Source organism: Streptomyces sp. NPDC058371, assembly GCF_042723265.1.
Taxonomy (GTDB): domain Bacteria; phylum Actinomycetota; class Actinomycetes; order Streptomycetales; family Streptomycetaceae; genus Streptomyces.
The window spans coordinates 1-110,724 of sequence record NZ_JBHXJC010000009.1 but is presented as its reverse complement, the minus strand read 5'-3'; the positions used below and the strand labels follow the sequence as shown (position 1 = coordinate 110,724).

Here is a 110,724-nt window from a genome sequence, read left to right as displayed (position 1 = left end):
GCGCAGTTGGTTGCCGCAGGTGCTGCGGAACCTGCGCGAGTGCGCCATCGTCCGGGTGGAGGAAGGGCGGTACTGGCCCACCTGAACTGGCGGCCTGCTTGCCGGCTGAACACGAAGGAGCCCCGCCGGGGCGTACCCGGGCGGGGCTCCTTGTGCGTGGGGCTCTACTTGTGGCTGTCGTCCGTCAGCCGCTTCCCTTCTCGCTGCTGGAGGCAGCGGGAGTACGCGCTGTTCTGGTGGAAGTCGGTGGCCGCCGTGCGCACGGCTTCGGCCTGGCTGATGCCGACCTGCTTGCGGCACACCTCGGTGTCCGCCACCTGCGGGTCGCTCTGTGCGTTGAAGTACAGGAAGCCGACGAAGCCGCAGACGATCATGGCCATGCCCATCTTGTCTCGTCCGTTACTGGCCATGGCGGTTGCTCCTTCGGGTGGTGGTGCGCCGGTAGCCGAGCGGGCCCGGCAGGTCGGCAGACGTGGTGGTCCGGCCGGTGGTGGACCAGGTGCGGCTCAGCGGGCCGACCTTGACCGTGACGCTGACCGACTTCCGGCCCAGGTTCAGCCGGACGCCGGGGAGGATCTTGATGCTTTTGCGGAACGTGACCGTCATGCTCAGACTCCCGGGATAGCGGCGATGGCTGCCTGGACGAATTCCTGCGGGCCGCCCATCAGCAGCACGACCGCAGCCGCCGCAACCACGGCGGGGAGCCGGTGTTGCTTGCCGACGGCGAGGACCACCACGAGGGCGACGAGTGCGGCGAGGCCGATCATGCGTAGCCCCCTTCCAGCCGGACCGTGCGGACGTGACGCCGGACGGTCTCGGGGTTGGCGTCCGGCAGCGCCCGGACGACGTCGCCCGGTTCGGTGGTGCCGGACTCGTACAGGGTGCGGACCCGGTCCTTGACGGATCCGGAATCCGGATCGGTCCGGACGGATCCGGATCCGGCGGACTGGGCAGTCCGGATCCGCTCCGCCGCGTCCTCCACCTCGGCCTGCAACCGGTCTGCCGTCAGGCCACCCGTGGCCGGAGTGCGCCACTCGATCTCAGTGACGGATCCGCCGGAGGACAGTGCCTCCGCCTCCTCACGGGCCTTGGCCTTCGAGCGCTCAAGCTGACGGCGTACGGCGACGAGTGCGCGCTCACCGTCGGTCTCCGAGCGCTCAGCCGCGACCCACTGAGCGGTAGCGGTGTCGAGCCGGGCCTCGGTCGTCCTCATGACCACGGCCCAGAAGGACTTGGCGACGAGGCTGACGGCGGCACCCGCGATGCCGATCCACAGGAAGCCGCCCACGGCCCCGTGAGCCGCGATAAGGGCCATGGACAGAGCCAGGGCCGCCCAGCCCATACGGCGCGGCAGAGAGGCTCGCTGGGAGTCGTACCGGGCGATCCACTCCAGGGTCATCAGGCCTATCCACGTCGCATCGAAGACGCACGCGATGCCGTAGCTGATAGCCGGGTTGAACGCGGCCGAGAGGAGCCCACCGATGGCCACGGTCGACCACACGATGGCCCCGGTGACGATGAGCACCGCGAGGCCGGTAACAGCCGCGAGAGCCTGGGCGTCGCGGTCCGGCGGAGCAACGGGGACCCGGACGGTGTACTGCTCGTCCACCTGGTGCGTGGTCCCGTCGATGGTCTTCGGCCGGGTCCGTGTCCGGCGCTCGGTGGTGTACTTCATGAGTAGTCCTCTTCCTGTGCGTTCACGTGGGGGAGGGTGAAGCCGCCCGGGGTCTCTTCGACCAGCCCCCGGGCGGCGAGTCGGGTGAGCTTGCGGTGCACGGAGCCGGGGTTGCGGCCGGTGGCACGGGCGATCTCCCGCACGCCTGCCGAGCCCCCGAGCAGCGCCCGTTCGATCTCCTCGGCGAAGGCGTCCGTACGCGTTGCGTTGCGTGTTGCGTGTTGCGGACGTCCGCCCAGGTCAGAGGCGTGGGCAACGGGTGCAACGGCAACGCGCTTGCGCAGGTCCACCGGCATCGCGAACTCGGGTGCCGCGTACGGCCCCTGACGGGTGAGGGCGGCCAGCCGACCCGCCGACAGCCAGAGCCCGTACACGACCCGGGGCGCAGTCATGGCGCGGACCGGCGTCCAGATGAGCATCTGGCCCGAGCGCATCAGCCGGTGCGGCGCCCACCCGGCGGCCACGAGTTCCTTGAGCGCGACAGTCGCGGCCTCGCGGGTCTGGAGCTGGTGGACGAGCTTGCAGGTGAACTGGTCGCGGATCTCGGAGGGGACGCTGTCCGTCTTTGGGTCCTGGAGCCCGAACCACAGGTGCACGCCGAGTTCCCGGCCGGTCTGGATGACCGTGATCAGGTCGCGTAGCCCGGACGCGGACAGCATGTTGAGCAGCCGGGACTCGTCCATGATGATCGCCAGGTGCGGCGGCTCGGCCATGAGTGCGCGGGCAGGCAACTCCCGGCCGACGAGGTCCCGCAGCCGGGCCTCGATCGCGTCCATCGTGTCCAGGACGGGGCACTTGCCCCGGTAGGCGCGGACCGAGGCCCCCCATTTTCCGTCCCATGCCTCCAGCGACCAGCGGGGGTTGCCCAGGGCCCAGGCAGCGAGGACGCGGAGAGCGGACGACTTCCCGGATCCGGTCAGACCGACGACCAGGATGTGCTGCGCCGGATCGATCCGCTCGAACCGGCCCCAGGGCCCCCGGCGGGCGACGCGGACGTAGGGGCGGATCCGGGAATCCGGACGCCAGGCGAACAGGCGGATCCGGACCGGATCCGGGGTGGCCGTCAGGATCCGCTGCATCAGCGGACGGCGCGCCTCCTCCTGCTGCTTGGCGGCCTTGCCCGCCACGATCGCCCGGCGGGCTTCGCGGACGGCCCGGTACGCCTTGAGCCGGGCCCGGCCGTACAGCCAGGCGACGACGGCGGCACCGATGAGGAGGTACGTCACGACGCGCCCCCGTCCATGGGGCGTGCGGCGCGGCGGACATCACGCGCTGAGACCTTGATCAGGCGGCCTATGCGGTAACCGGGCAGCTCGCCCCGGCCGATCATGGCGCGCACCATCCAGCGCGAGACACCGAGAAGCCGGGCAGCCTCGGCGAGGCCGATCAGGTCGGTGGGTGTGGGTGGGGTCATGTGGGGGCTCCGGTCGGGTCATGACCACAGCCCAGACGCAAAAGAGAGACCACAGCCCTTGCATCTGGGCTGTGGTCTCCTGGTCGTCTGCTGGTCCCAGTAGAGCACAAGTTCGGGTGTTTCGGGGGACCCTGTGGCTCCGGTGCCAACCCCCACTGACCTGGGGTTGTTTAGGTAAATCAGCCGGCAAGCGTCAGCCGGGGTGCTCCGCCAGCACAGCCCGCACCTCGGGCACGTCGTCAAAGGCGGCCAGCCGCCGTAGCACCACCCGCCCTCGCTCGGTGGTGCGTTCGGAGGCCATGTCGGCGGAGAGGTCGAACATGCGCAGGGCTGTGGCGGCGGCCTCTTCAGGTTCGTTGGCGTCGGCGTAGGCGACGGCCAGCCAGGACAGGTACAGGGCCAGCTCCCGGGCGTGCGTGGCGTCGTAGCGGGCGAGCACCGACCGCAGCAGCGGGACGGCTCGCAGCGGGCGCCGCAGCTCCGTGAACACCCGGGCGTCCATAACCTCCAGCTCCTCACGGCTGACCCAGTACGCCCACGCCGGGGCCTCGGGTCCACCGTCCTCTGTCAGTGCCTCGTGCGCCTGGCCGAGAGCACGCATGGCCGGTTGGGGCTGCCCGGCCTGCGCGTGAGCCCAGGCGACGCGATCGAAGAACAGCGCCCGGGTCTGCGCGGGGGCCTCGGGGCCAGCCTCGGCCACGGCGGCGCGGGCCATGTCGAGCCCGTCCAACTCCCTCTCTGTATTCGACAGTTGATAGGCAAGCGACCCAGCAAGGTTGGCCACGAGGGCGCCGTCACCGGCCTGCCGGGCGGCGGAGATACCGAGTCGGTACGCCTGCTCGGCCTGAGCGTGCTGTCCGGCGTCGGAGGCGATCCACCCGGAGATCTGCGCCAGCTCCCCGATCTGCACCAGCAGCGCCCGGCCGGTGGGCTCGGTGTAGGCGGACTCGCGGTGCAGCCGGACGGCGGAGGCGAGTTCACGGAATGCGGGGACGATGAGGTCGCCCCCGGCGAGCACATCGTCCGCCAGTCGCAGACCGTGCACCCGGCCCGCCAGCGCGGCCACAGCGTCGGGCCCGATGCGACGCCCCTGAGCGCCCGTCAGGCGCTCCAGAGGGTCGCCCGGGGGCAACAGCTCGGCCAGCGTGGCGAACGCACCAGGGAGGCGCCACTCAGCCTCTCCCCGGGCATACGCGGCGGCGGCCTCCAGGGTCTCGGGGCGCGCCCCGAGGACGGCGGCCAGCGCGGGCAGCCACGCGTCCGGTACGCGTACGCCCCGCTCCCAGCGGGAGACCTCGTTGCGGGTCAGGGTGGCGACGCCGGACGCCGCACACAGCCGGTCAGCTAGTTGCCTCTGGGACAGGCGGGCGTCCCGGCGCAACCGGCCGAGGTACGCGCCGAACTGCTGCTTGCGCTGCGTGGTGCTCATGCGGGCCCCCTCCTTTAGCTAATTCTGGCCCCTCCCAGGCCCCCTCCGGGGCGCCCCCGGGAGATCCGTAGAAAGACGAAGGTGAGGTGACCTGCGACGGAAGCGAGTGATCATGAGCGAGACGACGATGGCGGGACCGGTGCAGCTCGGCCTGCCACCCCTGGAGCCTGTGCCCGTGGAGGGTTGCGACGTGTGCGGAGCGTTGGCACGGCAGCGCGAGGCGGAGCGCCGGACCGGGAACCTGAGCGAGGTCTCGGACCTGAACGTGGAGATCCGCAGCCACCAGGCGGCGGGACATGGCTGAGTGGCAGTGGAGCGACGGGCGCGGTGGCGGGGGCCACATGCAGGCTGTGGTCAGTAGCAGATACAGCAGGACACAGACCGCGTACCGCGCGTACCTGGATCACTCCATGCTGTGCGACGACTGCGAGTACGGAGAGGAACGGTGCGCCGTGGCCAGGGAGCTGTGGCTCACCTATCGCGAGGCGCGCAACGAGTAGCGACCCCAACAGCACGGAGCCCGGCCGGTGTTGACGCCCGGCCGGGCTCCGTCGCACAAGAGCCCTCAACCGCGTTGTTGGCCCGCAGACTTGCACCCTTCCGTTGTCAGCGGCAACTGCCACAATCCGTGCATGAGTGATGAGCTGGCGTCGCCCGACATGTCCCTGGCCCTCGACGCTCCGAAGAACGCTCCCCTGGTGAGTGAGTGGCTGCTCGGCACGAGCGCTGTGCTCGCGTATCACCTCGGGAAGACCGATACAGCGCGGATGATCGCCGACGTGTCGTCAGTTGAGGTGCGCATCTGGAACACTGAGTACACCCACGAGGGCTACCGGGTCGTGCTAGTGGTGGAGCCGGGCCTGTACACCACGTACAACGAGCGGGAGTTGGAGAGCATCGCTGAAGTGATGCGAGACGTGATGTGGGGGTCGGGCAAGTCCGTCGACGAGCTTGTCGCCCGGCCGTCGATCCCCCGCCTCGGCCCGGACTGGCGCAGTCAGATCAAGACCGCCGACGGCCCCAAGCCGAGCAACCAGGGCCGGAGGCAGCAGCTCGACCCCAGTCATCCGGTGGAGGATCAACTCCGCTTCACCAACGAGTGGGAGTTGGACGTGTACCGGGTACTCAGGGAGCGGCAGGAGTCCCTTCCGGACAACGAGACGATCGGGATCATGCCTCTGGGCGGCATGAGGGTGCGCCGCTGGACGTTCGAACCGGACCTGCTGATCACGTATCGCGGATACGTCGGTGTGATCGAGATCGATGGCCCCCACCACAAAGGCCACGCCGGGCGCGACCACAGCCGCAGCCGTCTATTCCTGCACTCTGGCGTCAAGGTGGTCGACCGGCTGAACGTGGAGGAAGTAAAGAGCCGTGTGGAGGTCGAGAAGTTCGTGGATGACTTCCTGGCTCAGCTCAAGCGTTAGAGCGTATGAAGCCCGCCCCAGTGTTACGTCCCGGGGCGGGCTTCGTCGTATGCGTGGGTCAGGCGGCAGTCTCCCACTTCAGCCGGTCGGTCACCGGATCCCGCCAGCCTTGCGACGGCGTGATCCGTACCTGCCCGAGGAGTACGGGCGACAGCAGCAGCGCCGCAACCGCACGCTGACGGTGCACGTCGGCCGCCATCCACCAGGCGATCAGGTCAGCCCCGGGGTCGGACGGCAGGATGTCCGTGAGCGGGTCGGGGGCGGTGAGCTTGCCGAGCTTCGTCTCCAGGGCGGCGATGTCCGTCTCCAGCTCCTCCATGTCGGCGGTGCGCTGGAGACGAGCGCGGGCCGTCTTGGGCCTGGGTGCGGCCTCCAGCTCCTCCAACTCGCCACGGAGCCCGGCCAGTTCGGTGCGCACGGTGGCCTCTTCTGCGGTGAAGTCGGCGGCCGGGCGGCGCAGACGTGCGTGCCGGTGCGGAGCGGAGAGGTACGCGAGGATGACCCCCAACTGCGGCTCCCCGGCCTCCAGGTCACCGATGACGATCCTGTCGACCTCCGCCTTGTCCACCCGGGCGCAGCCCTTCTTGGCGCACTCGTACCCGGGCGCCCCGTCCTTCCGGCAGCGGACCGTGATCGGGCCGCCGCAGGCGTCGCACCGCAGCGTGGAGGTCAGGACGTGCTGGACGCCGGTGCCGAGGTACGTGCGCCGGGTCGGGTTGGCGAACAGCCTCTGCACCCGGTCGAACAGTTCCCGGGAGACGATCGGCTCGTATCCCTCCCACTGCACCGGCACCCGGGTGCCGTTGTGCTCGCGCAGGCCCGCGTAGACGGCCTTGGTCAGCATCTCCCGGAGGTTGCCGTCGTGGAACGGCTTGCCGGGCACCAGCTTCCCGTCAACCGTGCGGTCAGGGGTACGGATGCCGCGCGTCTTCCAGTCCTGGGCGATGGCGTAGACGGGCTCGGGGAGGTTGTCGTCACTCCCGGCGGCCCGCTCGAACAGCTCGCGGATCAGAGACCCGGTCTCCGGGTCGGGGTACTGGCGGACGCAGCGGGGGCGGCCGTCGATAACCTCGTAGTCCCGGGCGTAGCCGAACGGGATGCGGCCATGCGGGCGGCCCTCCTTGGCGGCGGAGTTCACGCCTCGCAGCGTACGAGCGGAGAGCTTCCGGGCCTCCTTCTCCGCGTCGTTGATGCCCGAGATCAGCTCGGCCCGGTCACTCCAGTTGCGGGGGTCGTAGGTCCGCCCGAGGTCCCCTCCCTGGCTGGTCAGGTGGATCAGATAGCCGCCTGCCTCGCACAGGTCGATGATCGCCACACCCTTGCCCGTCTCGCGGGCGAGGCGGCTGATCTCCCACAGCACCAGTACGTCGCCCGGCTCGCCGAACGCGCCGGAGGTGAGGTCGGCCATCAGCTTGTCGAAGTCGCCTCGGGCCCGGGTGGCGTACTTGGAGGCGGAGCCGGTGTCCTTGTACGGCTCGCCCCAGGTCCACGGGCCGTGCTCGGCTTCGGCTGCGAGGTTCTGGGTGTGCTGGTCGGTGATGCTGCGGGCGGTGCGCCCCCGGCCCTTGCTTACGCGCAGGTACTCCCGCGCGGTCCGGGTTGCCACCTCAGTGGCTATCTGTACGGTTGCGGTCGCCATTGCCCCTCCTCATCACCGTGTGTGCCCTTACACCCCCAATTCTGATACCTACGGTCCGTACTTAACCTCCGCCGCCCGGTCTGCGACCATGGACCACGTGAATGAGATTCGGCGCGGCACGCTTCAGGAGCAGACCTTCTACGAGCAGGTCGGTGGCGAGGAGACCTTCCGCCGCCTGGTGCACCGTTTCTACGAGGGCGTCGCCGAGGACCCGCTGTTGCGGCCCATGTATCCCGAGGCGGATCTGGGGCCCGCCGAGGAGCGCTTCACGCTGTTCCTGATCCAGTACTGGGGCGGCCCGACGACGTACAGCGACAACCGCGGCCACCCCCGGCTGCGGATGCGCCACGCCCCCTTCGCCGTGGACCGGGCCGCGCACGACGCCTGGCTGAAGCACATGCGCGTCGCAGTCGAGGAGCTCGGCCTCTCCGAGGAGCACGAGCACACACTGTGGAACTACCTGACGTACGCCGCGGCTTCGATGGTGAACACGGAGGGCTGACTCCGGCCGGCGCCGGTCTCCGGACGGCCGGCAGCTGTACGTCGCTGCCGGTCGCCGGTCCTCGACCTCTGTCCGTTTACGACACCTGACGCGCGCATTCCGGGCACACTGCGCCGGAATCCGGTCACGATCCAGTCAAGCTCGGTCCACAAGCGCTTACCCCGGGTCCATGGCCTCTGGCAACATCATCCGGACGTCGGGGAGCGCCGGGGGGCCAGGTGACGAGGTTCGTCCTACTGCGGGCGCGAGCACACCGCCTGCTCCTCGCTGCCGCGCTGCTCACCGTCCTGCTGACCACCGCGGTTCTGGCGACCCTCACCGCCTACTCGGGCGCGATCGGCGACGCGGCGCTGCGCCACTCGCTCCGCGGCGGCGAGAACGCCGCCGCGACGACCCTGGTGGTCAAGGCCGACGTACCCCCGGACCAGCGCGCGGCCGCCGACGCCGCCGTACGCGACGGGGCCCGTCAGACCTTCGGCGGGCTGCTGGTGACCCTGCGGACCCTCGTCCGCTCGGGCCCGTACGCGCTCCCCCGCTCCCTCCAGGCGCCCGCCGCACGCTCCGGCGACCCGGATCTGACGCACTTCGCGGCGCTGGAGCCCTCGCAGGTACGGCTCACCGACGGGCGGCTCCCGAGGCGGCCGGCCGGGTCGGTCGTCGAGGTCGCGCTGCCCGAGACGGCCGCGGGGCGGCTGGGTCTGAAGCCCGGCGCCCGTCTCACCCTCGTCGACCGGCTCGGCGGCCCGCAGGTGCGGATCCGCATCACCGGCCTGTACCGGCCCGCTCAAGTCACCGCGCCCTACTGGCAGTTGGACGACCTGCGCGGCCGGGGTATCAGCAAGGTCGACTTCACGACGTACGGGCCGCTGCTCACCGACCCCGCGGTCCTGAGCGGTTCCGACAGCGGGGGCGGCGGCCGGGTCAGCTCGGGCGAGTCCGGCTGGCTGGCGTCCGCCGACTTCTCGACGGTGACGACCGGGCGGATCGGTGCGCTGCGGGACTCGGCGCGCGAGGGCACCGCGGCGCTGCGCAAGGACCCGGCGCTGCGCGGGACCACGGCCGTGACGACATCGCTCCCCGACGTCCTGGACCGCGTCGAGCGCTCCCTCCTGGTCTCCCGTTCGACGCTGCTCATCGTCGCGCTCCAGCTCGCCCTGCTCGCGGGGTACGCGCTGCTGCTCGTCGCGCGACTGCTCAGCGCCGAACGGACCGGCGAGAACCGGCTGTTGCGGGCCCGCGGCGGCTCGCGCCGGCAGGTGGCCGGACTGGCGGCGGTGGAGGCGCTGCTGCTCGCGGTGCCGGCCGCGGTCTGCGCCCCGCTGCTCGCCGGGCCGCTCACCCGGCTGCTGGCCGGGCAGGGCGCGCTGTCGCGGATCGGGCTGCATCCGGACACCTCCGAAGGACGCGCAGGCGTGTGGCTGGTCGCGTCCGCGGTGGCGCTGGGCTGCGCGCTCGCGGTGACGATCCCGGCTCTGACGCCCCCTTCCTTCGAGACGGCCCGGGCCCGTGCCCTGCCCGCTCCCGTGCGCGCGGGCGCCGACGTCGGCCTGCTGGTCGTCGCCGCCGTCGCGTACTGGCAGTTGAACCGGCAGACCTCGGGTGCCGTCAGCGGCGACCGCTCCGGCACACTCGGCATCGATCCGCTGCTCGTCTCGGCTCCGGCACTCGCCCTGCTCGCGGGGACCGTGCTGACGCTGCGGCTCCTGCCGCCGGTGGCACGGCTCGCCGAACGCCGTGCCACGCGCGGCCGTGGCCTGCCCGCCGCCCTCGCGGGCTGGCAGTTCAGCCGCCGCCCGATGCGCGGCGCCGGTCCCGTACTCCTGCTGGTGCTCGCCGTCGCCCTGGGCATGCTGGCGATCGGCCAGGGCGCGTCGTGGGACCGCTCGCAGGACGACCAGGCGGACTTCCAGGCGGGTGCGCCGATCCGGGTCCTCGCGAACGGGGAGGGCGGCCTCGGCCGCTCCGGCGTCTACGCGACGGTCCCGCACGTCCGCGAGGTCGCCCCGGCCGCCCGTACGACCCTGCCGCTGTCCGGGGACAGGACGGCGACGGTGCTCGCCCTGGACACGGCTCAGGCGGCCGACGGGGCGCTGCTGCGGGCCGACTTGGCCGACAGACCGGTCGGGCCGCTGCTCGCGGGGCTGGCGCCGAAGGGCCCGGCCGCGGGCACACCGCTCCCGGAGAACACCGCGCGCCTGCGCCTCACCCTCCGGATCCGCGGCGGCGGGCACGACACCGCGGCGGAGGTGGCGGTCACCCTGCTGGACGGCTACGGCACCCCGTATCAGATCCCCGCCGGCCAACTCCCGGCCGACGGACGCCCGCACGCCCTCACCCTGGACCTCGCCCGGGCCGCCGACGCCCCGACCGGCCGCGCGGCCGAACCGCTGACCTTCGCCGGACTGCAGCTCGACCTGACGCAACCCGCCGACCAAGCCGAGCAACACCGGTTCACGATCGAGGAGTTGACCGCCACCGGCGCCGACGGGACGGACCGCGCGGTCCGTCTGCCCACCTCCTGGAAGGTCCGGTCCACCACCAACAGCACGTCCGCGTCCCCCGGCACCTCGTCACGCCCCGCGCCTCCGCGCGTGACCAAGGCATCCGACAAGTCCCTCACCGTCCGCTACGGCACCGGCTACGTCCCGCACGATCTGACCTGGCTGGCCACTTCGTTGACCGTCCGGCTCCAGGCGGCCCCCGGCGCCTCCGCACCCACGGCGACCGAGGTGACCGGCGTGGCCACCGACCGCTTCCTGAAGTCGGCGGGTGCGCACACCGGGGACCGGGTGGACGTCCCGTTCGGCGGCTCGACCGTGTCCGTGCGGATCGTGGGCAGCGTACGGGCGCTGCCGACCACGGCCCCGCCCGTCGCGGGGAGCGCGTCGGGCGACGGCGGCGCCCTCCTCGTCGATCTGCCCGCCGTGAACCGCGTACTCGAGGCGCGGTACGGCGCGAGTGCCCCGCCCACGGAATGGTGGCTGCGGACCGCGCCGGGCGACACCGCGCGGGTCGCCGCCGCGCTGCGGGAACGCCCCGACATCGAGCCGTCCCAGGTCGTCGTCCGTGACGAGATCGCGAACCGGCTGCGCGACGATCCGTTCGGGGCGGGCCCGCAGGCGGCGTTCGCCGCGGCGGCCGTGGTGGCGGCAGGGCTGGCCGCCGTCGGCTTCGCGGTGAGCACGGCGGGCTCGCTGCGGGAGCGCGGCGACGAGTTCGCGCTGCTGCGCGCGTTGGGCGCGCCGCGCCGCCAGCTGGCCCGGCTGATCGCCGCCGAACAGGGCGTACTGGTGGCCCTGGCTCTGCTCGTGGGCGTCGCCCTGGGAGCGGTCCTCGCGCGCGCCGTGATCCCCCTGATCGTGCTGACCTCGCAGGCCACCCGGCCGGTCCCGGACGTCCTGGTCGAACTCCCCCTCCCGCACATCGCCGTCCTGCTGGCCGCCGTGGCCGTCACCCCGCTGGCCATCACGGCTTTCCTGGCCCTGCACCGCCCGGACCCGGCGACCTCGCTCCGCCGGCAAGGAGGAGACTGACATGGCCGTACGCGTCCGTCCTGTCGCCCCCTGGACCCGCACCCGCCTGCGCGCCGCCCCCGGGGCCGCCTGCGCCCTCGCCCTGCTGGTGGCGCTGACCGCCTGTCTGGCGGCCGCCTTCCCGCGCGCGGTCGACCGCTACGAGGACGCGGGCCTGCGCCGGGCCGTCGACGAGGCCACCGCCCGGCGCACCGCGGTGCAACTCTTCGCACCGCAGCCCGGCATCACCGTCCCTCAGAAGCAGCGGGAGCAGTCCCTGCGCGCGGCCACCCTGCGGGAGCAGTACACCCGGCTGCTGACCACCGTCGAGCGGCCGCTGGTCGCCGACCCCGAGCAGTCCTCGTACGGCGTCCGCACCGGCACCGCACAGCCGGTGCCGGACCGCTGGCTGCCGAGGCCGAGCGGACTGCCCGCCCGTGTCTCGCTCGCCGCGCAGAACGGTCTCGCCGACCATGCCCGCCTCCGCACAGGACGCCTTCCCCGGACCCACGGGACCGTGACCGCGGCCACCTCGTCGGTGGAGGCCGCCGTCACCGCCGAGACGGCCGAACGCCTGCGGATCAAGACGGGTTCGGTGATCCACGTACCGGGTGTGGAGCGCGCTCCCCTGGCCGTACGCATCACCGGCATCGTCACTCCGAAGGACCCCGGGGGCGCGTACTGGTCGGCCCAGCCGCTGCTGCGCGAGCCCTCCCTGATCAGCCTTCCCTCCCAGGGCGGTGACGCGGACAAGTACTGGCTGGGTGCCCTGCTGCTGCCGCCGGACGCGGCTCCGGCCATGCTCGGCACGGCCGGAAACCCCTGGCGCTACTGGCTGCTCGCGCCGGACGCCGACGCCCTCGCCGCACACTCCCTGCCCGCTCTGGAGTCCTCGATCGCCGCGCTGGAGTCCGGCCCGGGCCTGCGCAAGGCACGGCAGCTCACCGACCCGGAGCTGGACGTGAGCACCGACCTCGACGACGTCCTGTCGGCGTACACCCGGCTCCGCGACGGTGTCGGGCCGCTCGTGGCCGTCGCCGCGTTCGGCACGGGCAGCGTCGCCGTCGTCGTCCTGCTGATGGCCGGCGGCCTCGCGGCCGACCGCCGCCGCACCGAACTCGCCCTGCTGCGCGCCCGCGGCGGTTCGCTGCCCGGCGTCGCGGGACGCCTGCTCGCCGAGACGGCGGTCGTCGCGGTCCCCGCCGGCGCGCTGGGCCTCGCGGCCGCGCTGCTGGCCGTCCCGGAGGGCAGACGGTCGTACGCGGTGACGGCCGCCGTCGCGGTCACCCTCCTCGCCTGCGCCGTGCTGCCCCTGCGGGCCGTCGTCGAGCACCGAGCCGTACGTGTCCACACGGCCCGTGCCGACCTGGCCACCGCCCGCCCGTCGCGACGCCGGACGGTGGCCGAACTCACCTTGCTGGTCCTGGCATCGGGCGCCGTGATCGCGCTGCGGCGACGGGGCACGTCGGGAGGCTCGGCCGTGGCGGACGGATCGGGGAACTCCGCGTCCTCCGGCCCGTCGGGCGACCAACTCGTCGCGCTGGCACCGGTGTTGCTGGGTGTCATCGCCGCGCTCGTACTCGTGCGGCTCTACCCGCTGCCGCTGCGCCGGCTGGCACGCCCGGCCGGGCGGCTGCGCGGTGCGGTCGGTCATCTGTCCCTGGCCCGCGCGGGCCGCACCTCCGTCTCCACGGCGCTTCCACTGCTCGCCCTGCTCACCGCCCTGACCACGGCCGCCTTCGGCGGTTCCGTCCTCGCCGGGGTGGGGGCCGCGCGCGACCATGCCGCCGTCCTCGCCACGGGCGCGGACGCCCGCCTCGAAGCGACCCGCCCCCTGCCCGGTGGGCTGACGAAGCAGGTCCGCCGGTCCTCCGGCGTCCGGGAGGTGACGCCGGTGAGCATCGCGTACCTGGCGAAGCCGCAGGACGGCGCGGAGACCGTCCCCGTGGCCGGGGTGAGCCCGCAGGCCTACGCGAGGCTGGCGCAACGGACCGGGCTCGGCGCCTTCCCCGCACGGGAGTTGCTGCGGCCGGACGCGGCACCGGCCACCGGCGACGCCCTTCCCGCCGTCGCCTCCCCCGCCGTCGCCGAGCGCTACGGCACCCGCCCCTTCCCGGTCCTCCTGGAGGACGGCAGTCATGTCACCGTCCGGATCGCCCTGGTCCGGGAACTGACCCCGGCCGTCTCCGGAACCGACTTCCTCGTCGTCGACCGCGCCGGCCTCGGCGCCGCGGCCGGCCGGCCCACCGCGCTGCTGGTGACCGGCGACCACCTGGACGGGCCCGCCCTGCGCAGAGCCGCGGGCGCCACCGTCGACGTACAACTGCGGGCGGAGGCACGGGCGCGGTACGTCGACTCACCGCTCCAGTCCGGTGCCGAACGCATCTATGCGGCGGCGGTGGCGGCCGGCGCCGGATACGCCGTACTCGCCCTGCTGCTGGCCCTCGTCCGCGCCGCTCCCGAACGCACCGCGCTCCTCGCCCGGTTGCGCACCATGGGCCTCACCCGGAGCCAGGGCCGCCGTCTGCTCGTCCTGGAGGCGCTGCCCCAGGCCCTTCTCGCCGCGGCCGGCGGTGTGCTCACGGGCTGGGCCGCGATCCGGCTGCTGTCCCCCGGCATCGACCTGACGACCATCGCGCTCGCCGCATCCGCCGACTCCGTTGGGAACAGCGCCCCCTTGCGCACGGACACCCTCTCCCTGCTGCTTCCCGCGGTGACCGTCCTCGTCCTCGCGACGGGCATCGCGGCGGGGCAGGCATGGTGGTCGGGCAGGCGCGGGTCGATCACCGAACTGAGGGCCGGAGACGCACGATGACCACCATCACAGGCGGCCCCACGACGACCGCAGGAGACAGCCGATGACGACGACCGGCCCCACTTTCGCCGACCTGGCCGACCGCGCCGCCGCCCGCCGGGACCGGCCCGCCTATGGTCACGACGCCCTGATCACCTGCGACCGTCTGGTCCGCATCTTCTCCGCCGACGGGGTGGAGGTACAAGCCCTCCAGGGACTCGATCTCCTGGTGCGCGAGGGCGAGTTGATGGCTCTCGTGGGCGCGTCCGGCAGCGGCAAGTCGACGCTGATGAACATCCTGGCGGGCCTGGACGTCCCCACCGCGGGCGCCGCCCGGGTCGCGGACAACGATCTGCTCGCGATGGGCGCGAAGGACCGCCTCCGCTACCGCCGCGACGTCGTCGGCTTCGTCTGGCAGCAGACCTCCCGCAATCTGCTCCCCTATCTGACGGCCGCCCAGAACGTCGCCGTGCCGATGCAGCTCACCGGCCGCCGCAAACGCCGACTCCAGGCCGAACGAGCCCTGGAACTCCTGACGTTGCTCGACGTCGCCGACTGCCGCGACCGCCGTCCGCACCAGATGTCCGGCGGTCAGCAGCAACGTGTCGCGATCGCCGTGGCCCTCGCCAACGACCCCGCCGTCCTCCTCGCCGACGAGCCCACCGGCGAACTCGACTCCCACACCGCCGAGCAGATCTTCGCCGCCTTCCGCACCGCGAACGAACAGCTCGGCACCACCATCGTCATCGTCACCCACGACCAGGCCGTCGCCGGCGAGGTCCGTCGCACGGTCGCCATCCGCGACGGCCGTACCTCCACGGAGGTCCTGCGCCGCACCGAGATCGACGCGACCACCGGACAGGAAGCGGTGGTCGCCCGCGAGTACGCCATGCTCGACCGGGCCGGCCGCCTCCAGCTCCCCGCCGAGTACACCGACGCCCTGGGCCTGCGCGACCGCGTCGCCCTGGAACTGGAGAGCGACCACATCGGTGTCTGGCCGGACGACAGCGAACGGCCGCAATAGCCCACGCGCGGGGTCACCACACGCGACGGTCCCGCCCGTGGGTTCGGCGCACTGCGATTTCGCAACCGCCCCGCTCGCCGGGGTCAGCACACGCCGACATCACGGAAACCCACCCGCCGGGGGCAGCACACGCTGACGTCGCGACAACCCCAGCCCGCCCGGGGCCAGCACACCCTGACATCGCGGCACCCCCCACCCGCCGGGGGCAGCACGCCCTGACATCGCGACAACCCCAGCCCGCCCGGGGCTAGCACACCCTGACATCGCGGCACCCCCCACCCGCCGGGGGCAGCACGCCCTGACATCGCGACAACCCCAGTCCGCCCGGGTCAGCACACGCTGACATTGCGGAAGCCCCCGCCCGCCGGGGTCAGCGCACGCTGACGTCCAGCGCCCCAAGTCCCGTCCTGCGCACGGCCGTTGACCCGTAGGGCGTCCGCAGCCTGAGCCACGCACCCGACGAGTACAGGCCCAGCGCCTCTTCGTCGGGCGTCGCGACGCGCGCGGGCCGCAGGAAGCCGAGCGCCTGCGCGGCATGCGCGGCCCGCACCGGCAGATCGCTGTCACCGATGGGCCGGGACCAGATCTCCCGCCCGATCCGGTCGAGTTCGGCACGCGTACGCCGCTCCGCCGGCAACTCCTGCGTACGCGACCGGAATTCGGCCACCGCCGTGGCGACCATCGTCCGTACGGCGTCCAGCGGCGGCAGACCCGGCTCGCGCTGCCAGCCACTGCGGGGCGGGAGCAACCCGGCCCACGGCGGCCCGGTGACCGCGGCGGGAACGGTGGCCGTGGCCGCCGCCTCGTCCAGCGACTCCAGGAGCTCACCGGCGGACACGGTCACGTCGAGCGCGGCGTCGAGCCCGTCCTCGTAAGGCTTCACGAGCCGTGCCGTACGGATCGCGAGGACCTCGAACGACGGCGGCCGCCCGAAGACCGCGAGCGTGGTCCCGGACACCTGGAGACGTGTGGCGGCCGCGCGGTCGTAGTGGATCAGCCGGGCGAGAAAGGCGGCGAGGTCTGCCGCCTCCCCCTCGTCGGCGAGGTGCAGGACCGTCATGCGGCGACGGCCCCACCCTTGTCGTCCCGGTACTCCATGAGGAACTCTCGCTCCTCGGCGGTGATACGACGCGGCCGCTGAGCCTCGAAATCGTACGGCACGACCACCGTCGCGGCCCGGACGTAGAGCACGTCCGCGTCCTTGACCTCATAGGTGATCGTGAAGGACGCCGCCTTTATCTCCGTGACCCACAGCTCGATGTCCACCGGCTCGCGCCGGTGGACCAGCTGCTGCTTGTAGTCGATCTCGTGGCGCGCCACCACTGACCCCTGCTTGAAATCCTTGTCCGGGCGGGTCAGGAAGTCGATACGGGCTTCCTCCAGGTAACGGAGAAAGATCGCGTTGTTGACGTGGCCGTACGCGTCCATGTCCGCCCAGCGCAGCGGGCAGCGGTAGATGTGCCGCAAGATCAGCCCCGGGTCAGCTTCTTGTAGGTGGCACGGTGCGGGCGCGCCGCGTCCGCACCGAGCCGCTCGACCTTGTTCTTCTCGTACGAATCGAAGTTGCCCTCGAACCAGAACCACTTGGAGTCGCCCTCGTAGGCGAGGATGTGCGTCGCCACCCGGTCCAGGAACCACCGGTCGTGGGACACGACCACAGCCGCACCGGGGAACTCGAGCAGCGCGTTCTCCAGGGAGGAGAGCGTCTCCACGTCGAGGTCGTTGGTCGGTTCGTCGAGGAGCAGCAGGTTGCCGCCCTGCTTGAGGGTCAGCGCCAGGTTCAGCCGGTTGCGCTCACCGCCGGAGAGCACGCCGGCCGCCTTCTGCTGGTCGGGGCCCTTGAAACCGAAGGCGGAGACATAGGCACGCGACGGCATCTCGACCTGGCCCACATTGATGTAGTCCAGCTCGTCCGACACCACGGCCCACAGCGACTTCTTCGGGTCGATGTTCTCGCGGCTCTGGTCGACGTACGAGATCTTGACCGTCTCGCCGACCTTGATCGTGCCGGAGTCCGGAGTCTCCAGGCCCTGGATCATCTTGAAGAGGGTCGTCTTGCCGGCGCCGTTGGGGCCGATGACTCCGACGATTCCGTTCCGCGGCAGCGTGAACGACAGGTTGTCGATGAGGACCTTGTCACCGAAGGCCTTGGAGAGGTTGTTGATCTCCACCACGATGGAGCCCAGACGCGGGCCCGGCGGGATCTGGATCTCCTCGAAGTCCAGCTTCCGCATCTTGTCGGCCTCGGCGGCCATTTCCTCGTAGCGGGACAGTCGCGCCTTGGACTTGGCCTGCCGGCCCTTGGCGTTGGAGCGGACCCACTCGAGTTCTTCCTTGAGCCGCTTGGCGCGCTTGGCGTCCTTCTGGCCCTCGACCTTGAGGCGGCTCTGCTTGGCCTCCAGGTACGTGGAGTAGTTGCCCTCGTAGCCGATGGCGCGGCCGCGGTCGAGCTCCAGGATCCAGCCGGCGACGTTGTCGAGGAAGTACCGGTCGTGGGTCACGGCGACGACGGTGCCGGGGTACTTCGCGAGGTGCTGCTCCAGCCACTGCACGGACTCGGCGTCCAGGTGGTTGGTGGGCTCGTCGAGCAGCAGCAGGTCGGGCGCCTCGAGGAGCAGCTTGCAGAGCGCGACGCGGCGGCGCTCACCACCGGAGAGGGTGGTGACGGCCCAGTCACCGGGCGGGCAGCCCAGCGCGTCCATGGCCTGCTCCAACTGGGCGTCGAGGTCCCACGCGTTGGCGTGGTCCAGGTCGTCCTGGAGCTTGCCCATCTCCTCCATGAGGGCGTCCGAGTAATCGGTCCCCATCAGCTCGGCGACCTCGTTGAAGCGCTTGAGCTTGCCCATGATCTCGGCGGCGCCGTCCTGCACGTTCTCCAGGACGGTCTTGGACTCGTCCAGCGGGGGCTCCTGGAGGAGCATGCCGACCGAGTAGCCGGGCGAGAGGAACGCGTCACCGTTGGACGGCTGCTCGAGGCCCGCCATGATCTTGAGAACGGTGGACTTACCGGCACCGTTCGGCCCGACCACACCGATCTTCGCTCCGGGCAGGAAGCTCAGGGTGACGTCGTCGAGGATCACCTTGTCGCCGTGCGCCTTGCGCGTCTTGCGCATGGTGTAAATGAACTCAGCCAAGAGAAACCGTCCGGACGCTTGAAATCGGCAGTGGGCAGATACACCCCATCTTGCCTGACGGCCACCCCTCGGGGGAAACCAGTTCGGTCAGGGTCCCGTGACCTGGACGTTCCCTGCCCGGCCTCGTAGTTGATCTGTCACTGATTGTCGCCGTCGACTGCTATCGACCGCCGGTCGCCGTCTCGCATGGCCCAGGGACGGATCGAGAGGCTGAGCCGACGCCCTGAATCCGTCGCCTATTCCACCGGCCTGCGTGTGGCCGACGGGCAGCCTCGGCCGGCCATCGCGGCCATCAGCAGAGGGGCGTCGACGATCCAGAAGGCAAGCAGCCCCATGAAGACGACGCCTGCCGCGGGATCGTCATGGACGGTGTGATCTCCGAGCACGGTGATGTCGAAGATCCAGATGGCCGGGCCCAGCGCCGCGCAGATCCCCAGCGCCCAGCAGAAGCGAGCCCGCCCGAGGACCGCCCCCAGCGCCAGGGAGGGCACGAAGCCGCAGGCCAGCATGCTCAGCATGAGGGCCACGCCGGACAGGTCGGCGACGCCCAGGGCCACGGGAAGCCACGGACTGACGGCAATCACCGTCGCCCACAGCACGGTCGCCCCGATGAGCCCGACCGGGATTCTCCCCCTTGCCGGCACTTCCGGATCCGCTGACTCGCTCCCCATTACCCCTCCCGAAACCGGTTGCCCTCATGCTCCCACTTGTTTTGAACGCGTTCAACTCCTGAGGCCTCACCTCCTACGCCCCCCAACCCGACAGTGCAGTGGAGGCAGTGAGGCGTCCGGGCCAAGGAGGGGGTGCGGAGGAAGCGCGCGACCCCGGTCGCCGTGGGGCGGGCCGGGGTCGCTGCGCTCAGGGAGCCACCTCGCAGTCACTCACTGTTGAGTTGTCAAGGTGCCGTAACGCTCAGTCCTCCGTCGGGGCCTTTCGGCCGAGGAGGGTGATCACCGCGCCGCCGATCAGGACCAGGGCGATGGCCATCCCCGCGATCATGGGCGTGGCGCTGGAACCGCCGGTCTCGGCGAGGTCGGTGCCACCGGTGGACGTACCGCCGGCCGTCGCCGGGCTCGGCTCGCTGAGCGTCTGGGTCGCGTCGCCGCCGGCACTGCCCGCGGTCTCGCAGTCGAGCACTCCCTTGAACCGCTTCTCGAAGCCGTTCGGTCCCTTGATCGTGAAGTCGTACGCCTGGTCCTCCTGGAGAGGGATCGTCACCGTCCGCGAGGTGCCCGCCTCGATGGTGTGCTCGGCCCCCATCAGCTCGAAGGTGAACGCCTCGTCGCCCTGGTTGGCCGCTGTGATGTCCACACCGTTCTTGGCGCAGTTCTTCACCGCGGACAAGGCGGGTATCGCGCCCTGCTTCGCCCAGTTCGCGGTCGCCGAGGCGGAGACCGTGGATTCACTGGAACCGGCGAGGATCTGCGTCTGGCTCCGGGTCTCGGAGGCGAAGGCACGGCCGACCGGGACCGTGGTGGACGCCTGCACCGTCAGCGCGGCCGACCCGTCCTCGGCGCCCTCCGGTACGTCGAAGTACACCCTGCTGCCGTCGGCCGCGGAGATGACCGGCTCGCCGTCCTTGTCGACGACCTTCACCCCGCCCGCGGCGACGTCCGTCGGCGGCGTCACCGTGACGCTGTCCGCGTTCGTGTGCACCGTCACCGGGCCCAGCTTCTCGCCGGCATGACCGGAGACCGCGGGCGGGTCGAGGGTCAGCGAGGCCCGCGGCTCGGACACGTTCCGCGCACTCCTCTGCAGATAGTCAGCGAGCTTCTCCGCCTGCGGATTCACGGCGTCCACGTCGACACCGTCCGAGTAACGCCAGATGGCCACCTGCGTGCCGGCCGCCGCGTCCTGCTCGGTGAGCCCGCTCGCCCCCGCCTTCTGGGCCAGCGCCGCGAGATCGTTCACCTGCGGATACGAGTTCTGCAGGATCCAGCGGATCTTGCCGGCGTCGGCATTGCCGTTCAACGACGTGCCGCTCCAGGGGGTCTCCTGGTACTTGGCGTCCTTCTGCGTCGGGTTGTGGATGTCGATGCAGTAGGTCTGCAGCATGCCGCCGTCGTCGACGGACATCTCGAACAGCCCCGCGGACACCTGCTGGTCGCCGCCGTCGTCGTGTATCACCGCGGCGCCGTACGTTTTCAGGCCGCCTATCGTCGCGGTCGCACCGCCCTGGCTCTGCGGCGTCTCGTCGGCGACGGCCGGGCCCGCGACGGCGAGCGCACCGGCGACGACGAGCCCGGACACCAACGTCGCGGCGGCGAGGCGGGCAGCCCCTCGCGTGCGCGCAGTCGACGCAGAGAACGAAGAAAACACAGAATTCCCCTTCGAGCAGGACCCGTTGACGTGGGGGTACGGTCCCACCAGCAGAATCAGCAGCCCCGTGAGCTATGCCCGGCATCCTAGGGAGACGGCGCACCGCACTCCCCGGTCATGTCATCCGATAACCGATCCGAATCGGAATCGTTATGCCTGAGAACAGCCTGTGAGCTGGGCTTATCGACAAATCCATGGGGACCGTTCGGAACGCATTCGTCGATAAGCCGTACTTCGGTCAGCTCGCCACGGGAGCTGACATCACGTCACCGCGGCGGGCTCCGGATGCTGTGACGCCGCGGCACCGGACCGACTCGGCGGCTCCGTCTCCCAGTTGGGCTCCGGCCGTCCTTCGACGGCCGCCGGCTCCCCCTCCTTGGAAGGGCGCCGGAACGCCGACGTACCCCGCGACAGATCGTGACCGACCGCCACCGCGTCGATGTCCGCCGACGTCCAGCTCTGTCCCTCGCGGATCTCGCTGCGCACCTTCAACCTGCCCTGCACGATGACCGGATCGCCCACCGAAAGGGACGCTCCCACGTTCGTCGCGAGCGACCGGTTCGCCCACACCGTGAAGAAGTTGGTGTGCCCGTCCGTCCACGTGTTCTTCTCGCGGTCCCAGTACCGCGACGTCACCGCGAGCCGGAACCGCGCCGATGGCCCCGCCGCCAACTCCCGGTAGACCGGTTGTGTCGCCACGTTCCCCACCGCGCAGACCATGGTCTCGTTCATCGCCGACCCCTCCCTCACCCCGGCTTCCGCGCCGGGCGGATACGCGCACGGGCCCGTCCCGTACGGCTGCGTCTGCCGCGGCGGTCGCATTCCTGCGATCGCCGCGTGATCAGACTGCCTCCGCCGGGCCGAGCCCGCTGAGCGCTGTGGACCGCCGCCAGGTTGTGGACAACACCGTCACCCGAACGAGGGGCTCCGCGTTTCGGAGGTCTCCCTCACTGTCCCGGTGGCCCCGGCCGGCACCGCCTCCTCCAGCAACCGCCGGCACCATCCTGGCCAGCTGCCCGTCCGCCCGTCTGTCCGCCCGTCCGTCTGTCCGTCCGTCCGTCCGCCCGTCCGCCCGTCTGTCCGTCCGTCCGTCCGCCCGTCCGTCCGTCAGTCCGTCCGTCCGTCCGTCCGTCTGTCCGTCTGTCCGTCCGTCCGTCCGTCCGTCCGCGGACGCCTAGGCCCGAGTCCCCACAACCCTCCCGTACTGCTCCCGCACCTCGCGATACCGCAGCAACTCCGCCGCCACCGGATCGAGTACCCGGGCCCGGCCGCACCCGGCGGCTGCCTCCCGCAGTCGCCGTTCCGCTTCGAGACCGAATCGGCGGGCCGGACCACGGGCCGCCAGTTTGCTGCTCCACTCGACGACCGGGCCGCCCACGATGCCCGCCACCATCAGCAGCACCGGCACCCCCAGGTTCGGCGCCATGAACCCGATGATCTGGGCCAACAGCCACAGTCCGCCGAGTACTTGCAGGATCGTCATGGATGCCTGCGCGAGCACGGCGACCGGCCACCAGCCGGGCCGAGGCGGCCGCCCGGGCGGCCCTCCGGCACGTACGGCCAACTCGTCGAGCGCCTCCGCCAGCCCCTGCGCCCCGCGTGCGGCGGCCTCGCGCACGGCCTGCGCCCAGGGCGCGGGCAACCCGTAGGCCGCACGGTCGGCAACCGTACGCACCGCCTGCTCGACGCGCTGCCGCGCGGTGGCCTCCTCGTCCGCCGGCGCCCGTACGGGGAGCCGCCCGGTCGGGGGTTCGCGCCGGTCCTGGTACCACCGCCACAGCCGCAGCCAGGGCGTGCCGCACGCGCGGTTCGCGTTGCGCAGCCAGGCGCGTTCGGCCGCGTCGCCCGCCGCGGTGGCACCGACCGCGTCCGCGAGCCGGCCGGCGAACTCGTCGCGCGCCTCCTCGCTCAGCCCGGCCCGCCGTCCGGTCGCGTAGACGGGCCACAGCCGGGCCGCCGCCGCATCGAGGTCGGCGGAGATCCGGCGTGCCGCGGCGCCCCGCTCGGCCACGAACTGCCCGAGCGCCTCCCGCAGATCGCCCACTCCGTCTCCCGTGAGCGCGGACAGCGCCATCACGGTGGCGCCCGGCTCGCCGTACTCGCCCAGCGCCATCCCGTCCTCGTCGAGCAGCCGGCGCAGATCGTCGAGCACCTGATCGGCGGCCTCCCCGGGGAGGCGGTCCACCTGATTGAGGACTACGAAGGTGACCTCCGCGTGCCCTGCCATGGGCCGCAGATAGCGCTCGTGGATGACGGCGTCGGCGTACTTCTCGGGGTCGACGACCCAGATGACCGCGTCGACGAGCGCCAGGATGCGGTCGACCTGTTCGCGATGCTGGACGGCCGCCGAGTCGTGGTCGGGCAGGTCGACCAGGACCAGCCCACGCAGCTGCGACTCCGCCTCCGGGCTCTGCAGAGGACGGCGGCGCAGCCGCCCCGGGATGCCGAGCCGGTCGATGAGCGTGGCGGCGCCGTCGCTCCAACTGCACGCGATAGGGGCCGCGGTGGTCGGCCGGCGCACTCCCGTCTCCGAAATGGCCACCCCGGCGAGCGCGTTGAAAAGCTGGGACTTGCCGCTTCCGGTGGCCCCCGCGATGGCGACCACGGTGTGCTGCCCGGAGAGCCGGCGCCGCGCCGCGGCCTCGTCGAGGACCCGGCCCGCCTCGGAGAGCGTCCTGCTGTCGAGCCGGGTACGGGAGAGGCCCACCAGCTCGCGCAGTGCGTCCAGCCGTGACCGCAGCGGTCCGTCGTACGCGAGCGGGGCCGGCGACGCCTGCACCACGGGCCTGGGCTCCACGACGGGCGCCTCCTGCCCTGCCGCCGTCTCGGACACGCGCCGCGCGATCAGGCCGTCGTCCCAGGCGATGTCGGACTCCGTACGGGCGGACGCGTCGTCGAGACCTTCGCGCTCCCTGTCGGCCCGGCCGCTTCCCTTGCCACCGCTGTCGGCGGCGACCGCCCGGACCCTCTGGCCTTCCTCCTCGTCCCTGTCGGCCCTGTCGGCCCTGTCGGCCCTGCCTGTCCTGTCTGCCCTGCCAACAACACTGGAGGTGCGAGCCCTGTCGTCCTCCACGCGTGCGTGCCCCAGCTCCTCGCGCGCGGGACCCACATCGCGCTCCACGCGTGCGTGGCCCAGACCCTCACGCGAGGACCCCGCATCGCGCTCCACGCGCGCACGGACACCCAGGGGGCCGGCACCGGACACGACACCTGCGGGAACAGCAGCAGGCGCAGTCGCCGTCGCATCCCCAGGCCGTTCGCCCTCGGCGGAGCCCGAGGAGCCCTCGCGCTCCCTCCCGGCAAGCTCACCTTCGCCGCCCTCCCTGGGAGGCGCGTCCTCGGAACGCGGCTCTACGGGGAGGCCATTTTCGGATGCGCCGTTTTCGGATGCGCCGTCGTCGGGGGGTTCGCCTCCGGGAAGTTCGCCTCCGGGGCGGTCGGCGTCGGCGTGGTCCCTGTGATCAGTGACGGCAGTCACCGCGGTCACCTCTCCTTCTGCAGTACGGACAGCGCGGCGATGAGTTCGGCTTGCGGCTCGGGGTGTACATCGAGGGCGTCGAGGGGGGCGAGACGGCGCTCGCGCTCGGTGTGCAGCGCCTTGTCGAGGTAGTCGGTGAGCAGCCGCCCGCCCCGGTCCCGCAGTCGCAGGGCACCGTGCGCGCCGATCCGCTCGGCGAGCCCCTCCCCCGCGGACCGCGCCCGGCGGCCGCCCAGGAGCGTGGTGGCGACCAGCGCGGCCACCACCTCGGCGTCCGGCGCGACGCTCTTGTCGAGGTCGCGCACCTCCTCCTCGGCGTACTCCTCCAGGACCCGCCGCCAGCGCCGTACGGCCATCCCGATGCGGTGTTCGGCACTCTCCAGCGTGGGGTCACGGTCCGTCAGCCCCGGGGCGCCCGCGGCCGGTTCCCGTCGCCAGGCCTCGTCGATGCGTTCGTCGGCGGCCGTGACGGCGCACAGCAGCAGCGCGCCGAGGCTCTCGACGAGCGCGTCGAGCAGTTCCCCGGCGGTGCAGTCGAGCGGATAGGCGCGCCAGCGCTTCAGCGCGTCCCCGGAGAGCACGGCCCCGGCCTGCAAACGCCCCCGCACGCGCGCGTACTCGCTGTCGTACGCCCCGTCCACGGCGGCGGTGAGCCGCAGCGCGGCGGCGTACTGCGCGGCGGCCGCGCTGGCCAGCTCGGGCATCCGGGACTTCAGCGAGTCGAGGACTCCGTGGGCGGTCCGGGCCATCGCCTGGTGGCGGGCTCCGGGGTCCTGCACGTGGTGCAGGAGCCAGGTGCGCAGCGGTGCGACGGCGGTGGCCGGAAGGAGCCCACCACCCCACGCCGACTCGGGCAACTCGGGCACGGTGAAGCGCGGCACGTCACCGAGGCCTGCCTTGGCGAGCAGGGCGCCGTACTGGCGGGAGACCTCGGACACGACCTGGTGGGGCACCCGGTCGAGCACGGTGACCAGGGTGGCCCGGTGCTCCTTGGCCGTACGCAGCAGATGCCACGGCACGGCGTCGGCGTACCGGGCGGCCGTAGTGACCATGACCCAGATGTCGGCGGCGCAGATCAGTTCGGCGGCGAGTACGCGATTGTCGGCCACCAGTGAGTCGATGTCGGGCGCATCGAGAAGGGCGAGTCCCGGCGGGAGGGTGTCGGCGGTCTCGATGCGGAGCGCCCGTTCACCCCGCTCGACCAGGGCGTGAATATCGTCCCCGGGTTCCTGATGGGGCACCCACACGCGCGTGAGGTCGGGAAGCACCCGCATTCCGCTGAACCAGTGATGGTCCTCCGGATGGCAGACGAGCACCGGGGTGCGCGTCGTCGGGCGCAGCACCCCCGCCTCGCTGACCCGGCTCCCCACAAGGGAGTTGACCAGGGTCGACTTCCCGGCCCCGGTGGATCCTCCCACCACGGCGAGCAACGGCGCTTCGGGCTCCCGCAATCGGGGCACCAGATAGTCGTCGAGCTGCGCGAGGAGCTCGTCGCGGTTGGCACGCGCGCGTGGAGCCCCAGCCAGGGGCAGCGGAAAGCGTGCGGCGGCGACACGATCGCGCAAGGCGGAAAGTGCGTCGAGCAGCTGAGGCCGTACGTCCAAGGTCACCACATGCGAAGAATGCCCAATTTTGGAGGCTTTCTGAAGCATATGGGCATGCCTGCGCGCCGACAGGGCACATGGGGCAGAAGGGACGACTGGGGCGCAGGCATAACGAGTGCACAACACCCGGGGCGACAGACGCCAAAAGCGATGCACGATTCGCACCTGCCTGCGATTATCAGGACCGCTTCACCGAACCTCCACATCGAGCCACGGAGGGGAAGCACCAAGGACAAGGACGCGGGAGCCCTATCCTTGTCCCCGGCAAGGTCACGGATCAGCCCACACCCGGGCACCAGGACACAGGCCACCACACCCGGCCCCCGTAGCTCAGTGGATAGAGCAGGCGCCTTCTAAGCGCTTGGCCGCAGGTTCGAGTCCTGCCGGGGGCGCCTTTCTTCGGCCCTGCTTCGGTAGGGCCTTTTTCCTGGTCAGACGGCCTTTCCTCGCACATGCGGAAGCCCCGACTCCTTCCCTGATGATCACGGGGAGGGTCCGGGGCTGTCCGGCTGTCACCGGGTTTCTGCGGGTCGCTGTGTCGAATACGTGTCGAAGTTCTCGGCAACGGATCAGTCGCTGGGATCGGGAAGATCCCCAGCAGCTTCGAGCCGCTTCTTGAGATCCGACAGTTGACCTTCGACACAGCGGGCGTAGACCGCCAAGAGCACAGGCACGCTGTTTCCAGCCCACTCGGCTACCTGCGCGGGTGGGATGCCGTCGTTGAGCCACTTGGTCAGGCGGGTGTGTCGGATGTCGTACACGCGCTTCCCCGTCGGCGACTCCAAGCCCGACGGATGACAGAGCCCGCGAGGACGCTGCCCTTCTCACCCTGGAACAAGAGATCGCCCGGCTTGAGTTCTTCGTCTTCGATGTGCTGTCGCAGGACGCGAGTCAGAACCGGGTGTCCTGGCACAGCGCGCGTGTCCCCCTCAGCGCGGCCTTTGAGATCCCGCTCTTCGTGGATCTCTCCTGTGTCGGTCCACTGCTTGCCGACTTCCGGTGTCGCGGTGTGGATCAGCAATTCGCACCACTGGTCACCGGCGTCAGCATCCGGCAGGTTCACGTCCGAAACCCGCAGGGCTACGGCCTCTTCGGGACGGGGCCCGCAGTAGTACAGCGTGGCGAAGAAGGCGTGCAGCCGCTTACCGCCGCGGGAACGGTTCCGGACCCAACCGAGGAGCGCCGCCACCTGATCAGAGTTCATCAAGCACCGCTTATCCACGGCACTGGTGGTCCTGGTGGCCGTCGCCGCTTCCTTGCCCTTGGGGAGGGGGTTCGCCCGAAGGATGCGGCGCCGGACCGCGTACTTCATGACCACGTTGAGGATGCGGCGGTTGCGCTTGCGGGACCAGGCCGCCGCCTGCTTGCCGTCGAGCCGGGTGTCTATGGCCTGTAGGACGTCGTCAACCTTCTCGGAGTCCTCCCAGGCCGAGACCGGAAGAGAGTTCCGCTCAACCCACCTGAGGACCGTCACGACATCCCGCGGAGCCTCTGGCCGACGATTGACGTTGAACGCCCACTCCCGCAGAGCCGTGCGCACTGCCACAGGATCGAACTGGGTGGGCTGAGCACGAAGGAGAGCGATCGTCGCCGCGGTGAGAGTCTTCGCGGTGTTTTTGCGGCTGTTGCCTCCGAGTTGCGACCACCGGGCATCCACGTACTGAACGGCGAACTTGTACCAGCTCATCGCGGCCGACTTGGAACGGTGGGACACCGGCAATCCTGTCGCAACGGCGAAGGCCTCACCCTTACCCGTGGCTTGGATCAGTTCGGAGCGGAACCCTTCAGCGAGAGCTACCGTCCCGAACGGCTCACGCCAACGCTTCCCAGCGACCACCCAGCGCACCGTGTACGTGGTCTTTCGCGCACCCTTGTACGTAAGGATCTTGTAGACCTTGACGTCGTACGTCGTCTCCATCAGGCGACGTCCTCACGGTCGTCGAGCCAGTGGTCCAGCTCGATCCGCCGAACCCGAAGGTCGCCGTTCGGGAGCTTTATGCAGCGCGGTGCACGCCGCTTGGCCCGCCAGTCGTAGAAAGTCGAGCGCGAGATACCCAGCTCTTCGCAGACCTCAGGGAGAGTGAGCATGGCGCGTGATCGGACGACGGTGGTCATGTTGCGCTCCCTTCACTGAGCAGGGCTTCGCGGGCGGTTTCGCGGTTGTGTTGGAGGTCGCGGGCGATGGTGGCGGCGAGGGCGGATTCGCCGGGGGTGTGGCCGTGTCCGGCGTACTGCCAGTCGGCGAGGACGAGGACGGTGTCCGGCTCGCGGTCGTCCAGGCCGAGGGCTTCGCGTTCTTGGTCGGCGCGGAAGTCGGCGCGGGTCTGGCGGAGTTCGCCGAGGGTGGTGGAGTAGCGGCGGGATTTCGAGGAGAAGTGGCCGCGGAAGCCGAGCATGTGTGCCCAGGCCCAGATGCGCCGGTCGGGATAGACCGGGTCGAGGAGCTTGCACGCTTGGATCAGGCGCCGGGTGTGGTCAGGGATTTGGTGGCGGTCGAGTTCGGAGAGTTCGCCGATGCGGCGGTCGAGGGTGCCGGTGTTCTCGGCGGCCTTGGTGGCGTACTTGGCGACGTAGGAGGCGACGGCTTGTTCGGTGATGTCGGAGCCGTCCCCGAAGGCCTTGACGGGTCGGACGTCGAGCTGGGTGCCCCAGCGGAAGGTGCGGGCGGGCTGGTCGGAAACGGCCGGCACGGACACCGAGGTGTACGAGTGGGCAGCGGCGGACCGGATCGCGTCGGAGAGCAGGTCGACGGCGGCCCAGGACGGTGGCGGGGTGTCGGGTCCTTCGGGTCCGTCGAGGCGGATCACGGCGTGGAAGTGCAGGGCGCCGCGCTTTTGGAACTCGGCGACCTTGCCGTAGGAGAGGCGGGCGGACTCCTTCAGTTCCCGTTGTGTGAGGCCAGCGCGGGCGGCGATCTCGCGGCGCAGCCGGTTGGTGAAGCGCTGCCACAGCTCGCCCGCATGGTTGTTGAAGAGCACGGCGGCGGCGTAGTCGTAGGTGGCCGGGTTGAGGGCGGTGCCGAGCGTCTCGTCATCCGGGGCGTGCTGGGTGCCGCAGCGGCAGGTGCCTCGGTCGGGGCGGTTGTGGACGGGGCCGAAGGAGGGGGCGGTGAGGGTGGCGAAGACGCGGGGGTGCTCGCGGACGGTGGCGGGGATGTCGCGGCGGTCGTCTCCTGCCAGTCCCGCGCGGATCAGGCGGTAGGTGTCTCCCGCGTACGTCCACGCGCAGGACGGGCAGCGGGAGGCGCGCCGGTTGCCGCAGGCGACGCGGAGGCGTCCGCCGGGCTCGTTCTCGGTCGAGTAGCGGTGCAGGGTCTCGCCGCTGGTCTTGTCTTTGGTGATCGTCCAGCCGGTGAGGTGGATGGGGTCGGCGCAGCCCCCGGTGCGGCGTATCTGCTCGTGCCAGCGGTCGAAGTCGGAGGCCGAAGCCACCCTCAGCAGGTCGCCGAGGGTGGTCGGGTCGAGCAGGACGTCAGACACGGGCACCCTCCCGGACGGGCGAACGGCGGTGGGCGGTGCCGGTGCCCTGGCAGGCCGGGCAGTGCGCGGTGATGGTGCGCAGGTGGCCACGGGCGTCGCGTCCGCCGAGGGTGACGGCGGCGGAAGCGTGGCCGTCGCAGTTGGGGCAGATCCGGGACGACGGGCGGGTGCGGTGCGTCATGCTGGGGGTTCCTTCCGGTTGCGAGATCGGAGTGGGGCACGGCTCCCGGAGCGGACGAAACTTGGCGGTAGAGGCCGCTCCGGGGGCCGGTCAGCGGCGCTTGCTCTCCGAGGCGATCAGGGAGCGGATGACCAGGGCGCAGATGGCGAGGGATGCGGCGGTGATGGCGACCGCGAGGAGCATGGAGACCAGGACGGCGCCGACGACCAGGACCACGGCCGTGCCACCGCCGACGAGGGCGATTACGGAGCCGGGGGTGAGCTGGACCGTGGAGCGGGCCGGAGCCGGGGCCAGGGGCGCGGGGGCCGTGGGGGTGTGCGGGATGACGGCGGTCGGCCGCACTGCGGTGGGCCGGGGGATGAGGCCGGTCGGCTGGGGCATGGTCGGGACTTTGGGGCGGAACACGGTGGATCTCCCTTCAGCGGACGGTTACTTGACGGTGGTGTCGATCAGCGGGGCGAACACGCTGTCGGCGAGGAGGTAGCCGCCCAGGAGGAGCACGGCGACGAGCCACCAGGGCGGGCGGATGAGCTTGCAGCCGAGGTAGCCGACGGCGACCAGGGCGAGCCAGAGCGGGACGTCCATGGCGAGGGCCTCCTAGCGGACGGTGCAGCGGTGGGTGCGGGCGGCGAGCTGTGCCGCGGTCTGGCTGGAGTAGTCGGCGGACCAGCCGCAGCGGTCGTTGGTGCACACGGCGGCGTGCTTGGTCTGGCCGCGGCGGTCGCGGTGGGTGCCGATCTGCACGGGGCCGATCCGCATCACGGAGTGGAAGTTGTCGCGGGCAGGCATGACGGGTGGTTCTCCCTTCGGGTCAGGCGAGTTGAGCGGCGATGGCGTCGGCGAGCTGGGGCGGAACGCCGAGACGGGCGCGCAGGGTGTCGGTGTCGATCCGGGCGCCAGTGCGGGCGTGGTGGTCATCGGCGAGCTTGCGGGCGTGATCGACCAGTGCGGCCGGGACAGCGGGCAGAACCGGTGCAGCCTCAGCCGCAGGAAGTGCCGGCGTCGTGTCAGCCGCGGGAATCTCAGCGGGCTCCGGGGCCGGGACGGACGCCACCGGTTCCGGGATTTGCGGTGCGGGTGCGGAGGCTGCGGGCGCCGGGAGATCTGGCATCCGGACTTCCGCTGTGGGTGAGTGGGCGAGGAGGGTGCCGCCGAGGAAGGCGAGGGCGGGCCATCCGGCGATGCCGAAGCGCAGCCAGGCGGGCGGGTGGGCGAGGTCGAGGAATCCGGCGGTGGCGACGTTGGCGCCGAGCGAGGCCACCAGGGCGATCAGGAACCAGCACCAGGCCAGCCGGGACGGCCCGTCACTGCGCAGTCGTCGCCAGGCGGCGACCAGGAGCAGATCGACTGAGATGGGGTAGGCCCAGGCTTTCCAGCCGCTCTGTCCGGCAGCGTCGGCCAGGTCGTGCAGGTGGGCGAAGGACAGGGCACCAGCAATCACGGCCTGCACGAGGACGGCGTCCGGGCGGATTGAGCGGAGCATGTCTTCACCTCCTTCAAGGGGTTGGGCCGGGGCGGGGCGGGGGTCGGGCCGCCCGGTCCCGGCGGGTGCTCAGGTGGTGGGGGCGTCGCCGGACCCGAAGCAGGTCAGGCAGAGAGCGGCCTGCCGGTCGGTGGTCTCACGGGCCTTGCGGGCGGAGCCGACGCGGACGGTCTCGGTGGTCTCGCCGGTGCCCTTGCAGTCCGAGCACTTCTTGACCCGGGGCTTACGGACAGCGGCCTTACGTGCAGCCATGGGTCATGCCTCCTGGCGGTTGCGGGCATGGAGGGGGTAGGGACCTGGCGCGAAGGTGGTCGCGCCGACCGGGGATGCGGGGAGAGGTCAGGCGGTGGCGGGGGCTGTCTTGGACAGCGGCACACGGGCCGGGGCCAGCGGGGCGACCGCGGGACGGAAGGCTGCGAGTGCGGGCAGGTCCGGGGTGCGGTCCGCGTGCCGGTTGCAGATGTTCACGGCTTCGCGCAGCGAGGTGTGCGGGGCGCGGATGCGGGCCCAGCCGCCGGATGCGTCGCCAGTGACGGCGATGCCGGGGGTCTCAGTGGGGATCTGGATGGCGGCCAGGACGGCGTCCGGGGCGATGTCGCCGAAGGCCATGTTGGCGGAGGATTCGTCGTTGACACGGTGCGCGGTGCGGCCGGTGAGCTGGGCACGGAGCATCGTGATGCCCTTGCCGAGTTCGGAGCCGAAGCGCTGCCCGCAGATCTCCAGGTAGATCCCGGCGGCACGGCCGAGCTGGGCGAGCCGGACGAGCGCGGTGATGATCCGGTCCCGGCGCTTCTCCTCTTCCTTGCTGGCGAACAGGGCGAGTTCGGCGACCTCGTCCACCAGGACCACGACCGGCACCGGGCGCACCTCGGGGGGCAGGTCCCAGATGTCGGCGGCGATCTCCGCATCCGGCACATCCACCGTGATCCGCTGACTGGCACGGATGAGCTGGTAGACGCCCTGCATGTGCGTCACGAGTGCTTCGAGCAGGTTGAGGGCGGCATCCGGGTTGTCGGCCAGTGCGGAGAAGCGGCGGGCCAGCGGGAAGAGTTCCACTCCCTGTTTGCAGTCGATGCCGACCAGAGCGACATCGTGCGGGGCGAGCCCGGCGACTAGGTTGCGCTGATAGACGGACTTGCCCGACTCGGTGGCGCCGAGGGTGAGCCCGTGCGGGACGGTGCGGTAGTCGCGGTAGTGGACTGCGCCGTCTTCGCGCAGGGCGACCGGGATGCGCATGGGGGCGCGGTCGGTCTTGGCGGGCATCTGCACCCGCTTGAGGACGTCGTAGCCGGTCATCCGGATTTCGACCACCCCCGAGCGCACCTCGTGTGAGGTCACGCCGTACATGCCGAAGGAGTGGCGCAGCCGGTCCGTGGCAGCCGAGACGTCGAAGGCGTCCTGTCCAGGCCGGAGTTTGATCCGAAGGACCAAGCCGGTCCGGGTCGCCCGCAGTCGCAGGATGCGCGGCACACGGGAGTTGGGAACCGGCCGGTTGGCCACCCGGGCCAGCGTCAGGCGCCAGCGTGAAGGCGCAACCGTCAGCCCGCAGGCATCCATGACCGAGCTGTAGCGGACCAGGACGCGCAGTGCGGCGAAGGCGACTCCGAAGGTCAGCCAGTACCAGGCGGGGCGCCGCCACCGCAGGATCACTGCGGAGGCGACGACCAGCACCAGAGCGACCATGAACCCGGTCACGATCAAGCCGCCTTCGGCTTCGAAGCAGCGGCGGCCAGCGAGGTGACGGCGACTGCACGGAACGCGATCCCGTGCCGCTTCTGGCCGTTGAACTCGTTCTCCCATGCCGAGGCGACCAGGCCCGTCAGGGCGACCGGGGTACCCATGGTCAGGTCCTCGGAGACGCCGGACTGCGGGACGGTGAGCTTAAGGATCTCGACCTCGTCCGGCGTGGAGAACATGACCTCCACCGTCATCAGGGTCGCCCCGTCCCTGTCGAGGGCGATCTCACCGGTACGGCGGTCCTTGACCTTGGGCTCCGGGCTCTTGGCAACCATCACGGTCGCGTTAACGGTGTCGACGGGAATCTGACGCATCGTCTGTTCTCCTGCTCCTGAGAGGTGTTGACCGGCCTTGCCGGTGAGATCAGGAGACCGCGAGAGGGCATGGACGTATCACGGTCCGTATGGACGTTTGGGGACGTCTGGGCTACCGTCAAAACGTCCCTACGTCCTACGGGGAGGGCATCCCATGGCGAACGAGCGTCTACGCGCGGCCATTTCAACCAAGTCAGAGACCATCCAGTCCGTTGCCGATCACGTTGGCGTGGACCCGAAGAGTGTCGAGCGGTGGATCACTGCGAACCGCACACCGCACCGGGGGCACCGCTGGAAGGCTGCGAGCTTCCTTGGCGTGGACGAGGTCTATCTCTGGCCGACCGTGGAGAAACAGGCCGAGACAGCGAGCACGTCCGAACTGGTCACGTACTACCCGCACCGCGGCGCCGTCCCGGCTTCGCTGTGGACCTCGCTGATCGAAAAGGCCAAGGACCAAGTCGAAATCCTCGTCTATGCAGGCCTGTTCCTCTTCGACAGCCACCCTGACCTACCGGACCAGCTCGCCGAGAAGGCAACCGCCGGCACTCAGGTTCGTGTCCTCCTCGGCGACCCGGACTCTCAGATGATCCGGCAACGCGGCGAAGAGGAAGGTATCGGCGACGACCTGGCTGCCCGCGCTCGGATAACCCGCCGCTACCTTGAACCGGCGACCAAGACCCCGGGCGTGGAGATCAGGCTCCACGACACGATCCTCTACAACTCCATCTACAGGTTCGATGACGACGTGTTGGTGAACCCGCACGTCATCGGAGCCCCGGCAGGTCAGAACCCGGTGCTGCACTTCCGCTACATCCCCGGAGCCCGCACCTTCCGGCACTACATGCGGAGCTTCGACTACGTATGGGAGCGAGGCCGGACCATCTAGCCTCACTGGCGCCCAGTCGTGCGAGGCTGGAGGCATGGCTCGCGTCGACTACATCAACGATCCCAACGCTCCGAAGGCGAACAGCATTGTCCCCTCGGTCACAGCTGTTGCGCGCAACGAGGCCGGAGAAGTCCTGCTCATCCACAAGACCGACAACGACCTGTGGGCCCTGCCTGGTGGTGGCGTCGACGTTGGCGAGTCTGTCTCGGATGCGGCGGTACGCGAGACGAAAGAAGAGACCGGCTTCGACGTCGAGGTGACAGGCCTGGTCGGTCTCTACACGAACCCCGGACACGTCATGGCCTACGACGACGGCGAGGTTCGCCAACAGTTCTCGATCTGTTTTACGGCCCGGATCACGGGCGGTGAGTTGCGGACCAGCAGCGAGAGCAAGGAAGTGGAGTTCGTGGACCCGAGCAGGCTGGACGAGCTGAACGTCCACCCGTCCATGCGGATGCGGATCGAGCACGGCTTGGCCGCCCGCGCTGAGCCCTACATCGGCTGAGGAGCCATGCGGGCACGAGTCCGCTCGACGGCGTCCTTGAGATACGGTCGCGCCTTGCTGATCGCGTTGTGCACTTCGCTGCCCGGTTCGTAGCGGACGAGGATTTCATCGATGCGGGTATCGAAGTCGAAGGACTGCCCGGCGGGGCCTGTCGTCATGTCGGCGGAGATCAGGGCGTCCAGGACCGGCGAGTCTTCCCGCTCGTATACAGCCAGCTCCGCCGAGAGCCCTCGTTGCTCTGCTTCGTACACGGCCCCCGAGTGATGGGCGACCAACCGTACGAGTCGCACCGGCGCGCCCAATGTTTCCAGGTGACGCGCGCCATCGATGGGGTGGAAGCCGGTGTCACGCAGCTCGGGGGCGTACCCAATGTCGTGCAGCCACGCGGCGGCGACGAGGAGATTCCGGTCAGCCTCAGACACGGCAACGGCGATCTCTTGCGCCCGAGCGGCCACGGCCTGCGTATGCAGCCAGCGGTTCCCGAGCGGAGGAAGCAGAGACTCAGCGAGTTCCGCCGCCCCTTGGGGTGTGTCCAGTACAGAGGGCATGGATGAAACGGTAGCCGAGACGGGCGGGGAGTCGACAGGCCACGATCGAGCGGTTACTGATGTCGACGCGGTAGAACTTTCCCTACTTCATCAAGTGCCCGCGCACGGCGCGGGCGCGCGCCGCCTCTGCGGCGCGGCCTGCCTCCTGTCTTCGCCCCGGCTGGCCGCGCCCGGCGGCGCGCTCGGCGGCTGCGGGCATGAAGGGGGAGACACTCTCTGTGGCTGGGGCGGTCGGCTCCACGGCTTTAGGCAGCCACTTTGGGGCGAGCCTCGAAGATCATGGCCCCAACGTCGTGCTTTAACGGGCAGGTCCACAGACTGCCCGACGCGCCGGAAGCTTACGGGGCCATGATCACTCGCCCCAAAGCAGCTCCAGCCCAAAGCCGCTCCGCCGACCTATCACTCATGGAGCGCCACCAAGTCCGGGCTGCGCGGGATGGACCGATAGACGGCAAACGGAATGACGGAAAATCCAGGATGCTGAGGGAGGTCCACAAAACCAAGGCCTCCCAGATGCTTCATGAGCACGTTAATCCCCTCAGCGAAGCTCCCGCGATCCACGGCACCGCCCGGACGCACGAAATCAAGGTCGGGCATCGACGTATCTTCTGGGCCATAACTTCCGATACTCCCGACCATCGTCCACTCCTGCCGCTCCATGCCGTAGCGGGCGAATAGGATGTCGGCTTCAGTGTCCAGATACTGTCGACCTTCTTGTAGCCGGGCGCTAATCAGTGCTTCACCGGAATCTACCGGGAAAAGGTTGAGGTGGAGCCCCGGAGCGAAGACACCCCTAGCTACGCGAGTGATGGCGCGGAGGGTCTTTCCGTCAGCACCACCAGGTCCCTCAAAATCCGGAATTGAGTCCTCTAGCTGCCTTTCGGGGTCTGCCGCATTCTGCTTTGCAGGCCGTGACCCAGGGCCCTTTGCTTTGCCTTTTCCGGGAGGTGTGGGAGGGGCTTCAGGTCCGAAGTCGACACCCAGTCCTTGTAGTCCAAGAGCCACCGAGGCAAAGCCAGAGAAAACGCTCGCTGCGTAGCGGGCATCCATAAGGGACCCCATAGCTGTGACGCGAATCAGAGAACCCGGAGGAGCGATCCGCCTCAAGTTTCCAGAGGACCATTCTGAAATCTCGGCCACCTCTTCCGAAATGTCACGCAGTAGGCCCTGTGCCTCTAGCTCATCTTCGAGGGTCGGGAAAAGAGCGTCGCCCAGTGACTTCTGCGTATACCTCTCTTCGCCGGTTACCTGTAGATGTTGCGCGACACTTCTGGGGCCGACCGTGTTCCGTTTCTCGTGTCGACTCGTTTCGTGCTCCTCTTCCGCAACCCCTCCGGAAAGTTGAGCCAGCATGGCCCTCACCTTGTCGGTGTCCACGTACAGGAATTCGCGCAGAATCACACTATCTCCCTCAAGATAGACCTGAGGGGGATGGTATCTCTTCGGGTCTCTACTCTTTCGTCTGTTCACGCAATTTAACTCTCCGCCATCGTGGAAGCGATCTACCCACGCCACTGACCAGGTGCGTCACCCGGACCGTTGCGGCATTGTTCGCTCTGCGTCTCGTGGCTGCCGACCTCCGCTCTCATTCGCGCAGTGGTCGCGTGCACTACCTCTGGGCCGTCCCTGGGCCGTCCGAAGCCGACTAACGCCGACAGACGCCACCCACAGGTGACCACCCCCACCCCGCTCCGGCCTGGGCAACTGCAGTTGATCTGCCACACTGGAAGGGTTATGCCTGCACCCGGAGAACTGGCATGGAGAGGCTGCCCTGCTGTACAGCAGACCACAGCGACCACAGCCAGTCATCACCGACCGCAGGCACCCAAGCGACCAGCTCGACAGACCTGAGCAACCTCCCTGTGCGCAGTTCGCATCGAGGGATCTAACGCGGCCTATCCATGAATCTGGGCAGTTGGCGCTAGTAGGCCTGACTCTTAATATCCGGCATCAACTCTTCCCGTGGCACGGCTCGACTGACTTTGTAACCGGGGCATCCGGGAGCATTCCTCGCAACGGTTCCGTCAGCGAATTGCCGTGGGAATGCCCATCACTCCCCCTTTTCCATTGCGTCAGCTTGTCGATACTTCTGACCCATTTAAGGCCATCGCGATCCACAAACTGCACACTCATTTCATAAAACACGACTCGCCGGTCAGGGAGCTGCTCCCATTTACCTGTCTGCCGGTTCTCGAACCTCATCTCCTTCTTCGCAATAACGATCTCCGAGCATGGCGGCACGTATTGATATAGCTCCAGGAAGTGAACTTTGGAGATTCCCACTCTTTTCGGCCCGAGAGATAGGCGGCGCCCACTTGACCAGGCGTCGAAAGTGACAAAGACCGCGCTGACCGGGTCTGAGGACCTGTTTACTACGTGAACCCTCTCATCCCTCTCCACCCAAAAAGAGATGCGTATAGCCTGGTCGCGAGATTCTTGTTCAGCATCTTCCTGTGACTGGCGAAGTTGGTCCTTGGATATTTCCGCGCCGTAGTAGGTGGCAACGCCTGTGAAGAGCAGGGTGCCGATACCCGCGATGATCGCGACAATCGTGCCGAGCCTGGCCCAGTCGACCCGAAGCCACCTTCGTGCTGTGTGGCCCTGACGAGCCGTTGCCCGATCCCGCCTAGTCCGCAGCCGTGCCAGTCTTGCGCTCGTCCGCCCATCGCCCATATCCGGCTTACCCCCTCTCGTCCCTGCCCTGCAGGACGCAGAGGGGACAGAGCTGGATGCGCTTGTGACCGACTTAGATGCACTCAGTCACGGTTGACCTGCCCACCGTCGTGGCTGGCTGTCGTCGGCAGACTGATCGTGGGACAGCCGTCAGTGCTCCCGCACCGGTGTTCCCCGCACCGGAAGAGCAGCAAAGGTGAGTGTCTAACTGCGTGACAACGCCGACGAACAACGGCGGACGAGCACGGACGCCAGCGGACTATCAGCACAGGCGAGAGGCACACCAGCCCAACGCCGAGCGCCCACCCAAGTTGCTTCGGGACGAAGCAGTCCCCGTGCCACAGACGTGCCACGTCATGCGGTCAATCACGGTCAACAACGGTTCGCCGCAGTTGAGATGCACCGCTGAGCTGGGCCCTCGCCGAACTCGGGGTGACCTGCGCGCCTTCGCTGCCCCGCACACCCGCCCTTACAAGGCGGCGGTCGACGAGTCTCCGGTGCGGCCATGCTCTAGCCATGGATGAATACAGATGGTCTGCGGTTCCCGGAGTGCCGGCAGCGGACGCGGTTCGGCAGAGTTGGGCGGGAACCGTCGCAGCTCTACCCGTCGGGGCTCGCGTTGCTGGGGAGGTTGTCGTGCGCCAGCCCTTCGGCGTCTTCATCCGTGTCGATGGTCTCCCGGGCGCCGTGGTGCTGGCTCAGATAGCGGCGATGCCGTACGGAATGGAGCTGCCTGCTGTCGGGGCCTGCCGTGAGGGTGAGGTCCTGTGGCACGACCACAACGAGCACCAGGTCAGGGTCCGGCTCGACGAGTGGAAGCCGCCTGCCGAGTGATCGCCTCTGGGCCGTCCCTGGGCCGTGCGAGGTTGCCCGGCAGTGACCGGCGACGACAATCAGTGACAGGTCAGCTACCGGAGTGACCGGGGAACGTCCAGGTCACGGGACCCTGACCGAACTGGTTTCCCCCGAGGGGTGGCCGTCAGGCAAGATGGGGTGTTTCTTGCCATTGAGTCTAGATTTATCACCAAGCAGCGTTGTCAGTGGCCAGCTGTACGGTCCGCCCATGAGCGAGAGACCCACGACAGGTTGGCGCAAGGGCATCGAGAAGGAACAGCGCGAGCTGGCTGCCGACACGCTGGATCCCGATTGTGCGTGTATGGCTGAGCTGTTCCCAGAGCAGCTGATCACCAGCACCGACAGCGTCCTGGACGCGTTCGAAGCCGATGTCTCAGCACTCCAAGATGCTGCCGATGAGCGCGTCTTCGCTGCGGTTCAGCGTGTTGTCCTGGCCTTGAACGCCGTCAACGAGGAGCACGACGGTGCCGCTTACGAGACCGACGAACGCGAGCAGCTGTGCCACTACATCGACGAAGCCCTCACCGAGCAGGGAGTCGACGTCGTTGCCCTGACCGCACGACACGGCTTGGGACGCTACGAACTCACGGACCAGTGGCGTGACTGGTAGCGACGCCGCTGTGTCGAATGCGTGTCGAAGCGAGCTCCCCAGCCAATAGCGCAAGCGGAAGTGCGCAGTTCAGGCGGTTCCCTCTCCCCTACCGTCCCAGCGCCTTCTAAGCGCTTGGCCGCAGGTTCGAGTCCTGCCGGGGGCGCCACTCCCCGCCCTCCCATCGGGAGGGCCTTTTTGCTGGTCGGGCTGTCTGCCCCGACCGGAGATGCCGGACCGCCCCGGATGGCCGCGCGCAGAGAGGGCCGCGGGCCGGCCGACCCCTCACCCGCGCCGACCCCAGCGCACACCGCTCCAGCCCCGTAGGCCGGCCCCCGGACGGCCCCCACCCCACCCAGTTGCACCCCCACTCCCCCTCGTGCACGGTCCGGTCGAACTGATCTGGGCCCTCCTGCAGGACCGGCCCGGGGCATCGTCCGAGGTGGGCGCTGACCAACCCCACGCCTCCCGGCCGGCCCCCCTCCCGAAAGCAGCCGAAACCCCTGTTCAAAAAGGGTGACGCGGTGACGGTCGCCGTTACCAGCGGTGCACCGGCGCGTTGAAGGGGAAGTGCGGTCGCGCTCGTGCAGCCGCACTCACCAAGTCAAAGGAGAACGTGATGTCTCGCATCGCGAAGGCAGCCGCTGTCGTCCTGGGCACGGGCGCCGTGGCGCTCAGCGGGGCCGGCTTTGCCACGGCCGACGCGGGTGCCGGTGCTGTGGCGGCCGGCTCGCCCGGCGTGCTCTCGGGCAACGTCGTCCAGGTCCCCATCCACGTGCCGGTCAACGTGTGCGGCAACACCGTCAACGTCATCGGCCTGCTGAACCCGGCCTTCGGCAACACCTGCATCAACAAGAGCGACGACAAGCACGGTGGCTACGGCTACGGCGGCTGAACCAGCGCCCCCAGGCAGAGAGGCTCCCGGCGGTCCCACCGCCGGGAGCCTCTGCCTTACCCGTGGAAGACGACCGGCTACGCGTACCGGTAGATCCGGCCCACGTCCTCCATCTGATCCGGCGTCACGTGCCACGGTGGCATCGCCTCGTGCCGCGCGACGATCCGTCCGTGCTGCGAACTGCCCAGGCCCGGCGGCCGCGCGGGCAGATAGCGCGCACCCCGGTGCCGCCGCTGCCAGCGGTACCAGAGGAGGTCCACGAAGGCGTGGTGCAGCCAGAAGACAGGGTCGTTGACGGAGGCGCCGCCGAGCATGTGGCCGCCGACCCACCGGTGGACACGGTTGTGGTTGCGCCAGGCGCTGTTGCCCGTGCCGGTCCCCCACCCTTCGAGCTTGTTCCGGAACCCTTGCGAGGACGTCGAGTCCCACGGCGAGGTGTCGTACACGGGGTCGTCCAGGGCCCGGCCCAGCTCATCGCTGGTCGGCAGTGCGATCGGGTCGTGGGGGCGGCCGAAGTCACGCGTGAGGTACTCGATGTCGGTCACCCCCTCCTTGATCGTCCATTTGCGATGGACGTGGGCGAAGGGGCCGGTCATGACCTGGTGGTCGGAGCGCCTCCCGTTGCCGCCGAGCAGATCCGCGGTCCAGGGTGCCGAGGACCTCCCGCGGCTGCGCGTCCAGTCCCAGTACGGCACGCTCACCCCGGAGTCCACCCGCCGCAGCGCCCGCTCCAGCTGCAGCAGGAACTGCCGGTGCCAGGGGAAGAAGGAGGGAGCCATATGGGCCGCCCGCAGACCGCCCTCGCCGTCGGAGACGTAGTACTCGATGTGCATGCGCACGAACTCGTCGTACTCGCCGCGGCGTTTGACCTCCAGCATCGCGGCGACGAACCGCCGCCGCTCCGCGCGGGTCAGCGTGCTGACGTCCTTACGCGTGTACGCCATCCCGGCCCCCCTCTGCCCTGCGCGTGTGCGCCAACCCGGCCCCCTCCGGCCCCCGCATGTGCGCCACCCCGGTGGCCCCCTCCGGCCTACGCGTGGACGCCATGATGGCTCCCCGCCGGGTCACCCGCTGCGCCGTGTCCGCTCCCGTGCGCGGCCGTGCCGCGCAACTGCTGTGAGGGGCCCAGTTCGTCGACGGCCGCGCGCGCCGCGGCGAGGGGGGTGGGGTACGACTCGTAGTGGTCGACCATGCTCAGATACGTGCCGTCCGCGCGCCGCATCAGATGCAGCGGCCGTCCGTCGACGGTGACACTCCACTGGCCACCGCCGTAGGCCGCCCGGCCGGCCGAGCCGGTCCAGGTGCCGCGGATTCGGCGGCCGCGATAGGTCTCGTCGAACCGGTCCGCCACGTCGTCCGGGTCCGACACCACCTCGTGGTCGCCGGGCGGCCGCGAGGCCGCGACGACCGGCACCGCGACCGCGACGACCACCGAGGCGAACAGCGCGCGCAGCACGTTGCGCCGGGTTCTGCTCCCGGGTTCCTCCGGGCTGGCCGACGTCACCGACACTCTGTTGACGAACAATGTTCTCTCCTTGTCGGATCCGGCGGCGATGACCGCCCGGTGTACGGGCGCCGGGCCCGGGCGAACCAACGCCCGGACCCCACCCCCGTGTGGCCCTAGCCGCCGAGGCCCAGGTTCGCCGCCGGCACGGTCTGCAGCAGCGGGGTGAGCACGGCGAGCTGCGGGAGCTTCGCGTCGGGCAGACCCAGGTTGTTCGGGTTCGGCGAGGTCAACGGGGTGTCCACGGACAGCCCCGGGGTCAGGGTCCTCAGGTCGGCCGCGGGCGCGCTGACCCCGAGGTGCTCGAAGTCGTCTCCGAGGACTTGCGGAAGGGGTGCGTCCAGATTCCCCCCGGGCAGCCCGCCGCTCAGCGGCAGCTGGGGCAGGGTCCGGTCGGGCACCAGCCGGCCCGTGACGAACCGCGGTCCCTCGGGGCTGCCCGGCACGGGCAACGGCAGCTCGCCGCCGGCCCTGGGCAGCTCCATGCCGAGGGCACGCTCCGCACCGCCCAGCGGAACGGGGATGGGAACCGCGGCGGCGGGCGTCGCCGCAGCGGCGCCGACCGCGGCCGCCACCCCGGTCATGACGGCGGCAAGAGTTCCACGAGTGGTCGACTTCATCTCAGGTACGGTCCCTTTCGGAATTTGGGTGCTCTGCGTCCGTACCGGGTAACGATCCTGAGAACGGCATCAGTGCAAGATTCCCCCGACGGACGCAGTAGTCGGACCGACGACCATGCGGATATGTGACGCTACGGAAATCCTTTGTACGGCTGTCACATGGATACGATGATCAGCTGGTCCAGAAGTCCCACCATCGGGTCAGGATCAGCATCCCGATGATGCCGAGGTGCAGCACGGGCAGGACCCAGGTGAATTCCGCGAGGAACACTCTCAGCCGGTCCGGGGCGGGCAGGAACTGATTCCTTGCGTTGAACGACGTCACGTACCAGAACATGAGGATCGTGGCGGCCCAGGCCAGACAGCACCACAGGCAGAGCGAGTTGATCCGGTACAGCGACTCGAACTGGAGCCAGGTGCAGAAGCCGACGCCGAAGAGAGTGCCGGCGTTGAAGGTCAGCCAGTACCAGCGCGGGAAGGCCGCCCCGGCCAGCAGGCTCACGCCGACGCAGACGACGATGCCGTACGCGACGAGCCCCAGCATGGGGTTGGGGAACCCGAAGGCCGAGGCCTGGTCGCTCTTCATGATGTTGCCGCAGGAGACGACCGGGTTCAGGCTGCACCCCGGCACGAAGTCGGGGTTCTCCAGCAGCTTGAACTTGTCGATCGTGATGACCCATGCGGCGAGCAGACCGGCCGCACCCGTGACGACCAGCAGCAGGGCGAAAGCGCGGCTGCCGCGCGCCGCCCGCCCCGCGACGGACGCCATCAGCCGCGCAGGCTGCGCGCGGGCAGGAGTGCGTGGGCCGCGCTGTTCAGGACCTCCTCGTCACCCGCGAAGGCGGTCAGGCTCTCCGGCGCGACGGGCTTGCCCGGCTCGGCCTCCGGCCAAGGACGGGTGGCGAACAGGAAGTAGGCGTATCCGCGCTCGCCGATCGCGGCGAGCCACTCCGGCGGCACGGTGCACTGGGCGTTGAAATACGGCATGTTGACGACAGCCTGCCCCGCCTCGACCAGCAGGGTGAGCGGCAGACTCGGCTGCCGGGCACCGTCGACGATCTGCTCGCCCACGGACAGGCCGTTGTTGCGCAGCAGCTCCACGACGGCCGCCGTGGAGCCCTCCGGGCCGCCCGCGCCGTCGCCCAGCGTGTAGGCGAGCAGGTAGGGCATGTCGCCGTCGGGGGCCTCACCGCTGAAGGCCATGAGGACGAGCGTGCCAAGGTCGGCGGCGCGGAAAGGACGCGTTTCGCTTGAGGTTGAGGTCACCGCGGAACCCTATCGACGGGCCCGAATTCACCCGCCCGCGTTCTCACCCGTCCGGGTGATGCCGGGCAGGGTGACCACACGAACGAGGGAATCTTTTCGAACAACGCGAAGGGCCGACAACGCGAAGGGCCGACAACGCGAAGGGCCGATTCCGCGAGACGCGGAATCGGCCCTCTCAACGTCGGTACGACGTCACTTGTTGATGCAGGCGTTGCCGAACGCCGGGTTCAGCGCACCGATCACGTTGACGGTGTTGCCGCAGACGTTGACCGGAACGTGCACGGGGATCTGAACGACATTTCCGGAGAGCACACCCGGGGACTTGACCGCGGCACCCTGGGCACCGGCGTCCGCGTGCGCGCTGCCCGCGGCAGCACCCGCGGCCATTCCGGCAGCGGCGAAAAGCAGAGCGGCCTTCTTGGCAGTGTTCATCGTCGGTCCTTTCCTTGAGGATTTGCCCCAGCCTATGGACGCACCCTCAAGTCGTTCCGTAAGGACACGCGGTGAAATGAAATGAATGAAGTAATTAACCCTGAAGGGGAAGTCCGCCGAGGAGGGCGGTGGGGCCGCCGGCCGAGTTCAGGGCGTCCGTCGCGCCGTTCACACTGCTGAGCACGGAGTCCTTGTTCTCGGTGTTGAGCGCGTCCGACTGGTGCTGCAGGGGCTGCAGGGTGTCCAGGCTGAGCGTGCGCTGGCTGGTGATGGTCTCCAGTGCGCCGTTCAGGCTGGTGGGCGTGAACGCGGAGGAGTCGTACGCGAAAGCGGGGGCGGCGGCGCCCGCGGCGACCAGGGACCCGGCGACGACAGCGGCGGCCTTCAGGGACTTCATCGTGTTCCTTTCTTCGGCAACTCACGTCGCCAGAGGGAATTTTCACACAGGCATTGCGCTTGCTTGGTCTCTCACTGCGCCCTGTTAACGAGGCCTGTACGCACCGGAAACCCCAGCCTTGAAAAATTCCTGGAACCCACCCGAATGAACGGCGCGTCTCATTCTCATATAAAACAGCCGTCATGCCGGCCGAATGCGGCCGGCATGACGGCGGGGTGGCGACTGCTTCGCCTCAGGCACCGGTTCCCGTGCTCAGGAGGGCAACTGACCGGTCGTCGGGACACCGGACGTGCTCGGCAGCGCCGGCAGCCCGGGCAGGCTCGGGGCGGGCAGTCCGCTGCCGACCACCGTGGAGACGACGACGTTGACGAGACCGGTCAGTACGCCGGTGACCGCCGGGACGACCTTGCTGACATCGCCCGAGGTGACGGCCTTGAGAAGGTTCTCCAGCGTGGCCTGCAGATCGGTGACCGCGTCGGCCTTGATGTCCAGCACGGCCTTGCCCTGCGGGCCTTGGGCACCCAGCGCCGGCAGACCGGGCAGCGTCGGGGCGGTGGGCGTCGTCGGCGTCGCGGGCTTGGCGGGCGGCTGGGCGGCCGGCGGCGTCACCGGCGCGGCGGCGGAGGCCTTGACGATCGCGGCCTTCGCGGCGTCGCCGAGCTTGGTCACCTCGTCGGCCGAGAGCCGGCCGTTGTCGGCCTTGAGTACGGCACTGAGCAGATCGGTGACCGGGGTCAGCACACTGCCGACGCCCGCGAGAGCCGTGACCTGCACCAGGAGCCCGTCGGCGCCGGGAACGGGCGCCGCCGAAGCTGTGCGGCCACGCGCGGAGTCGCTGTCGGCCGCCATGGCGGCCGGAGCGGCGATCCCGGCGAGGAGCGTGGCGCAGAGTGCGGAGGACGCGAGGCGCCGTGCGGACAGTGCACGCATGGAGGTTCCTTTCGATGGTGGCGTGAAGCTTGTGATCACCGTGAGAGCGGTGATCGCCACCTGCAACCGAGCGCGTGCGCCCGAAGGCCGCCTGACGCCGTTGCCGCCGGGCGTCGTCCCTGGTGAGAAGCCGTGCGGGGGCGCCGATAACCCCTCCGCCCATTCGGGGCAAACGCGGACCGGCCGCCCTCCCGTTGGGGGAGGACGGCCGGCAGAAGGGTCCGAGCTTGCGTCAGTCGTTGGCGCACTGGTTGCCGAACGCGGGGTTCAGCAGACCAATCACGTTGACGGTGTTCCCGCAGACGTTGACCGGGATGTGGATCGGAACCTGCAGGACGTTGCCCGACAGGACGCCCGGGGAGTGGGCGGCGGCGCCGTGCGCGTCGCTGTCGGCGGCGGCGATGCCGGCGGTGCCCGCCACAGCGGCGGCGGCAACGGAGGTCAGGGCCAGGCCCTTCGCGATACGCGACATGGAGAGGTGCTCCTTGGAGGTCGACACAACATCCGGGCGGGGATGCCCGGCGTTGTGTCAACGCGCGGCGCCCGCGCGGGTTGTGCCTCCAAAGGAGTGATGTCGCAAAGTGGCTTGCTTCACCATTCCGACACACTTGTCAGGTTTCACCGATAAATACGGATAGCGGGCTAGAGTTGCGCTCCTCCTGAGGCCGCTGGGATCCACGGGAACAGTCGGGGGAGTCAACGGCACCCATGCGATCTGCACATTTATGTCCGTCTGCTGGTCCAGATCCTTTTGACCCCGAAAGGGCAACGCCGGTCATGCGTATTTCCCCGGGACGTCTGCTGCGCCGTGCGATGGTGGGCTGCTTGGCCCTGGCCGCGCTCTGGGTGCCGGGCGGTCCCGCGAGGGCCGCGCCGTCCGCCGCGGAGGCGGAGAGCCTCACGTTCACCCAGCGGTATCAGGCGCTGCGCCACGGTGGAATCGTCCGGGCGGCCAACTCCTCCATCACCTGCCGTACGGCAGCCGTCACGCGTGCGCCGGCGCCCTCGTGTGCCACGGCCCGCGAGGGCAGGGCGGCGGCGAACGGCGACTTCGACATGTTCTACATCGACGTCGACGAGGACCCGAACACCTACAACTCCAGCCGCGCGGAGGTCCGTCTGCCGGAGGGCGCGCGGGTCTCGTACGCGCGGCTGTACTGGGGGGGCAATCTGCGGGTGGGTGAGCAGAAGCCGGCGAAGGACAACGGGCGGGTGCTGGTCGCCGAGCCCGGCGGGGACTACAAGGCGGTGCTCGCGGACACCGTCGTCGGGCACCGGGAGGGCCGTGGCGCGGACGCCTTCCAGGCCTCCGCGGACGTCACCGGGCTGGTGCGGGCGAGCGGTTCGGGGCTGTACACGGTGGCCCAGGTCAATGTGGCGATGGGCCGTTCGGCCGCCGGTGCCTGGGGCGGCTGGACGCTGGTGGTGGCGTACGACAAGGAGTCGGAGCCGCTGCGGCACTTGGCGGTGTGGGACGGCTTCGACGCGCTCGCTCCGCGCGCGGAGCAGGTGGTGCGGCTGCGCGGGCTGCGGCTCGCCGAGCGCGGTCGGGGCAGCGCCGGGCTGGTGGCCTACAACGGCGACGCGGGGCGCAGGGGCGACTCGCTGACGGTGTCGACCGGGCGCGGTGCGGCGGCCGTGCTGAGCGACGCGGCCAACCCGCGTGACGACGTACTGAATTCGACGATCAGCGCACCGGGGGCCGCGTCCGCGGGGCGGATTCCCGCGTACCCGAACACGCTCGGCTACGACTCCGACGTCCTCGACCTGAGCAGAGCGCTGCGGCGCGGTGGTGACCAGTTGGTCTTCCGGCTCGTTGCGCAGCGGGACGCGGCCTGGGTCGGGGCACTCTTCGTCGCCGTCGACGCCAAGCAGTGACGCGCGCCCGCCGGCGCCGTCCGTGAGCGAGGAACCGCGCATGCCACTGTCATCGACCGCCGTTGCGACGCGGATCCTGCACGTCACCCAGCCGGTCGACGGCGGGGTGGCCCGTGTGGTCCTGGACCTGACGCGGGCTCAGCTCGCCGAAGGACTGCACGTCACGGTCGCGTGTCCGGAGGGCGGAGGGCTCAGCAACGCGGTCCGGGCGCTCGGCGGCGACGTACTGCCGTGGCGGGCGACGCGTTCGCCGGGGCCGTCGCTGGCGCGGGAGGTGCGGCGGATCGGCCGGATCGTCCGGGAGACACGGCCGGACGTGGTGCACGCGCACAGCGCCAAGGCCGGGCTGGCCGCGCGGCTGGCCGTACGCGGCCGGGTGCCGACGGTGTTCCAGCCGCACGCCTGGTCGTTCGAGGCGGTCGGCGGGGTGACCGCGGCGCTCGCGCTGAAGTGGGAGCGGCGGGGGGCACGTTGGGCCTCACGGGTGGTGTGCGTCAGCGAGGCGGAGCGGGCGACCGGGGAGCGGGCCGGAGTGGCCGCCCCGTGGCGGGTGATCCCGAACGGCGTCGACCCGGCACGCTTCTGCCCCGCGTCGGCAGGGACCGTACGGGCGGGGATTCCGCTGCTCGCGGAGGTCGATCCGGCGGCGCCCCTGGTGGTCTGCGTGGGGCGGCTGTGCCGGCAGAAGGGGCAGGACGTCCTGCTGGAGGCGTGGAGTTCGGTGACCCGGCGGATGCCCGGCGCCCGGCTGGTGCTGGTGGGCGACGGGCCGGACGCCGAGGGGCTGCGGGCGCTCGCGCCGGACTCGGTGCTGTTCGCCGGGGCCGCCCCCGATGCCGTGCCCTGGTACCGGGCCGCCGATCTGGTGGTCCTGCCGTCCCGTTGGGAGGGCATGGCGCTGGCGCCGCTGGAGGCGATGGCGTGCGGACGGCCGGTCGTCGCCACGGATGTGGACGGCGCCCGGGAGAGTCTGCCGCCCGACGTCCAGGCCCGGTGCCTGGTGCGCCCCGGGGCCGCCGGACCGCTGGCCGACGCGCTCTGCGCCCTGCTGTCCGATCCCCCGCTGCGCGAATCGCTCGGCCGGCAGGGGCGGCGCCACGTACTGACCACGCACGACGTGCGGCACACGGCCGAAGCGGTCGCGGACGTGTACCGCGAACTGCTCGCCGCGCAGCCCGCCGGACACGCCGAGCGCGCGGAGCACGCCCCGAGCGGGGAACCCACCGAGTGCAGGGAGTCCATCCACTCGTGACTGCGGAAAGCACCGTTCCCTCCCCCGGCGGACAGCCACGGGAGCACGGATTCTCGCCCGTCTCGGTCATCCCTCCGCGCGAGGCCGCCGACGGCTTCAGATTCCCCGCCGGACGGCGGGCCTCCGTACGGCGGCCCTCGCGGCTGCCGCTGCCCCTGATCGATGCCGGCGCCGGGGTGCTGGCGTGTCTGGCGCTCGGCGAGACACAGGGACGGCCGCTTCTCGTCGGTCTGCTGCTGGCCGCCGTGCTCGGGCTGAACGCGCGCGCGTCGCTGTACCGGGCCGCCGCCGTGCCCGCCGTCCTGGCCGAACTGCCCGCCGTCTGCGCCCGTATCGCGGTGGCCTGGTGCACGCTGGCGGCCCTGGTGGCAGCGCACTCTCCGGGCCACCCGCTGTCCGCGCGGACCCTCGCGCTGGGCTGCGTCCTGCAGTCGGCGGCGAGCTGCCTGGGCCGCGGTGCCGTGCACTGGCGGCGGCGCCGAGCGCTGGTCCGCCGTCCGGTCGCGGCCCTGGTGATCGGTCCCGCCGGCACGGCCCAGCGGGTGGCCGCGGCCTTCCTGCGGCACCCGTGGTCCGGGGTACGGCCGGTCGGCATCGTGGACCGGCAGCCGGGCGGCGGCGAGGGCCTGCCGGTGCTGACCACGGGCGAGGAGGTGCAGCGGGCGCTCATCCAGAACGGCGTCCAGGCCGTCCTCGTCGTCGGACGCCGCGCCGACCACGCCCCGCTGCTGCGCGCGTTGGGCGAGTCGGGCTGCGTGCTGTGGGAGGTCGACGCGGACTCGCCGTCGTACGACATGCGCGGCGAGCGGCTCGCCGGGTTCTCCTGCCGGCGCCTCCAGGTGGCCAGGCCCCGGGGCAGCGCCGGCAAGCGGCTGCTCGACGTGCTGGTCTCCGGGACGCTGCTGTTGGCGGCCAGTCCGGTGCTGCTGGTCTGCGCGGTGGTGCTGCGGCTGACTGACGGGCCCGGAGTGGTCTTCCGGCAGGAGCGTATCGGGAAGGACGGGCGGCCCTTCACCCTGCTGAAGTTCCGTACGCACCGCCCGGTCGACGCGCACGAGGCGGCGACCCGGTGGAGCGTGGCGAACGAGCACGAGATGAGCCCGTTCTGCCGCTTCCTGCGCCGGACCTCGCTCGACGAGCTGCTCCAGCTCTGGAACGTCTTCTGGGGCGACATGAGCCTGGTCGGCCCGCGCCCCGAACGGCCGTACTTCGTCGGCAAGTTCAGTCAGGCGTACCCGGGTTACGCGGCCCGGCACCGGATGCGGACCGGCATCACCGGGCTCGCCCAGATCCACGGGCTGCGCGGTGACACCTCGATCGAGGACCGCTGCCGCTTCGACAACGCGTACATCGACAACTGGTCGTTGTGGCAGGACATCTGCATCCTGCTGCGGACGGCCGCGGCGCTCGTCCGTCCGACGGGGAGCTGAGCCTGTGGCCCTCAGGTGGACGCCCGTACTGCCCCTGGTGGCGGTGATCGCGACGCTCGCGATGCCGGTCGCGCCCGGCGGCGAGGGAGGCGCGACACCCGCGGACGCCGTCTCCGGACTGGTCGTGGTGTGGTGCGCGTTGCGTCTCGTACGGCTGCGGCGGCGCCCGTTGTCCGGTACGGCCGCCGTGGTGCTGGGCCTGCCCGTGGTCGGCTTCGCGGTCGCGGCCGTCGGGGCGGCCTCGCCGGGGGCCGCACTCACCGGTTTCGCCCGCTATCTGCAGATCTTCGTGCTGGTCCCGGCGGCGGTGGTGCTGCTGGTCCGGGACCGGCGCGACTTCCGGCTGCTCGCCTGGTCGTTCGTCGGTCTGGCGCTGTGGCAGGGGGCCATCGGCGTGCACCAGTACGCGACCGGGACCGGTGCCTCGTACATGGGCGAGGAGATCCGGGCCGTCGGCACGTTCGGGGCGGCGGACGTCATGGGGATGGCGACCGTGGTGGCGTTCGGGCTGGTGTGCGCGGTCGGGCTGGCGCTCGGCGCGGGTCCTGCGCGGCAGCGGGCCGCCGCGGTGGGGTGCTCACTGGTGCTCCTCGCGCCGCTCGCGCTGTCGTTCAGCCGGGGCGCGTGGATCGCCACGGCCGTGGCGGTGGTGGCGCAGCTGGCGCTGGCCGGGATGCGGCGCGCCGTGCGGGTGCTCGCGGTGGTGGCCGCCGCGTGCGTCGTCCTCATGGGCGGATTCGGCGTCGGTACGGCCATGCTCCAGGAGCGGATCAGCAGCATCACGCAGGTCACGGACGCGCCCGACCAGTCGGTGACCGACCGCTACACGATGTGGGCGGCCGCCGTAGACATGTGGCGGCAGCACCCGGTGGCCGGGGTCGGGCTGAAGGGCTTCCCCGAACACCGGGACGGACACGCGTCGTTGGCGCTGTCGTCGGGCAGCGACACCGAGGGCGCGGGCGCCGCCTTCCGCAAGCAACCGCTGCTGTCCCCGCACAACATGTATCTGCTCGTGCTGAGCGAACAGGGGCTGGTTGGGCTGCTGGCACTGGCGGGAAGCTGGCTGGCGCTGCTCCTGTGCGGGGTGCGGGGGCTCGTACGGGTACGGCGGTCCGACGCGGCGGCAACGGGACCGGAGCCCGAGTCGGCGCCTGGCGGGGCGGGCCGTGCCGATGTGCCGTTCGGCGGGCTCCGCGGACTTGAGCGGGCCGTCGGAATCCCGGGGCTCGTCCGCGGTCCCGACGCGGCGGGTGCCGGCCGCCCGGGGAGCGATCCCGACGCGGTCGCCGCCGGCCGCCCGGCAAGCGGCGTGGCGCGCGGGCTCGACTGTGCGCTCGTCGCGTGCGGGCTGATCGTCTGGCAGTTGGTGGACTTCGTGTACGGCGACATCGGCGGGCCCTCGACCGCGCTGACCGCCGTGTGCTTCGGTCTTGTGGCCTGGTGGGCGCTGGTCGATCCGGCGTCGGCGGCGCCGGTCGGAGCCGCGGACGGGCCGGGCGAGGAGGCCGCGCGTTCCGGTGCGGCCGTGGGCTGTTCGGGGGAGGCAGCGGCGCGATGACGGCGACACCTCCCCAGGCCGATGGCACGGCCGCGGTGCCTGGGACGCGGAGCGGGGCGGGGGCGGGGGCGGGGGCGGATTCGCCCGGGGCCGCCGGTCCGCCTCGGAGTGCGGGTTCGCCCGGGGCTGTCGATTCGCTCCGGAGTACGGGTACGCCCGGGGCTGCCGACTCGCTCCGGAGTACGGGTACGCCCAGTGCGGCCGATCCGCCCGGGAGTTCGGGTACGGCCGGGACCGCCGATCCGCCCCGGGGTCCGGGTGCGCAAGGGCCCCTCGATCCGCCTCGGAATTCGAGTGCGCCCGGCGCCGTGGTCGAGGAGCGGGCCGGGGCCTCGGCCCCCCGCGGATTTCTCGCCAAGGCCGCCCTCGTCACCGTGGGGCTGTCGATCGCCGGTGCCCTGCTGGGACTCGGCCGGGACCAGGCGCTCGCGCGGTTGTTCGGGGCCGGCAGCGACACCGACGCCTTCCTGGTCGCCTGGACGGTGCCGGAGTTCGCGGCGACGCTGCTGATCGAGGACGGGCTGGCCTTCGTCCTCGTACCGATGTTCAGCCGGGCCGTGGCGCGGCGGGCGCGGGGGGCCGCCGGTGATCCCGTCCGCGCGATGGTCACCACCACGCTGCCGCGGCTGTCGCTGGCGTTCGCGGCCGTGTCGGCGCTGATGATCGCCGGGGCGCCGTATCTGGTGGAGGCGCTGGCGCCGGGGCTGCCCGACCCGGGGCTCGCCGTGGACTGCACGCGGCTGACGGCGACATGCGTACTGAGCTTCGGGCTCGCCGGTTACTGCAGCGCGGCCCTGCGCGCACACCACCGGTTCGTCGCACCCGCGGCGATCTACGTCGCCTACAACACCGGCATCATCGCGGCGATGTTCGTCCTCGGCGGGCGCTGGGGCGTGCGGTCGGCGGCCGTCGGTGTCGCGGTGGGCGGCGCGCTGATGGTGGCGGCACAGCTGCCGGCACTGTGGCGGCAACTGCGGAGGGGGCCGGGGGTTGGGACCCCTGACGCCCGCCGGGCCGAACCGACCGCCACCCGGGAGGAATCCCGAGTCCAGCAGCCCCGCCTGCCGGACGCCCACCGAGCGGAGCTGACCGCCAGGCCGGACGCCCCCCGAGCCGAACAGGCCGTCACACCGGACGCCCGCCGGGCCGACCCGACCGCCACACGGGGCCCCCTCCGAGCGGAGTCGAGCGCCACACCGGACGCCCCCCAAGCCAAGCCGACGGCCACCCAGGTCACCCCCCAGGGACAGCTCCCGCCGCCCGAACCTCGCGTCCACGACCGGCCCGTGGCTGCCGGCACCGGCCCCGCCGCCCGTCCCATGGACCTCGCGCTCATCGCCACCGTTCTCCTCTTCGCGCTGTGCCGGCAGTCGCAGGTGCTCATCGAGCGGTTCCTCGCGTCGTCCCTGCCCGCCGGGGCCATCTCGCATCTGAACTACGCCCAGAAAGTGGCCCAGATGCCGATGGTGCTGTCGCTGATGCTGTGCACCGTCACCTTCCCGGTGGTGGCGCAGGCGATCGCGGAGGGCGACACCCAGCGGGCGCGGGCCCGGGTGGAGCGGGACCTGGCGCTGGTGTCCTGCACCGTGCTGCTCGGCGCCGCGGCGGTCATCGCATGCGCGCCGCAGATGATCCAACTGCTGTTCCAGCGCGGCGCGTTCACTGCACAGGACACCGCGGCCACCGCCGCCGTGATACGCGTCTACGCCCTCGGGCTGCTCGGTCACACCCTCGTCGGCGCGCTCGTCCGCTCGTACTTCTCGGCGGGGCGGCCCACCTGGTATCCGCTGGGCGCGATGGCCGCGGGGATCGTCACGACCTCCTGGATCGGCGCGTGGGCCGTGGGGCCCTGGGGCGTGTGCGGGATCGCCGCCGCCAACGCCCTCGGCATCACCCTCTCCGCCCTGTTCCTGCTGGCCGGCATGGGGCGGCACGGGGTGCCGATCCGCACCCGGGAAGTCGTCGCCGAGATCGGCAAACCGGTGCGCGCCGCGGCGGCGGCCGCGGCCGTGGGGACGTTCTGCGCGAGCCGCGTGGACTCCCCCGCGCTCGGTCTCGTCGTCGGCGGCACCACCGTCACCGTCGTCTTCGTCCTGCTGGCCTGGGCCCTGAAGGCCCAGGCCGTCGCACCCGCCCTCCGTTCCGCGACCCGAAGGCTTCCGCATGTCCGTTTCCGCTGACCGCACCAGCCAGGCCCAAAGACCCGTCACGCGCCATGCGAGACCGGCCACCGGACGCCGCGAGGCTCCCCCGTGGGTGGCGATGTACCACTCCGTGGGCGACTGTTCGGACGACCCGTACCGCATCACCGTCTCGCCCGAGCGCCTCGACGAGCAGCTGGGCCGGCTGCGCGGCTGGGGCCTGCGGGGCGTCGGCATGACCGAGCTGCTCGCCGCCCGCGCCCGGGGCGAGGGACAGGGCCTGGTCGGTCTCACCTTCGACGACGGGTACGCCGACTTCGTCACCGGCGCCCTCCCGGTCCTGCTCCGCCACGACTGCGGCGCCACCCTCTTCGTGCTGCCGGGCCGGCTGGCCGGCGAGAACGCGTGGGACCCGCTCGGTCCGCGCAAGCCCCTCCTCGACAAGCAGGGCATCCGCGTCGCCGCCGCCTCGGAGGGCATCGAGATCGGCTCGCACGGACTCACCCACGTCGATCTGACCCGGGCCGACGACGCGGTCCTGCACGCCGAGGTCAGTGAAAGCAGAGCACTGCTCTCCGAGTTGATCGGTGCTCACATCGACGGCTTCTGCTATCCGTACGGCACCCTCGACCAGCGGGCCGTCGACGCGGTACGGGCGGCCGGTTACCGCTACGCCTGCGCGATCGACCCCGGCGCCCTGACCGGCCCCTTCGCCCTCCCCCGCGTGCACATCGGCCAGAACGACACCGCCGTACGCCTGCTGCTCAAGCACCGGCTCCACCGGCTGCGCCGTCGCCCCGTCGAGGGGGTCTGATGAAGGCCCTGCACGTCATCACCGGCCTCGGTGTGGGCGGCGCCGAGCAGCAACTGCGCCTGATGCTGAGGCACTTGCCGGTCCACTGCGACGTGGTGACCCTCACCAACCCCGGCAGTGTCGCGGACGGCCTCGCCGAGGACGGCGTACAGGTCATCCACCTGGGCATGACCGGCAACCGTGATCTGTCCGCCCTCCCCCGTCTGGTGAAGATCATCCGTGCGGGCGGCTACGACCTCGTCCACACCCACCTCTACCGGGCCTGCGTGTACGGCAGGATCGCCGCGCGGCTGGCCGGCGTGAAGGCGGTCGTCGCCACCGAACACTCCCTCGGCGACTCGCAGATGGAGGGGCGCGCGCTCAGCGCGGGCGTCCGCGCGCTGTATCTCGCCAGCGAGCGGCTCGGCAGCGCCACGGTCGCCGTCTCCCCCACCGTCGCCGACCGGCTGCGGCGCTGGGGCGTCCCCGCGCCGCGCATCGAGGTCGTGCCGAACGGCATCGACCTGGACCGCTTCCGCTTCGACCCGGTCCTGCGCGAGCGCACCCGCCGGCGGCTCGGGCTGCCGGAGGGCGCGTACGTCGTCGGGGGTGTCGGCCGGCTGACCGCGGGCAAGCGGTTCGACGTCCTGATCCGCGCCCTCGCCGAACTCCCCTCCGACTACTGGCTGTTGCTGGTGGGCGGCGGCGCGGAGGAGAGCATCCTGCGGCGGGCCGCGCAGCAGGCGGGCGTCGCCGACCGCGTCCTGTTCACCGGTGAGCGTCCGACGGGCGGCTTCCCCGGGGCCGACCTGCCGTCGCTGACGGCGGCCATGGACGCGCTGGCCTCGCCCTGCGCGGAGGAGGCGTTCGGCCTCGCCGTCGTCGAGGCCCTGGCCGCCGGGCTGCCCGTGCTCTACGTCTCCTGCCCGGCGCTCGAGGACCTGCCCCCGGGCGCCGCGCTCGGCGCGCGACGGGTCCAGGGCGGCGCGGAGTCGTTCGCCCGGGCGCTGGCGCGCGTCCGCGCCGAGGGCCCCCGGCCGCGCACCGCCCCCGAAGCCGCCCTCCACTACTGCATCACCCGCAGCGCCGCCCAGCTCATGGACGTGTACGCGGCCGCCGTCTCCTGCACCCCTCTGGGAGTGAGTTCCTCATGACCGACAACCACACCGGACCCCACCGCCCGACCGGCCGGGCGGCCGGGGCCCTGTCCCGCGTACGGACCCTGCCACCGTGGTCCCTGCTCGCGGCCGGCGCCCTGCTCGGCGGTCTGGCCGGCGGCGCGTACGGCGTGCTGACGCCTCCGACGTACACCGCCACCAGTTACGTCATCGCCGTACCGACCGCGAAGTCGGACCCGGCGTCGGCGCTCGGCTTCGCGCAGGCGTACGGCCGGGTGGCCACGCAGCTCGCGGTGCTCGGGGACGCGCAGGTCTGGGCCGGCGTGCCCATGACGACGCTCCAGCAGAGCGTGCAGAGCGCGACCTCGCCGGACGCCCCGATGGTCGCCGTCTCGGCCACCTCCTCGCGCCCCGATCTGGCCGCCGACATGGCCAACGCCGTCTCGCGCTCGCTGACCCGGCACGCGAACGACACCAAGAGCAGCACGCACGTCGAACTCCTGCAGTTCTCGCGCGCCGTGAAGCCGGCCGCGGCGTCGTCGGCGTCCACGTCGGTGACCGGGCTGGTGGGCGTCGCTGCGGGCGGACTGCTCGGCGGGCTCGCCCTGCTCGTACGGCCCCGGCGGGCGACGGACGACGGCACCCGCGCCGCGTCCGTGCCGAGCCCGGCCGTCGCCGCCGACGCCCACGGCCAGCTGTGAAGGCCGAGCAGGCCACGGGGGTGAACCCCGGGCCCGGCAGCACCTCGGCCGCGGAAACCGCGGCCGGGCCGACGGCGGGTACCGGCCCCGAACTCGCCCCCGGAGCACGCCCGATCCCCGCACCGGGCCCGACCTCCGACGGGACCTCCGACGCGGCCTCCGCCACTCCCCCCGGACGCGTCACCGAACCGATGCCCGAACCGGTCATCGAACTCGTCACCGAACTCGTCACCGACGAGCGCGAGTTCGCGGACCTGGCGCCCGCCTGGGGCCGGCTGTACCGCCGGTGCTCCGCCGCCACCCCGTTCCAGAGCCACGCCTGGCTGCACTCCTGGTGGCTCTCGTACGGCACCCGCGGCAGGCTGGCCCTCGTCGTGGTCAGGGACGGCGACGAACTGCGGGCCGCCGCGCCTCTGATGCGCGTACGCCGTCCGCTGCCCGCGCTGGTGCCGCTGGGCGGGGCGATCTCCGACTACGGGGACGTGCTGCTGGACGACGAGTGCGCCGAGCAGGCGGCGTCCGCGCTGGCCGGGGCGTTGACGCGAGCGGCGCGCGGCGCCCTGATCGACTTCCGGGAGGTGCGGCCCGGCGCCGCGGTCGAACGGATCCACGCGCAGTGGAGCGGGCCGCGGCGGCGCGTGCGGGACTCGGTCTGTCTGGAGCTGCCCGCCCGGCCGATGGACGAACTGCTGGAGCGGCTGCCTCCGCCACGCGCGCAGCGGGCGCGCGCCAAGCTGCGCAAGCTCACTGCCCTCGGCATCGAGCACCGCGTGGTCCCGCACGAGGAGGTGGACACGGCGCTGCGCAGACTGCTGGAGCTGCACCAACTGCAGTGGCAGGGCCGCAAGGTGACCACCGAGCATGTCCGGCCGCGGTTCGCCGAGCACCTGGTGCGGTCGGTGAGCCGGATGGTCCGTTCCGGCGACGCCATGGTGACCGAGTTCCGTATCGGGGGCACGGTGATGGCGGTCGATCTGACGCTGATGTCACGGCAGTTGACGGGCGGCTATCTGTACGGCGCGGACCCCCGGCTGCGGGAGCTGAAGGCGGATGTCGCCACGATGCTGCTGAAGGCCTGCGCCGATGAGGCGGTCAGTGGGGAACGGCAGGTGCTGAGCCTGCTGCGCGGCGACGAGCCGTACAAGTCCCGCTGGCGGCCCGAGGAGGTCGTCAACCAGCGGCTGCTGCTCGCCCGGCGGCGGACCGCCCCGCTGATGGCGGCGGTCGCCCTCGGTGTCGCCGCCCGCGGCCGGGTGAAGGCCCTGGTGCTGCGGTGGCGGGAGAGGGAGCGCGGTGGCGGGGCCTGAACGACCCGCCGCCACCGCGGTTCACCCTTCGGGGGTCACCGGTTGCGTGACCACCAGTCGAACCGGAGGCAGAGCCTCCCGCCGAGCCAGTACTCGACCCAGTCGCCCAGCTGCACCGGCGAGCAGTCGGGCGCGGGCACGGTCGTCGGGGGCTTTGCCGGGGGCTTTGTCGGCGGGACGCTCGGCTTGGGCGTGGCCGGCGGCGTGGACGGTGCCGGAGCCGGGTCGGTGCGGCCGGACAGCACGGACCGGTAGATCTGCGCCGCCGTGGGGTTGTCGTCGCACTGCCACACGCCGTGCGGACAGTAGTCCGTCAGCGTGTTGTAGAGCGGCTTGTGCTCGTCCATCCACGCGAGCATGCGGCGCATGTACGTTCCATTGTCGCCGTTGCGGAAGAGCCCCCATTCGGGATAGGAAATGGCCTTGCCATGGACTTTCGCGAAGTCCACTTGCGCCTGAAGGCCGTACGGCTCTTTCACCTGTTCGTCGAACGCCAGTCCCCGCGGCTGGTCGTACGAATCCATGCCGATGATGTCGACCGTGTCGTCCCCCGGATAGCACTGCGTCCAGGGAATGGCGTCCCGGCCCCGGTTCGGCGTGAAGTCGAACCGGAATTTCTGGCCCGGCACCGCCCGCATGGTGGTGACGATTCTGTTCCAGTACTTCTTCCAGGCCTCCGGGTCGGGACCGCAGCGATGGGTGTAGGTAATGCCGTTCATCTCCCAGCCGAGCACGATGACGGTGTCCGGCACCTTCAGGTCGACGAGCCGCTGGGCGAGAGCGCGGAAGTGTCTGTCGTACGCGCCGGCCGCGCCCTCGTGCAGCAGCGAGCGGACCTCGGAGTCGGAGACACCCTCCTCGTTGCGCTCCATCATGGGGACGTTGAGGACCAGCAACCGGTCGTCCTTCTCGCGGCGCCAGTCCGCCCACACGTCGAGGAAGCCGGGCGGGCCCTCGATGTTGCTCCAGCGGTCGCCCGGCAGATACGTGTGCCCCACGCGGAGTTCGGCGCCGCCCAGCCAGCGGCTGAGCTCGGCGATCCGGGCGACACCCCGGGGTCCGTAGTCGAGGTACGCGCCGAACGCGGGCGCCACCGGGGGCTTCGGCTCCGGGGAGGGCGGGGTCGTCACAGCCGGCGGGGTGACAGGTGCGGGGAGGGTCACGGGGTCGGTGGGCGGCGTCGGCGGCACCGGAGTGGGCGCCACCGCGGCAGGCACCGGGGCCGGCGGGTCACCGACCCCCACGGCCCCCTGCCCCAGGGCGTAGCCGGGTCCTGATGCCAGCGCGAGCGACGCGACGATCGCGGCCGCGACGAACCCCGACCGGCGGGGCCTTTGCTGCTGTGCGGCCATACCTGCTCCTCTCTCCGCTCTTTCCGCAGTTTCTCCGTCGAGCTCTTCCGTCATGCTTCTTCCGTCTACTGACACTCAGTCATATAAATGTCCATTCCGCCAACCGAGGATCGGGCCTTCGAGTGCCCCGATCGCCCGCACGGGTGAACCGACCTGAAGGAAATGTCCGTGTCGCTTCTCGACACCCGCGTCCCCGCCGTTCTCCTGCGAATCGACCGGAACCCCTTTCACCACGGAACATTGGGCGCCGTACGCTCACTCGGCCGGGCTGGGGTGGAAGTGCACGTGGTCGCCGATTCCACCGGAAGTCCCGTACAAAGATCGCGTTTTGTGAGCCGGCTGCATCCGCCGCCACCGCCCGGCGCCTCGCCGGGAGAAATCGCCACCGCGCTGCACCGGGTGGCCGGGCGGGTGTCGCGCCCCGCCGTCCTGATTCCCATGGACGACGCGAGTGCCGTCGCGGTGGGCCATCTGCGCGAGCGGCTCACCCCCGGCTATCTGCTGCCGCAGCAGCCGGGCCCCCTCGCCGAGCGCGTGGCCGACAAGGCGGAGCTGGCGGCCGTCTGCGAACGGCTCGGCGTTCCGCACCCGATGACGCTGATCCCGGACAGCCCGGCCCAGGCGGCCGCGGCGGCCTGGCGGCTGGGGCTGCCGGTGGTGGCCAAGTGGAGCCGCCCCTGGCTGATGCCCGCCGGAACGGGCCTGCGCAGCACGGTCGTGCTGGGATCCGCGCAGGAGGCCCAGGCGTTGTACCTGCGTTCGGCGGAGGCGGGCAGCCGGCTGCTGCTCCAGGCGTTTCTGCCGCCCGGGCGCGACCGCGACTGGTTCTTCCACGGGTACGCCGACCGGTCCGGGGCCGTGCGCGCCGGCGGTCCGGGCCGCAAGCAGCGCGCCTGGCCGCGGGGCGCCGGCCTCACCACGGTCGGGCGCTGGACCCCGAACCCGCAGGTCCAGGCGCTCGCCGAACGGCTCACCGGGGAGCTGGGCTACCGCGGCATCTTCGACCTCGACTTCCGGCGGGACGGCGCGACGGGCCGCTACCACCTGCTCGACTTCAACCCGCGCCCCGGCGCCCAGTTCCGGCTCTTCACGGACGCCTCGGGCCTGGACGTCGTACGCGCCCTGCACCTGGACCTGACACACCGTCCGCTGCCGGACCCCGCACCCCGGCCGGGGCGGTCGTTCGTCGTGGAGAACTACGCCCCGCTCACCGCGCTGCGCACCCGCCCCGGCGGGCGTGAGCTGGCCTGGCACGCGCGCGACGACCTCGCGCCCGGGCTCGCGCTCTGGGCCCTGTGGAGCCGTCATGCGGCCGCACGCCTGCTGGACCGCGCGCGGGGCGCGGTACGTCCCCCGGCGGTTGCGCAGTTCCCTTTGGGCGCCGCTGTCCCAAGTCCCCCGACCGACAGCGCGAGCCCCCTGACCGATGACGAGAAAGCGAGCAGTTGCTGATGTACGACCTGCTGGTGGTGGGAGCCGGTCCCTACGGCCTGTCCATCGCCTCCCATGCCGCGGCCGCCGGACTGAGCCTGCGTGTCCTCGGCCGGCCCATGGCCTCCTGGCGGGACCACATGCCCCGCGGCATGTTCCTCAAGTCGGAACCGTGGGCGTCGAACCTCTCGGATCCGGAGCGCCGACTGCGGCTGGAGGTCTACTGCGCCGGGCAGGGCGTCGAGGCCCGGCACGGGGAGCCGATCCCGGTGGAGATGTTCGCCTCGTACGGCCTGTGGTTCGCGCGCCACGCGGTGCCCGGCGTCGACGAGCGCACGGTGACGCGGATCGCCGCCGTCCCCGGGGGCTTCGAGGCGGTCACCGAGGACGGCGAGGTGCTGCTCGCGCGGACGGTGGCCCTGGCCGTCGGCGTGCTGCCCTTCGTCGAAGTCCCCGCGGCGCTGCGCGAACTGGACCCGGCATACGTCTCGCACAGCAGCCACCACAGCGACCTCACCCGCTTCCACGGCAAGGACGTCACGGTGATCGGCGGCGGCCAGGCGGCTCTGGAGACGGCGGCCCTGCTCGCCGAACAGGGCACCCGCGTCCGGGTCCTGGCCCGTGCGGACCGGCTGAACTGGAACGATGTGCCGCCGCCCTGGGAGCGCCCCTGGTGGCGCTCCGCCCGCTCCCCGCACAGCGGCCTGGGCCCCGGCTGGCGCAACTGGTTCTACGCCGAGCGCCCCGGCCTCTTCCGCCGGCTTCCGGAGACCACCCGCGCCCGCGTCGCGGCGACGGCTCTGGGTCCGGCGGGCGCCTGGTGGGTGCGCGACCGGTTCGAACCGGCCGTCGAGGTGCTGCTGGGCCACGAGGTGGCGGCCGCGTACGACGTCCCGGGCGGCGTACGGCTGGAGACGGTGAGCCGCAGCGGCGACCTGACCTCCCTGGACACCGAACACGTCATCGCGGCCACGGGGTTCCGGGCGTCCTGCGAGCGGCTGGGCCTGCTGGCGGACGAGGTGCGCGGGAGTCTGGCCGCGGTGGCCGACGGATCGCCGCAGGTGGGACGGGACTTCGAGTCCTCGGTGCCCGGCCTGTTCATGGCGGGACTGGTGACGGCGGCGGGCTTCGGCCCCTCGATGCGCTTCGTGCACGGCGCCTCGTTCACGGCGGGCACGCTGGTACGAGGGGTACGGCGACGGCTGCACACGGGGGACCGCGGCGGGCGGATTCCGGCGCCCGTACTCCGGTCGTCCGAGGGGGCGTTGGACGCGGCCGGACGCTGACGGGGCTCGGGTGCCGGGCGCGAGGCGTCCGGCACCCGGAGCACTACCGGCGGGTCGCGGCCCGGCCTCGGCGGTACAGAACCGTTCCGCTGATCAGCAGTCCGGCACTGGCGGCCGCGGCCGCCAGCACATCGTCGCCGCCCGTGTGGGCCAGGCTGGGCCCGGCCTCGGTCGGCATGCCGGGCGGGGTCATCGCGCGGGTGGTGGGCGGAACGCTCGGGGGCGTCACGGTCCGCGTGATCGGAGGAGTGCCGGGCACAGTGCGCGGCGGTGTGCCGGGCGGGGAGTGCGGGGTCGTGCCGTGCGGCGGGTGGTGGGGAGGGGTGTGGGGGTGGTGGTGCGGCGGGCCGTGCGGAGGCTGGTGGTGCGGCGGGGTCTCCTCGCCGTAACCCTGGTGCCCGGGGTGCCCGCTCCCGCACTCGTTGCCGAAGGCGGGGTTGCCCACGCCGACCACGTCCACCGTGTCGCCGCAGAGGTTCACCGGTACGTCGACCGGCGCCTGGGCGTCGTTGCCGGTACCGACACCGGGCGAACCGTGCGTCCCGCCGTGCGTCGAGGAGCCGGAGTGCCCGGACGAGCCGCCGTAGCCGCCGTAACCCGAATCGCCGTAACCCGAGCCGCCGTAACCCGACCCGCCGTGGTGGCCGGAGCCGTGGTGGGAGGAGTGGTGCGGAGCACCGTGCGATCCGTGGGAACCGTGGGAACTCGATCCGTTGGCGCAGGAGTTGCCGAAGGACGGGTTGAGCGCGCCGACCACGGCGACGGAGTTGCCGCACGCGTTCACCGGCACTCCCACCGGCACCTGCACGTTGTTGCCCGAGCCGACACCGGGCGAGTCAGCCGCGCCTCCGTTCGCCTGGGAGTCGGCGAACGCGGGGGTGCCGTACATGGACAGAATGCCCGTCGCGGCCGCGGCCACGACCATTCCCCTGCTCAGGGTCTGTCGCAATCTCGTAGTCTTCCTGCTTGAAGAAGTGGGAAAGCCGGCCTCGGAGCCGAATAGGTCAGTCCAAGGCCGGCATGACTCAGCCGTACGGCTGGTGCGGTACGACGTCAGTCGTTGACGCAGACGTTGCCGAACGTCGGGTTCAGCAGGGCGATCACGTCGACCGAGTTGCCGCACACGTTGACGGGCACGTGGATCGGGACCTGGACGACGTTGCCCGAGAGGACACCCGGAGAGCCCACGGCGGCGCCCTCGGCACCGGAGTCGGCGAACGCGGGAGCGGCCATACCGAGGGCCATGATCGCGCCGGCGACGACAGCAGCGCTCTTCTTGTGCTTCACGTGCTTTCCCTTCTCAGCGGTCATGCCCCTGTGTCGGCCAAAACCGAGCGAGCACCGCTATGTACGGCTCGCAGCACGACCTGCAGGCTGTAAACGAGGAGCGGACGTCCGAAGAAACTGCGGAACGTGAGGCGTTTGACAATTCACTCGAACGCTTCGCGCCGAATTGACGTCACGACCCTCAATGAGCAGTAAGGCCCGGGCCGGCCGCCGAAATCGGCGGCCCGCCCGGGCCCGACCCGGCTCCGTACTCAGCTGGAGCCGGGGACAATCCCGTCGGTGCGACAGCTCAGCTCCGGCTGGCGCCGTTGCCGGACAGGACCGGGATGTTGTCCAGGATGTGCGAGATCGGCTCGTCGCCCTTGGCCTGGGTGGAGTTCTCGGCGCACTGCTGGTCCTGCGGCGCCGACAGGATCGGGATGTCCTGGACGGCGATCGGCACGAGGCCGACCAGCGCACCGACGTTGGCCTTGAGCGGCAGGCCGACACAGAGCTTGTTCAGCGAGCCCTGGACCAGCGAGGACTGCGAGCTCATGGAGCCGTCCGACACGGCGTTGCCGTACGACTGCTCGGCGCCGTTGCCGTTGGCGGTGGTGACGCCGTTGTCGTTGCCGATGGCAAGCGCCTGAGGGGCGGCGGCGGCCGAGACACCGACGACGGAAGCCGCGACCGCCGCAGCGGCCATTGCCTTCTTGAACATTTTTTCTCCGGTTCTTTCCTGGCTGGAGACTCACGCTCTGCGCCCCTTCAACCGGGCAAGGCGGGATTGGTTTCGCGACGTCACCCGGTCGGACCGTTCAGTTCATCTGAATTCCCGCAGAATTCCGCGTGCGCGTATGTCGTGCAATCGGTTCCTCATTTGGGCCATTGGGGTGAATCAGAGCAACCATGCGGCCCAGGTCGAGTTGTCCAGGTCGCTCCGGTGGACGGGGTTACTCCAGAAGGGACCATGCAAGTGATCAAGAAGGTTATGGCTGCTGCGGCTGTCGCCGCTTCCGTCGTCGGAGCCTCGGCTGCCGCCGCGCCCCAGGCGCTGGCGATCGGTAACGACAACGGCGTCACCACCGCCAATGGCAACGGTGCCGAGCAGATCTACGGCAACCAGGCGACGTACGGGAACATGAGCCCGCAGATGGCCCTCATCCAGGGCTCGCTGAACAAGCCCTGCATCGGTCTGCCCGCCAAGGCCAACGTCGGTTCGCTGGTCGGCCTCGTCCCGATCGCCGTCCAGGACATCCCGATCCTCTCGGCCCCGCAGAACCAGCAGTGCACGGAGAACTCCACCCAGGCCAAGGGCGACGAGCCGCTCTCGCACATCCTGGACAACATCCCGGTCCTGTCCGGCAACGGCGCCGACCGCAGCTGATCTCCTCAGCCTCGCGGACAGCGGGCCGCCGGTCTGCCGGTGGCCCGCTGCCGCTGTCGCGTCAACGACGACGCGTCATCTCTCCGGTCCCGGAGAAACCCTGTGGGCCAATCGGGGCATACCCCGCATCCACACCCTCCATCGCATTGTTGATCAACGTGCGGCTCCGCAACGGAGTCCGCTCTCCGAAGGGAACCAACATGAAGAAGCTGTGGGCGACCGCGGCCATTGCCGCTTCTATCGCCGGTATTTCGGCTGCCGCCGCGCCCCAGGCGCTGGCGATCGGCAACGACGAAGGCGTCACCACCGCCAACGGCAATGGCTCCGAGCAGAAGTACGGCAACCAGGCGACCAAGGGCGACATGAGCCCCCAGCTCTCGCTGGTCCAGGGCACCCTGAACAAGCCGTGTGTCGGCCTGCCGGTCAAGGCCAACGTCGGTTCGCTCGTCGGCCTCGTGCCGATCGCCGTCCAGGACATCCCGATCCTGTCGGCCCCGCAGAACCAGCAGTGCACCGAGAACTCCACCCAGGCCAAGGGCGACGAGCCGCTGTCGCACATCCTGGACAACATCCCGGTCCTGTCGGGCAACGGCGCCGACCGCAGCTGATCTCCTCAGCGCCAAGGACAGCGGGTCGCTCTTCGGAGCGGCCCGCTGTTCCCATGTCCGCCGACGGGCGGTCCCGTGCCCGGGGCGGCTCCCTCAGGTCCGGTAGAGGGCGTCGATCTCGTCCGCGTACGCCGCTGTCACCGCGTGGCGCTTGAGTTTCAGGGACGGGGTGAGCAGCCCGTTCTCCTCGGTGAACTCGCCGGGGACCAGGGCGAAGTCGCGGATGGACTCGGCTCGGGACACCGCCTCGTTGGCGTAGTCCACGGCCTTCTGGACGGCGGCATGCAGGCGGGGGTCGCGCACGAGGTCGGCCTGGGAGGTGTCGGCCGGCAGTCCGCGCACGGCGAGCCAGTGGGTCACGGCCTCCGGGTCCAGGGTGATCAGGGCGGCGATGTAGGGGCGGTTGTCGCCGACGACGAGGCACTGGCCCACGGGTGACCGGCTGCGCAGCCGGTCCTCCAGGACGGCCGGGGAGACGTTCTTGCCGCCGGAGGTGACGAGGATGTCCTTCTTGCGGCCGGTGATGGTGAGGAAGCCGTCCTCGTCGAGGGAGCCGAGGTCGCCGGTGGCGAACCAGTCGTCGCTCAGGACGGCGTCGGTGGCCGACGGGTTGTTCCAGTACGCGCCGAAGACGACCTCGCCCCTGACGAGGACCTCGCCGTCCTGCGCGATACGGATCGCGGTGCCGGGGATGGGCAGGCCCACCGTGCCGGGGCGGGGTGTCAGCGGCGGGACGATGGTGGCCGCGGCGGTGGTCTCGGTGAGGCCGTAGCCCTCGTAGACGATGATTCCGGCCGCGGCGAAGAAGAGGTTGAGGTTGCGGTCGAGCGGGGAACCGCCGCTGATGGCGTACCGCATGCGGCCGCCGAGCTCTTTGCGGATACGGCGGTACACCAGCAGGTCGTACAGGGCCCAGGCCGCGTAGAGGCCCGGGCCGGGGCCCTTGCCGCGGCCGAGGAACTTGTCGAGGTAGGCCTCGCCGAAGCGGACGCCGATGCGGTCGGCGCGGTCGAAGGAGGCGCCGCGGCCGATCTTCTCGGCGGTCGCGCGGCCGGTGTCGTGGATCTTCTCGAAGAGGTACGGGACGCCGACGAGGAAGGTGGGGCGGAACTCCCGTAGCGCGGGGCGTAGTTCGTCGGGCTTGAGGGTCGGGCAGTGGCCCAGTTCGATGCGGGCCATCAGACAGGCGATCTGGAGTGAGCGGCCGAGGATGTGGGCGAGCGGGAGGAAGAGCAGGGTCGAGGCGATCTGGCCGGTGACCGCCTGGAAGATCGGGTGCAGCAGCTCGACGGTGTTCGCGGCCTCCGCGTGCAGGTTGGCATGCGTCAGGACGCAGCCCTTGGGCTGTCCGGTGGTGCCGGAGGTGTAGCAGATGGTGGCGACCGTGTCGAGGGTGAGGGCGGCACGGCGCTTGGTGACCTCGGCGTCGGGTATGTCCCGGCCCAGGGCGACGAGTTCGGGCAGCGCACCGGCCTCGATCTCCCAGATGCGCGGGGGTTCGGGATGTCCGGCGGTGCCGGTGGTCACCGCGGCCGTGTTCTCCGGGGTCTCCGTGAAGACGAAGCGGGCGCCCGAGTCCCCTACGATCCACTCGATCTGGTCGGGGGACGAGGTGGCGTAGACGGGGACGGACTGGCCGCCGGCGGCCCAGACGGCGAAGTCCAGGACCGTCCACTCGTAGCGGGTGCGGGACATCACGGCGACCCGGCCGCCGGGTTCGAGACCGGCGGCGATCAGTCCCTTGGCGGTGGCGGTGACTTCGCGGGCGAAGGCCGCCGCGGTGACCGGGCGCCAGGTGCCGCCCTGCTTGCGGCGCAGTACCACGGCCTCGGGCGTCTCGGCGGCGTTGGTGAAGGGCAGGTCGGCGGTGCTGCCGGTGGTGACCCTCGGGGCCAGCGGGCCGGCGCGCACCTCGCGGACCGTGCCGGTGTCGTCCCTGATCAGCTCGATCTCGCCGCGGGCCGCGAGATCGGTGCGCTGCTGTGCCCGTTTCAGGTCCTTGCGTACGCCCATGACGGCTCCCGGTCCCAGGGTGTTGAACGAGGGTCAACTTACCGAGGCGTAACGGAAATTCAATGGGTTGTGCGGGGTCGGTTCAGGTGGTCGCGGGCGCGGCGGGCTTCTGCTCCGGGTCCAGCACCTTGCGTGTGACGCGCTCGGCGATCGCCGCCACCAGGGTGCGCGGGCGGCGGGGGTTCAGGTGGGCGCCGAGTGCGTTGCCCAGCCCCGGGGTGACGTACGCGCGGTCGCGGTCGAGGGCGCGCAGGGCCGCGCGAACGACCGGTTCCGAGGTGGTGAAGGTGCCCGCCAGCGCGGCCCTGCGGGTGCCGATCGCCTCGAAGAAGTTCGTCTCGACCGGGCCGGGGCACAGGGCCGTGACCCGGATGCCGCGTCCTCGGTACTCCTGGCGCAGCGCCAGCGAGAAGTTGAGGACGAACGTCTTGGTGGCGCCGTAGACCGCGAAGTACGGCGACGGCTGATAGCCCGCCGTGGAGCCGACATTGAGGACGGCACCGGAGCCGCGCTCCAGCATGCCGGGGAGCACGGCGTGGGTGAGGTCGACGAGGGCGACGACGTTGACCATGATCTCGTCGTGCTCGCGGCGCGGGTCGATCTCCTCGAAGCGGCCGCAGGTGCCGAAGCCGGCGTTGTTGACCAGCAGGTCGACGGTGAGACCGCGGGCGGCGAGGGCCTCGGCGACGCGGTCGGCGGCGTCGGGCTCGGCGAGGTCCTGGGGCAGGACGTGCGCCTGTACGCCGTGCGCCGTACGCAGCCGGTCGGCCAGTTCTTCGAGGCGGTCCCGGGAGCGGGCGACGAGGATCACGTCGTGGCCGCGGGCGGCGAGCTGGGTGGCGAACTCGGCACCCAGTCCGGAGGAGGCACCGGTGATGAGGGCGGTGGATGTGGCGGTCATGGCTGTTCCCCTTCAGAAGGTCGGGGCGAAGACGAGCCGAACGTCTAACTAAGACACCACTGTAGCTCTTATTCTATTAATTGCAACATCACTGATGCAGATAACAAGGGAATGGCGACTCCGGCGTATCATCTACGTCCAGTGGGGTCAGGAACCGACGGAGTGGAGGAGTCCATGGGCCGAGCACTGCGGGCCGATGCCGAGCGCAGTGTGCGCGCGATTCTGGAGGCGGCCGAGCGGGTGCTCGCCGCCGATCCGGGCGCGTCCATGGAGCAGATCGCCGAGGCCGCCGGGGTGGCCAGGACGACGGTCCACCGGCGCTTCGCCAGCCGGCAGGCGCTGATCGAGGCGCTCGCCGAGTCAGCTGTACGGCAGCTCGCGCAGGCCATCGAGGACGCGCGGCCCGACACCACGCCACCGCTGGTCGCCCTGCATCGCGTCACCGCCAACGTGCTGCGGATCAAGGGGGCTTGGAGCTATGCGCTGGGGCAGCCGACCGACGAGGGCGGCGCCGCCGCGGCGGGCTGGGACCAGCTCGGGGCGCGCTGCCTCGAACTCCTGGGACGGGCCAGGGACGAAGACCTGCTCGACCCGGCCGTGGACCTGGAGTGGGTCCGCCGCGTCTACTACGCCCTGATCGGCGAGGCCCTGCACGGCGACGAGCGGCCGGACCCCGATCCCGACACCCTGGCGACGCTCGTCGTCGACACGCTGCTGCACGGCGCCGGGCGGCGGCCCGGCGCCGTCTGACTCAGCGCTTCAAGCGGGTCGCGGTTTCGATGGCGTCGGCGAGCTCGCGTACCGCCCTGTCCTCGGACCTGTTCGCCAACTCGTCGGCGTGGGCGCCGAGTTCGCCCAGGGGGAGGCTGCCCGGGAGGCGCGTCCAGCGGTTGTCCCCATGGCGCAGGGCGTCGGCGAAGTACGCGGCCGTGGCGGCGAGCCGCAGTCCCGGGGAGGACGACGTCCACAGGTCGTCGCCGAGGGAGGACGCCTCCAGCCGGCCGGTCTCCTCGTGCGGGGCGCGGCTGCCCGGGTCGAGCCAGCGGATGCTCGCGGTGGCGAGGTGGCCGGCGGCGCCGGGAGCGGTGCGGACGAGGTAGAGCGCGGTGACCGTGTGGCCCGGGCCCACCTCGCCGCCGTCCACCCGGTCGTCCCGGAAGTCCTCGTCGGCGACCTGCCGGTTGTCGTATCCGATGAGCCGGAACTGCTCGACCGTCCGCGGGTCGAAGGCGACCTGGGCCTTGGCGTCGCGGGCGGTGAGGTCGATGTTCTTCGGGAGCTCCTCGCAGAACACGGTGCGGGCGTCGTCGCGGTTCGAGACGTACGTCGTGTGGCCGTCGCCCTTGTCGGCGAGGCGCTCCATGAGGGAGTCGCCGTACTCGCTGCCCACGCCGACGCCGAAGAGGGTGATGCCGTGCGTCCGGCGGGCGTCGGAGATGCGTTCCAGGATGCTGTCCGCGTCGGTGTCCCCGGTGTTGGCGAGTGCGTCGGAGAGCAGGACGACGCGGTTGGTGGCACCCTCGCGCACGCCCTTGACGGCCGTGTCGTAGCCGGCCCGCACGCCCGCGCCGAGGTTGGTCGAGTTGGTGGGCTCCAGACGGTCGATCGCACGGTGGACGCGGCCGCGGTGGCCGTCGAGCCGGGTCATCGGCAGGACGGTCTCGGCCTCGTCGCTGAAGGTGACGATCGCGACCGAGTCGTCGCCGCGCAGCCGGTCCGTCATCACGTCGAGGGAGTCCTTGGCGAGGTCGAGCCGGCCCGGCTCCCCCATGGAGCCGGAGACATCGATGACGAAGGTGAGGGCGGCCGGCGGGCGTTCCCTCTCGTCGTGCGCCGCTCGGGTGGCGAGGCCGACGCGGACCAGCGACCAGCCCTTCTCCTCCGTGCGGGCGCCGTCCACGGTGACCGAGAAGCCGTTGCCGTCCGGGCGTTCGTAGTCCTGGCGGAAGCTGTTGACGAACTCCTCGGGGCGGACGGTCGACGGCTCGGGCAGCCGACCGTCGGCGAGGGTCCGGCGGGCGAAGCCGTACGAGGCGGTGTCGACGTCCAGGGCGAAGGTGGAGAGGTAGTCGGGGGACGGCGCGACCTCACGGCCGGCGTCGCCCGTCTGCTCGCCCTTCTGTTCCTCCTGGGCGGAGCCCGAGGTCCCGTCCGGGGCGGGCAGCGGCAGCGTACGGCCGCCGGACTTGTCCGAACCGTCGGAGGAGTTGTCGTGGCTGCCGCCGCTCCCGCTGCAGGCGGACAGCAGCAGGCCGCCCGCGGCCGTGAGGGCGACCAGCGCGCCGCGCAGCCGCCGTATTCGGTACCGCTCCATCTGTGCCCCCTCGTGTCAGCTGACGCCGTCGTCTGTGACTGTGACGGCCGAGGGGGCCCGGATGTGCGCTACAGGGCGTTGCGGATGGATCTCGAAGCGGCCACGACAGGCGGCCGTTGAGACCGGTAGGTGACCCTCCGGAGACCTACGACACGATGTCTTTTCGCCGGAAACCGCGGAAGGCCAGGGCGAACAGCACGAGCGCGTACGTTACCGAGACGGCCGTGCCCTGGATCATGCCGCCCCACTCCGGGTTCGGCTGGACGGCGTCGGCCCAGGCGAACTGCCAGTGCGCGGGCAGGAAGTCGCGCCAGTCGCCGAGGGCGGTCACCGCGTCCAGCACATTGCCGACGATCGTGAGGCCCACGGCGCCGCCGACCGCGCCCAGCGGGGCGTCCGTCCGCGTCGACAGCCAGAACGCGAGCCCGGCGGTGACCAGTTGGGACACGAAGATGTACGCCACCACGATCAGCAGGCGCTGCGTCGCGGTGCCCGTGGACAGCGCGCCGCCGGTGGGGATCTCCAGTGGCCCCCAGCCGTAGGCCGCCGTACCCACGGCCAGCGCCACGATCGGCAGCAGGACCATCGCGGCCAGGCTGAGGCCGAGCGCGACCACCAGCTTGGACCACAGCAACCGCGCCCGGGGAACGGGCGACGCCAGCAGATACCGCAGTGAGGACCAGCTCGCCTCGGAGGCGATCGTGTCCCCGCAGAACAGCGCGACGGGGACGACCAGGAGGAAGCCGGCGGACACGAACAGGTTCACCGCGGCGAAGTTCGCCCCCGACGCGGTGGCCGTGTCCATCAGGGTCACCTGGCCGTTGCGCGAGCCCGGCTCGCCGCCGATCGCGAAGGCGACGACGAGGACGAAGGGCAGCAGTCCGAGGACCGCCCCCATGACGAGGGTGCGGCGCCGCTTCAACTGCCGTACGAGCTCGACGCGCAGGGGAAGTGTCCGCCGCGCGCGGTACCCGTCGGCCGTCTCGGTCCGCTCGACGAGCGTGCTCATGCGGAGCCTCCGATCAGGGTGAGGAAGGCGTCTTCGAGCCGGCGGTTGGGGCCGACCGATGCCACCGGGACTTCGAGCCGGACGAGCTCCACCACGAGGTGCTGTGCGCTGCCGCCGGGCTCGAGGCGGACCACCAGCCCGTCCTCGGTGCCCACGGCCGAGAGCACGCCGGGCAGCGCGGCGACCTTCTCGACCACCGGCTCCTCCACGCGTGAACCGGTGCCCACCAGGAGGGTGTCGCCGGAGCCGATGATCTCGGCCACCGGGCCCGCCTGGACCAGCCGTCCCCGGTCCATGACCACCAGATGCGTGCAGGTCTGTTCGACCTCGGCGAGGAGGTGGCTGGAGACGATGACGGTACGGCCCGCCGCTGCGTAACGGATCATGACCTCGCGCATCTCGCGGATCTGGGGCGGGTCGAGGCCGTTGGTCGGCTCGTCCAGGATCAGCAGGTCCGGCAACCCCAGCATGGCCTGGGCGATGGCGAGCCGCTGGCGCATGCCCTGGGAGTACGTGCGGACCGCGCGGGCCAGCGCGTCACCGAGGCCCGCGATCTCCAGCGCCTCGGCGAGGTGGGCGTCCTCGGGCGGGCGTCCGGTGGCCTGCCAGTACAGCTCCAGGTTCTCGCGACCCGTGAGGTGCGGGAGGAAGCCGGCGCCCTCGACGAAGGCACCGACCCGGGAGAGCACCGGTGCGCCCGGCCGGATCGCGTGTCCGAAGACGCGGATCTCGCCGTCGTCCGGCTTGATCAGGCCCATCAGCATGCGCAGCGTGGTCGTCTTGCCCGCGCCGTTCGGCCCGAGCAGGCCGAGGACCTGGCCCTTCTCCACGCGCAACGACAGCTCCCGGACCGCGTACCGGTCCGCCGACCTGGCGTACTTCTTGCTCAGGTCCGTGATCTGCAGCGGGACTTCGGCCAGCTCGGGGTCGGGCGGTCCCGCGCTCGTCCGGCGGCGGCCGGTGAGCAGCAGGGCGAGGGCGACCAGAGCGCCGGCCAGCGGCAGCCACCACACCCAGGCGGGCAGCGGTGCGGCCGCGGTCGTCACGCCGGGGGCGGTCGGCACCTGGAGGTCGCCCTTCAGCGAGACCGTGTAGGTGGCGGGGCTCACCGGTGATGCGTAGCCGAGGTCCGTCGAGGCGACGACCAGGCGCAGCCGGTGGCCCTTCTGCACCTCGTGGTCGATGGCCGGCAGGGTGAGCTCGACGTCCTTGCCGGCCTTCGCGCCCTCGACCCGCACCGGCGTCACTAGCTGTGAGGGCAGCACCTGCCGGCTGCCGTCAGGACCGACGTCGTAGACCTTCCCGAAGAGCACCGCGTCGTCGCCGGTCGACTTCACGTGCACCGTGGCCGTCGGTGAGCCGGTGATCCGCAGGTCCTCGGCGACGGGGGCCGACTCGAACTTCGCGTACTGCCCGGGGAAGTCGAGCGAGACGCCCACGCCCAGGGACGAGAGCTGTGACAGGCCGCCGGAGCCGCCGAAGCCGGGGAGGGCCGAGATGGCGGGCGGAGACGCGCCCGCCGGATTCCGGAAGCTCTGCTCGCGGCCGGCCAGCGAGACCGCGCGGCGTCCGCTCTCCAGGCCCGGATACGTGTCCCCGCTCGCGCCTCGCAACTGCGCGGCGCCGTCGGTGGAGTCGATGCCTCCGGTGCGGGTGACGCGGAAGGCGGGGCCCGTGTCCGCGTTCTTGTCGTCCTTCAGATAGCGGTCGAACCAGGAGGTGACCCGGGCCTGGACGCGGCCGGTCTCCATGTCACCGCCGTCGTGGCCGCCGGAGATCCAGTCGACGTCGACGGGCGCGCCGTTGGCCCGGATCGCCTTCGCCGTCGCGTCTGCCTGGCCGAGCGGGAAGAGCGAGTCGGTCTGCCCCTGCACCAGGAGGGTCGGCACCTTGATGCGGTCGCCGACGGCCGACGGGGACCGGGCGTCGAGCAGCGCGCGGGCCGCCGCGTCCGGCTTCCCGGCCTCGGCGACCCGGTTGTACATGGCGCACAGTTGCGCCTCGAAGCGGTCGCAGCCGCCTCCGGAGCTGATGAACAGGCCGGCCCAGAGCTTCTTGAAGACACCGTTCGGGAACAGGGCGTCCGCCAGATTCCAGTACGTGATCTCGGGGGCGATCGCGTCGACCCGCTGGTCGTACCCGGCGGCGAGCAGCGAGACCGCTCCGCCGTACGAGGCGCCGCTGACGCCCACGCGTGGGTCGCCGGCCTTGTCGAGCTGCACCTCCGGGCGCTCGGCCAGCCAGTCGATGAGCTTCGAGGCGTCGGCGACCTCGCCCTTGGGGTCGTTCAGCCCGATCTTGCCGGTGGACTTTCCGAATCCGCGGGCCGACCAGGTCAGAACCGCGTACCCGTCGCGGGCGAGTTGCTCCGCCTGGCTGCGGACGTCGTCCTTGCTGCCGCCGAAGCCATGGGCCAGCAGCACGGCCGGGCGGCGGCCCGAGCCCGCGGTGAAGTACGACGTGTCGATCCTCACACCGTCGCCCACGGACATGACTCTGTCGGCACGGTGCACGGGTGGGGCCTCGTCCGAGGCGACAGCCGTCCACGTACCGGCGCCGGCGAGCACGACCACGGCGGCCGCGGCGGCGATCCACCGGCGCGGCCCCCGCAGCGCGGTTCGGGGCAGTCGAAGATCCATGCGTCAACGGTAAAGGCCCGCACCGACAACCGATGCAGCCACCGGGTTGAACCCACCGCCCTCCCCTGGGAGTACGGTCGCGGCCGCGTGTACCGCAGCCGTGGTACGAACGCCCCATGGAGATTCGCCGCGCCACCACCGTCGACGAACTGGCCGCCGCCGAGCACCTCTTCGACCACCCCGTACGGCCCGAGTGGGCCCGGCGCTTCCTGGACACGCAGGGACACCATCTCTTCCTCGCCCACGAGGAGGGGGAGGGCCCGGTGGCGTTCGTGAGCGGTGTGGAGACGGTGCATCCCGACAAGGGAGCCGAAATGTTCCTGTACGAGCTGGCGGTCGCCGAGCCCTACCGGCGGCGGGGCACCGCACGCGCGCTGATCCGGACGCTGGCCGCCCTCGCCCGCGAACGCGGCTGCTACGGGATGTGGGTCGGCGTCGACACCGGAAACGACGTCGCCCTCGCCACCTACCGCAGCGCGGGTGGCAAGGACGACGGCACGTGCACCGTGATGACGTGGGACTTCAGCTGACGCCGGACAGAGCCTCGTCCTGCCCGTCCTCCGGGATCGACACCAGCCAGCGGGTCTCGCGGCGCGGGCGCAGGTAGAAGGCCCAGTAGAGGGTGGCGACGGCCGTGATGCCGCCGGTCCACAGCAGGTAGCCGGTCTCCTGCTGACTGAGGATGTAGGCGAGGACGCCGATCAGCAGGACCGGCACCGCGGGCCACAGCGGCATGCGCCAGGCGGAGGTGTGGGCGTGCTTGCCGCGCCGGGAGAGCAGCGCGGCGACCGCGACGAGCAGGTACATGCCGGTGACGGAGACGCCCGTGACGCCGTACAGGGTGTCCAGGTTCACGAAGCACAGCAGCGCGCCGGGGACGCCCACGAGCAGCGTGGCGACCCAGGGGGAGCCGAAGCGGCCGAGGCGGGAGAGGCCCCGGTTGACCGGCTCGGGCCAGGCCTTGTCGCGGGCGGAGGCGAACAGGACGCGGGAGTTCTGGATGACCATGACGATGCCCGCGTTGATGATCGCGAGGGCCACGCAGAGGCTGACGAACGTACCGACGGCGGAGTTGGACCAAGCGGTGACCATGCTGCTGATGTCACCGCCGGTCAGGGCCGAGAGGTCCGGGGCGCCCATGGTGATCGCGACGACCGGCACCAGGATGATCACCGTCGAGATGGCGAGGGTGGCCAGGACCGTGCGGGCGACGTTGCGGCGCGGGTTCTCCAGCTCCTCGGAGAGATAGACGGCGGTCGAGAAGCCCTGGGTGATGAAGAGGGCGATGGCGAGCCCGGAGACCACCAGCATGGCCGTGACGGTGTCCGTGTGGCCTCCGGAGCCCGCGACCTGCATCGAGGTGAGGCTGCCGAGGCCGCGCTCGCCGTGGGAGAAGCCGAGGACCGCCACGACGGCCGCCGCGATGACTTCGAGGACCAGGAAGACGCCGGTGATCCAGGCGTTGGCCCGCAGGTCGAGGAGGCCGGCGAGGGTGGCGAGCAGCATCACGCCGGCGCCCGCCATCGAGGGGTTCAGATGCACGATCGGCGCCAGGTAGTCCGCCGTGCCCATGGCGATCACCGGCGGCACGATCATCACGACCAGCAGGGAGAGCACGAAGACCAGCCAGCCGGCGAGGCGGCCGGCCATCGTCGAGACCATGGCGTACTCGCCGCCCGCGCTGGGGATGAGGGTGCCCAGCTCCGAGTAACAGAACGCCACGGCGATACAGAGGACCGAGCCGATGGCGATGGTGAGCGCCGTCGCGGTACCGAGGGACGAGAAGAGATCGGGCACGACCACGAAGAGCGTGGAGGCGGGGGTCACGCAGGAGAGCGTCAGCAGGGTGCCCCCCACGATTCCGATGGAACGCTTGAGCTGAGGGCTGCCGGAGGCCGTGGGGGCGGCGTCCAGGACGGCGGTCTCGACAGGGCGGAGCGTGTCGGTCATGAAGCGGTTCCGATCGACTCGTGCGTCAGGTGATTCGGGCGGGAGCGTTATCGCCTCCGGCGGCTCGTGTCGTACATCTCTCATCCGCTCCCGGCGCTGAATGGAACCCCGACGAAAACCATCACGTCAATGGCTGTTTACCTACGGAATCCGCAGTTCGGAAGCGACTCAGGTCACATCGCTTTCCCAGGCTTTGACGCCCCTATGTGGCAATCATCAAGACCTGTAGGAATGTGACCTTGCTTTCGAAGGTCATTGAGCGAGAACCCCTGCGTCATCCGTTTCATCCCGTCTGAACGGGAACCGTTGCGGGGGCATGAAAAAAACGTGCAGCCGTCCGCAATGCGGACGGCTGCACGGGCGTTTCCGAGCACGCTCAGTGGTTGCGCGGGAACCCCAGGTCGACGCCGGTCGGGGCCTCGGACGGGTCCGGCCAGCGGGTGGTGACGACCTTGCCGCGGGTGTAGAAGTGCGTCCCGTCGTTGCCGTAGACGTGGTGGTCGCCGAAGAGGGAGTCCTTCCAGCCACCGAAGGAGTGGTAGCCCACCGGCACCGGGATCGGCACGTTCACGCCGACCATGCCCGCCTCCACCTCCAGCTGGAAGCGGCGGGCGGCGCCGCCGTCCCGGGTGAAGATCGCGGTGCCGTTGCCGAACGGCGAGGCGTTGATGAGGTCGAGGCCCTCCTCGTACGTGTCCACCCGCAGGACGCACAGCACCGGGCCGAAGATCTCGTCCCGGTACGCGTCCGAGGTGACCGGCACCCGGTCGAGCAGCGAGAGGCCGATCCAGTGGCCGTCCTCGAAACCCTCGACCGTGTATCCGGTGCCGTCCAGGACGACCTCGGAGCCCTGGTCGGCGGCGCCCCGCACATAGGACGCCACCTTGTCGCGGTGGGCGGCCGTGATCAGCGGGCCCATCTCGGACGCCGGGTCGTTGCCGGGACCGATCTTGATCTTCTCGGCGCGCTCGCGGATCTTCGCCACGAGTTCGTCGCCGATCGCGCCCACCGCGACGACCGCGGAGATCGCCATGCAGCGCTCACCGGCCGAGCCGTACGCGGCCGAGACCGCGGCGTCGGCGGCCGCGTCCAGGTCGGCGTCCGGGAGGACCAGCATGTGGTTCTTGGCGCCGCCCAGGGCCTGGACGCGCTTGTGGTTCGCGGCGGCGGTGGTGTGGATGTGGCGGGCGATCGGGGTGGAGCCCACGAAGGAGACCGCGGCGACGTCCGGGTGCTCCAGCAGACGGTCGACGGCCACCTTGTCGCCGTGCACGACGTTGAAGACGCCGTCGGGCAGGCCCGCCTCGGCGAGCAGCTCGGCGATCTTCATCGACGCCGAGGGGTCCTTCTCGGACGGCTTGAGGACGAACGTGTTCCCGCACGCGATGGCCATCGGGAACATCCACATCGGCACCATGGCCGGGAAGTTGAACGGCGTGATGCCGACGACGACACCCAGCGGCTGGCGGATCGAGGACACGTCGACCCGGGAGGCCACCTCGGTGGACAGCTCGCCCTTCAGCTGCACGGTGATCCCGCAGGCCAGATCGACGATCTCCAGGCCCCGGGCGACCTCGCCCAGCGCGTCCGAGTGCACCTTGCCGTGCTCGGCGGTGATCAGCTCGGCGATCGCGTCGCGGTTGGCGTCCAGCAGGGCGCGGAACCTGAAGAGGATCGCGGTCCGCCGGGCGAGCGAGGAGGTGCCCCAGGTGGCGTACGCCTCCTTGGCGGCGGCGACCGTGGCGTCCACCTCGTCGGCGGTCGCGAAGGCGACCTTCGTGGTGACGGCGCCGGTCGCCGGGTCGGTGACCGGCCCGTACGTACCCGACACGCCTTCGGCGGGCTTCCCGCCGATCCAGTGGTTGACGATCTTCGTCATGCCAGTAACTCCCTCACAGATGGCGGCGTCGGGTGGAGACGTGCCGGTCGTACTCGTCGCGCGCCTTGACCGCCGACGGTCGGGTCGCGGTCTCGGCCACAGGTACATCCCACCAGGCCTGGGCCGGAGGCGCGCCCGACACTGTGTCTGCCGTTTCGGTCTCCACGTAGACACATGTGGGAGTGTCCGCGGCCCGCGCCTCGGCCAGCGCCGCCCGCAGCTCACGGACGGTCTTCGCGCGTAGGACGCGCAGGCCCAGGCTGGCCGCGTTGGCGGCCAGGTCGACGGGCAGCGGAGCCCCCGTGTACGTACCGTCGGCGGACCGGTAGCGGTACGCGGTGCCGAAACGCTCGCCGCCCACCGACTCCGAGAGCCCGCCGATGGACGCGTAGCCGTGGTTCTGCAGGATGAGCACCTTGACCGGGATGTTCTCCTGGACCGCCGTGACGATCTCCGTCGGCATCATCAGATAGGTGCCGTCGCCGACCAGCGCCCAGACGGGACGTCCCGGCGCCGCCATCCGGACGCCGATCGCGGCCGGGATCTCGTAGCCCATGCAAGAGTAGCCGTACTCCACGTGGTACTGGTCGCGGGAGCGGGCCCGCCACAGCTTGTGCAGGTCGCCGGGGAGCGAACCGGCCGCGTTGATGAGGATGTCCTCCTCGTTCACCAGCGCGTCGAGTATGCCGAGGACCTGCGGCTGGGTGGGCCGGATGTCGGGGTCCTCCGCCTCGTACGCGGCGTCGACCCGGTACTCCCAGCGCTCCTTGTCGTCGGTGTACTCGGTGACGTACGCCGGCTCGACGCGGTGGCCATGCAGCGTGAGGGCCTCGGTGAGCTCTTCGAGTCCGGCGCGCGCGTCCGCGACGAGGGTCTGTCCGGACAGCTTGTGGGCGTCGTACGGCGCGATGTTGAGGTTCAGGAAGCGCACGAACCGGTTGCTGAAGAGGGTGCCCGAGGCGGTGGTGAAGTCCGTGTAGCGGGTGCCGACGCCGATCACCAGGTCGGCGGTGCGGGCGAGTTCGTCGGCGGTCGCGGTGCCGGTGTGGCCGATGCCGCCGACGTCCTGGGCGTGGTCCCACCGAAGGGACCCCTTGCCCGCCTGGGTCGAGGCGACCGGGATGCCGGTGGCCCCGGCGAGCTCCGCCAGCGCGGTCTCGGCGCGGCTGTGATGGACGCCGCCGCCGGCCACGATGAGCGGCCGACGGGCCTCGCGGACCGCCCGTACCGCGGCGGACAGCTCGGCGGAGTCGGGCGCGGGACGCCGGACGGTCCAGACGCGCTCCGCGAAGAACTCCTCCGGCCAGTCGTACGCCTCCGCCTGCACGTCCTGCGGCAGCGCCAGCGTGACCGCGCCCGTCTCGACGGGGTCGGTGAGCACCCGCATCGCCTGGAGCGCGGCCGGGATGAGCGCCTCGGGGCGGGCGATCCGGTCGAAGTACTTCGACACCGGGCGCAGACAGTCGTTGACCGACACATCGCCCGCGTACGGCGCTTCGAGCTGCTGGAGCACCGGGTCCGCGGCGCGGGTGGCGAAGATGTCGCCGGGCAGGAGCAGCACCGGGAGGTGGTTGACCGTCGCGAGGGCGGCGCCGGTGACGAGGTTGGTGGCGCCGGGACCGATGGAGGTGGTGACGGCGTGCGTCGACAGCCGGTTGGACTGCCGCGCGTACCCCACCGCCGCGTGCACCATGGCCTGTTCGTTGCGGCCCTGGTGGTACGGCATCTCGTCGCCGTACTCGACGAGGGCCTGGCCGATCCCCGCCACGTTCCCGTGGCCGAAGATGCCCCAGGTGGCGCCGATCAGCCGCTGCCGCTCTCCGTCCCGTTCCGTGAACTGGGCGGTCAGGAAACGCACCAGCGCCTGCGCGACCGTCAGCCGGGTCGTCGTCCGTGGCGCCTTCGCCGTCGGCTCTGTCATCGGTACCCCTCCGTGTGCTCCGGGTGGAAGCAGATCCGCCATTCCCGCTCCTTGCCCGGTCCGGCCATCACGTTCAGGTAGTACATCGTGTGGCCGGGCTGGGCGATGGAGGGGCCGTGCCATCCGTCGGGGACGAGGACGGCATCGCCGGTGCGGACTTCGGCGAGGACGTCGGATCCGCCCTCACGCGAAGGGAATACGCGCTGATACCCGAAACCGTTCGGACCGTCGATCTCGAAGTAGTAGATCTCCTCCAGCTCGGTCTCCTGCCCCGGCCGGTGCTCGTCGTGCTTGTGGGGCGGATACGAGGACCAGTTGCCGCCGGGAGTGATGACCTCGACGGCGATGAGCTGGTCGCAGTCGAAGGCGTCGGCCGAGGCGAAGTTGCGCACCTGGCGGGCGCAGGTGCCGCTGCCGCGGTCTTCGACGGGAACCTCCGGCGCGGGGCCGTAGCGGGCGGGGAGTCGGCGCTCGCACTTCGCTCCTGCCAGGGCGAAGCGGCCTCCCGCACCGGAGGCGATCAGTGCCCGGGCGTCACGGGGCACGTACACGAAGTCGCTGACTCCGCTGAACACGCTGTCCCTGCCCAGGATTTGGAACTCTTCGCCCTCTGTCCGCACGGTACAACCGCCCTCGAGGGGAAGCACGATCCACTCGCTGTCACCCGTGGTGAACGTATGGGTATTCCCCGGGGCGAGTTCGATGACGCGCAGGCTGCAGTGGGTCCAGCCGGCGCGCTTGGGGTCGATGTCGACGGCGTACAGCGGGCCGGCGGACGCGCCCTTGCGGACGTACAGCTCGTTGCTCGTCATCCTGTCCTCACAGAAGTCCTACGGCGGTGTCCACCGCGGCGGTCACGTCCCCGCCGGCCGGGTACAGCAGGGAGCGGCCGACGACCAGGCCCTGCACGGTGGGGAGTTGGAGCGCGCCGCGCCACTTCTCGTACGCGCCCTCCTGGTCCTCGCCGACATCGCCGCCGAGGAGCACGGCGGGCAGCGTGGAGGCCTCCATGACGCGGGCCATGTCGTCGGGGTTCTCGGTGACGGGCACCTTCAGCCAGGTGTACGCCGAACTGCCGCCCAGACCGCTCGCGATGGCGATCGACTTGGTGACGGCCTCCGCGCTCAGGTCGTTGCGCAGCGCGCCCGTGGCGGGGTCGCGCCGGCAGAGGAACGGCTCGACGAACACGGGGAGCCGGCGCTCGGCCATCTCGTCGATGGTCCGTGCGGTGGACTCCAGGGTGCGCAGTGAGCCCGGGTCGTCGTAGTCGATCCGCAGCAGCAGCTTGCCCGCGTCGAAGCCGAACCGTTCGATGTCCCGCGGGCGGTGGCCGGTGAAGCGGTCGTCCAGCTCGAAGGCGGCGCCGGCCAGTCCGCCCCGGTTCATCGAGCCGAGGACGACCTTGTGGTCGAGGGCCCCGAGCAGGAGCAGGTCGTCGAGTATGTCGGCGGTGGCGAGGACGCCGTCGACGCCCGGTCTGCTCAGGGCCAGACAGAGCCGCTCCAGGAGGTCGGTGCGGTTCGCCATGGCGAACTTGCGGTCGCCGACGGCCAGGGCGCCGCGCGCCGGATGGTCCGCGGCGATGATCATCAGCCGGCCGCTGTCGTTGACGAGGGGTCGGCGGGGGCGCCGGGCCGCCGCCTCGGCGATGGCTTCGGGGTGGTGGGCGCGGGTGCGGACGAGGTCGGCCAGGTCGACGCCCTTCCGGTCCCGGACGGCGTCGGCCTGGGTGCCGCCGCCTGCCCCGTTGGCCTTGGGGCCGCCTTCCCCGTACGGCGTCGGGTCGCCCCCTTCCCGGTACGGCGAGGTGTCGTCCCCTTCGTGTCGCGCTCCCCCGACGGGTCCCGCCCTCACCGCACCGCTCCTGCTGTGAGCGCGTCCTCGACCTCGTCCGGGGTCGGCATCGCCGAGGAGCACTCCAGCCGGGACGCGACGATGGCGCCCGCGGCGTTGGCGTACCGCATGACGCGTTCCAGCTCCCAGCCGGCGAGCAGGCCGTGGCAGAGGGAGCCGCCGAACGCATCGCCTGCGCCGAGGCCGTTGAGGACCGTCACCGGGAGGGGCGGCACCTCGGCGGACGTGCCGTCGCGGTGCACGGCGAGGACGCCCTTGGGGCCCTGTTTGACGACGGCGAGTTGGACACCGGCCTTGAGGAGCTGCTCGGCCGCGGCGTGGGGCTCGCGCTCGCCGGTGGCGATCTCGACCTCGTCGATGTTGCCGACGGCGACCGTGGTGTGGCGCAGGGCCTCGGTGTAGAAGGGGCGGGCCGACTCGGGGTCGGCCCAGAACATCGGGCGCCAGTCGAGGTCGAAGACCGTCGTACCGGACCGCGCGCGGTGGGCCAGCGCGGCGAGCGTCGCCGTACGGCTGGGCTCCTCGCTCAGGCCGGTGCCCGTCACCCAGAAGATGCGCGCCGAACGGATGGCGTCCAGGTCGAGTTGGTGCGCGTCGATCTCCAGGTCGGGAGCCTTGGGCTGCCGGTAGAAGTAGAGCGGGAAGTCGTCCGGCGGGAAGACCTCGCAGAAGGTGACCGGCGTCGGCAGCCCGGCGACGGGTGTGACCCAGCGGTCGTCGACGCCGAAGTCGCGCAGCTGTTCGTGGAGGTACGTGCCGAAGGGATCGTCACCCGTCCGCGTGATCACCGCCGTACGCCGGCCGAGCCGGGACGCGGCCACCGCGACGTTCGTCGCCGACCCGCCGAGGAACTTCCCGAAGGACGACACCCGGGCCAGCGACACGCCCGTCTGCAACGGGTAGAGGTCCACGCCGATCCGCCCCATGGTGATCAGGTCGTACGCCATCGAGTTCCCTTCGCTTCGGCTGTCCCCAGGTCTAGCCCCGCGCAGGGAGCCCTGTCAACGTTTTGTCCAGACATTCGGACCAGCCCTTGACACCTCTCCTGAGCGGTCGGAAGCTGACGCCCATGACGTCGTTGTCACCTCAGTCCTCACTGTCCCGTATCCGGATCGGTTCGGCTCCCGACTCCTGGGGCGTCTGGTTCCCGGACGACCCTCAGCAGGTGCCCTGGCAGCGCTTCCTCGACGAGGTCTCCGAGTCCGGTTACGAGTGGATCGAGCTGGGCCCGTACGGCTATCTGCCCACCGATCCGGCCGTCCTCAAGGAGGAGACCGCGCGGCGCGGGCTCACGGTCTCGGCCGGCACGGTCTTCACCGGGCTGCACCGGGGGCCGGACGTCTGGGACGCCACCTGGGCGCACGTCTCCGACATCGCGGCGCTCACCCGGGCGATGGGCGCCGAGCACCTCGTCGTCATCCCCTCCTTCTGGCGGGACGACAAGACGGGCGCGGTGCTGGAGGACAGCACGCTGACGCCGACCCAGTGGCGCAATCTCACCGCCCAGACCGAGCGTCTCGCCCATGAGGTGCGGGAGCGCTACGGGTTGCGGATCGTCGTCCACCCGCACGCCGACACCCACATCGACAGCGAGGAGAACGTCACCCGATTCCTCGACGCGACCGACTCCTCGCTCGTCTCGCTGTGCCTGGACACCGGGCACTACGCGTACTGCGGCGGCGACAACGTCAAGCTCATCGAGACCTACGGCGAGCGCATCGGCTACCTCCACCTCAAGCAGGTGGACCCGCTGATCCTGGCCGAGGTCCGGGCGAACGAGGTGCCGTTCGGGCCGGCCGTGGCCCGCGGCGTCATGTGTGAACCGCCTTCCGGCGTACCGGCGTTGGAGCCCGTGCTCGCCGCCGCGCAGCAGCTCGACGTCGACCTCTTCGCGATCGTCGAGCAGGACATGTACCCGTGCCCCCCGGACAAGCCCCTGCCGATCGCCCGGCGAACCCGGTCCTTCCTGAGGTCCTGCGGGGCGTAGGGGTTCCACGGGACGGTGGCTGACGGCGGGCGGCCCACGGGGCCCGCCCGCTGGGCCGGCCCACGGGGCCGGCCCACGGGGCCGGCGCCGTTCGCGCGGGCGCCGCGGTCGGGGCGGGCGCAATCCTCGGTGCGGGCGCCCCGCTCGTCACGGTCGGTGTGGGCGTCACGGTCGGCGCGAGGGCCACGGTCGGCGCGGGCGCCCCGCTCGTCGCGGCCGTCGCGGCCGTCGCGGGCCGCTCACGGTGGCAATTGCGTCACCCGTGTCACAAAGAACCCCCTTCTGTCACACATGTCGCGTGTACGCGGGTCTTGGGTCACACCCGGGCGACAGGCACTTCCTCCTGGTCACTCTGTGTCGTTCAGCGGGCACAGGCTTTGTGATCGCCAGCGCAGCGCCCGGCTCCCCCGACGGCCACCCCCGGCCGCCGCTGCGGCGCGCGTAGGGAGGTGCCACTCATGACCGACCGTAGGCTCTGGTCGTACAAGGAGATCGCGGCGCACATCAAGGTGCAGCCGGACACCGTGCGTTCGTACCGCAAGCACGGTCTGCTGCCGCCCCCCGACCATGTGGAGGGCGGAAAGCCCTATTGGTACGCGGACACCGTCAGGGCCTGGGTCGCCTCCCGGCCCGGCAACCGCGGCCGCAGATACGACTGACGGATCAACCACGCCGGCGCCGTGCCCCTCGACCTCGGGGCTCGGCGCCGCCTCCGTCTCCGTCTCCGTCTCCGTCTCCGGAGCGGAGAGCCTCAGCGGGGCGCGCCACCGGGGGTGTCAGCGGAGCGCGTGTCACCGGAAGCGCGTCGCCGGTTAATCGCTTGTCCGCAGGTCGTCCCCCCGACGAGGATCCCGGGATGAACCCCCGTGTGACGACCCCCCGTTCCGCCGTCGTCGGCTTCTCGCACAAGCCCGTCCTCGTGGGCGAGCAGACGGTGCTGCGGCCCTTCACCGGGGACGACGCGGCCGGTATGGCCGAGATCATCGAGGACCCCGACGTCATCCGCTTCACCTTCGAACCGTCCACCGACATCACCGCGGAGCGACTGCGTTCCTGGTACGGCTCCCGCAATGACTGCGAGGACCGGCTCGATCTCGCCGTGACCGACCGTGCCACCGGTGAACTGCTGGGCGAGGTGGTCCTGTACGACTGGGACCCGCGCAACCGCAGCTGCACCTTCCGCACCCTCATCGGGCCCCGAGGCCGCGGGCGCGGCATCGGGACCGAGGCGACACGGCTGATCGTCGGACACGGCTTCGACCAACTGGGTCTGCACCGCATCGCGTTGGAGGTCTACGGCCACAACCACCGGGCCCGCCGCGTCTACGAGAAGGTCGGCTTCGTGACGGAGGGTGTCCGACGGGAGGCCCAGCTGCGGAACGGTGAGTGGACCGACGAGGTGCTCATGTCGCTCCTCGCCCCGGAGTGGAACACCCATCGCGGGCACCCGCGCGCACCGGGTGCCGCCCAGCCGTCCGGCGCGGTCAGCTCCACGGCTCGATGACCGTCACCCCCGACCCGGGGGCCGTCCCCATCGCGGCCAGCGCGGCCGGCGCCGCGTCCAGCGGAATGGTGGACGTGACCAGCAGGTCGGGTCGCAGCACGCCCGCCCGCACCAGCTCCAGCATCCCCGGGTAGGCGTGCGCGGCCATCCCGTGGCTGCCCAGCACTTCCAGCTCGAGACCGATCACACGGGACATCGGGACCGGCGCCGAGCCCGTCGGTGAGGGCAGCAGGCCGACCTGGACATGGCGGCCGCGCCGGCGCAGACCGTTGACCGAGGCGGCGCAGGTGGCCGGAGAGCCGAGGGCGTCCAGCGAGAGATGGGCGCCGCCTCCCGTCAGCTCGCGCACCGCCTCCGCCGGGTCCCCGGCCCCCGACGCGTCCAGGCACTCGGCGGCCCCGAACTTCCGTGCCAGATCCAGCGCCCGGGGGGAGACGTCGACCGCGACGACCCGCGCCCCGCAGGCCGCCGCGATCATCACGGCCGACAGCCCGACGCCCCCGCAGCCGTGCACCGCGACCCACTCGCCGGCCGCCACCCGGCCCTGCGCGACCACCGCGCGGAACGCCGTGGCGAAGCGGCAGCCCAACGCCGCCGCCGTCCCGGAGGACAACTCCTCCGGCACCGCGACCAGGTTCACCTCCGCGTGGTCCAGTGCCACGTACTGCGCGAAGGAGCCCCAGTGCGTGAACCCTGGCTGGGTCTGCCGCTCGCACACCTGCTGGTCGCCCGCCGCACAGGCGGCGCAGCTTCCGCAGGCGCAGACGAAGGGCACGGTGACCCGGTCGCCGGGGCGCCACCCGGTCACCCGGCCGCCCACCGCCTCGACGACACCGGCAAGTTCGTGCCCCGGCACGTGCGGGAGGGTGATGTCCGGGTCGTGGCCCATCCAGCCGTGCCAGTCGCTCCGGCACAGGCCGGTGGCCTCGACCCGCACCACGACCCCGTGCTCCGCGGGCCGCGGGTCCGCCACCTCACGCACCTCGGCCGGCTCGCCGTACCGCTCGAACACCACTGCCCGCATGTGCCTCGCTCCTCCGCCCGGAGATCACCGTTCCGGCGAACGCTAGCCGCGCACCTCGACCTTGTCCCGGTCGCGCCCCTCCGCTTCCCGTTCCGGCTGTCCCGGTCCGTTCTGCGACGCGGCTGGTCCGGCGTGGCCGCCCGCTGTCGGCGCCCCGCCCTCGCTGAGTCCGAACCGCTGATGGAAGCGGCGCAGTGGTCCCGGGGCCCACCAGGTCGCGCGGCCGGTCAGCCGCATGACCGCCGGCACCAGCAGACTGCGGACGATCATCGCGTCCATCAGCACGGCGAGCGCGATGCCCAGGCCGAGCATCTTGGTGTTGGTCACCCGTGAGGTGCCGATCGCGACCATCACCACCGCGAGGATGACCGCGGCCGCCGTGATCAGTCCGCCGGTGCGCTGGAGGCCGAAGCGGACGGCTTCCCGGTGGTCGCCCGTGTGGTCGTACTCCTCCTTGATGCGGGAGAGCAGGAACACGCCGTAGTCCATGGAGAGTCCGAAGGCGACGCAGAACATCAGGACCGGGAGGGTCGTCTCGATCGAGCCCGAGCTGGTGAAGCCGAGCAGTCCGGAGAGATGGCCGTCCTGGAAGACCCAGACCACCGCGCCGAACATCGCCGTCAGGCTGAGGGCGTTGAGCAGCACCGCCTGGAGCGGAATCAGCACGCTGCCCGTCAGCAGGAAGACCAGGAGCAGGGTGACGACCGCGATGAAGGCCGCCGCCCAGGGCAGCCGGTCCGCTATCGCGTGCTTGGAGTCGACCAGGACCGCCGCCGTGCCGGTCACCTTGGTGTCGAAGGGGGCGTCCGCCGCCCGCAGGTCGCCCACCAGGCGCTGGGCCGCGTCGTCGACGGCCTCGCCCTTCGGCAGCACCGTGAAGTACGCCGCGTCGCCCTCCACCAGGGGTCCGTCGACGCGCTGGACCCCGGGCAGGTCCGCGATCCGGTCCTTGTATGCCGCGTACTGGGCGGTGGTGGCGCCGCCTTCGGCGAGGACTTCGAGACCGCCGCCGGGGCTGCCCGGGAAGCCGTCCCTGATGTGCTGCTGGACGACATGGGACTCGGCGCCCGAGGGCAGCTGGCGGTCGTCCGCCGTCCCGAACTTCACGCCCAGGAAGGGCAGTCCGAGGATCACGAGTCCGACGGACGTGGCCACCGCGAAGACCGGAGCACGGCGCATGACGAGGGCGGCCGTCCGTCCCCAGGCCGCTCCGCCCTCCCCGGCCTGCCGCGGCTCTCCGCGCCGGAACAGCCGGCGCAGGTCCAGGGAGTTGACCCGGTGGCCCAGCAGGACCAGCGCCGCCGGGAGCAGCACCAGCGCGGCCGCGGCCGCCAGCAGGACGACGGCGATACCCGCGTAGGCGAAGGAGCGCAGGAAGTACTGCGGGAAGAGCAGCATCGCCGCCAGCGACACGGCGACCGTGAGCGAGGAGAACAGCACCGTGCGCCCGGCGGTGCGCAGGGTCGTGCCGACGGCAGTCAACGGCTGTGCGCCCGCGGCCAGTTCCTCGCGGAACCTGCGGACGATGAACAGGGCGTAGTCGATGGCCAGGCCGAGACCCAGGGCCGTGGTGAGGTTCATCGCGAAGACCGAGACGTCCGTGAACTCCGTGAGGCCGCGCAGTACCGCGTTGGTGCCCAGGATGGCGATGATGCCGACCCCGAGGGGCAGCAGGGCGGCGACCGCGCTGCCGAAGACCATGACCAGCAGCACGAGGGTCACCGGCAGGGCGATCAGCTCGGCGCGGGTCAGGTCCTCACGGATGGTCGTCTGCATCTCGTGCCGTACGGCGACCGGTCCGCCGATCCGGACCTCGACCGGGCCGCGCGTCCCCCGGTAGGAGGACGCCAGGCGGTCGAGGGTCTCACCCGCGGTCTTCTCGTCGCCCGTGATCCGCGCGGCGACGAGCGCTTCGTGGCCGTCCTTCGCCTTCAGCGCGGGCGAGCCGGACTGCCAGTACGAGCCGACGCCCGTGACGCCACGCTCCGCCGCGAGCCGGGTCGCCAGCCGCTTCGCCTCGGCGGCGACGGAGGGGTCGTCCACCGACGCGCGGCCCGCGTCGACGAGGAGGAGCAGGTTGGGCTGGGAGGCGGGGAACTCCCGCTCCAGCGCCTTGGTCGCATAGGTGGACTGGGCGTCCGGGTCCTCCCAGCCGCCGCTGCCCAGCCGGTCGGCGACGCCACTGCCGGCGACCACCGCGAGGGCGGTGAGCAGCAGGGCGACGAGCAGGGAGAGCCGGGGCCTGGCGGTCACGAACCGGGTCCAGCCGCCGATGCGCGGTGTCCTGTTGACTTCGGTCATCGTGCGGTGTCCCCTTCACCGTGACCCCTGCTGCGGGCGCTCGGCGGACGTCCTTCGGGGACATCCGCGCAGGCGGCATGGGTCGTCGATTGCCATAGAATGGCAAACACGAGTCATCGCTCGCGTTTTTCAAGAATGCGAGCGACCACTCGCGTTTGTCAATCGCATTCTGAGAGTTGGGGATAACTCGTGCCCGACAAGCCCGACACGGTGGAACAGGCACCGGAGGAGAAACCGCGCCGCCGCCAAGCCCGAGGGGAGCGCCGGATCGCCCAGCTCCTGGAGGCCGCCGCCTCGGTCTTCTGCCGCAGCGGCTACACGGCCGCCAGCACGAACGCGATCGCGCGCGAGGCGGGCGTCTCCCCCGGGACGCTCTACCAGTTCTTCCCGAACAAGGAGGCCATCGCGGTCGGCCTCAGCGACCAGTTGCTCCACCACTGGCGCGCGTCGCAGGGCCAGGCCTTCGCCGCCGAGAACCTGGGCCTCCCGCTGGACGAGATGCTCGACGCGGCCCTCGACCCGCTGATCGCGTTCAACGTCGCGAACCCCGCCTTCGGCATCCTGATGCACAGCGCCGACACCCCGGGCCCGATCACCGAGGAGATCACCGTCCTGCACGGCGCCGTGCTCACCCGGGTCGAGGAGATCGTGGCGGGCTACGCCCCGGGCGCCCCGCGTGCCGACCTCGCCCGTACGGCGAACATGACGCTCGGCCTCTTCAAGGCGGGCCTCGACCTGATCATGTCCCACGAAGGCGCCGAACGGGACGCGTACATCGCCGAGCTGAAGGCGGCCATGTACCGCTATCTGGCGCCCCTCGTCGACGAGCCGGACTCCGGCGGCCACTGAGGCCCACCACGACTCGGCGGCCGATCCCGCGGGGCGGCGGCGGGCGAGCGCCGCGACGGGCGCGGGCGGGACCGGCGCCCAGCCTGCGACATAAGGGGCCCCTCACATAAAGTTCGGACAAATCAGTCCGAGCCCGAGGGATGTGACGTGACCCAGTCTCCGCCGCCCGGCGCGCCCCGAGCCCGCATTCCCGGCCCCCAGCAACCCCCTCCCCCGTACCCCTCGATCCGCGCCGGCCTCTGGCGGCGGTGCCTGTGGGGCGGGCTCGCACTGTGGGCCCTGACCGCGCTCGTCACGTACGCGACGAGGAACACCACCCTGCTGCCGACCCTGATCCTGCTCGGCAGCTTCCTCGTCCCCGTCACCTTCGCACTCTGGGCGTACGAGCGGCACGGCCGCGACCTGGGCGTACAGGTGATCCTCGGCTGCTTCCTGACCGGCGGGCTCCTCGGCGTGCTCGGCGCGTCGGTGATGGAGTACTACCTGCTGCACCCCTCGCTGTGGATGTACGTCGGCGTCGGCCTGATCGAGGAGGCGGTGAAGCTCGCCGCGTTGATGTTCATGCTGCGCCGCCGGCCGCGGATCCACGGACTGCGGGCCGGACTCGTGCTCGGCGCGAGCGTCGGCTTCGGCTTCGCGGCCCTGGAGAGCGCGGGCTACGCCTTCAACGCGGCCGTCTCCCTGAAGGGCATCGACCTGCGCGCGCTGCTCGAGACCGAGATCCTGCGCGGGGTGCTCGCCCCCTTCGGGCACGGACTGTGGACGGCGATCGCCGGCGCCGTACTGCTCGCGCACCGCCACCCGAACGGGCGCTTCCAGTTCACCGGACCGGTGCTCGGCACCTACCTCGGGGTCTCCCTGCTGCACGCCCTGTGGGACTCGACGCACGGCATCGCGATCTGGCTGGTGGCCCGGCTGACGAGTACGGGGCTCGGCAAGGCGCTCTTCGGGGAGGGTTACATCCCCGCCCCGACCGACGAGCAGAAACATCTCTTCACGCTGTTCTCGGTGGGGGGCCTGGTCGTCGTGGCACTGCTGGGCGTGGCCTGGGTGCGCTCGCTCGCCCGGCGGGACCCCTCTTGGAGAAATACCCCCTAGGGGTATAGTGTGGAAAGCGTCGGGAGGGAACCCTGGATTCCCGGGTTCCCCACCCGTGCACCGACGCCCCGCACGCCTCGACGAGGAGTAACGCCATGACCGCCCAGACCGACACCCAGGGCTCCATCACGACCGTCTACCAGGTGAGCGGAATGAGCTGCGGGCACTGTGAAGGCTCCGTCTCCACCGAGATCTCCGGGATCACCGGCGTCACCTCCGTGAAGGCCGTGGCCTCCTCCGGCGAGGTGACCGTGGTCTCCACCGCACCGCTCGACGACGAGGCCGTACGCGCCGCCGTCGACGAGGCGGGCTTCGAGCTCGCGGGCAAGGCCCAGGCCCTGTGACAGTCACGCCCTGACGCCTCGGCGGCCCTCAGCAGCTTCTTCTCCGCACCGGGCCGTACCGACCAGCTGATACTGGCTCCGTACGGCCCGGCTGATTGACTGGAGCCGGACACATGACCACCGCAGCACCCGAGACCCCGATAGCGCAGTCCTCACCCGCGTCGGAGGTGGAGCTCACCATCGGCGGGATGACCTGCGCATCCTGCGCGGCCCGCGTCGAGAAGAAGCTCAACCGCATGGACGGGGTCACCGCCACGGTGAACTACGCGACGGAACGGGCGAAGGTCTCGTATCCCGAAGGGGTCCGGGTCGCCGACCTGATCGCCACCGTGGTGAAGACGGGCTACACGGCCGAGGAGCCGGCACCGCCCGCACCTCCCGAGGAGGACGCGGCACCCGCCGCGGACCCCGAACTGGCATCCCTGCGCGAGCGGTTGACGGTCTCCGCCCTGCTCGCCCTCCCCGTGGTCCTGCTGGCGATGATCCCGCCGCTCCAGTTCGACAACTGGCAGTGGCTCTCGCTGACCCTCGCCGCCCCCGTCGTCGTCTGGGGCGGACTCCCCTTCCATCAGGCCGCGTTCACCAACGCGCGGCACGGCGCGGCCACCATGGACACCCTCGTCTCGGTCGGCACGCTCGCCGCCTTCGGCTGGTCACTGTGGGCGCTGTTCTTCGGGGACGCCGGGATGACCGGCATGGAGCACGGTTTCGAGTTCACCGTCTCGCGCACGGACGGCGCGTCGACGATCTACCTCGAAGTCGCCTCGGGCGTCATCGCGTTCATCCTGCTCGGCCGCTATCTGGAGGCCCGCTCGAAGCGGCGCGCGGGAGCGGCTCTGCGGGCGCTGATGGAACTGGGCGCGAAGGACGTCTCCGTCCTGCGGGACGGCCGTGAAGTACGGGTCCCGGTGGCCCGGTTGGCCGTCGGCGACCACTTCGTCGTACGGCCGGGCGAGAAGATCGCCACCGACGGCACCGTCGTCGAGGGCGCCTCGGCGGTCGACGCGTCCATGCTGACCGGCGAGTCGGTACCGGTCGACGTCTCGGCCGGGGACGCCGTCACCGGCGCGACCGTGAACGCCGGTGGCCGGCTCGTCGTCGAGGCGACCCGGATCGGCGCGGACACCCAACTCGCGCGGATGGCACGGCTCGTCGAGGACGCACAGAACGGCAAGGCCGAGGTGCAGCGCCTCGCCGACCGGATCTCCGGGGTCTTCGTGCCGGTGGTGCTGCTGATCGCGCTCGGCACGTTCGGCGGCTGGCTCGGCGTCACGGGCGACACGGTCGCCGCCTTCACCGCGGCCGTCGCGGTGCTGATCATCGCCTGCCCGTGCGCACTCGGCCTCGCCACTCCGACCGCGCTGATGGTCGGCACGGGCCGCGGCGCCCAGCTCGGCATCCTCATCAAGGGACCCGAAGTCCTGGAGTCCACCCGGCGCGTGGACACCGTCGTCCTGGACAAGACCGGCACGGTCACGACCGGCCGCATGAGCCTGCAGGAGGTGTACGTCGCCCAGGGCGTCGCCGAGAAGGACCTTCTGCGGCTCGCAGGCGCCCTGGAACACGCCTCGGAGCATCCCATTGCCCAGGCGATCGCCGCGGGCGCCCAGGAGCGCGCAGGAGCCCTTCCCGCGCCGGAGCACTTCGAGAACGTCCCCGGACTCGGCGTACGCGGCCGCGTGGAGGGCCACGACGTCCAGATCGGACGGCTCGTACGGGACGCGCTTCCAGAGGAGTTGGCCCGCGCCAAGGCCGAGGCCGAGGCGCAGGGGCGCACGGCGGTCGTGGTCGGCCGGGACGGGACGGCGATCGGCGTGCTGACCGTCGCCGACGCGATCAAGGACACCAGCGCCGAGGCCGTACGCCGGCTGCGCGCCCTGGGGCTCACGCCGGTGCTGCTGACCGGCGACAACGAGGCGGTCGCCCGGTCCGTCGCCCGGGCGGTCGGCATCGACGAGGTCGTCGCCGAGGTGCTGCCCGAGGACAAGGTGGCCGTGGTGAAGCGGCTCCAGGGCGAGGGGCGGACCGTCGCGATGGTGGGCGACGGGGTCAATGACGCGGCCGCACTCGCCACCGCCGACCTGGGCCTCGCGATGGGCACCGGCACGGACGCGGCGATCGAGGCCAGCGATCTGACGCTGGTCCGCGGGGATCTGCGCGTGGCCGCCGACGCGATCCGGCTGTCCCGCAGGACGCTCTCCACGATCAAGGGGAACCTGGTGTGGGCCTTCGGATACAACGTGGCCGCGCTGCCGCTCGCCGCGGCGGGGCTCCTCAACCCGATGATCGCGGGGGCCGCCATGGCCTTCTCCTCGGTGTTCGTGGTGACGAACAGCCTTCGGCTCAGAGCATTCTCATGACGACGAGGTAAGAGTCCCTCTAGAGTCCAACGGCAGGCTCACATAAGCTCTTCACAAGGCTCGCGCATCTTCCTTACGCTTGGTCTCCGATTGCCATATCGGGGCTCTTGCGCATCTTCAGGACATATGCAAGAGACACAGATCACACTGCTGTGAACGTAACCAACGAAGGGGTTCGTGAGTCTAAGTTGGCGATGTCAGACACGTCTTGGGGGGCGTTTCTGACATCTGGGGATGTCTTGGGGGACGTTCCCGGAATTGCGTTGCCGGGGCACGTACGCCGGGGAGCTTTGAGCGGCCCTCCCGGTCCGTACGCGTCCCGGCAGACCGCACAGTAGGACGCAGAAGTACACGGAGTTTTGCTCGTTTTGCTCGCAGCGGTTCAGGCGCTGTCCACAGACGCCCGGCCGGATCCCGTGGGGGGAATCCGCACCGGGACAAGGAAAGCGCCCCGACTGCCAGCCCGTGGGGGGACTGGTAGCGGGGCGCTTTCCGTATTTTTTGGAGCTCGGTTCGCCTCCGGCGCGCCCCTTCGGCTCACTCGCTGTTGGGACAGTGAGCCGAGAAGACGGCCGTACCGACTGGTCGCAGACGGCGTCGGAGACGCCGACGGCGCCGACGGTTCAGTGAACCGAGCGGCGCCGTGGGAGATCCGGGACCGATGTCAGCGGGCCTCTACCGGGACGAAGTCGCGCAGGACCTCGCCCGTGTAGATCTGACGCGGGCGGCCGATGCGGGAGCCGGGCTCCTTGATCATCTCGTGCCACTGGGCGATCCAGCCCGGGAGGCGGCCGAGGGCGAACAGGACCGTGAACATCTCGGTCGGGAAGCCCATGGCGCGGTAGATCAGGCCCGTGTAGAAGTCCACGTTCGGGTAGAGCTTGCGCTCGACGAAGTAGTCGTCGGCCAGCGCGTGCTCCTCGAGCTTCAGCGCGATGTCCAGCAGCTCGTCGGACTTGCCGAGCGCGGAGAGGACGTCGTGCGCCGCCGCCTTGATGATCTTCGCCCGGGGGTCGAAGTTCTTGTAGACGCGGTGCCCGAAGCCCATGAGCTTCACGCCGTCTTCCTTGTTCTTCACCTTGCGGATGAAGGTGTCGACGTCGCCACCGGAGTTCTGGATGCCCTCCAGCATCTCCAGCACCGACTGGTTGGCGCCGCCGTGCAGCGGGCCCCAGAGCGCGGAGATGCCGGCGGAGATCGACGCGAACATGTTCGCCTGCGACGAGCCGACCAGCCGGACCGTGGACGTCGAACAGTTCTGCTCGTGGTCCGCGTGCAGGATGAGCAGCTTGTCCAGCGCGGAGACGACGACCGGGTCCAGGTCGTACTCCTGGGCGGGGACCGAGAAGGTCATGCGCAGGAAGTTCTCGACGTACCCGAGGTCGTTGCGCGGGTAGACGAAGGGGTGACCGATCGACTTCTTGTACGCGTACGCCGCGATCGTCGGAAGCTTGGCGAGAAGGCGGATCGTGGAGAGATTGCGCTGCTTCTCGTCGAACGGGTTGTGGCTGTCCTGGTAGAAGGTGGACAGCGCGGAGACCACCGACGACAGCATCGCCATCGGGTGGGCGTCCCGCGGGAAGCCGCGGTAGAAGTTCTTGACGTCCTCGTGCAGCAGGGTGTGCTGCGTGATCTCGCCCTTGAAGGTCGAGAGCTCATCGACGGTCGGCAGCTCACCGTTGATCAGCAGGTACGCCACCTCGAGGAAGGTGGAACGCTCGGCCAGCTGCTCGATCGGGTAGCCGCGGTACCGGAGGATGCCTTCCTCGCCGTCGAGGTAGGTGATCGCGGATTTATAGGCGGCTGTGTTGCCGTATCCGCTGTCGAGAGTCACCAGACCGGTCTGGGCGCGGAGCTTCCCGATGTCGAAGCCCTTGTCGCCGACGGTGCTGTCGATCACCGGGTAGGTGTACTCGCCATCGCCGTACCGCAGTACTACAGAGTTGTCGCTCACGTCATCCCTCACCGACGTTGTGCCTCTTCTTCGAGGTGCCCTGACTGTCTCTACCATCCCCCATTTGGCCCTGGAGAGTGCACTCGGGGTCGACCATTGGGCCTATTGGCGGCACTCAGTGCCGCCAAGCTGCTCATCCTGCCCCTCTTCGCCCTGGTTCCGGAAGTGGTGTGTGACCTTTGTGACTCATTTGATCGATCATTTTTTGGGAGGCCTCCGGCCGGTGCCGTGACCAGGGGCGGCGGAGAGGCCGGAGCCGCGGTCAGGAGACGAGGGGCCGGGGTGCAAGGCGGAAGTCCAGGGCCGTGCACCGCCTGCCTGCGGACACCGTGCGCACCGCCTGGCCGATGGCCTTGCGCGAGCCTACGAGGACGACCAGCTTCTTGGCGCGGGTCACCGCCGTGTAGAGCAGGTTCCGCTGGAGCATCATCCAGGCGCTCGTGGTGATCGGGATCACCACCGCCGGGTACTCGCTGCCCTGGGAGCGGTGGATGGTGACCGCGTACGCGTGGGCCAGTTCGTCGAGTTCGTCGAACTCGTACGCCACTTCCTCGTCTTCGTCCGTGAGCACCGTCAGGCGCTGCTCGTCCTGGTCGAGCGCGGTGACCACGCCCACGGTGCCGTTGAAGACGCCGTTCTTCCCCTTCTCGTAGTTGTTGCGGATCTGGGTGACCTTGTCGCCGACCCGGAAGACCCGGCCGCCGAAGCGCTTCTCGGGGAGATCCGGGCGGGCGGGTGTGACGGCCTGCTGGAGGAGGCCGTTGAGCGCGCCCGCGCCCGCCGGGCCACGGTGCATCGGCGCGAGCACCTGCACGTCACGGCGCGGGTCGAGGCCGAACTTGGCGGGAATGCGCCGGGCCACCACGTCGACGGTGAGCCGGCCCACCTCCTCGGTGTCGTCCTCGACGAAGAGGAAGAAGTCCTTCAGGCCCTGGGTGAGGGGCGGCTGCCCGGAGTTGATCCGATGGGCGTTCGTGACCACGCCGGACTGCTGGGCCTGGCGGAAGACCTGGGTGAGGCGGACGGCCGGGATCGGGCTGCCGGCGGCGAGCAGATCGCGCAGGACCTCGCCCGCACCGACGCTGGGGAGCTGGTCGACATCTCCCACGAAGAGCAGATGGGCGCCCTGGGCCACCGCCTTGACCAGCTTGTTGGCCAGCAGGAGGTCGAGCATGGAGGCCTCGTCCACGACCACCAGGTCGGCATCGAGCGGGCGGTCCCTGTCGTACGCCGCGTCGCCGCCCGGCTTGAGCTCCAGCAGCCGGTGCACGGTGGAGGCGTCGGCTCCGGTGAGCTCGGCGAGACGCTTGGCCGCCCGGCCCGTGGGAGCGGCCAGCACGATCCTGGCCTTCTTGGCGCGGGCCAGCTCCACGATCGAGCGGACCGTGAACGACTTGCCGCAGCCGGGGCCGCCGGTGAGGACGGCGACCTTCTCGGTGAGGGCGAGCCGGACGGCCGCCTCCTGCTCGGGGGCCAGCTCCGCGCCCGTACGCCCTTTGAGCCAGGCCAGCGCCTTGTCCCAGGCGACGTCGTGGAAGCCGGGCATCCGGTCCTCGTCGGTGCGCAGCAGGCGCAACAGCTGGGCGGAGAGGGACAGTTCGGCGCGGTGGAAGGGGACCAGATAGACGGCGGTGACGGTGTCCGGGCCGCCGTCGGGGCCGGGCACGCGCTCCCGGACGACGCCGGGCTCCGCGTCCTCTCCGGTGGGCGCCGCGAGTTCGCCCAGGCACTCGATGACCAGGCCCGTGTCGACCTGGAGCAGCTTCACCGCGTCGGCGATCAGCTGCTCCTCGGGGAGATAGCAGTGGCCCTGGTCGGTGGACTGCGAAAGGGCGTACTGGAGACCGGCCTTGACGCGTTCCGGGCTGTCGTGCGGGATGCCGACGGACTGGGCGATCTTGTCGGCGGTGAGGAAGCCGATGCCCCAGACGTCGGACGCCAGCCGGTAGGGCTGGTTGCGGACCACGGAGATCGACGCGTCGCCGTACTTCTTGTAGATGCGCACCGCGATGGACGTGGACACCTCGACGGTCTGGAGGAAGAGCATGACCTCCTTGATCGCCTTCTGCTCCTCCCAGGCGTCGGCGATCTTCTTGGTGCGCTTGGGGCCGAGACCCGGCACCTCGATGAGCCGCTTGGGCTCCTCCTCGATGATCTGGAGGGTGTCGAGGCCGAAGTGCTGGGTGATGCGGTCGGCGAAGACCGGGCCGATGCCCTTGACCAGGCCGGAGCCCAGATAGCGGCGGATGCCCTGGACGGTGGCAGGCAGGACCGTCGTGTAGTTCTCCACCGTGAACTGCTTGCCGTACTGCGGGTGGGAGGCCCAACGACCCTCCATGCGGAGGGACTCACCGACCTGCGCGCCCAGCAGGGAACCCACGACGGTGAGCAGATCGCCGCCGCCGCGGCCGGTGTCCACCCGGGCGACCGTGTACCCGTTCTCCTCGTTGGCGTAGGTGATGCGCTCCAGGACGCCTTCCACCACCGCCGGAGTCACCTGCCGGCTCCCCGCCTGATTGGACATGATCCGAAGGTACCGGCGAGGTCCGACAGTGCGCCGGGAGTGTCCGGAGACTGCCCGGACTTTCATCACGATCCGGTCTCGGGGTCTTGCCGGCGTGCGTGTAATCGATTCCAATTCCTCCGTGTAATCGATTCCACAAGGAGGTGGAGCGGCGATGGCGAGCATCAAGGATGTCGCCGCGGAGGCGGGCGTCTCCGTCGCCACGGTGTCCCGTGTGCTGAACGACCACCCGTCCGTGAGCCCCGCCGCGCGCAGCCGTGTCCTCGCCGCCGTCGCGTCGCTCGGCTACCGCCCGAACGCCGTCGCCCGCTCCCTGCGCACCGACCAGACCCGCACCCTCGGCCTGGTCATCAGCGACGTACTCAACCCGTACTTCACCGAACTGGCCCGCTCCGTCGAGGAGGAGGCCCGCGCCCTCGGCTACAGCGTCATCATCGGCAACGCCGACGAGCGCCCCGAGCTGCAGGACCACCACGTCCGTACGCTCCTCGACCGCCGTATCGACGGGCTGCTGGTCTCCCCCGCCGACGGCGGCTCCCCCGGGGTGCTGGACGCCGCGCGCGGGGGGACCCCGATGGTCTTCGTGGACCGCTGGATCCCGGGCGTGGACGTACCCGTCGTCCGGGCGGACGGGCGCAGCGCCATCGGCGACCTCGTCGCCCATCTGCACGGTCTCGGGCACCGCAGGCTCGCCATCATCGCGGGGCCGGCGGCGACCACCACCGGCAGCGAGCGCGTGCAGGCGTTCCGGGAGGCGCTCGGCGCGTACGGTCTCGCGCTGCCCGACGCCTACATAGGGCAGGGCGACTTCCAGGCCGAGAGCGGACGCCGGGCCACCGAGCGGTTCCTCGCCCTCGCCGAGCCGCCCGAGGTCGTCTTCGCCGCCGACAACCTGATGGCGCTCGGCGCGCTGGACGCGATCCGCGCACGCGGGATGAAGGTCCCCGACGACATCGCGCTCGCCGCCTTCGACGACATCCCGTGGTTCGTGCACACCGATCCGCCCATCACGGCGATCGCCCAGCCGACCGGCGAACTGGGCCGGGCCGCCGTACGCGCCCTGGTCGACCGCATCGAGGGGCGGCCTCCGCAGTCCGTCACCCTCCCCGCACGGCTGGTCGTACGCCGCTCGTGCGGCGAGTCCCCCGCAAGGAACAGGAGCAAGTCGTGAGCGACCAGGACGAGTTGCTGCGCATCGAGGGGATACGCAAGACCTTCCCCGGCGTCGTCGCGCTCGACAGCGTGGACTTCGATCTGCGCCGCGGCGAGGTGCATGTGCTGCTCGGCGAGAACGGCGCCGGCAAGAGCACGCTGATCAAGATGCTCTCCGGCGCCTACCGCCCCGACTCCGGGCGCGTTCTCGTCGACGGCCGGGAGGTGCGGATCCACGGCGCGCAGGACTCCGAGCGCCTCGGGATCGCCACCATCTACCAGGAGTTCAACCTGGTCCCCGATCTGACGGTCGCCGAGAACATCTTCCTGGGGCGGCAACCGCGCCGGTTCGGGCTGATCGACCGCAAGCGGATGGAGGCCGACGCCGCCGCGCTTCTGGAGCGGGTCGGTGTGCGGGTGTCGCCCCGCGCGCGGGTGCGTGAACTCGGCATCGCCCGGCTGCAGATGGTCGAGATCGCGAAGGCGCTCAGTCTCGACGCGCGCGTGCTGATCATGGACGAGCCGACGGCGGTGCTCACCTCCGAGGAGGTCGAGAAGCTGTTCCGGATCGTGCGCTCGCTGCGCGAGGACGGTGTCGGCGTCGTCTTCATCACCCACCATCTGGAGGAGATCGCCGCCCTGGGAGACCGGGTCACGGTCATCCGGGACGGCAGGAGCGTGGGCCAGGTGCCCGCGTCCGCCTCCGAGGACGAGCTCGTCCGCCTGATGGTGGGCCGGTCGATCGAGCAGCAGTACCCGCGGGAACGCGGTGACGCCGGGGGCGCGCTGCTGACCGTCGAGGGGCTGACCCGGGACGGTGTCTTCCACGACGTGAGCTTCGAGGTGCGGGCCGGTGAGGTCGTCGGCATCGCGGGGCTGGTGGGCGCGGGACGCACGGAGGTCGTCCGGGCCGTCTTCGGCGCCGATCCGTACGACAAGGGGTCGGTGGCGGTCGCCGGTGCGCGACTGCCCCGGCACGACGTCAACGCGGCGATGACCGCGGGCATCGGGCTCGTCCCCGAGGACCGCAAGGGCCAGGGGCTGCTCCTCGACGCCTCCGTCGAGGACAACCTGGGCCTGGTCACCCTGCGGGCGGCCACCCATGGCGGACTCGTCGACCTCAAGGGCCAGCGGGCGGCCGCCGCGCGGGTGGCGCAGCAGCTGGGCATCCGGATGGCCGGGATCGGTCAGCAGGTACGCACCCTGTCCGGCGGCAACCAGCAGAAGGTCGTCATCGGCAAGTGGCTGCTCGCCGACACCAAGGTGCTGATCCTCGACGAGCCGACGCGCGGTATCGACGTCGGCGCCAAGGTCGAGATCTACCAGCTCGTCAACGAACTGACGGCCGCCGGCGCCGCCGTCCTGATGGTCTCCAGCGATCTGCCCGAGGTGCTCGGCATGAGCGACCGGGTGCTGGTCATGGCCCAGGGCCGGATCGCGGGCGAGCTCACCGCCGACGAGGCGACGCAGGACGCGGTGATGGCGCTCGCCGTCAGCACACCCACCACCGCCAAGACCGGAACTACCGCTGTGGAGGACCCCCGTGGCCACTGACACGCATCTGAGCACATCGCGCGCGAGTGGCGCCTCGGCGGTCCGCCGCCTGCTGCTCGACAACGGCGCGCTCACCGCGCTCATCGTCCTCGTCGTCGCGATGTCGGCGCTGTCCGGCGACTTCCTGACGACGGACAACCTGCTCAACATCGGCGTCCAGGCGGCCGTGACCGCCATCCTCGCCTTCGGCGTCACCTTCGTGATCGTCTCGGCGGGCATCGACCTGTCGGTCGGTTCGGTCGCCGCCCTGTCCGCCACCGTCCTTGCCTGGATGGCGACTTCGGAGGGCGTCCCGGTCTGGATGGCGGTGATCCTCGCGGTCGCCACCGGCATCGCGTGCGGCCTGGTCAACGGCGTCCTGATCTCGTACGGGAAACTGCCGCCGTTCATCGCGACACTGGCCATGCTCTCGGTGGGCCGCGGTCTGTCGCTGGTGATCTCCCAGGGCAGCCCGATCGCGTTCCCCTCCTCCGTCTCGCATCTCGGGGACACCCTGGGCGGCTGGCTGCCGGTGCCGGTCCTGGTGATGATCGTGATGGGGCTGATCACGGCGGTCGTCCTCGGCCGTACGTACATCGGACGCTCCATGTACGCGATCGGCGGCAACGAGGAGGCGGCCCGGCTCTCCGGACTCCGCGTCAAGAAGCAGAAGCTCGCGATCTACGCGCTGTCCGGGCTGTTCGCCGCGGCCGCCGGCATCGTGCTCGCCTCCCGGCTCTCCTCCGCACAGCCGCAGGCGGCCCAGGGCTACGAGCTCGACGCGATCGCCGCGGTCGTCATCGGCGGCGCCTCGCTCGCGGGCGGCACCGGCAAGGCGTCCGGCACGCTGATCGGCGCGCTGATCCTGGCGGTGCTGCGCAACGGCCTCAACCTCCTGTCCGTGTCCGCCTTCTGGCAGCAGGTCGTCATCGGTGTCGTGATCGCGCTCGCGGTACTGCTCGACACCGTGCGGCGGAAGGCCGGGGCGACTCCGGTGGCCGCCGGTACGTCGAGCGGCGGCAAGGGCAAGCAGGCCGCCACCTATGTGATCGCGGCCGTGGTCGCGGCGGCCGTGGTGGGCGCGATGTCGTTCCTGCACAACGGTTCCGCCACGACGAGCCAGAAGCTGGGTCTGTCCCTGTCGACCCTGAACAACCCCTTCTTCGTACAGATCAAGGCGGGTGCGCAGGAGGAGGCGAAGAGGCTCGGCGCCGACCTGACCGTCACGGACGCCCAGAACGACGCCTCCCAGCAGGCCAACCAGCTGCAGAACTTCACCAGCGAGGGCCTCGGCTCGATCATCGTCAACCCGGTGGACTCGGACGCGGCGGGCCCCTCGGTACGCGCCGCCAACAAGGCGGACATCCCCGTCGTCGGCGTCGACCGGGGCGTGAACAAGGCCGAGACGGCCGCGCTGGTGGCCTCCGACAACGTCGCGGGCGGCAAGCTCGCCGCGAAGACGCTCGCCGACAAGCTCGGCGGCAAGGGCACCATCGCGATCCTGCAGGGCCAGGCGGGCACCTCCGCCAGCCGGGAGCGCGGGGCGGGCTTCGCCGCGGGTCTGAAGGACTATCCCGGCATCAAGGTCGTCGCCAAGCAGCCCGCGGACTTCGACCGCACCAAGGGCCTCGACGTCATGACGAACATGCTCCAGGGCCACCCGGACGTCCAGGGCGTCTTCGCCGAGAACGACGAGATGGCGCTCGGCGCGATCAAGGCGCTCGGCTCCAAGGCCGGCAAGTCGGTCGCCGTCATCGGCTTCGACGGCACGCCGGACGGGCTGTCGGCGGTCAAGGCGGGCACGTTGTACGCCTCGGTGGCCCAGCAGCCCAAGGAACTCGGCCGGATCGCGGTGCAGAACGCGCTCAAGGCCGCCGAGGGCAAGACGGTCCAGAAGACGGTGAAGGTGCCGGTGAAGGTGGTGACGTCCAAGAACGTGGCGGGCTTCGGCGGCTGACCGGTAGCGCCGCTTCTACGGCTGACCGGCCCGGCTGCTTCGAACGCTCGGCCGCGACGTGCCGCCGGCCGGGCCGGGTCCGGGACACTCGTCCCGGACCCGGCCCCATCGACGTACGGGGGTGACTCCCCCAGGAACGCACGGAGGTCCGCCTCCGTCGACGTACGGAAAGAGTGTGCTGATGTACGACTACGACCTGCTGGTCGTGGGATCGGCCAACGCCGACCTGGTCATCGGGGTCGAGCGGCGGCCCGCCGCCGGGGAGACGGTGCTCGGCTCCGACCTCGCCGTGCACCCGGGCGGCAAGGGCGCCAACCAGGCGGTCGCCGCCGCCCGGCTCGGGGCCCGTACGGCCCTGCTGGCCCGGGTCGGCGACGACGGACACGGGCGGCTGCTGCTCGACTCGCAGCGGGCGGCCGGGGTCGACACCGCGGGCGTACTCGTCGGCGGGGCGCCCACCGGGGTCGCACTGATCACCGTGGATCCGTCCGGGGACAACAGCATCGTCGTCTCGCCCGGCGCGAACGGACGGCTGACGCCCGCGGACATCCGTGCCGCCGGGGGTCTGCGTCTGCTGCACGCCTCCCGGGTGGTCTCGGCCCAGCTGGAGATCCCGCTGGAGACGGTCGTGGAGGTCGTACGGAACCTGGCGCCCGGCAGTCGCTTCGTGCTGAACCCGTCGCCTCCGGTGCCGCTGCCCGCCGAGGTGCTGGCCGCCTGTGACCCGCTGATCGTGAACGAGCACGAGGCCCGGGTCCTGCTCGGCGAGGCGGCGGGCCCCGAGCCCGAGGACTGGGCTCAGGCGCTGCTCGGTCTCGGTCCGCGGTCGGTCGTCGTCACGCTCGGTGCGGCGGGGGCGCTGGTGGCGGACGCGGACGGGACGACCCGGATTCCGTCGGTGAAGGTGACGGCCGTGGACACCACGGGGGCGGGGGACGCGTTCACCGCCGCGCTGGCCTGGCGGCTGGGCGCCGGCGCACCACTCGCCGAAGCCGCGGCACACGCGGCCCGGGTCGGGGCCGCCGCCGTCACCAAGGAGGGCGCTCAGGTGTCCTTCCCCACTGCCGAGGAGGTCGCGGCGCTGTGAAGAAGGCCGGAATCCTGAACCGCCATCTGGCCGGCGCCTTGGCCGAGTTGGGGCACGGGGACAGGGTGCTGGTGTGCGACGCCGGCATGCCGATCCCGACGGGGCCGCGCGTGGTCGACCTGGCCTTCCGGGCCGGGGTGCCGTCGTTCGCCGAGGTGCTCGACGGGCTGCTCGCGGAGCTGGTGGTGGAGGGCGGGACGGCCGCGGCGGAGGTCCGGACCGCGAACCCGGCGGCGACGGCGCTGCTGGAGGCGCGCCTGCCCGCGCTGGAGCTCGTCCCGCACGAGAAGCTCAAGGCCCTGTCGGCCGGGGCACGGCTGGTCGTCCGCACGGGAGAGGCACGGCCTTACGCGAATGTGCTGCTGCGGTGCGGGGTGTCTTTCTAGGCGGTTTCGTCGGGGGCGGGGGCGGGAGTGGGAGGGGGGCGGGAGCGGCTCCGGGGCGGGGCGGCTCCGAGGCGCGGGTGGTGAGCCAGTGCGAGGGTCGGTCGTCGAATCGGCGCCGCAGTCGCAGTCGTAGTTGCGGTCGCGGTCGCGGTCGCGGCAACATCGGCAACGAGACCGCCCGCGCGTCCACTCCGGAGGGCACCCGCACGGCCGAGAAGTGGACCGACCACTCCCAGCTGACCTCGCTGACCGTGGGCGGAAAGACATACACCGGGCAGTACGGATCCACCGACCAGAGGGAACGCATCCGCCTCGGGGACACCTACTTCCACAACGGACCGATCGGCCTGGCCGGCACCTCAACTGCCGGTGTGGACACGGGATTCAACCGCGAACCCGGGGGACCCTGAACTCCATGACGACCGCGGGCAAGGCGTACTACTACCTCACCGACGCCCTCGGCTCGCATTAGTACCGTTACGGCCGGTATCCCGGCGGATCGTATGTGCCATGGTTCGGGGCTGTCTGCCGCCAGCGGAAACTCAGGTGGCCTCAGCGCACCATCTGCGTAGAGTCGGGCGATGCCCGAGTTGAGACGGCTGCATGCCGGCCATGCCCCGGCGGTCCTGGCCTTCGAGCTGGCGAACCGCGCCTACTTCGCTGCCTCGGTACCCGACCGCGGCGACGAGTTCTACGACCGGTTCGCCGACCGGCACAGCGCCTTGCTGGCTGAGCAGGAGGCCGGCATCTGCGCCTTCTACGTGCTCGCCGCTGAGGATGGCTCGGTTCTGGGCCGGTTCAACCTTTACGACCTCGAGAACGGTGCTGCTGTGCTCGGCTACCGGGTTGCGCAGCATGTCTCCGGCCGCGGTGTGGCGACTGCGGCTGTCCGCGAGCTGTGCCGGCTGGCGGCGGCGCGGCACGGGCTCCGCACAGTGCGGGCGGCCACCTCCCGCGACAACGTGGCGTCCCAGAGGGTGTTGGCCAAAGCCGGGTTCGTCCCGGTTGGCCCGGCTGACCCAGCCGGCATCGGCGGTAAGCCCGGCACCTGGTATCAGCGTGACCTGGAAGTGCAGCCGTAGAGCGTGATCCTGCTGGTGGACTGGCCGCGGGAAGGCTGCGGCACCGCTGATCATCGGTGTGTGAAGACTGAAGACCTTGCGGTGGCCGCAGGTCACAGCGTTGATCCTGCCCGCCGGCAGGAGGCATTCGAGGTCCTGATGGGCCGGACAGCGCGCCGGTTCGCGCGGGTGGAGCCGGCGCCGGGTACGGGACTTGGGCACGGCAACAACAGCTGGACGCGGGCCCTTGCGGCCGGCGCGCCGTTCGTCCGTGGTGACGATGACAAATTTCGAAGGGGCCCGGTCCGTCGACCGGGCCCCCTCGGCTTTCCCCTCCGCATCAGAACCCCCGCGATCCCCCCGGATCCCCCTCCAGAAGTCCTGATGCCAAGCTAGACCCACGGGTTGCCCGAAGGGTTGCACGCTCTTCCGAGATTTTTTCGGCGTGCCGACAGATGGGGACGGACGTAGCGTTTGCCGCATGAGTGAAGAAACCTCTCCTTCGTTGCAGAAGGACGTGCTCGACGAGCTGGGCAACGACAAGCTCCAGGAGATCGCCGGGGTGCTGGGGACGGATGCGGCGGGCGCGCGGCAGGTGGTCGGGACAACGGTGTCCGAGCTGTCCGGCGGCGTACAGGAGGAGGCCGCGGCGGCGCCTCCCGAGGAGGCTCCGCTGCAGGGTGTGGTGACCCTGGGCGGAGTCGCGGGCGGTGGTCTGCTGGCCGGGATGCTGGCCAAGGTCAGCAAGCCCGTCGCGCAGGCCGTCGCCAAGAAGACGGGCCTGCCGGCGCCTGCCGTGACCAGGGTGATCGAGCTGGTGATCCCGGTGGTGCTGACCGTGCTGACCAAGCGCCGGGCGAAGAAGTAGGCGCGACGCTGGGCGAAAAGTAGGCACAGCGGCGGGCCGGGCGACGACGCTCCACCGGCTCACCCGGCATCCGAACCCGGCATCCGAAGCAGCGGTGAACGACCCCTGCACCCCAACCCGGCATCTGAAGCAGCGGTGAACGACCCCTGCATCCGACCCCGGCTACAGCACGTGCTCCACGAAGCGCGCCGCCGTCTCCGCGAGCACCTCGCGCCCGTCCCGCGCCCACAGCCCGTCGTTGAACAGCTCCACCTCGATCGGCCCGTCGTAACCGGCGGCCTCGACGTACCCCCGCCACTCCCGCATGTCGATGGCGCCGTCGCCGATCTGACCGCGCCCGGTCAGGACACCCGCGGGCAACGGAGTGGTCCAGTCGGCGAGTTGGAAGGTGTGGATGCGGCCGGCGGCACCCGCGCGGGCGATCTGTGCCGGCGCCGTGTCGTCCCACCAGATGTGGTACGTGTCCACCGTGACGCCCACCTGGTCCGCCGGGAAGCGTTCGGCAAGGTCCAGAGCCTGGGCGAGGGTGGACACCACGCAGCGGTCGGCGGCGTACATGGGGTGCAGCGGCTCGATGGCGAGGCGTACGCCGCGTTCGGCGCCGTAGGGGCCCAGTTCCGCGAGCGCGTCCGCGATGCGCTCGCGCGCGCCGTGCAGGTCCCTGGAGCCTGGCGGCAGTCCGCCGGAGACCAGCACCAGGGTGTCCGTGCCCAGCGTCGCGGCCTCGTCGATGGCGGCCCTGTTGTCGTCCAGGGCCCGGGCGCGCTCGGCCGGATCCAGGGCGGTGAAGAAGCCGCCGCGGCACAGGGTGGTGACGGTGAGCCCCGCGTCACCGACCAGCCGGGCGGTGGCCTCGACGCCGTACGCCTGGACGGGCTCGCGCCAGAGGCCGACGGATCCGATTCCCAACTCCCCGCACACCTTGGCCAGTTCGGGCAGGGAGAGTTGTTTCACCGTCATCTGGTTGATGCTGAACCGGGCGAGGTCGTCGGTGCTCACTGGGTCACTCCGTACAGGGTCAGCAGGTTCTTCATGCGGGACTCGGCCAGCTCCGGGTCCGGGAACAGGCCCAGTCCGTCGGCCAGTTCGTAGGCGCGCGCGAAGTGCGGGAGCGAGCGGGCCGACTGCAGGCCGCCCACCATCGTGAAGTGGGACTGGTGGCCCGCGAGCCAGGCCAGGAAGACGACGCCCGTCTTGTAGAAGCGGGTCGGCGTCCGGAAGAGATGGCGGGACAACTCAACTGTGGGATCGAGGAGTTCACGGAACCCCTTCACGTCCCCCGTGTCGAGGACGCGCACGGCCTCGGCGGCCAGCGGCCCCAGCGGGTCGAAGATGCCGAGCAGGGCGTGGCTGAAGCCCTGTTCGTCGCCGGCGATCAGCTCGGGGTAGTTGAAGTCGTCACCGGTGTAGCAGCGCACGCCCTGCGGGAGCCGGCGGCGCAGTTCGACCTCCCGGCGGGCGTCCAGGAGGGAGACCTTGATGCCGTCGATTTTGTCCGGGTGGGCGGCGATGACCTCCAGGAAGGTGTCGGTCGCGGTGTCGAGGTCCGCCGAACCCCAGTAGCCCTCCAGCGCCGGGTCGAACATCGGGCCCAGCCAGTGCAGGATCACCGGCTCGGCGGACTGCCTCAACAGATGGCCGTAGACGGCGAGATAGTCCTCGGCGTTCGTGGCGGCCGCGCACAGGGCGCGGGACGCCATGAGGATCGCCTGCGCGCCGGTGCCCTCCACCAGCGCGAGCTGCTCCTCGTATGCCGCCCGTACGTCGTCCAGGGAGCCGGAGACGATCTGGTCCGTGCCCACCCCGCACGCGATCCGGCCGCCGACCGCCTTCGCCTCGGCGGCGGACCGCCTGATCAGCTCGGCGGCGCCGGACCAGTCGAGGCCCATGCCGCGCTGCGCGGTGTCCATCGCCTCGGCGACGCCGAGCCCGTGGGACCACAGATGGCGCCGGAAGGCGAGGGTCGCCTCCCAGTCGACGGCGGCCGGGGAGTCGGGGGTGGTGTCCGCGTACGGGTCGGCGACGACATGCGCGGCGGAGAAGACCGTACGGGAGGTGAGGGGCGCGCCGGCGGAGCGGGCCGGCGGTGCGGAGCGCGGGGTGTGGGACCGGAACCCGCCCTGCCCGTCGGGGAGTCGAAGCGTCACAGCTGGATCTCCGGTACGTCGAGACGGCGGCCCTCGGCCGAGGACCTGAGGCCCAGTTCGGCGAGCTGGACACCGCGGGCGCCGGCCAGCAGGTCCCAGCGGTAGGGAGCGTCGGCGTAGACGTGCTTGAGGAAGAGCTCCCACTGGGCCTTGAAGCCGTTGTCGAACTCGGCGTTGTCCGGCACCTCCTGCCACTGGTCGCGGAAGGAGTACGTCGCCGGGATGTCGGGATTCCACACCGGCTTCGGCGTGGAACTGCGGTGCTGTGCACGGCAGTTGCGCAGCCCTGCGACCGCCGACCCTTCGGTGCCGTCCACCTGGAACTCCACGAGCTCGTCGCGGTTCACCCGCACCGCCCAGGAGGAGTTGATCTGCGCGACCGCCCCGCCCTCCAGCTCGAAGATGCCGTACGCGGCGTCGTCGGCGGTGGCGTCGTACGGCTTGTCCCGCTCGTCCCAGCGCTGCGGGATGTGGGTGGCGGTCAGCGCCTGCACGGAGCGGACCCGTCCGAACAGCTCGTGCAGGACGTACTCCCAGTGCGGGAACATGTCGACGACGATGCCGCCGCCGTCCTCGGCACGGTAGTTCCAGGACGGGCGCTGGGCACTCTGCCAGTCGCCCTCGAAGACCCAGTATCCGAACTCGCCCCGCACCGACAGGATCCGGCCGAAGAAGCCGCCGTCGATGAGCCGCTTGAGTTTCAGCAGCCCCGGCAGGAAGAGCTTGTCCTGGACGACTCCGTGCTTGATGCCCTTGGCGGCGGCCAGCCGGGCCAGCTCCAGGGCGCCGTCGAGGCCGGTCGCGGTCGGCTTCTCGGTGTAGATGTGCTTGCCGGCGGCGATCGCCTTCCTGATCGCCTCCTCACGGGCGGAGGTGACCTGCGCGTCGAAGTAGAGGTCGACGGACGGGTCGGCGAGGACCGCGTCCAGGTCCGTCGACCAGTGCTCCAGGCCGTGCCGCTCCGCGAGTGCCTTGAGGGCGTGCTCGCGCCGCCCGACCAGGACCGGTTCGGGCCACAGCACGGTGCCGTCGCCGAGGTCGAGGCCGCCCTGGTCGCGCAGGGCGAGGATCGAACGGACGAGGTGCTGGCGGTAGCCCATGCGCCCCGTCACGCCGTTCATGGCGATACGCACCGTCTTGCGAGTCACGTCATTCCCTTCGTACACGTCCGGCGCCGCGTACGCCCACGGCCGAGCGTCACAGCAAGCGCTTTCTATACGACTGTGAAGCTAGCTCCTGTGCAGCGGATCGGACAAGACCGTGCGGTCGAGATGTTCGACCGGGCGGACAAGAGGTACGGTCGCGCGGCGGGGATGTGGGGGTACGGCCGCGTTCGGGGGCATGGTCGATGGTCGACGACCCCTGGAGTGCCGTACGGCTGCGCCTGGCGCGAGTCCCTCGACCGGGTCACGCGGCACACCCCGCACGGCCGTACGCCCTCGCGCGGCCGACAGGATCCGGGCCCCCAGCCCGCGGTCGGCCGGAGTACGACCGAGAGACGCGCGACCGGAGGAACGACGAGATGACGGTGACCCTGGCGGACGTGGCGGCGCGCGCGCAGGTGTCGCCCGCGACCGTGTCGCGGGTGCTGAACGGGAACTACCCGGTGGCCGCGTCCACGCGGGAGCGGGTGCTGCAGGCCGTGGACGAGCTGGACTACGTGCTGAACGGGCCCGCGAGTTCGCTGGCCGCCGCCACGTCCGACCTGGTCGGGATCCTGGTCAACGACATCGCCGACCCCTTCTTCGGGATCATGGCGAGTGCGATCCAGTCGGAGATCGGCGGGCCCTTCGGGTCCGCTTCGCACCGGCAGCCCTCGAAGGTGATCGGGGGCGGACGCGCGGGCGGGGAGCGTCTCGCCGTCGTCTGCAACACGGGCGGCTCCCCGGAGCGCGAGCTCACCTACCTCACGCTCCTTCAGCGGCAGCGCGCCGCGGCGGTGGTGCTGACCGGCGGTGCCGTCGAGGACGCGGCCCACGGGGCGGCGGTCGCGACGAAGCTGCGGAGGCTGGCCGAGGCCGGGACGCGGGTCGTGCTCTGCGGGCGGCCACCGGTGCCCGAGGCGCCGGAGGCGATCGCCCTCACCTTCGACAACCGCGGGGGCGGGCAGCGGCTGACCGAGCATCTGATCGGGCTCGGTCACCGGCGCATCGGCTACATCACGGGGCCCGAGGAGCGGACCACCACGCGGCACCGGCTGGAGGGACATCAGGACGCGCTCGCCGCGCACGGGGTCGAGGACGATCCGAAGCGCACGGTGCGCGGAAGCTACGACCGTCGGTCCGGGTACGAGGCGACACTCGAACTCCTGCGCAGGGAACCGACGTTGACGGCTGTCGTGGCCGCGAACGACACGGTGGCCCTCGGCGCGTGTGCGGCACTGCGTGATGCGGGGCTCGACATCCCGGGGGATGTCTCCGTGGCCGGCTTCGACGATCTTCCCTTCAGCATCGACGTGGTGCCCGCGCTGACCACCGTGCGGTTGCCCCTTGCCGAGGCGGGGGCGCGGGCCGGGCGGATCGCCATGGGCCGGGAGGAGCCGCCCCCTGGCGGGGTCGCCGTGGTCCCGGCCGACCTGACGATCCGCGCGTCCACCACCGCCCCGCGTTCCTGAACCGGGGTCACCTCGGTGGGCCGGCGCCTACGGGCTGCCGCCCGCGTGCGCACCCGGCGCGGGTAGGGTGCGCCGATGTCATCGATCAAGCAGTTCCAGGTCACCTTCGACTGCGCGGAGCCCGAGCGTCTCGCTCGCTTCTGGTGCGAGGTGTTGGGGTACGTCGTACCGCCGCCACCGGCGGGGTTCGCCACTTGGGAAGATTTCAAGCGCTCGCTGCCACCGGAGCAGCAGGACGCATGGTTCGCCTGCGTCGACCCCTCGGGCGTGGGCCCGCGCCTGTACTTCCAGCGCGTCCCCGAAGGGAAGGCCGCCAAGAACCGGCTGCATCTTGACGTACGGGTGGGCACCGGACTCGTGGGGGAAGAGCGCCTCGCCGTACTTGAGGCCGAGTGCGCACGACTGGTCCCGCTCGGCGCGGTACACGTGCGCACGCTGTACGACGGCAATGATGCGTGCATTCCGATGCAGGACATCGAGGGCAACGAGTTCTGTATCGACTGAGCATCCTCGAAGCCGCGCGAGCGCTCGTGCCGCTGCTTCCGGTCGGGCACTTCCTGACCGAGCACGAGGAGCGGACCGATCCGGTCGGCCATCCGGTTCGTCCCGCAGCCAAGACGGCAGCCACCCTCCGCAACCCCATCGCACCCGCAGCCGCCCACGCACCGAAGGGGCCGTGCCGGTACATCAAATGCCCGTCGCCATGCGTGAGGACGGGCAAGCGAGCGCCCCCAGAAGACA

Annotated in this window: 105 protein-coding genes, 1 tRNA gene and 1 pseudogene (1 of these 107 only partly in view); 46 read left to right on the top strand and 61 right to left on the bottom strand. The window is 70.9% G+C overall.

Going from position 1 to position 110,724, the window contains the following annotated elements; all coding sequences use genetic code 11:
• Window positions 1-85: the end of a hypothetical protein gene (locus ACFWM2_RS25175; protein WP_383284035.1), read on the top strand. 116 nt of this gene lie to the left of the window's left edge; only the last 85 of its 201 coding nucleotides appear in the window; its start codon lies off the left edge, out of view; its stop codon occupies window positions 83-85.
• 79 nt (window positions 86-164) lie between these two features.
• On the opposite strand, the gene ACFWM2_RS25170 is transcribed toward ACFWM2_RS25175, so the two are convergent.
• The 7 genes from ACFWM2_RS25170 to ACFWM2_RS25140 all read right to left on the bottom strand — a co-directional run bounded on the left by ACFWM2_RS25170 (window position 165) and on the right by ACFWM2_RS25140 (window position 4,518).
• Entirely contained in the window at window positions 165-410 is a 246-nt protein-coding gene (locus ACFWM2_RS25170) for a hypothetical protein (protein ID WP_383284032.1), read from the bottom strand.
• On the bottom strand, window positions 400-606 hold the full coding sequence (locus ACFWM2_RS25165; protein ID WP_383284029.1) for a DUF4236 domain-containing protein: 207 nt from the start codon (window positions 604-606) through the stop codon (window positions 400-402). Before ACFWM2_RS25165 ends, ACFWM2_RS25170 begins: the two co-directional genes overlap by 11 nt.
• Window positions 607-608: 2 nt before the next feature.
• Complete coding sequence (locus ACFWM2_RS25160) at window positions 609-767, bottom strand: hypothetical protein (protein WP_383284026.1); 159 nt, start codon at window positions 765-767, stop codon at window positions 609-611.
• Window positions 764-1,675 carry a hypothetical protein gene (locus ACFWM2_RS25155; RefSeq protein ID WP_383284023.1) on the bottom strand — a complete coding sequence of 304 codons (912 nt, stop codon included), beginning with the start codon at window positions 1,673-1,675 and terminating at the stop codon, window positions 764-766. The genes ACFWM2_RS25160 and ACFWM2_RS25155 overlap by 4 nt, the downstream gene beginning before the upstream one ends.
• Window positions 1,672-2,901: a helix-turn-helix domain-containing protein gene (locus tag ACFWM2_RS25150; RefSeq protein ID WP_383284021.1), complete on the bottom strand. Its 1,230-nt coding sequence runs from the start codon at window positions 2,899-2,901 to the stop codon at window positions 1,672-1,674. The genes ACFWM2_RS25155 and ACFWM2_RS25150 overlap by 4 nt, the downstream gene beginning before the upstream one ends.
• Window positions 2,898-3,089 carry a helix-turn-helix domain-containing protein gene (locus ACFWM2_RS25145; RefSeq protein WP_383284018.1) on the bottom strand — a complete coding sequence of 64 codons (192 nt, stop codon included), beginning with the start codon at window positions 3,087-3,089 and terminating at the stop codon, window positions 2,898-2,900. Before ACFWM2_RS25145 ends, ACFWM2_RS25150 begins: the two co-directional genes overlap by 4 nt.
• 193 nt (window positions 3,090-3,282) lie before the next feature.
• A complete protein-coding gene (locus tag ACFWM2_RS25140) occupies window positions 3,283-4,518 on the bottom strand; it encodes a helix-turn-helix domain-containing protein (protein ID WP_383284016.1) in 1,236 nt (411 codons plus the stop codon).
• 112 nt (window positions 4,519-4,630) lie between these two features.
• Between ACFWM2_RS25140 and ACFWM2_RS25135 the strand changes: the two genes are divergently transcribed.
• From ACFWM2_RS25135 to ACFWM2_RS25125, 3 genes are all read left to right on the top strand, one after another.
• Entirely contained in the window at window positions 4,631-4,822 is a 192-nt protein-coding gene (locus ACFWM2_RS25135; RefSeq protein WP_383284013.1) for a hypothetical protein, read from the top strand.
• Entirely contained in the window at window positions 4,815-5,018 is a 204-nt protein-coding gene (locus ACFWM2_RS25130) for a hypothetical protein (RefSeq protein ID WP_383284010.1), read from the top strand. Before ACFWM2_RS25135 ends, ACFWM2_RS25130 begins: the two co-directional genes overlap by 8 nt.
• A 132-nt stretch (window positions 5,019-5,150) precedes the next feature.
• Complete coding sequence (locus ACFWM2_RS25125) at window positions 5,151-5,945, top strand: hypothetical protein (RefSeq protein WP_383284007.1); 795 nt, start codon at window positions 5,151-5,153, stop codon at window positions 5,943-5,945.
• 58 nt (window positions 5,946-6,003) lie between these two features.
• Here the strand turns inward: ACFWM2_RS25125 and ACFWM2_RS25120 are convergent, their stop codons facing one another.
• Window positions 6,004-7,584 (bottom strand): recombinase family protein, encoded by a 1,581-nt coding sequence (locus tag ACFWM2_RS25120; protein WP_383284005.1) that lies wholly within the window; start codon window positions 7,582-7,584, stop codon window positions 6,004-6,006.
• Window positions 7,585-7,672: 88 nt separating this feature from the next.
• Between ACFWM2_RS25120 and ACFWM2_RS25115 the strand changes: the two genes are divergently transcribed.
• From ACFWM2_RS25115 to ACFWM2_RS25100, 4 genes are all read left to right on the top strand, one after another.
• Entirely contained in the window at window positions 7,673-8,086 is a 414-nt protein-coding gene (locus ACFWM2_RS25115; RefSeq protein WP_383284003.1) for a globin, read from the top strand.
• A 218-nt stretch (window positions 8,087-8,304) separates the two neighbouring features.
• Window positions 8,305-11,619 (top strand): FtsX-like permease family protein, encoded by a 3,315-nt coding sequence (locus ACFWM2_RS25110; RefSeq protein WP_383284000.1) that lies wholly within the window; start codon window positions 8,305-8,307, stop codon window positions 11,617-11,619.
• 1 nt (window position 11,620) lies between these two features.
• Window positions 11,621-14,413: an FtsX-like permease family protein gene (locus tag ACFWM2_RS25105; protein WP_383283997.1), complete on the top strand. Its 2,793-nt coding sequence runs from the start codon at window positions 11,621-11,623 to the stop codon at window positions 14,411-14,413.
• 43 nt (window positions 14,414-14,456) lie between these two features.
• The gene (locus ACFWM2_RS25100; protein WP_383283995.1) at window positions 14,457-15,416 is read left to right on the top strand and encodes an ABC transporter ATP-binding protein; all 960 of its coding nucleotides are present in this window, start codon (window positions 14,457-14,459) and stop codon (window positions 15,414-15,416) included.
• Between the two features lie 370 nt (window positions 15,417-15,786).
• Here ACFWM2_RS25100 and ACFWM2_RS25095 read toward each other — a convergent pair whose 3' ends face one another.
• From ACFWM2_RS25095 to ACFWM2_RS25060, 8 genes are all read right to left on the bottom strand, one after another.
• Window positions 15,787-16,476 (bottom strand): hypothetical protein, encoded by a 690-nt coding sequence (locus ACFWM2_RS25095; protein ID WP_383283992.1) that lies wholly within the window; start codon window positions 16,474-16,476, stop codon window positions 15,787-15,789.
• Complete coding sequence (locus ACFWM2_RS25090) at window positions 16,473-16,883, bottom strand: acyl-CoA thioesterase (RefSeq protein WP_383283989.1); 411 nt, start codon at window positions 16,881-16,883, stop codon at window positions 16,473-16,475. Before ACFWM2_RS25090 ends, ACFWM2_RS25095 begins: the two co-directional genes overlap by 4 nt.
• A 2-nt stretch (window positions 16,884-16,885) precedes the next feature.
• The gene (gene ettA, locus ACFWM2_RS25085; protein WP_383283987.1) at window positions 16,886-18,550 is read right to left on the bottom strand and encodes an energy-dependent translational throttle protein EttA; all 1,665 of its coding nucleotides are present in this window, start codon (window positions 18,548-18,550) and stop codon (window positions 16,886-16,888) included.
• A gap of 236 nt (window positions 18,551-18,786) precedes the next feature.
• The gene (locus tag ACFWM2_RS25080; protein ID WP_383283984.1) at window positions 18,787-19,221 is read right to left on the bottom strand and encodes a hypothetical protein; all 435 of its coding nucleotides are present in this window, start codon (window positions 19,219-19,221) and stop codon (window positions 18,787-18,789) included.
• Window positions 19,222-19,462: 241 nt separating this feature from the next.
• Window positions 19,463-20,869, bottom strand: coding sequence for a Cys-Gln thioester bond-forming surface protein (locus ACFWM2_RS25075; RefSeq protein ID WP_383283981.1), 1,407 nt, complete (start codon window positions 20,867-20,869; stop codon window positions 19,463-19,465).
• A 261-nt stretch (window positions 20,870-21,130) separates the two neighbouring features.
• Complete coding sequence (locus ACFWM2_RS25070) at window positions 21,131-21,601, bottom strand: single-stranded DNA-binding protein (RefSeq protein ID WP_383283979.1); 471 nt, start codon at window positions 21,599-21,601, stop codon at window positions 21,131-21,133.
• Between the two features lie 442 nt (window positions 21,602-22,043).
• Window positions 22,044-24,356, bottom strand: coding sequence for a GTPase (locus ACFWM2_RS25065; protein WP_383283976.1), 2,313 nt, complete (start codon window positions 24,354-24,356; stop codon window positions 22,044-22,046).
• Complete coding sequence (locus ACFWM2_RS25060; protein WP_383283974.1) at window positions 24,353-25,960, bottom strand: dynamin family protein; 1,608 nt, start codon at window positions 25,958-25,960, stop codon at window positions 24,353-24,355. The genes ACFWM2_RS25065 and ACFWM2_RS25060 overlap by 4 nt, the downstream gene beginning before the upstream one ends.
• 310 nt (window positions 25,961-26,270) lie before the next feature.
• Between ACFWM2_RS25060 and ACFWM2_RS25055 the strand changes: the two genes are divergently transcribed.
• Window positions 26,271-26,343 (top strand) — tRNA-Arg (locus ACFWM2_RS25055).
• A gap of 177 nt (window positions 26,344-26,520) precedes the next feature.
• Here ACFWM2_RS25055 and ACFWM2_RS25050 read toward each other — a convergent pair.
• The 12 genes from ACFWM2_RS25050 to ACFWM2_RS24995 form a co-directional block, all read right to left on the bottom strand.
• On the bottom strand, window positions 26,521-26,712 hold the full coding sequence (locus ACFWM2_RS25050; protein ID WP_383283971.1) for a hypothetical protein: 192 nt from the start codon (window positions 26,710-26,712) through the stop codon (window positions 26,521-26,523).
• Window positions 26,685-27,869, bottom strand: coding sequence for a tyrosine-type recombinase/integrase (locus ACFWM2_RS25045; protein ID WP_383283968.1), 1,185 nt, complete (start codon window positions 27,867-27,869; stop codon window positions 26,685-26,687). Before ACFWM2_RS25045 ends, ACFWM2_RS25050 begins: the two co-directional genes overlap by 28 nt.
• On the bottom strand, window positions 27,869-28,066 hold the full coding sequence (locus ACFWM2_RS25040) for a helix-turn-helix transcriptional regulator (RefSeq protein WP_383283966.1): 198 nt from the start codon (window positions 28,064-28,066) through the stop codon (window positions 27,869-27,871). The genes ACFWM2_RS25045 and ACFWM2_RS25040 overlap by 1 nt, the downstream gene beginning before the upstream one ends.
• Entirely contained in the window at window positions 28,063-29,430 is a 1,368-nt protein-coding gene (gene repSA / locus ACFWM2_RS25035) for a replication initiator protein RepSA (protein WP_383283963.1), read from the bottom strand. Before repSA ends, ACFWM2_RS25040 begins: the two co-directional genes overlap by 4 nt.
• Complete coding sequence (locus ACFWM2_RS25030) at window positions 29,423-29,611, bottom strand: hypothetical protein (protein WP_383283960.1); 189 nt, start codon at window positions 29,609-29,611, stop codon at window positions 29,423-29,425. The genes repSA and ACFWM2_RS25030 overlap by 8 nt, the downstream gene beginning before the upstream one ends.
• A 90-nt stretch (window positions 29,612-29,701) precedes the next feature.
• Window positions 29,702-30,016: a SpdD-like protein gene (locus ACFWM2_RS25025; protein ID WP_383283958.1), complete on the bottom strand. Its 315-nt coding sequence runs from the start codon at window positions 30,014-30,016 to the stop codon at window positions 29,702-29,704.
• A gap of 24 nt (window positions 30,017-30,040) precedes the next feature.
• A complete protein-coding gene (locus ACFWM2_RS25020; RefSeq protein ID WP_383283955.1) occupies window positions 30,041-30,196 on the bottom strand; it encodes a hypothetical protein in 156 nt (51 codons plus the stop codon).
• 12 nt (window positions 30,197-30,208) lie between these two features.
• On the bottom strand, window positions 30,209-30,400 hold the full coding sequence (locus ACFWM2_RS25015; protein ID WP_383283952.1) for a mobile element transfer protein: 192 nt from the start codon (window positions 30,398-30,400) through the stop codon (window positions 30,209-30,211).
• Window positions 30,401-30,422: 22 nt separating this feature from the next.
• Window positions 30,423-31,094 (bottom strand): DUF2637 domain-containing protein, encoded by a 672-nt coding sequence (locus tag ACFWM2_RS25010; protein WP_383283949.1) that lies wholly within the window; start codon window positions 31,092-31,094, stop codon window positions 30,423-30,425.
• A gap of 69 nt (window positions 31,095-31,163) precedes the next feature.
• Window positions 31,164-31,346 (bottom strand): hypothetical protein, encoded by a 183-nt coding sequence (locus ACFWM2_RS25005; protein WP_383283947.1) that lies wholly within the window; start codon window positions 31,344-31,346, stop codon window positions 31,164-31,166.
• An 87-nt stretch (window positions 31,347-31,433) separates the two neighbouring features.
• Window positions 31,434-32,777 (bottom strand): FtsK/SpoIIIE domain-containing protein, encoded by a 1,344-nt coding sequence (locus ACFWM2_RS25000; RefSeq protein WP_383284588.1) that lies wholly within the window; start codon window positions 32,775-32,777, stop codon window positions 31,434-31,436.
• Between the two features lie 14 nt (window positions 32,778-32,791).
• Window positions 32,792-33,145 (bottom strand): hypothetical protein, encoded by a 354-nt coding sequence (locus ACFWM2_RS24995; RefSeq protein WP_383283945.1) that lies wholly within the window; start codon window positions 33,143-33,145, stop codon window positions 32,792-32,794.
• A 154-nt stretch (window positions 33,146-33,299) separates the two neighbouring features.
• Here ACFWM2_RS24995 and ACFWM2_RS24990 point away from each other — a divergent pair, with 154 nt between their 5' ends.
• Window positions 33,300-34,031 (top strand): XRE family transcriptional regulator, encoded by a 732-nt coding sequence (locus ACFWM2_RS24990; RefSeq protein WP_383283942.1) that lies wholly within the window; start codon window positions 33,300-33,302, stop codon window positions 34,029-34,031.
• Window positions 34,032-34,065: 34 nt separating this feature from the next.
• Complete coding sequence (locus tag ACFWM2_RS24985; RefSeq protein WP_383283940.1) at window positions 34,066-34,536, top strand: NUDIX hydrolase; 471 nt, start codon at window positions 34,066-34,068, stop codon at window positions 34,534-34,536.
• Here the strand turns inward: ACFWM2_RS24985 and ACFWM2_RS24980 are convergent.
• Window positions 34,524-35,084, bottom strand: a complete 561-nt coding sequence (locus ACFWM2_RS24980) for an HD domain-containing protein (RefSeq protein WP_383283937.1) — start codon at window positions 35,082-35,084, stop codon at window positions 34,524-34,526. The two genes, ACFWM2_RS24985 and ACFWM2_RS24980, sit on opposite strands and share 13 nt — an antisense overlap.
• 399 nt (window positions 35,085-35,483) lie before the next feature.
• The gene (locus ACFWM2_RS24975) at window positions 35,484-36,554 is read right to left on the bottom strand and encodes a hypothetical protein (protein ID WP_383283935.1); all 1,071 of its coding nucleotides are present in this window, start codon (window positions 36,552-36,554) and stop codon (window positions 35,484-35,486) included.
• 1,839 nt (window positions 36,555-38,393) lie between these two features.
• Between ACFWM2_RS24975 and ACFWM2_RS24970 the strand changes: the two genes are divergently transcribed.
• The 3 genes from ACFWM2_RS24970 to ACFWM2_RS24960 all read left to right on the top strand — a co-directional run bounded on the left by ACFWM2_RS24970 (window position 38,394) and on the right by ACFWM2_RS24960 (window position 40,096).
• Window positions 38,394-38,591, top strand: a complete 198-nt coding sequence (locus ACFWM2_RS24970) for a hypothetical protein (protein ID WP_383283932.1) — start codon at window positions 38,394-38,396, stop codon at window positions 38,589-38,591.
• Window positions 38,592-38,820: 229 nt separating this feature from the next.
• The gene (locus tag ACFWM2_RS24965) at window positions 38,821-39,222 is read left to right on the top strand and encodes a hypothetical protein (RefSeq protein WP_383283929.1); all 402 of its coding nucleotides are present in this window, start codon (window positions 38,821-38,823) and stop codon (window positions 39,220-39,222) included.
• A 598-nt stretch (window positions 39,223-39,820) separates the two neighbouring features.
• Entirely contained in the window at window positions 39,821-40,096 is a 276-nt protein-coding gene (locus tag ACFWM2_RS24960; protein ID WP_383283926.1) for a chaplin, read from the top strand.
• A 77-nt stretch (window positions 40,097-40,173) separates the two neighbouring features.
• Here ACFWM2_RS24960 and ACFWM2_RS24955 read toward each other — a convergent pair whose 3' ends face one another.
• The 9 genes from ACFWM2_RS24955 to chpG form a co-directional block, all read right to left on the bottom strand.
• Complete coding sequence (locus ACFWM2_RS24955) at window positions 40,174-41,040, bottom strand: tyrosinase family protein (protein ID WP_383283924.1); 867 nt, start codon at window positions 41,038-41,040, stop codon at window positions 40,174-40,176.
• 86 nt (window positions 41,041-41,126) lie between these two features.
• Entirely contained in the window at window positions 41,127-41,621 is a 495-nt protein-coding gene (locus ACFWM2_RS24950; protein ID WP_383283921.1) for a tyrosinase cofactor, read from the bottom strand.
• 95 nt (window positions 41,622-41,716) lie between these two features.
• Window positions 41,717-42,220, bottom strand: a complete 504-nt coding sequence (locus ACFWM2_RS24945) for a hypothetical protein (RefSeq protein WP_383283918.1) — start codon at window positions 42,218-42,220, stop codon at window positions 41,717-41,719.
• A gap of 172 nt (window positions 42,221-42,392) precedes the next feature.
• Complete coding sequence (locus ACFWM2_RS24940) at window positions 42,393-42,989, bottom strand: vitamin K epoxide reductase family protein (protein ID WP_383283915.1); 597 nt, start codon at window positions 42,987-42,989, stop codon at window positions 42,393-42,395.
• Window positions 42,989-43,486, bottom strand: coding sequence for a DUF5949 family protein (locus tag ACFWM2_RS24935; RefSeq protein WP_383283912.1), 498 nt, complete (start codon window positions 43,484-43,486; stop codon window positions 42,989-42,991). Before ACFWM2_RS24935 ends, ACFWM2_RS24940 begins: the two co-directional genes overlap by 1 nt.
• A gap of 192 nt (window positions 43,487-43,678) precedes the next feature.
• The gene (locus ACFWM2_RS24930) at window positions 43,679-43,918 is read right to left on the bottom strand and encodes a chaplin (protein ID WP_383283909.1); all 240 of its coding nucleotides are present in this window, start codon (window positions 43,916-43,918) and stop codon (window positions 43,679-43,681) included.
• A gap of 94 nt (window positions 43,919-44,012) precedes the next feature.
• Window positions 44,013-44,315, bottom strand: coding sequence for a hypothetical protein (locus ACFWM2_RS24925; protein WP_383283906.1), 303 nt, complete (start codon window positions 44,313-44,315; stop codon window positions 44,013-44,015).
• 252 nt (window positions 44,316-44,567) lie between these two features.
• Window positions 44,568-45,245 carry a hypothetical protein gene (locus ACFWM2_RS24920; protein ID WP_383283904.1) on the bottom strand — a complete coding sequence of 226 codons (678 nt, stop codon included), beginning with the start codon at window positions 45,243-45,245 and terminating at the stop codon, window positions 44,568-44,570.
• Between the two features lie 232 nt (window positions 45,246-45,477).
• Complete coding sequence (chpG, locus tag ACFWM2_RS24915) at window positions 45,478-45,717, bottom strand: chaplin ChpG (protein WP_383283901.1); 240 nt, start codon at window positions 45,715-45,717, stop codon at window positions 45,478-45,480.
• A 305-nt stretch (window positions 45,718-46,022) separates the two neighbouring features.
• On the opposite strand from chpG, the gene ACFWM2_RS24910 reads away from it, so the two are divergent.
• The 9 genes from ACFWM2_RS24910 to ACFWM2_RS24870 all read left to right on the top strand — a co-directional run bounded on the left by ACFWM2_RS24910 (window position 46,023) and on the right by ACFWM2_RS24870 (window position 57,423).
• Entirely contained in the window at window positions 46,023-47,123 is a 1,101-nt protein-coding gene (locus ACFWM2_RS24910; protein WP_383283898.1) for a DUF3344 domain-containing protein, read from the top strand.
• Between the two features lie 40 nt (window positions 47,124-47,163).
• Window positions 47,164-48,375: a glycosyltransferase family 4 protein gene (locus tag ACFWM2_RS24905; RefSeq protein WP_383283895.1), complete on the top strand. Its 1,212-nt coding sequence runs from the start codon at window positions 47,164-47,166 to the stop codon at window positions 48,373-48,375.
• Complete coding sequence (locus ACFWM2_RS24900; protein ID WP_383283892.1) at window positions 48,372-49,805, top strand: sugar transferase; 1,434 nt, start codon at window positions 48,372-48,374, stop codon at window positions 49,803-49,805. The genes ACFWM2_RS24905 and ACFWM2_RS24900 overlap by 4 nt, the downstream gene beginning before the upstream one ends.
• Window positions 49,806-49,866: 61 nt before the next feature.
• Window positions 49,867-51,363, top strand: a complete 1,497-nt coding sequence (locus ACFWM2_RS24895) for an O-antigen ligase family protein (RefSeq protein WP_383284586.1) — start codon at window positions 49,867-49,869, stop codon at window positions 51,361-51,363.
• Window positions 51,364-51,671: 308 nt separating this feature from the next.
• Window positions 51,672-53,543, top strand: a complete 1,872-nt coding sequence (locus ACFWM2_RS24890) for a lipid II flippase MurJ (protein WP_383283889.1) — start codon at window positions 51,672-51,674, stop codon at window positions 53,541-53,543.
• Between the two features lie 82 nt (window positions 53,544-53,625).
• A complete protein-coding gene (locus tag ACFWM2_RS24885; protein WP_383284583.1) occupies window positions 53,626-54,318 on the top strand; it encodes a polysaccharide deacetylase family protein in 693 nt (230 codons plus the stop codon).
• Complete coding sequence (locus ACFWM2_RS24880) at window positions 54,318-55,451, top strand: glycosyltransferase (protein WP_383283886.1); 1,134 nt, start codon at window positions 54,318-54,320, stop codon at window positions 55,449-55,451. The genes ACFWM2_RS24885 and ACFWM2_RS24880 overlap by 1 nt, the downstream gene beginning before the upstream one ends.
• On the top strand, window positions 55,448-56,116 hold the full coding sequence (locus ACFWM2_RS24875; RefSeq protein ID WP_383283883.1) for a lipopolysaccharide biosynthesis protein: 669 nt from the start codon (window positions 55,448-55,450) through the stop codon (window positions 56,114-56,116). The genes ACFWM2_RS24880 and ACFWM2_RS24875 overlap by 4 nt, the downstream gene beginning before the upstream one ends.
• 191 nt (window positions 56,117-56,307) lie before the next feature.
• Window positions 56,308-57,423 carry a GNAT family N-acetyltransferase gene (locus ACFWM2_RS24870; RefSeq protein ID WP_383284580.1) on the top strand — a complete coding sequence of 372 codons (1,116 nt, stop codon included), beginning with the start codon at window positions 56,308-56,310 and terminating at the stop codon, window positions 57,421-57,423.
• A gap of 35 nt (window positions 57,424-57,458) precedes the next feature.
• On the opposite strand, the gene ACFWM2_RS24865 is transcribed toward ACFWM2_RS24870, so the two are convergent.
• Window positions 57,459-58,775 carry a glycoside hydrolase family 26 protein gene (locus tag ACFWM2_RS24865; RefSeq protein ID WP_383283881.1) on the bottom strand — a complete coding sequence of 439 codons (1,317 nt, stop codon included), beginning with the start codon at window positions 58,773-58,775 and terminating at the stop codon, window positions 57,459-57,461.
• Window positions 58,776-58,943: 168 nt separating this feature from the next.
• On the opposite strand from ACFWM2_RS24865, the gene ACFWM2_RS24860 reads away from it, so the two are divergent.
• Window positions 58,944-60,227: an ATP-grasp domain-containing protein gene (locus tag ACFWM2_RS24860; RefSeq protein ID WP_383283878.1), complete on the top strand. Its 1,284-nt coding sequence runs from the start codon at window positions 58,944-58,946 to the stop codon at window positions 60,225-60,227.
• Window positions 60,227-61,492 carry an FAD-dependent oxidoreductase gene (locus tag ACFWM2_RS24855; RefSeq protein ID WP_383283875.1) on the top strand — a complete coding sequence of 422 codons (1,266 nt, stop codon included), beginning with the start codon at window positions 60,227-60,229 and terminating at the stop codon, window positions 61,490-61,492. Before ACFWM2_RS24860 ends, ACFWM2_RS24855 begins: the two co-directional genes overlap by 1 nt.
• Before the next feature lie 43 nt (window positions 61,493-61,535).
• Here the strand turns inward: ACFWM2_RS24855 and ACFWM2_RS24850 are convergent, their stop codons facing one another.
• From ACFWM2_RS24850 to ACFWM2_RS24840, 3 genes are all read right to left on the bottom strand, one after another.
• Window positions 61,536-62,441 carry a chaplin gene (locus ACFWM2_RS24850; protein WP_383283872.1) on the bottom strand — a complete coding sequence of 302 codons (906 nt, stop codon included), beginning with the start codon at window positions 62,439-62,441 and terminating at the stop codon, window positions 61,536-61,538.
• 104 nt (window positions 62,442-62,545) lie between these two features.
• Window positions 62,546-62,803: a chaplin gene (locus ACFWM2_RS24845; protein ID WP_383283869.1), complete on the bottom strand. Its 258-nt coding sequence runs from the start codon at window positions 62,801-62,803 to the stop codon at window positions 62,546-62,548.
• A gap of 265 nt (window positions 62,804-63,068) precedes the next feature.
• Window positions 63,069-63,479, bottom strand: a complete 411-nt coding sequence (locus ACFWM2_RS24840; RefSeq protein WP_383283866.1) for a rodlin — start codon at window positions 63,477-63,479, stop codon at window positions 63,069-63,071.
• A 255-nt stretch (window positions 63,480-63,734) separates the two neighbouring features.
• On the opposite strand from ACFWM2_RS24840, the gene ACFWM2_RS24835 reads away from it, so the two are divergent.
• Complete coding sequence (locus ACFWM2_RS24835) at window positions 63,735-64,145, top strand: rodlin (RefSeq protein ID WP_383283863.1); 411 nt, start codon at window positions 63,735-63,737, stop codon at window positions 64,143-64,145.
• A gap of 200 nt (window positions 64,146-64,345) precedes the next feature.
• The gene (locus tag ACFWM2_RS24830) at window positions 64,346-64,753 is read left to right on the top strand and encodes a rodlin (protein ID WP_383283860.1); all 408 of its coding nucleotides are present in this window, start codon (window positions 64,346-64,348) and stop codon (window positions 64,751-64,753) included.
• A 93-nt stretch (window positions 64,754-64,846) separates the two neighbouring features.
• Here the strand turns inward: ACFWM2_RS24830 and ACFWM2_RS24825 are convergent, their stop codons facing one another.
• Together ACFWM2_RS24825 and ACFWM2_RS24820 are read right to left on the bottom strand one after the other, a co-directional pair.
• The gene (locus ACFWM2_RS24825) at window positions 64,847-66,766 is read right to left on the bottom strand and encodes an AMP-dependent synthetase/ligase (RefSeq protein WP_383283857.1); all 1,920 of its coding nucleotides are present in this window, start codon (window positions 66,764-66,766) and stop codon (window positions 64,847-64,849) included.
• 82 nt (window positions 66,767-66,848) lie between these two features.
• A complete protein-coding gene (locus ACFWM2_RS24820; RefSeq protein WP_383283854.1) occupies window positions 66,849-67,667 on the bottom strand; it encodes an SDR family NAD(P)-dependent oxidoreductase in 819 nt (272 codons plus the stop codon).
• Between the two features lie 174 nt (window positions 67,668-67,841).
• Here ACFWM2_RS24820 and ACFWM2_RS24815 point away from each other — a divergent pair, with 174 nt between their 5' ends.
• Window positions 67,842-68,417 carry a TetR/AcrR family transcriptional regulator gene (locus ACFWM2_RS24815; RefSeq protein ID WP_383283851.1) on the top strand — a complete coding sequence of 192 codons (576 nt, stop codon included), beginning with the start codon at window positions 67,842-67,844 and terminating at the stop codon, window positions 68,415-68,417.
• 1 nt (window position 68,418) lies between these two features.
• Here ACFWM2_RS24815 and ACFWM2_RS24810 read toward each other — a convergent pair whose 3' ends face one another.
• The 3 genes from ACFWM2_RS24810 to ACFWM2_RS24800 all read right to left on the bottom strand — a co-directional run bounded on the left by ACFWM2_RS24810 (window position 68,419) and on the right by ACFWM2_RS24800 (window position 73,629).
• Window positions 68,419-69,981, bottom strand: a complete 1,563-nt coding sequence (locus ACFWM2_RS24810; RefSeq protein ID WP_383283848.1) for a von Willebrand factor type A domain-containing protein — start codon at window positions 69,979-69,981, stop codon at window positions 68,419-68,421.
• 145 nt (window positions 69,982-70,126) lie between these two features.
• Window positions 70,127-70,990, bottom strand: coding sequence for an ABC transporter permease (locus ACFWM2_RS24805; protein ID WP_383283845.1), 864 nt, complete (start codon window positions 70,988-70,990; stop codon window positions 70,127-70,129).
• Window positions 70,987-73,629: an alpha/beta fold hydrolase gene (locus ACFWM2_RS24800; RefSeq protein WP_383283842.1), complete on the bottom strand. Its 2,643-nt coding sequence runs from the start codon at window positions 73,627-73,629 to the stop codon at window positions 70,987-70,989. The genes ACFWM2_RS24805 and ACFWM2_RS24800 overlap by 4 nt, the downstream gene beginning before the upstream one ends.
• Before the next feature lie 116 nt (window positions 73,630-73,745).
• Here ACFWM2_RS24800 and ACFWM2_RS24795 point away from each other — a divergent pair, with 116 nt between their 5' ends.
• Window positions 73,746-74,159 carry a GNAT family N-acetyltransferase gene (locus ACFWM2_RS24795; protein ID WP_383283839.1) on the top strand — a complete coding sequence of 138 codons (414 nt, stop codon included), beginning with the start codon at window positions 73,746-73,748 and terminating at the stop codon, window positions 74,157-74,159.
• On the opposite strand, the gene ACFWM2_RS24790 is transcribed toward ACFWM2_RS24795, so the two are convergent.
• The 6 genes from ACFWM2_RS24790 to iolC all read right to left on the bottom strand — a co-directional run bounded on the left by ACFWM2_RS24790 (window position 74,152) and on the right by iolC (window position 82,180).
• Complete coding sequence (locus tag ACFWM2_RS24790; protein ID WP_383283836.1) at window positions 74,152-75,579, bottom strand: APC family permease; 1,428 nt, start codon at window positions 75,577-75,579, stop codon at window positions 74,152-74,154. The two genes, ACFWM2_RS24795 and ACFWM2_RS24790, sit on opposite strands and share 8 nt — an antisense overlap.
• A gap of 376 nt (window positions 75,580-75,955) precedes the next feature.
• Window positions 75,956-77,458 carry a CoA-acylating methylmalonate-semialdehyde dehydrogenase gene (mmsA, locus tag ACFWM2_RS24785; RefSeq protein ID WP_383283833.1) on the bottom strand — a complete coding sequence of 501 codons (1,503 nt, stop codon included), beginning with the start codon at window positions 77,456-77,458 and terminating at the stop codon, window positions 75,956-75,958.
• A gap of 13 nt (window positions 77,459-77,471) precedes the next feature.
• The gene (gene iolD, locus ACFWM2_RS24780; protein ID WP_383283830.1) at window positions 77,472-79,379 is read right to left on the bottom strand and encodes a 3D-(3,5/4)-trihydroxycyclohexane-1,2-dione acylhydrolase (decyclizing); all 1,908 of its coding nucleotides are present in this window, start codon (window positions 79,377-79,379) and stop codon (window positions 77,472-77,474) included.
• The gene (gene iolB / locus ACFWM2_RS24775) at window positions 79,376-80,191 is read right to left on the bottom strand and encodes a 5-deoxy-glucuronate isomerase (protein WP_383283827.1); all 816 of its coding nucleotides are present in this window, start codon (window positions 80,189-80,191) and stop codon (window positions 79,376-79,378) included. Before iolB ends, iolD begins: the two co-directional genes overlap by 4 nt.
• A gap of 7 nt (window positions 80,192-80,198) precedes the next feature.
• Complete coding sequence (locus tag ACFWM2_RS24770) at window positions 80,199-81,233, bottom strand: deoxyribose-phosphate aldolase (protein WP_383283824.1); 1,035 nt, start codon at window positions 81,231-81,233, stop codon at window positions 80,199-80,201.
• Window positions 81,230-82,180 (bottom strand): 5-dehydro-2-deoxygluconokinase, encoded by a 951-nt coding sequence (gene iolC / locus ACFWM2_RS24765; protein ID WP_383283821.1) that lies wholly within the window; start codon window positions 82,178-82,180, stop codon window positions 81,230-81,232. The genes ACFWM2_RS24770 and iolC overlap by 4 nt, the downstream gene beginning before the upstream one ends.
• A gap of 122 nt (window positions 82,181-82,302) precedes the next feature.
• On the opposite strand from iolC, the gene ACFWM2_RS24760 reads away from it, so the two are divergent.
• The 3 genes from ACFWM2_RS24760 (at window position 82,303) to ACFWM2_RS24750 (ending at window position 84,724) form a co-directional block, all read left to right on the top strand.
• Window positions 82,303-83,220, top strand: a complete 918-nt coding sequence (locus tag ACFWM2_RS24760; protein WP_383283818.1) for a sugar phosphate isomerase/epimerase family protein — start codon at window positions 82,303-82,305, stop codon at window positions 83,218-83,220.
• 458 nt (window positions 83,221-83,678) lie between these two features.
• Window positions 83,679-83,879 (top strand): MerR family transcriptional regulator, encoded by a 201-nt coding sequence (locus ACFWM2_RS24755; protein ID WP_362510202.1) that lies wholly within the window; start codon window positions 83,679-83,681, stop codon window positions 83,877-83,879.
• Between the two features lie 197 nt (window positions 83,880-84,076).
• Window positions 84,077-84,724: a GNAT family N-acetyltransferase gene (locus ACFWM2_RS24750; RefSeq protein ID WP_383283815.1), complete on the top strand. Its 648-nt coding sequence runs from the start codon at window positions 84,077-84,079 to the stop codon at window positions 84,722-84,724.
• On the opposite strand, the gene ACFWM2_RS24745 is transcribed toward ACFWM2_RS24750, so the two are convergent.
• Window positions 84,705-85,748, bottom strand: a complete 1,044-nt coding sequence (locus ACFWM2_RS24745; RefSeq protein WP_383283812.1) for a zinc-dependent alcohol dehydrogenase family protein — start codon at window positions 85,746-85,748, stop codon at window positions 84,705-84,707. The genes ACFWM2_RS24750 and ACFWM2_RS24745 overlap by 20 nt on opposite strands.
• Before the next feature lie 42 nt (window positions 85,749-85,790).
• The gene (locus ACFWM2_RS24740) at window positions 85,791-88,049 is read right to left on the bottom strand and encodes an MMPL family transporter (protein WP_383283809.1); all 2,259 of its coding nucleotides are present in this window, start codon (window positions 88,047-88,049) and stop codon (window positions 85,791-85,793) included.
• A 189-nt stretch (window positions 88,050-88,238) separates the two neighbouring features.
• On the opposite strand from ACFWM2_RS24740, the gene ACFWM2_RS24735 reads away from it, so the two are divergent.
• The 4 genes from ACFWM2_RS24735 to ACFWM2_RS24720 all read left to right on the top strand — a co-directional run bounded on the left by ACFWM2_RS24735 (window position 88,239) and on the right by ACFWM2_RS24720 (window position 92,700).
• Window positions 88,239-88,898 carry a TetR family transcriptional regulator gene (locus ACFWM2_RS24735; protein WP_383283806.1) on the top strand — a complete coding sequence of 220 codons (660 nt, stop codon included), beginning with the start codon at window positions 88,239-88,241 and terminating at the stop codon, window positions 88,896-88,898.
• 147 nt (window positions 88,899-89,045) lie between these two features.
• On the top strand, window positions 89,046-89,996 hold the full coding sequence (locus ACFWM2_RS24730) for a PrsW family intramembrane metalloprotease (RefSeq protein WP_383283803.1): 951 nt from the start codon (window positions 89,046-89,048) through the stop codon (window positions 89,994-89,996).
• Window positions 89,997-90,091: 95 nt separating this feature from the next.
• On the top strand, window positions 90,092-90,340 hold the full coding sequence (locus ACFWM2_RS24725) for a heavy-metal-associated domain-containing protein (RefSeq protein ID WP_383283800.1): 249 nt from the start codon (window positions 90,092-90,094) through the stop codon (window positions 90,338-90,340).
• 113 nt (window positions 90,341-90,453) lie between these two features.
• A complete protein-coding gene (locus tag ACFWM2_RS24720) occupies window positions 90,454-92,700 on the top strand; it encodes a heavy metal translocating P-type ATPase (protein ID WP_383283797.1) in 2,247 nt (748 codons plus the stop codon).
• 664 nt (window positions 92,701-93,364) lie between these two features.
• Here ACFWM2_RS24720 and ACFWM2_RS24715 read toward each other — a convergent pair.
• Together ACFWM2_RS24715 and ACFWM2_RS24710 are read right to left on the bottom strand one after the other, a co-directional pair.
• The gene (locus ACFWM2_RS24715) at window positions 93,365-94,654 is read right to left on the bottom strand and encodes a citrate synthase (protein ID WP_383283794.1); all 1,290 of its coding nucleotides are present in this window, start codon (window positions 94,652-94,654) and stop codon (window positions 93,365-93,367) included.
• A gap of 262 nt (window positions 94,655-94,916) precedes the next feature.
• Window positions 94,917-97,178, bottom strand: coding sequence for an ATP-dependent RecD-like DNA helicase (locus ACFWM2_RS24710; RefSeq protein ID WP_383283791.1), 2,262 nt, complete (start codon window positions 97,176-97,178; stop codon window positions 94,917-94,919).
• Between the two features lie 154 nt (window positions 97,179-97,332).
• Between ACFWM2_RS24710 and ACFWM2_RS24705 the strand changes: the two genes are divergently transcribed.
• From ACFWM2_RS24705 to ACFWM2_RS24670, 8 genes and pseudogenes are all read left to right on the top strand, one after another.
• Entirely contained in the window at window positions 97,333-98,349 is a 1,017-nt protein-coding gene (locus ACFWM2_RS24705) for a LacI family DNA-binding transcriptional regulator (RefSeq protein ID WP_383283788.1), read from the top strand.
• Window positions 98,346-99,884, top strand: a complete 1,539-nt coding sequence (locus tag ACFWM2_RS24700; protein WP_383283785.1) for a sugar ABC transporter ATP-binding protein — start codon at window positions 98,346-98,348, stop codon at window positions 99,882-99,884. Before ACFWM2_RS24705 ends, ACFWM2_RS24700 begins: the two co-directional genes overlap by 4 nt.
• Complete coding sequence (locus ACFWM2_RS24695) at window positions 99,874-101,820, top strand: substrate-binding domain-containing protein (RefSeq protein ID WP_383283782.1); 1,947 nt, start codon at window positions 99,874-99,876, stop codon at window positions 101,818-101,820. Before ACFWM2_RS24700 ends, ACFWM2_RS24695 begins: the two co-directional genes overlap by 11 nt.
• Window positions 101,821-102,001: 181 nt before the next feature.
• Window positions 102,002-102,907, top strand: a complete 906-nt coding sequence (locus tag ACFWM2_RS24690) for a ribokinase (protein WP_383283779.1) — start codon at window positions 102,002-102,004, stop codon at window positions 102,905-102,907.
• Entirely contained in the window at window positions 102,904-103,293 is a 390-nt protein-coding gene (gene rbsD / locus ACFWM2_RS24685; RefSeq protein ID WP_383283776.1) for a D-ribose pyranase, read from the top strand. Before ACFWM2_RS24690 ends, rbsD begins: the two co-directional genes overlap by 4 nt.
• A gap of 161 nt (window positions 103,294-103,454) precedes the next feature.
• A pseudogene (locus tag ACFWM2_RS24680) lies at window positions 103,455-103,759 on the top strand (hypothetical protein); the annotation flags it as partial.
• Between the two features lie 115 nt (window positions 103,760-103,874).
• A complete protein-coding gene (locus tag ACFWM2_RS24675) occupies window positions 103,875-104,375 on the top strand; it encodes a GNAT family N-acetyltransferase (protein WP_383283773.1) in 501 nt (166 codons plus the stop codon).
• 460 nt (window positions 104,376-104,835) lie between these two features.
• Complete coding sequence (locus ACFWM2_RS24670; RefSeq protein ID WP_383283771.1) at window positions 104,836-105,222, top strand: DUF937 domain-containing protein; 387 nt, start codon at window positions 104,836-104,838, stop codon at window positions 105,220-105,222.
• 162 nt (window positions 105,223-105,384) lie between these two features.
• On the opposite strand, the gene ACFWM2_RS24665 is transcribed toward ACFWM2_RS24670, so the two are convergent.
• Genes ACFWM2_RS24665 through ACFWM2_RS24655 form a run of 3 tightly spaced genes read right to left on the bottom strand, consistent with a single transcriptional unit; the run spans window position 105,385 to window position 108,517 of the window.
• Window positions 105,385-106,182, bottom strand: a complete 798-nt coding sequence (locus ACFWM2_RS24665; protein ID WP_383284577.1) for a sugar phosphate isomerase/epimerase family protein — start codon at window positions 106,180-106,182, stop codon at window positions 105,385-105,387.
• Window positions 106,183-106,217: 35 nt separating this feature from the next.
• Window positions 106,218-107,369 (bottom strand): dihydrodipicolinate synthase family protein, encoded by a 1,152-nt coding sequence (locus tag ACFWM2_RS24660; protein ID WP_383283768.1) that lies wholly within the window; start codon window positions 107,367-107,369, stop codon window positions 106,218-106,220.
• Window positions 107,366-108,517: a Gfo/Idh/MocA family protein gene (locus ACFWM2_RS24655; RefSeq protein WP_383283766.1), complete on the bottom strand. Its 1,152-nt coding sequence runs from the start codon at window positions 108,515-108,517 to the stop codon at window positions 107,366-107,368. Before ACFWM2_RS24655 ends, ACFWM2_RS24660 begins: the two co-directional genes overlap by 4 nt.
• 374 nt (window positions 108,518-108,891) lie before the next feature.
• On the opposite strand from ACFWM2_RS24655, the gene ACFWM2_RS24650 reads away from it, so the two are divergent.
• Window positions 108,892-109,983, top strand: a complete 1,092-nt coding sequence (locus ACFWM2_RS24650; RefSeq protein WP_383283763.1) for a LacI family DNA-binding transcriptional regulator — start codon at window positions 108,892-108,894, stop codon at window positions 109,981-109,983.
• A gap of 75 nt (window positions 109,984-110,058) precedes the next feature.
• Window positions 110,059-110,487, top strand: coding sequence for a VOC family protein (locus tag ACFWM2_RS24645; protein ID WP_383283761.1), 429 nt, complete (start codon window positions 110,059-110,061; stop codon window positions 110,485-110,487).
• The last annotated feature ends 237 nt before the right edge of the window (window positions 110,488-110,724 follow it).

What these genes read in the sequence shown, in the direction of transcription:
- ACFWM2_RS24760 (WP_383283818.1), top strand. Translation starts at nt 82,303, where the DNA reads ATGACGTCGTTGTCACCTCAGTCCTCACTGTCCCGTATCCGGATCGGT.
- ACFWM2_RS24985 (WP_383283940.1), top strand. Translation starts at nt 34,066, where the DNA reads ATGGCTCGCGTCGACTACATCAACGATCCCAACGCTCCGAAGGCGAAC.
- ACFWM2_RS25120 (WP_383284005.1), bottom strand. Translation starts at nt 7,584, where the DNA reads ATGGCGACCGCAACCGTACAGATAGCCACTGAGGTGGCAACCCGGACC.
- ACFWM2_RS24740 (WP_383283809.1), bottom strand. Translation starts at nt 88,049, where the DNA reads ATGACCGAAGTCAACAGGACACCGCGCATCGGCGGCTGGACCCGGTTC.
- ACFWM2_RS24925 (WP_383283906.1), bottom strand. Translation starts at nt 44,315, where the DNA reads ATGAAGTCCCTGAAGGCCGCCGCTGTCGTCGCCGGGTCCCTGGTCGCC.
- ACFWM2_RS24645 (WP_383283761.1), top strand. Translation starts at nt 110,059, where the DNA reads ATGTCATCGATCAAGCAGTTCCAGGTCACCTTCGACTGCGCGGAGCCC.
- ACFWM2_RS25015 (WP_383283952.1), bottom strand. Translation starts at nt 30,400, where the DNA reads ATGCCTGCCCGCGACAACTTCCACTCCGTGATGCGGATCGGCCCCGTG.
- ACFWM2_RS25005 (WP_383283947.1), bottom strand. Translation starts at nt 31,346, where the DNA reads ATGGCTGCACGTAAGGCCGCTGTCCGTAAGCCCCGGGTCAAGAAGTGC.
- ACFWM2_RS24940 (WP_383283915.1), bottom strand. Translation starts at nt 42,989, where the DNA reads ATGGCGTCCGTCGCGGGGCGGGCGGCGCGCGGCAGCCGCGCTTTCGCC.
- ACFWM2_RS24910 (WP_383283898.1), top strand. Translation starts at nt 46,023, where the DNA reads ATGCGTATTTCCCCGGGACGTCTGCTGCGCCGTGCGATGGTGGGCTGC.
- ACFWM2_RS25170 (WP_383284032.1), bottom strand. Translation starts at nt 410, where the DNA reads ATGGCCAGTAACGGACGAGACAAGATGGGCATGGCCATGATCGTCTGC.
- ACFWM2_RS25160 (WP_383284026.1), bottom strand. Translation starts at nt 767, where the DNA reads ATGATCGGCCTCGCCGCACTCGTCGCCCTCGTGGTGGTCCTCGCCGTC.
- ACFWM2_RS24905 (WP_383283895.1), top strand. Translation starts at nt 47,164, where the DNA reads ATGCCACTGTCATCGACCGCCGTTGCGACGCGGATCCTGCACGTCACC.
- ACFWM2_RS24965 (WP_383283929.1), top strand. Translation starts at nt 38,821, where the DNA reads ATGAGCGAGAGACCCACGACAGGTTGGCGCAAGGGCATCGAGAAGGAA.
- ACFWM2_RS24710 (WP_383283791.1), bottom strand. Translation starts at nt 97,178, where the DNA reads ATGTCCAATCAGGCGGGGAGCCGGCAGGTGACTCCGGCGGTGGTGGAA.
- ACFWM2_RS24650 (WP_383283763.1), top strand. Translation starts at nt 108,892, where the DNA reads ATGACGGTGACCCTGGCGGACGTGGCGGCGCGCGCGCAGGTGTCGCCC.
- ACFWM2_RS24755 (WP_362510202.1), top strand. Translation starts at nt 83,679, where the DNA reads ATGACCGACCGTAGGCTCTGGTCGTACAAGGAGATCGCGGCGCACATC.
- ACFWM2_RS24840 (WP_383283866.1), bottom strand. Translation starts at nt 63,479, where the DNA reads ATGTTCAAGAAGGCAATGGCCGCTGCGGCGGTCGCGGCTTCCGTCGTC.
- ACFWM2_RS24995 (WP_383283945.1), bottom strand. Translation starts at nt 33,145, where the DNA reads ATGCGTCAGATTCCCGTCGACACCGTTAACGCGACCGTGATGGTTGCC.
- ACFWM2_RS24865 (WP_383283881.1), bottom strand. Translation starts at nt 58,775, where the DNA reads ATGGCCGCACAGCAGCAAAGGCCCCGCCGGTCGGGGTTCGTCGCGGCC.
- ACFWM2_RS25140 (WP_383284016.1), bottom strand. Translation starts at nt 4,518, where the DNA reads ATGAGCACCACGCAGCGCAAGCAGCAGTTCGGCGCGTACCTCGGCCGG.
- ACFWM2_RS25130 (WP_383284010.1), top strand. Translation starts at nt 4,815, where the DNA reads ATGGCTGAGTGGCAGTGGAGCGACGGGCGCGGTGGCGGGGGCCACATG.
- ACFWM2_RS25045 (WP_383283968.1), bottom strand. Translation starts at nt 27,869, where the DNA reads ATGGAGACGACGTACGACGTCAAGGTCTACAAGATCCTTACGTACAAG.
- ACFWM2_RS24955 (WP_383283924.1), bottom strand. Translation starts at nt 41,040, where the DNA reads ATGGCGTACACGCGTAAGGACGTCAGCACGCTGACCCGCGCGGAGCGG.
- ACFWM2_RS25165 (WP_383284029.1), bottom strand. Translation starts at nt 606, where the DNA reads ATGACGGTCACGTTCCGCAAAAGCATCAAGATCCTCCCCGGCGTCCGG.
- ACFWM2_RS24675 (WP_383283773.1), top strand. Translation starts at nt 103,875, where the DNA reads ATGCCCGAGTTGAGACGGCTGCATGCCGGCCATGCCCCGGCGGTCCTG.
- ACFWM2_RS24795 (WP_383283839.1), top strand. Translation starts at nt 73,746, where the DNA reads ATGGAGATTCGCCGCGCCACCACCGTCGACGAACTGGCCGCCGCCGAG.
- ACFWM2_RS24880 (WP_383283886.1), top strand. Translation starts at nt 54,318, where the DNA reads ATGAAGGCCCTGCACGTCATCACCGGCCTCGGTGTGGGCGGCGCCGAG.
- ACFWM2_RS25070 (WP_383283979.1), bottom strand. Translation starts at nt 21,601, where the DNA reads ATGAACGAGACCATGGTCTGCGCGGTGGGGAACGTGGCGACACAACCG.
- ACFWM2_RS24885 (WP_383284583.1), top strand. Translation starts at nt 53,626, where the DNA reads ATGTACCACTCCGTGGGCGACTGTTCGGACGACCCGTACCGCATCACC.
- ACFWM2_RS24895 (WP_383284586.1), top strand. Translation starts at nt 49,867, where the DNA reads ATGCCGGTCGCGCCCGGCGGCGAGGGAGGCGCGACACCCGCGGACGCC.
- ACFWM2_RS25095 (WP_383283992.1), bottom strand. Translation starts at nt 16,476, where the DNA reads ATGACGGTCCTGCACCTCGCCGACGAGGGGGAGGCGGCAGACCTCGCC.
- iolD (WP_383283830.1), bottom strand. Translation starts at nt 79,379, where the DNA reads ATGACAGAGCCGACGGCGAAGGCGCCACGGACGACGACCCGGCTGACG.
- ACFWM2_RS25000 (WP_383284588.1), bottom strand. Translation starts at nt 32,777, where the DNA reads ATGGTCGCTCTGGTGCTGGTCGTCGCCTCCGCAGTGATCCTGCGGTGG.
- ACFWM2_RS25115 (WP_383284003.1), top strand. Translation starts at nt 7,673, where the DNA reads ATGGACCACGTGAATGAGATTCGGCGCGGCACGCTTCAGGAGCAGACC.
- ACFWM2_RS25135 (WP_383284013.1), top strand. Translation starts at nt 4,631, where the DNA reads ATGAGCGAGACGACGATGGCGGGACCGGTGCAGCTCGGCCTGCCACCC.
- ACFWM2_RS24750 (WP_383283815.1), top strand. Translation starts at nt 84,077, where the DNA reads ATGAACCCCCGTGTGACGACCCCCCGTTCCGCCGTCGTCGGCTTCTCG.
- ACFWM2_RS25125 (WP_383284007.1), top strand. Translation starts at nt 5,151, where the DNA reads ATGAGTGATGAGCTGGCGTCGCCCGACATGTCCCTGGCCCTCGACGCT.
- ACFWM2_RS25155 (WP_383284023.1), bottom strand. Translation starts at nt 1,675, where the DNA reads ATGAAGTACACCACCGAGCGCCGGACACGGACCCGGCCGAAGACCATC.
- ACFWM2_RS25040 (WP_383283966.1), bottom strand. Translation starts at nt 28,066, where the DNA reads ATGACCACCGTCGTCCGATCACGCGCCATGCTCACTCTCCCTGAGGTC.
- ACFWM2_RS24945 (WP_383283918.1), bottom strand. Translation starts at nt 42,220, where the DNA reads ATGAAGTCGACCACTCGTGGAACTCTTGCCGCCGTCATGACCGGGGTG.
- ACFWM2_RS24930 (WP_383283909.1), bottom strand. Translation starts at nt 43,918, where the DNA reads ATGAACACTGCCAAGAAGGCCGCTCTGCTTTTCGCCGCTGCCGGAATG.
- ACFWM2_RS24830 (WP_383283860.1), top strand. Translation starts at nt 64,346, where the DNA reads ATGAAGAAGCTGTGGGCGACCGCGGCCATTGCCGCTTCTATCGCCGGT.
- ACFWM2_RS24720 (WP_383283797.1), top strand. Translation starts at nt 90,454, where the DNA reads ATGACCACCGCAGCACCCGAGACCCCGATAGCGCAGTCCTCACCCGCG.
- ACFWM2_RS24845 (WP_383283869.1), bottom strand. Translation starts at nt 62,803, where the DNA reads ATGACCGCTGAGAAGGGAAAGCACGTGAAGCACAAGAAGAGCGCTGCT.
- ACFWM2_RS24705 (WP_383283788.1), top strand. Translation starts at nt 97,333, where the DNA reads ATGGCGAGCATCAAGGATGTCGCCGCGGAGGCGGGCGTCTCCGTCGCC.
- ACFWM2_RS25105 (WP_383283997.1), top strand. Translation starts at nt 11,621, where the DNA reads ATGGCCGTACGCGTCCGTCCTGTCGCCCCCTGGACCCGCACCCGCCTG.
- ACFWM2_RS24815 (WP_383283851.1), top strand. Translation starts at nt 67,842, where the DNA reads ATGGGCCGAGCACTGCGGGCCGATGCCGAGCGCAGTGTGCGCGCGATT.
- ACFWM2_RS25020 (WP_383283955.1), bottom strand. Translation starts at nt 30,196, where the DNA reads ATGGACGTCCCGCTCTGGCTCGCCCTGGTCGCCGTCGGCTACCTCGGC.
- ACFWM2_RS24870 (WP_383284580.1), top strand. Translation starts at nt 56,308, where the DNA reads ATGCCCGAACCGGTCATCGAACTCGTCACCGAACTCGTCACCGACGAG.
- ACFWM2_RS24725 (WP_383283800.1), top strand. Translation starts at nt 90,092, where the DNA reads ATGACCGCCCAGACCGACACCCAGGGCTCCATCACGACCGTCTACCAG.
- ACFWM2_RS24980 (WP_383283937.1), bottom strand. Translation starts at nt 35,084, where the DNA reads ATGCCCTCTGTACTGGACACACCCCAAGGGGCGGCGGAACTCGCTGAG.
- ACFWM2_RS24800 (WP_383283842.1), bottom strand. Translation starts at nt 73,629, where the DNA reads ATGGATCTTCGACTGCCCCGAACCGCGCTGCGGGGGCCGCGCCGGTGG.
- iolB (WP_383283827.1), bottom strand. Translation starts at nt 80,191, where the DNA reads ATGACGAGCAACGAGCTGTACGTCCGCAAGGGCGCGTCCGCCGGCCCG.
- chpG (WP_383283901.1), bottom strand. Translation starts at nt 45,717, where the DNA reads ATGTCGCGTATCGCGAAGGGCCTGGCCCTGACCTCCGTTGCCGCCGCC.
- ACFWM2_RS25145 (WP_383284018.1), bottom strand. Translation starts at nt 3,089, where the DNA reads ATGACCCCACCCACACCCACCGACCTGATCGGCCTCGCCGAGGCTGCC.
- ACFWM2_RS24855 (WP_383283875.1), top strand. Translation starts at nt 60,227, where the DNA reads ATGTACGACCTGCTGGTGGTGGGAGCCGGTCCCTACGGCCTGTCCATC.
- ACFWM2_RS24670 (WP_383283771.1), top strand. Translation starts at nt 104,836, where the DNA reads ATGAGTGAAGAAACCTCTCCTTCGTTGCAGAAGGACGTGCTCGACGAG.
- ACFWM2_RS25030 (WP_383283960.1), bottom strand. Translation starts at nt 29,611, where the DNA reads ATGACGCACCGCACCCGCCCGTCGTCCCGGATCTGCCCCAACTGCGAC.
- ACFWM2_RS24805 (WP_383283845.1), bottom strand. Translation starts at nt 70,990, where the DNA reads ATGAGCACGCTCGTCGAGCGGACCGAGACGGCCGACGGGTACCGCGCG.
- ACFWM2_RS24990 (WP_383283942.1), top strand. Translation starts at nt 33,300, where the DNA reads ATGGCGAACGAGCGTCTACGCGCGGCCATTTCAACCAAGTCAGAGACC.
- ACFWM2_RS24825 (WP_383283857.1), bottom strand. Translation starts at nt 66,766, where the DNA reads ATGGGCGTACGCAAGGACCTGAAACGGGCACAGCAGCGCACCGATCTC.
- ACFWM2_RS25080 (WP_383283984.1), bottom strand. Translation starts at nt 19,221, where the DNA reads ATGGGGAGCGAGTCAGCGGATCCGGAAGTGCCGGCAAGGGGGAGAATC.
- ACFWM2_RS24690 (WP_383283779.1), top strand. Translation starts at nt 102,002, where the DNA reads ATGTACGACTACGACCTGCTGGTCGTGGGATCGGCCAACGCCGACCTG.
- ACFWM2_RS25010 (WP_383283949.1), bottom strand. Translation starts at nt 31,094, where the DNA reads ATGCTCCGCTCAATCCGCCCGGACGCCGTCCTCGTGCAGGCCGTGATT.
- ACFWM2_RS24790 (WP_383283836.1), bottom strand. Translation starts at nt 75,579, where the DNA reads ATGACCGACACGCTCCGCCCTGTCGAGACCGCCGTCCTGGACGCCGCC.
- ACFWM2_RS24665 (WP_383284577.1), bottom strand. Translation starts at nt 106,182, where the DNA reads ATGACGGTGAAACAACTCTCCCTGCCCGAACTGGCCAAGGTGTGCGGG.
- mmsA (WP_383283833.1), bottom strand. Translation starts at nt 77,458, where the DNA reads ATGACGAAGATCGTCAACCACTGGATCGGCGGGAAGCCCGCCGAAGGC.
- ACFWM2_RS25100 (WP_383283995.1), top strand. Translation starts at nt 14,457, where the DNA reads ATGACGACGACCGGCCCCACTTTCGCCGACCTGGCCGACCGCGCCGCC.
- ACFWM2_RS24820 (WP_383283854.1), bottom strand. Translation starts at nt 67,667, where the DNA reads ATGACCGCCACATCCACCGCCCTCATCACCGGTGCCTCCTCCGGACTG.
- ACFWM2_RS24920 (WP_383283904.1), bottom strand. Translation starts at nt 45,245, where the DNA reads ATGCGTGCACTGTCCGCACGGCGCCTCGCGTCCTCCGCACTCTGCGCC.
- ACFWM2_RS24875 (WP_383283883.1), top strand. Translation starts at nt 55,448, where the DNA reads ATGACCGACAACCACACCGGACCCCACCGCCCGACCGGCCGGGCGGCC.
- ACFWM2_RS24960 (WP_383283926.1), top strand. Translation starts at nt 39,821, where the DNA reads ATGTCTCGCATCGCGAAGGCAGCCGCTGTCGTCCTGGGCACGGGCGCC.
- iolC (WP_383283821.1), bottom strand. Translation starts at nt 82,180, where the DNA reads ATGGCGTACGACCTGATCACCATGGGGCGGATCGGCGTGGACCTCTAC.
- ACFWM2_RS24745 (WP_383283812.1), bottom strand. Translation starts at nt 85,748, where the DNA reads ATGCGGGCAGTGGTGTTCGAGCGGTACGGCGAGCCGGCCGAGGTGCGT.
- ACFWM2_RS24810 (WP_383283848.1), bottom strand. Translation starts at nt 69,981, where the DNA reads ATGGAGCGGTACCGAATACGGCGGCTGCGCGGCGCGCTGGTCGCCCTC.